This window comes from Rhodococcus sp. IEGM1428 (assembly GCF_050321865.1).
Lineage (GTDB): Bacteria > Actinomycetota > Actinomycetes > Mycobacteriales > Mycobacteriaceae > Rhodococcoides.
The window spans coordinates 1,498,392-1,613,734 of the sequence record NZ_JBNQFW010000001.1 but is presented as its reverse complement, the minus strand read 5'-3'; the positions used below and the strand labels follow the sequence as shown (position 1 = coordinate 1,613,734).

General features: G+C 64.9%; 100 protein-coding genes, 1 tRNA gene and 2 pseudogenes (2 of these 103 cut by a window edge). 46 read left to right on the top strand and 57 right to left on the bottom strand.

Features of this window, described 5'->3' with window-relative positions:
• The 6 genes from ACQR3T_RS07530 to pafA form a co-directional block, all read right to left on the bottom strand.
• Window positions 1-2,002, bottom strand: partial view of a DEAD/DEAH box helicase gene (locus ACQR3T_RS07530; protein ID WP_428692889.1) — the 5' portion only. 773 nt of this gene lie to the left of the window's left edge; only the first 2,002 of its 2,775 coding nucleotides appear in the window; the start codon lies at window positions 2,000-2,002; its stop codon lies off the left edge, out of view.
• Between the two features lie 27 nt (window positions 2,003-2,029).
• Window positions 2,030-3,001 (bottom strand): twin-arginine translocase subunit TatC, encoded by a 972-nt coding sequence (gene tatC / locus ACQR3T_RS07525; RefSeq protein ID WP_032377889.1) that lies wholly within the window; start codon window positions 2,999-3,001, stop codon window positions 2,030-2,032.
• 110 nt (window positions 3,002-3,111) lie between these two features.
• Complete coding sequence (gene tatA / locus ACQR3T_RS07520) at window positions 3,112-3,378, bottom strand: Sec-independent protein translocase subunit TatA (protein WP_032377888.1); 267 nt, start codon at window positions 3,376-3,378, stop codon at window positions 3,112-3,114.
• 85 nt (window positions 3,379-3,463) lie between these two features.
• Window positions 3,464-4,459, bottom strand: coding sequence for a helix-turn-helix transcriptional regulator (locus ACQR3T_RS07515; protein WP_428692888.1), 996 nt, complete (start codon window positions 4,457-4,459; stop codon window positions 3,464-3,466).
• On the bottom strand, window positions 4,456-5,448 hold the full coding sequence (locus ACQR3T_RS07510; protein ID WP_428692887.1) for a helix-turn-helix transcriptional regulator: 993 nt from the start codon (window positions 5,446-5,448) through the stop codon (window positions 4,456-4,458). The genes ACQR3T_RS07515 and ACQR3T_RS07510 overlap by 4 nt, the downstream gene beginning before the upstream one ends.
• A gap of 70 nt (window positions 5,449-5,518) precedes the next feature.
• Entirely contained in the window at window positions 5,519-6,877 is a 1,359-nt protein-coding gene (gene pafA / locus ACQR3T_RS07505; RefSeq protein WP_170944814.1) for a Pup--protein ligase, read from the bottom strand.
• Window positions 6,878-6,975: 98 nt separating this feature from the next.
• Between pafA and ACQR3T_RS07500 the strand changes: the two genes are divergently transcribed.
• Window positions 6,976-8,445 carry a bifunctional phosphatase PAP2/diacylglycerol kinase family protein gene (locus ACQR3T_RS07500; RefSeq protein ID WP_032378496.1) on the top strand — a complete coding sequence of 490 codons (1,470 nt, stop codon included), beginning with the start codon at window positions 6,976-6,978 and terminating at the stop codon, window positions 8,443-8,445.
• Window positions 8,446-8,480: 35 nt separating this feature from the next.
• Here the strand turns inward: ACQR3T_RS07500 and prcA are convergent, their stop codons facing one another.
• From prcA to arc, 5 genes are all read right to left on the bottom strand, one after another.
• The gene (prcA, locus tag ACQR3T_RS07495) at window positions 8,481-9,266 is read right to left on the bottom strand and encodes a proteasome subunit alpha (protein ID WP_032377884.1); all 786 of its coding nucleotides are present in this window, start codon (window positions 9,264-9,266) and stop codon (window positions 8,481-8,483) included.
• On the bottom strand, window positions 9,263-10,204 hold the full coding sequence (gene prcB, locus ACQR3T_RS07490; protein WP_428692886.1) for a proteasome subunit beta: 942 nt from the start codon (window positions 10,202-10,204) through the stop codon (window positions 9,263-9,265). The genes prcA and prcB overlap by 4 nt, the downstream gene beginning before the upstream one ends.
• On the bottom strand, window positions 10,201-10,395 hold the full coding sequence (locus ACQR3T_RS07485) for a ubiquitin-like protein Pup (RefSeq protein WP_008716348.1): 195 nt from the start codon (window positions 10,393-10,395) through the stop codon (window positions 10,201-10,203). The genes prcB and ACQR3T_RS07485 overlap by 4 nt, the downstream gene beginning before the upstream one ends.
• A gap of 194 nt (window positions 10,396-10,589) precedes the next feature.
• Window positions 10,590-12,089, bottom strand: coding sequence for a depupylase/deamidase Dop (gene dop / locus ACQR3T_RS07480; protein ID WP_032377882.1), 1,500 nt, complete (start codon window positions 12,087-12,089; stop codon window positions 10,590-10,592).
• An 80-nt stretch (window positions 12,090-12,169) separates the two neighbouring features.
• Complete coding sequence (arc, locus tag ACQR3T_RS07475) at window positions 12,170-13,933, bottom strand: proteasome ATPase (protein ID WP_032378495.1); 1,764 nt, start codon at window positions 13,931-13,933, stop codon at window positions 12,170-12,172.
• A 184-nt stretch (window positions 13,934-14,117) separates the two neighbouring features.
• Here arc and ACQR3T_RS07470 point away from each other — a divergent pair, with 184 nt between their 5' ends.
• Window positions 14,118-14,603 carry a hypothetical protein gene (locus ACQR3T_RS07470; protein ID WP_428692885.1) on the top strand — a complete coding sequence of 162 codons (486 nt, stop codon included), beginning with the start codon at window positions 14,118-14,120 and terminating at the stop codon, window positions 14,601-14,603.
• Window positions 14,604-14,642: 39 nt separating this feature from the next.
• Here the strand turns inward: ACQR3T_RS07470 and ACQR3T_RS07465 are convergent, their stop codons facing one another.
• Window positions 14,643-15,542 (bottom strand): tRNA (adenine-N1)-methyltransferase, encoded by a 900-nt coding sequence (locus ACQR3T_RS07465; RefSeq protein ID WP_428693088.1) that lies wholly within the window; start codon window positions 15,540-15,542, stop codon window positions 14,643-14,645.
• A gap of 290 nt (window positions 15,543-15,832) precedes the next feature.
• On the opposite strand from ACQR3T_RS07465, the gene ACQR3T_RS07460 reads away from it, so the two are divergent.
• Together ACQR3T_RS07460 and ACQR3T_RS07455 are read left to right on the top strand one after the other, a co-directional pair.
• Window positions 15,833-16,687: a RecB family exonuclease gene (locus ACQR3T_RS07460; protein ID WP_428693087.1), complete on the top strand. Its 855-nt coding sequence runs from the start codon at window positions 15,833-15,835 to the stop codon at window positions 16,685-16,687.
• Window positions 16,688-16,704: 17 nt separating this feature from the next.
• Window positions 16,705-17,511: a thioesterase family protein gene (locus ACQR3T_RS07455; protein WP_428693086.1), complete on the top strand. Its 807-nt coding sequence runs from the start codon at window positions 16,705-16,707 to the stop codon at window positions 17,509-17,511.
• A 20-nt stretch (window positions 17,512-17,531) separates the two neighbouring features.
• Here ACQR3T_RS07455 and hisG read toward each other — a convergent pair whose 3' ends face one another.
• The 4 genes from hisG to metH are packed head-to-tail and all read right to left on the bottom strand — an operon-like array spanning window position 17,532 to window position 22,989.
• Window positions 17,532-18,383: an ATP phosphoribosyltransferase gene (gene hisG, locus ACQR3T_RS07450; protein WP_032377881.1), complete on the bottom strand. Its 852-nt coding sequence runs from the start codon at window positions 18,381-18,383 to the stop codon at window positions 17,532-17,534.
• 49 nt (window positions 18,384-18,432) lie between these two features.
• A complete protein-coding gene (locus tag ACQR3T_RS07445) occupies window positions 18,433-18,696 on the bottom strand; it encodes a phosphoribosyl-ATP diphosphatase (RefSeq protein ID WP_428692884.1) in 264 nt (87 codons plus the stop codon).
• A 59-nt stretch (window positions 18,697-18,755) separates the two neighbouring features.
• Window positions 18,756-19,427 (bottom strand): HAD family hydrolase, encoded by a 672-nt coding sequence (locus tag ACQR3T_RS07440; protein WP_428692883.1) that lies wholly within the window; start codon window positions 19,425-19,427, stop codon window positions 18,756-18,758.
• Window positions 19,420-22,989, bottom strand: coding sequence for a methionine synthase (gene metH, locus ACQR3T_RS07435; RefSeq protein WP_428692882.1), 3,570 nt, complete (start codon window positions 22,987-22,989; stop codon window positions 19,420-19,422). Before metH ends, ACQR3T_RS07440 begins: the two co-directional genes overlap by 8 nt.
• 152 nt (window positions 22,990-23,141) lie before the next feature.
• Here metH and ACQR3T_RS07430 point away from each other — a divergent pair, with 152 nt between their 5' ends.
• The 8 genes from ACQR3T_RS07430 to ACQR3T_RS07395 all read left to right on the top strand — a co-directional run bounded on the left by ACQR3T_RS07430 (window position 23,142) and on the right by ACQR3T_RS07395 (window position 35,751).
• Window positions 23,142-24,056, top strand: a complete 915-nt coding sequence (locus ACQR3T_RS07430; protein WP_428693085.1) for a PAC2 family protein — start codon at window positions 23,142-23,144, stop codon at window positions 24,054-24,056.
• Between the two features lie 101 nt (window positions 24,057-24,157).
• Window positions 24,158-24,505, top strand: a complete 348-nt coding sequence (locus ACQR3T_RS07425; protein WP_032377878.1) for a hypothetical protein — start codon at window positions 24,158-24,160, stop codon at window positions 24,503-24,505.
• The gene (gene nirB, locus ACQR3T_RS07420; protein WP_428692881.1) at window positions 24,505-26,994 is read left to right on the top strand and encodes a nitrite reductase large subunit NirB; all 2,490 of its coding nucleotides are present in this window, start codon (window positions 24,505-24,507) and stop codon (window positions 26,992-26,994) included. The genes ACQR3T_RS07425 and nirB overlap by 1 nt, the downstream gene beginning before the upstream one ends.
• Window positions 26,991-27,290 carry a Rieske (2Fe-2S) protein gene (locus tag ACQR3T_RS07415; RefSeq protein ID WP_094618388.1) on the top strand — a complete coding sequence of 100 codons (300 nt, stop codon included), beginning with the start codon at window positions 26,991-26,993 and terminating at the stop codon, window positions 27,288-27,290. The genes nirB and ACQR3T_RS07415 overlap by 4 nt, the downstream gene beginning before the upstream one ends.
• A 156-nt stretch (window positions 27,291-27,446) precedes the next feature.
• Window positions 27,447-28,922 carry a TIGR02677 family protein gene (locus ACQR3T_RS07410; protein ID WP_428693084.1) on the top strand — a complete coding sequence of 492 codons (1,476 nt, stop codon included), beginning with the start codon at window positions 27,447-27,449 and terminating at the stop codon, window positions 28,920-28,922.
• A complete protein-coding gene (locus ACQR3T_RS07405; protein ID WP_428692880.1) occupies window positions 28,919-30,334 on the top strand; it encodes a TIGR02678 family protein in 1,416 nt (471 codons plus the stop codon). The genes ACQR3T_RS07410 and ACQR3T_RS07405 overlap by 4 nt, the downstream gene beginning before the upstream one ends.
• 4 nt (window positions 30,335-30,338) lie before the next feature.
• Entirely contained in the window at window positions 30,339-34,523 is a 4,185-nt protein-coding gene (locus ACQR3T_RS07400) for a TIGR02680 family protein (protein ID WP_428692879.1), read from the top strand.
• Complete coding sequence (locus ACQR3T_RS07395; RefSeq protein WP_080730587.1) at window positions 34,513-35,751, top strand: DUF2399 domain-containing protein; 1,239 nt, start codon at window positions 34,513-34,515, stop codon at window positions 35,749-35,751. Before ACQR3T_RS07400 ends, ACQR3T_RS07395 begins: the two co-directional genes overlap by 11 nt.
• Here ACQR3T_RS07395 and mshC read toward each other — a convergent pair.
• From mshC to ACQR3T_RS07370, 5 genes are all read right to left on the bottom strand, one after another.
• On the bottom strand, window positions 35,748-36,989 hold the full coding sequence (mshC, locus tag ACQR3T_RS07390; RefSeq protein WP_428692878.1) for a cysteine--1-D-myo-inosityl 2-amino-2-deoxy-alpha-D-glucopyranoside ligase: 1,242 nt from the start codon (window positions 36,987-36,989) through the stop codon (window positions 35,748-35,750). The genes ACQR3T_RS07395 and mshC overlap by 4 nt on opposite strands.
• A gap of 24 nt (window positions 36,990-37,013) precedes the next feature.
• Window positions 37,014-37,787, bottom strand: a complete 774-nt coding sequence (locus ACQR3T_RS07385) for an SCO1664 family protein (protein WP_170944826.1) — start codon at window positions 37,785-37,787, stop codon at window positions 37,014-37,016.
• 35 nt (window positions 37,788-37,822) lie between these two features.
• On the bottom strand, window positions 37,823-38,413 hold the full coding sequence (locus tag ACQR3T_RS07380; protein WP_032378488.1) for a DUF3090 domain-containing protein: 591 nt from the start codon (window positions 38,411-38,413) through the stop codon (window positions 37,823-37,825).
• Window positions 38,414-38,549: 136 nt separating this feature from the next.
• Entirely contained in the window at window positions 38,550-39,257 is a 708-nt protein-coding gene (locus tag ACQR3T_RS07375) for a histidine phosphatase family protein (RefSeq protein WP_032377869.1), read from the bottom strand.
• Between the two features lie 20 nt (window positions 39,258-39,277).
• Window positions 39,278-40,108, bottom strand: coding sequence for an undecaprenyl-diphosphate phosphatase (locus tag ACQR3T_RS07370; protein WP_032378487.1), 831 nt, complete (start codon window positions 40,106-40,108; stop codon window positions 39,278-39,280).
• A 259-nt stretch (window positions 40,109-40,367) separates the two neighbouring features.
• Between ACQR3T_RS07370 and ACQR3T_RS07365 the strand changes: the two genes are divergently transcribed.
• The 4 genes from ACQR3T_RS07365 to ACQR3T_RS07350 all read left to right on the top strand — a co-directional run bounded on the left by ACQR3T_RS07365 (window position 40,368) and on the right by ACQR3T_RS07350 (window position 44,301).
• Entirely contained in the window at window positions 40,368-41,300 is a 933-nt protein-coding gene (locus tag ACQR3T_RS07365; RefSeq protein WP_032377868.1) for an aldo/keto reductase, read from the top strand.
• A gap of 72 nt (window positions 41,301-41,372) precedes the next feature.
• Window positions 41,373-42,377 (top strand): heme/hemin ABC transporter substrate-binding protein, encoded by a 1,005-nt coding sequence (locus ACQR3T_RS07360; RefSeq protein ID WP_032378486.1) that lies wholly within the window; start codon window positions 41,373-41,375, stop codon window positions 42,375-42,377.
• Window positions 42,374-43,441: a FecCD family ABC transporter permease gene (locus tag ACQR3T_RS07355; RefSeq protein WP_032377867.1), complete on the top strand. Its 1,068-nt coding sequence runs from the start codon at window positions 42,374-42,376 to the stop codon at window positions 43,439-43,441. Before ACQR3T_RS07360 ends, ACQR3T_RS07355 begins: the two co-directional genes overlap by 4 nt.
• Window positions 43,441-44,301, top strand: coding sequence for a heme ABC transporter ATP-binding protein (locus ACQR3T_RS07350; protein ID WP_428693083.1), 861 nt, complete (start codon window positions 43,441-43,443; stop codon window positions 44,299-44,301). Before ACQR3T_RS07355 ends, ACQR3T_RS07350 begins: the two co-directional genes overlap by 1 nt.
• On the opposite strand, the gene ACQR3T_RS07345 is transcribed toward ACQR3T_RS07350, so the two are convergent.
• Entirely contained in the window at window positions 44,276-44,641 is a 366-nt protein-coding gene (locus ACQR3T_RS07345) for a hypothetical protein (protein WP_032377866.1), read from the bottom strand. The genes ACQR3T_RS07350 and ACQR3T_RS07345 overlap by 26 nt on opposite strands.
• A 159-nt stretch (window positions 44,642-44,800) precedes the next feature.
• Here ACQR3T_RS07345 and ACQR3T_RS07340 point away from each other — a divergent pair, with 159 nt between their 5' ends.
• The 3 genes from ACQR3T_RS07340 to ACQR3T_RS07330 all read left to right on the top strand — a co-directional run bounded on the left by ACQR3T_RS07340 (window position 44,801) and on the right by ACQR3T_RS07330 (window position 47,259).
• Window positions 44,801-45,838 (top strand): YncE family protein, encoded by a 1,038-nt coding sequence (locus ACQR3T_RS07340; RefSeq protein ID WP_428692877.1) that lies wholly within the window; start codon window positions 44,801-44,803, stop codon window positions 45,836-45,838.
• A 35-nt stretch (window positions 45,839-45,873) separates the two neighbouring features.
• The gene (locus ACQR3T_RS07335; protein WP_032377864.1) at window positions 45,874-46,095 is read left to right on the top strand and encodes a DUF5703 family protein; all 222 of its coding nucleotides are present in this window, start codon (window positions 45,874-45,876) and stop codon (window positions 46,093-46,095) included.
• A 93-nt stretch (window positions 46,096-46,188) separates the two neighbouring features.
• Window positions 46,189-47,259, top strand: a complete 1,071-nt coding sequence (locus tag ACQR3T_RS07330; protein ID WP_428693082.1) for a quinone-dependent dihydroorotate dehydrogenase — start codon at window positions 46,189-46,191, stop codon at window positions 47,257-47,259.
• Window positions 47,260-47,319: 60 nt separating this feature from the next.
• Here ACQR3T_RS07330 and ACQR3T_RS07325 read toward each other — a convergent pair whose 3' ends face one another.
• Together ACQR3T_RS07325 and ACQR3T_RS07320 are read right to left on the bottom strand one after the other, a co-directional pair.
• Window positions 47,320-47,862, bottom strand: a complete 543-nt coding sequence (locus tag ACQR3T_RS07325; RefSeq protein WP_428692876.1) for a YbhB/YbcL family Raf kinase inhibitor-like protein — start codon at window positions 47,860-47,862, stop codon at window positions 47,320-47,322.
• Between the two features lies 1 nt (window position 47,863).
• Complete coding sequence (locus ACQR3T_RS07320) at window positions 47,864-49,222, bottom strand: M20/M25/M40 family metallo-hydrolase (protein WP_428693081.1); 1,359 nt, start codon at window positions 49,220-49,222, stop codon at window positions 47,864-47,866.
• A 179-nt stretch (window positions 49,223-49,401) separates the two neighbouring features.
• Between ACQR3T_RS07320 and ACQR3T_RS07315 the strand changes: the two genes are divergently transcribed.
• The 6 genes and pseudogenes from ACQR3T_RS07315 to ACQR3T_RS07290 form a co-directional block, all read left to right on the top strand.
• Window positions 49,402-49,487 (top strand) — tRNA-Leu (locus ACQR3T_RS07315).
• A 145-nt stretch (window positions 49,488-49,632) separates the two neighbouring features.
• Window positions 49,633-51,093: an SDR family NAD(P)-dependent oxidoreductase gene (locus ACQR3T_RS07310; RefSeq protein WP_032377862.1), complete on the top strand. Its 1,461-nt coding sequence runs from the start codon at window positions 49,633-49,635 to the stop codon at window positions 51,091-51,093.
• Window positions 51,094-51,218: 125 nt separating this feature from the next.
• Window positions 51,219-52,715 carry a glutamate-cysteine ligase family protein gene (locus tag ACQR3T_RS07305; RefSeq protein ID WP_428692875.1) on the top strand — a complete coding sequence of 499 codons (1,497 nt, stop codon included), beginning with the start codon at window positions 51,219-51,221 and terminating at the stop codon, window positions 52,713-52,715.
• 43 nt (window positions 52,716-52,758) lie between these two features.
• Entirely contained in the window at window positions 52,759-54,024 is a 1,266-nt protein-coding gene (locus ACQR3T_RS07300) for a saccharopine dehydrogenase family protein (protein ID WP_428692874.1), read from the top strand.
• 199 nt (window positions 54,025-54,223) lie between these two features.
• Window positions 54,224-54,781: pseudogene (locus ACQR3T_RS07295) on the top strand (CoA transferase); the annotation flags it as partial.
• A 41-nt stretch (window positions 54,782-54,822) separates the two neighbouring features.
• Window positions 54,823-55,107: pseudogene (locus tag ACQR3T_RS07290) on the top strand (CoA transferase); the annotation flags it as partial.
• A 250-nt stretch (window positions 55,108-55,357) separates the two neighbouring features.
• Here the strand turns inward: ACQR3T_RS07290 and proP are convergent.
• Window positions 55,358-56,767: a glycine betaine/L-proline transporter ProP gene (gene proP / locus ACQR3T_RS07285; RefSeq protein ID WP_230594580.1), complete on the bottom strand. Its 1,410-nt coding sequence runs from the start codon at window positions 56,765-56,767 to the stop codon at window positions 55,358-55,360.
• 308 nt (window positions 56,768-57,075) lie between these two features.
• On the opposite strand from proP, the gene ACQR3T_RS07280 reads away from it, so the two are divergent.
• Window positions 57,076-57,546, top strand: a complete 471-nt coding sequence (locus ACQR3T_RS07280; protein ID WP_428692873.1) for an OsmC family protein — start codon at window positions 57,076-57,078, stop codon at window positions 57,544-57,546.
• Window positions 57,543-58,619, top strand: coding sequence for a nucleoside hydrolase (locus ACQR3T_RS07275; protein WP_428692872.1), 1,077 nt, complete (start codon window positions 57,543-57,545; stop codon window positions 58,617-58,619). The genes ACQR3T_RS07280 and ACQR3T_RS07275 overlap by 4 nt, the downstream gene beginning before the upstream one ends.
• Here the strand turns inward: ACQR3T_RS07275 and meaB are convergent.
• The 3 genes from meaB to mutA are packed head-to-tail and all read right to left on the bottom strand — an operon-like array spanning window position 58,596 to window position 63,789.
• Entirely contained in the window at window positions 58,596-59,630 is a 1,035-nt protein-coding gene (meaB, locus tag ACQR3T_RS07270; RefSeq protein ID WP_428692871.1) for a methylmalonyl Co-A mutase-associated GTPase MeaB, read from the bottom strand. The genes ACQR3T_RS07275 and meaB overlap by 24 nt on opposite strands.
• A 2-nt stretch (window positions 59,631-59,632) precedes the next feature.
• Complete coding sequence (gene scpA / locus ACQR3T_RS07265) at window positions 59,633-61,903, bottom strand: methylmalonyl-CoA mutase (protein WP_428692870.1); 2,271 nt, start codon at window positions 61,901-61,903, stop codon at window positions 59,633-59,635.
• Entirely contained in the window at window positions 61,900-63,789 is a 1,890-nt protein-coding gene (gene mutA, locus ACQR3T_RS07260; protein ID WP_428692869.1) for a methylmalonyl-CoA mutase small subunit, read from the bottom strand. Before mutA ends, scpA begins: the two co-directional genes overlap by 4 nt.
• 169 nt (window positions 63,790-63,958) lie before the next feature.
• Between mutA and ACQR3T_RS07255 the strand changes: the two genes are divergently transcribed.
• Genes ACQR3T_RS07255 through ACQR3T_RS07245 form a run of 3 tightly spaced genes read left to right on the top strand, consistent with a single transcriptional unit; the run spans window position 63,959 to window position 65,812 of the window.
• Window positions 63,959-64,675, top strand: a complete 717-nt coding sequence (locus ACQR3T_RS07255) for a TVP38/TMEM64 family protein (RefSeq protein ID WP_428692868.1) — start codon at window positions 63,959-63,961, stop codon at window positions 64,673-64,675.
• 31 nt (window positions 64,676-64,706) lie between these two features.
• A complete protein-coding gene (locus tag ACQR3T_RS07250) occupies window positions 64,707-65,306 on the top strand; it encodes a hypothetical protein (protein ID WP_032403394.1) in 600 nt (199 codons plus the stop codon).
• Window positions 65,303-65,812 carry a hypothetical protein gene (locus ACQR3T_RS07245; RefSeq protein WP_032377854.1) on the top strand — a complete coding sequence of 170 codons (510 nt, stop codon included), beginning with the start codon at window positions 65,303-65,305 and terminating at the stop codon, window positions 65,810-65,812. Before ACQR3T_RS07250 ends, ACQR3T_RS07245 begins: the two co-directional genes overlap by 4 nt.
• A 12-nt stretch (window positions 65,813-65,824) precedes the next feature.
• Here the strand turns inward: ACQR3T_RS07245 and ACQR3T_RS07240 are convergent, their stop codons facing one another.
• From ACQR3T_RS07240 to ACQR3T_RS07230, 3 genes are read right to left on the bottom strand one after another with little or no spacing between them, the layout of a single operon-like run.
• Window positions 65,825-67,009 (bottom strand): SPFH domain-containing protein, encoded by a 1,185-nt coding sequence (locus ACQR3T_RS07240; protein ID WP_032377853.1) that lies wholly within the window; start codon window positions 67,007-67,009, stop codon window positions 65,825-65,827.
• A gap of 3 nt (window positions 67,010-67,012) precedes the next feature.
• Window positions 67,013-67,444, bottom strand: a complete 432-nt coding sequence (locus tag ACQR3T_RS07235; protein ID WP_032378478.1) for an NfeD family protein — start codon at window positions 67,442-67,444, stop codon at window positions 67,013-67,015.
• A 54-nt stretch (window positions 67,445-67,498) separates the two neighbouring features.
• On the bottom strand, window positions 67,499-68,308 hold the full coding sequence (locus ACQR3T_RS07230; RefSeq protein ID WP_032378477.1) for a DUF3097 domain-containing protein: 810 nt from the start codon (window positions 68,306-68,308) through the stop codon (window positions 67,499-67,501).
• Between the two features lie 76 nt (window positions 68,309-68,384).
• On the opposite strand from ACQR3T_RS07230, the gene ACQR3T_RS07225 reads away from it, so the two are divergent.
• Window positions 68,385-69,215 (top strand): hypothetical protein, encoded by an 831-nt coding sequence (locus ACQR3T_RS07225; RefSeq protein ID WP_032403392.1) that lies wholly within the window; start codon window positions 68,385-68,387, stop codon window positions 69,213-69,215.
• 25 nt (window positions 69,216-69,240) lie between these two features.
• On the opposite strand, the gene ACQR3T_RS07220 is transcribed toward ACQR3T_RS07225, so the two are convergent.
• The 8 genes from ACQR3T_RS07220 to ACQR3T_RS07185 all read right to left on the bottom strand — a co-directional run bounded on the left by ACQR3T_RS07220 (window position 69,241) and on the right by ACQR3T_RS07185 (window position 78,127).
• Complete coding sequence (locus ACQR3T_RS07220) at window positions 69,241-70,323, bottom strand: ferrochelatase (RefSeq protein ID WP_037173788.1); 1,083 nt, start codon at window positions 70,321-70,323, stop codon at window positions 69,241-69,243.
• A 102-nt stretch (window positions 70,324-70,425) separates the two neighbouring features.
• Window positions 70,426-71,250, bottom strand: a complete 825-nt coding sequence (gene inhA / locus ACQR3T_RS07215; RefSeq protein ID WP_032377850.1) for an NADH-dependent enoyl-ACP reductase InhA — start codon at window positions 71,248-71,250, stop codon at window positions 70,426-70,428.
• A gap of 60 nt (window positions 71,251-71,310) precedes the next feature.
• On the bottom strand, window positions 71,311-72,033 hold the full coding sequence (gene fabG1 / locus ACQR3T_RS07210) for a 3-oxoacyl-ACP reductase FabG1 (protein ID WP_032377849.1): 723 nt from the start codon (window positions 72,031-72,033) through the stop codon (window positions 71,311-71,313).
• 66 nt (window positions 72,034-72,099) lie between these two features.
• Window positions 72,100-73,092 carry a VWA domain-containing protein gene (locus ACQR3T_RS07205; protein ID WP_428692867.1) on the bottom strand — a complete coding sequence of 331 codons (993 nt, stop codon included), beginning with the start codon at window positions 73,090-73,092 and terminating at the stop codon, window positions 72,100-72,102.
• Window positions 73,089-74,087 carry a DUF58 domain-containing protein gene (locus tag ACQR3T_RS07200; protein ID WP_428692866.1) on the bottom strand — a complete coding sequence of 333 codons (999 nt, stop codon included), beginning with the start codon at window positions 74,085-74,087 and terminating at the stop codon, window positions 73,089-73,091. The genes ACQR3T_RS07205 and ACQR3T_RS07200 overlap by 4 nt, the downstream gene beginning before the upstream one ends.
• On the bottom strand, window positions 74,084-75,346 hold the full coding sequence (locus tag ACQR3T_RS07195) for an AAA family ATPase (RefSeq protein ID WP_428693080.1): 1,263 nt from the start codon (window positions 75,344-75,346) through the stop codon (window positions 74,084-74,086). Before ACQR3T_RS07195 ends, ACQR3T_RS07200 begins: the two co-directional genes overlap by 4 nt.
• A gap of 288 nt (window positions 75,347-75,634) precedes the next feature.
• Window positions 75,635-77,146, bottom strand: a complete 1,512-nt coding sequence (locus tag ACQR3T_RS07190; protein ID WP_032378474.1) for an NlpC/P60 family protein — start codon at window positions 77,144-77,146, stop codon at window positions 75,635-75,637.
• 438 nt (window positions 77,147-77,584) lie between these two features.
• Window positions 77,585-78,127, bottom strand: a complete 543-nt coding sequence (locus ACQR3T_RS07185; protein ID WP_428692865.1) for a DUF6676 family protein — start codon at window positions 78,125-78,127, stop codon at window positions 77,585-77,587.
• Between the two features lie 347 nt (window positions 78,128-78,474).
• On the opposite strand from ACQR3T_RS07185, the gene ACQR3T_RS07180 reads away from it, so the two are divergent.
• The gene (locus tag ACQR3T_RS07180) at window positions 78,475-81,285 is read left to right on the top strand and encodes an aconitate hydratase (RefSeq protein ID WP_032377846.1); all 2,811 of its coding nucleotides are present in this window, start codon (window positions 78,475-78,477) and stop codon (window positions 81,283-81,285) included.
• A 115-nt stretch (window positions 81,286-81,400) separates the two neighbouring features.
• A complete protein-coding gene (locus tag ACQR3T_RS07175; protein WP_032377845.1) occupies window positions 81,401-81,967 on the top strand; it encodes a TetR/AcrR family transcriptional regulator in 567 nt (188 codons plus the stop codon).
• A 7-nt stretch (window positions 81,968-81,974) separates the two neighbouring features.
• Here ACQR3T_RS07175 and ACQR3T_RS07170 read toward each other — a convergent pair whose 3' ends face one another.
• On the bottom strand, window positions 81,975-83,606 hold the full coding sequence (locus tag ACQR3T_RS07170) for an ABC-F family ATP-binding cassette domain-containing protein (RefSeq protein WP_032377844.1): 1,632 nt from the start codon (window positions 83,604-83,606) through the stop codon (window positions 81,975-81,977).
• A 155-nt stretch (window positions 83,607-83,761) separates the two neighbouring features.
• Between ACQR3T_RS07170 and ACQR3T_RS07165 the strand changes: the two genes are divergently transcribed.
• The 3 genes from ACQR3T_RS07165 to ACQR3T_RS07155 are packed head-to-tail and all read left to right on the top strand — an operon-like array spanning window position 83,762 to window position 86,688.
• Window positions 83,762-84,550, top strand: coding sequence for an SDR family oxidoreductase (locus ACQR3T_RS07165; RefSeq protein ID WP_428692864.1), 789 nt, complete (start codon window positions 83,762-83,764; stop codon window positions 84,548-84,550).
• Entirely contained in the window at window positions 84,547-85,692 is a 1,146-nt protein-coding gene (locus ACQR3T_RS07160; RefSeq protein ID WP_428692863.1) for a lycopene cyclase family protein, read from the top strand. Before ACQR3T_RS07165 ends, ACQR3T_RS07160 begins: the two co-directional genes overlap by 4 nt.
• Window positions 85,693-85,743: 51 nt before the next feature.
• Window positions 85,744-86,688 carry a Ku protein gene (locus ACQR3T_RS07155; RefSeq protein WP_032377841.1) on the top strand — a complete coding sequence of 315 codons (945 nt, stop codon included), beginning with the start codon at window positions 85,744-85,746 and terminating at the stop codon, window positions 86,686-86,688.
• 21 nt (window positions 86,689-86,709) lie between these two features.
• Here the strand turns inward: ACQR3T_RS07155 and ACQR3T_RS07150 are convergent, their stop codons facing one another.
• The 7 genes from ACQR3T_RS07150 to ACQR3T_RS07120 are packed head-to-tail and all read right to left on the bottom strand — an operon-like array spanning window position 86,710 to window position 93,054.
• Window positions 86,710-87,087: a metal-sulfur cluster assembly factor gene (locus ACQR3T_RS07150; RefSeq protein WP_032377840.1), complete on the bottom strand. Its 378-nt coding sequence runs from the start codon at window positions 87,085-87,087 to the stop codon at window positions 86,710-86,712.
• Entirely contained in the window at window positions 87,084-87,581 is a 498-nt protein-coding gene (gene sufU / locus ACQR3T_RS07145; protein WP_428692862.1) for a Fe-S cluster assembly sulfur transfer protein SufU, read from the bottom strand. The genes ACQR3T_RS07150 and sufU overlap by 4 nt, the downstream gene beginning before the upstream one ends.
• Window positions 87,582-88,874: a cysteine desulfurase gene (locus ACQR3T_RS07140; RefSeq protein ID WP_428692861.1), complete on the bottom strand. Its 1,293-nt coding sequence runs from the start codon at window positions 88,872-88,874 to the stop codon at window positions 87,582-87,584.
• Between the two features lie 2 nt (window positions 88,875-88,876).
• Complete coding sequence (sufC, locus tag ACQR3T_RS07135) at window positions 88,877-89,653, bottom strand: Fe-S cluster assembly ATPase SufC (RefSeq protein ID WP_358370467.1); 777 nt, start codon at window positions 89,651-89,653, stop codon at window positions 88,877-88,879.
• A gap of 39 nt (window positions 89,654-89,692) precedes the next feature.
• Window positions 89,693-90,883 carry a Fe-S cluster assembly protein SufD gene (gene sufD / locus ACQR3T_RS07130; RefSeq protein ID WP_428693079.1) on the bottom strand — a complete coding sequence of 397 codons (1,191 nt, stop codon included), beginning with the start codon at window positions 90,881-90,883 and terminating at the stop codon, window positions 89,693-89,695.
• 24 nt (window positions 90,884-90,907) lie between these two features.
• Complete coding sequence (sufB, locus tag ACQR3T_RS07125) at window positions 90,908-92,353, bottom strand: Fe-S cluster assembly protein SufB (RefSeq protein ID WP_428692860.1); 1,446 nt, start codon at window positions 92,351-92,353, stop codon at window positions 90,908-90,910.
• Window positions 92,350-93,054, bottom strand: coding sequence for a helix-turn-helix transcriptional regulator (locus ACQR3T_RS07120; RefSeq protein ID WP_428693078.1), 705 nt, complete (start codon window positions 93,052-93,054; stop codon window positions 92,350-92,352). Before ACQR3T_RS07120 ends, sufB begins: the two co-directional genes overlap by 4 nt.
• Window positions 93,055-93,415: 361 nt before the next feature.
• Here ACQR3T_RS07120 and mptB point away from each other — a divergent pair, with 361 nt between their 5' ends.
• The 4 genes from mptB to ACQR3T_RS07100 are packed head-to-tail and all read left to right on the top strand — an operon-like array spanning window position 93,416 to window position 97,851.
• On the top strand, window positions 93,416-95,071 hold the full coding sequence (gene mptB, locus ACQR3T_RS07115; RefSeq protein WP_371829177.1) for a polyprenol phosphomannose-dependent alpha 1,6 mannosyltransferase MptB: 1,656 nt from the start codon (window positions 93,416-93,418) through the stop codon (window positions 95,069-95,071).
• The gene (locus ACQR3T_RS07110; protein WP_371829176.1) at window positions 95,071-96,012 is read left to right on the top strand and encodes an ABC transporter ATP-binding protein; all 942 of its coding nucleotides are present in this window, start codon (window positions 95,071-95,073) and stop codon (window positions 96,010-96,012) included. The genes mptB and ACQR3T_RS07110 overlap by 1 nt, the downstream gene beginning before the upstream one ends.
• Window positions 96,013-96,014: 2 nt before the next feature.
• Entirely contained in the window at window positions 96,015-96,809 is a 795-nt protein-coding gene (locus ACQR3T_RS07105; protein ID WP_371829175.1) for an ABC transporter permease, read from the top strand.
• Window positions 96,810-96,864: 55 nt separating this feature from the next.
• The gene (locus tag ACQR3T_RS07100; protein ID WP_428692859.1) at window positions 96,865-97,851 is read left to right on the top strand and encodes a COX15/CtaA family protein; all 987 of its coding nucleotides are present in this window, start codon (window positions 96,865-96,867) and stop codon (window positions 97,849-97,851) included.
• A gap of 138 nt (window positions 97,852-97,989) precedes the next feature.
• Here the strand turns inward: ACQR3T_RS07100 and ACQR3T_RS07095 are convergent, their stop codons facing one another.
• Window positions 97,990-98,361 carry a hypothetical protein gene (locus tag ACQR3T_RS07095; RefSeq protein ID WP_428692858.1) on the bottom strand — a complete coding sequence of 124 codons (372 nt, stop codon included), beginning with the start codon at window positions 98,359-98,361 and terminating at the stop codon, window positions 97,990-97,992.
• Window positions 98,362-98,497: 136 nt separating this feature from the next.
• Between ACQR3T_RS07095 and ACQR3T_RS07090 the strand changes: the two genes are divergently transcribed.
• The gene (locus ACQR3T_RS07090) at window positions 98,498-99,463 is read left to right on the top strand and encodes a quinone oxidoreductase family protein (protein WP_428692857.1); all 966 of its coding nucleotides are present in this window, start codon (window positions 98,498-98,500) and stop codon (window positions 99,461-99,463) included.
• A gap of 23 nt (window positions 99,464-99,486) precedes the next feature.
• On the opposite strand, the gene ACQR3T_RS07085 is transcribed toward ACQR3T_RS07090, so the two are convergent.
• Window positions 99,487-100,494, bottom strand: coding sequence for a heme o synthase (locus tag ACQR3T_RS07085; protein ID WP_032378471.1), 1,008 nt, complete (start codon window positions 100,492-100,494; stop codon window positions 99,487-99,489).
• Between the two features lie 418 nt (window positions 100,495-100,912).
• Here ACQR3T_RS07085 and tkt point away from each other — a divergent pair, with 418 nt between their 5' ends.
• From tkt to pgl, 5 genes are read left to right on the top strand one after another with little or no spacing between them, the layout of a single operon-like run.
• Window positions 100,913-103,012, top strand: coding sequence for a transketolase (tkt, locus tag ACQR3T_RS07080; RefSeq protein WP_428692856.1), 2,100 nt, complete (start codon window positions 100,913-100,915; stop codon window positions 103,010-103,012).
• A gap of 3 nt (window positions 103,013-103,015) precedes the next feature.
• Window positions 103,016-104,140, top strand: a complete 1,125-nt coding sequence (tal, locus tag ACQR3T_RS07075) for a transaldolase (protein WP_032403373.1) — start codon at window positions 103,016-103,018, stop codon at window positions 104,138-104,140.
• A gap of 6 nt (window positions 104,141-104,146) precedes the next feature.
• Complete coding sequence (gene zwf, locus ACQR3T_RS07070; RefSeq protein WP_032377827.1) at window positions 104,147-105,703, top strand: glucose-6-phosphate dehydrogenase; 1,557 nt, start codon at window positions 104,147-104,149, stop codon at window positions 105,701-105,703.
• Window positions 105,700-106,608, top strand: a complete 909-nt coding sequence (gene opcA, locus ACQR3T_RS07065; protein ID WP_170944819.1) for a glucose-6-phosphate dehydrogenase assembly protein OpcA — start codon at window positions 105,700-105,702, stop codon at window positions 106,606-106,608. Before zwf ends, opcA begins: the two co-directional genes overlap by 4 nt.
• Complete coding sequence (pgl, locus tag ACQR3T_RS07060) at window positions 106,601-107,347, top strand: 6-phosphogluconolactonase (protein ID WP_032377825.1); 747 nt, start codon at window positions 106,601-106,603, stop codon at window positions 107,345-107,347. The genes opcA and pgl overlap by 8 nt, the downstream gene beginning before the upstream one ends.
• A 10-nt stretch (window positions 107,348-107,357) precedes the next feature.
• Here the strand turns inward: pgl and ACQR3T_RS07055 are convergent, their stop codons facing one another.
• The 8 genes from ACQR3T_RS07055 to ACQR3T_RS07020 all read right to left on the bottom strand — a co-directional run.
• A complete protein-coding gene (locus tag ACQR3T_RS07055) occupies window positions 107,358-107,519 on the bottom strand; it encodes a hypothetical protein (RefSeq protein WP_155290944.1) in 162 nt (53 codons plus the stop codon).
• A gap of 101 nt (window positions 107,520-107,620) precedes the next feature.
• Window positions 107,621-110,452, bottom strand: coding sequence for a phosphoenolpyruvate carboxylase (gene ppc / locus ACQR3T_RS07050; protein WP_428692855.1), 2,832 nt, complete (start codon window positions 110,450-110,452; stop codon window positions 107,621-107,623).
• Window positions 110,453-110,503: 51 nt separating this feature from the next.
• Window positions 110,504-110,737, bottom strand: a complete 234-nt coding sequence (gene secG, locus ACQR3T_RS07045; protein WP_027497008.1) for a preprotein translocase subunit SecG — start codon at window positions 110,735-110,737, stop codon at window positions 110,504-110,506.
• Between the two features lie 118 nt (window positions 110,738-110,855).
• Window positions 110,856-111,641, bottom strand: coding sequence for a triose-phosphate isomerase (tpiA, locus tag ACQR3T_RS07040; protein WP_032403368.1), 786 nt, complete (start codon window positions 111,639-111,641; stop codon window positions 110,856-110,858).
• Between the two features lie 3 nt (window positions 111,642-111,644).
• Entirely contained in the window at window positions 111,645-112,856 is a 1,212-nt protein-coding gene (locus ACQR3T_RS07035; protein WP_428692854.1) for a phosphoglycerate kinase, read from the bottom strand.
• Window positions 112,857-112,861: 5 nt separating this feature from the next.
• A complete protein-coding gene (gap, locus tag ACQR3T_RS07030) occupies window positions 112,862-113,881 on the bottom strand; it encodes a type I glyceraldehyde-3-phosphate dehydrogenase (protein WP_032365753.1) in 1,020 nt (339 codons plus the stop codon).
• Between the two features lie 120 nt (window positions 113,882-114,001).
• A complete protein-coding gene (whiA, locus tag ACQR3T_RS07025) occupies window positions 114,002-114,985 on the bottom strand; it encodes a DNA-binding protein WhiA (protein ID WP_032377822.1) in 984 nt (327 codons plus the stop codon).
• Window positions 114,976-115,343 carry the end of a gluconeogenesis factor YvcK family protein gene (locus ACQR3T_RS07020; protein ID WP_032377821.1) on the bottom strand. Its footprint extends 658 nt past the window's final position, so only the last 368 of its 1,026 coding nucleotides appear in the window; the start codon falls outside the window, past its right edge; it ends in the stop codon at window positions 114,976-114,978. Before ACQR3T_RS07020 ends, whiA begins: the two co-directional genes overlap by 10 nt.

Genomic DNA, 115,343 nt, shown 5'->3' with positions numbered 1-115,343 from the left:
TGCGGTCCGACGGCTGCGATATTCCGCGCGTGACCAGTGCTGCCGCGAGATCGCGCCGGGTCCTCGCGGTGCGATGGTCGACGAATCGCGGTAGCCGCATCGTTCCCAGTGACGTTGCCGGCGAGGGGAAGTCCGCTGCGGAGAGTCGACCCGCCCACTTGTCCTCGGTCAGCACCAGCGGACGCGGATCGGCCCGGTCGTCGTCCGGTTCCAACACGACGGCAAGGCCGCTGCGGCGACCGGTCGGCACCGAGATCACATCGCCGCGGCGCAGGGCGCGCAGCGAATCGACAGCCTTGTCTCGTCGATCGGAGCGGCTCTGGCGTTCGAGGGTCTTCTCGCGATCTTTGAGTCGTTCGCGCAGCCGCGCATACTCGAAGTATTCGCCGTCGGGTCCGCCGAGGCGTGCACCGAGCGCGTCCAGCGTCTGCATGTTCTTTTCGATACCCCGGACCATGCCGACGACGGAGCGGTCGGCCTGGAACTGGGCGAAGGATCGCTCGAGCAGCAGACGCGAATCGGCTGCACCGAATTGCTCGATCAGGTTGATCGACATGTTGTACGCCGGCGCGAACGAACTGCGCAGCGGAAAAGTACGGGTCGACGCGAGCCCGGCGACTTCGGTCGGCTCGGTGCCCGGCTGCCACAGCACGACGGCATGGCCTTCCACGTCGATACCGCGGCGCCCGGCTCGACCGGTCAACTGGGTGTACTCCCCCGGGGTCAGCTCGGCATGCGTTTCACCGTTGAACTTCACGAGTTTTTCCAGCACCACCGTTCGGGCCGGCATGTTGATGCCGAGCGCCAGCGTCTCGGTGGCGAACACCGCTCTGACCAGGCCCTTGACGAACAATTCCTCCACGGTGTGCCGAAAGACCGGCAACATACCGGCGTGATGGGCGGCGAAGCCACGCTCGAGTGCATCGCGCCACTCCCAGAAGCCCAGAACCTCCAGGTCTTCCCGCGGAAGTTCCGAGGTGTGCTTCTCGACGATGTACCGAATTTCTTCGGCCTGCTCGGGCGTCGTCAACACCAGACGCGAGCGCATGCATTGGGTGAGTGCACCGTCGCAGCCGGCGCGACTGAAGATGAACGTGATCGCGGGGAGCAAACCCTCTTCGTCGAGTTTGGCGATCACATCGGGTCGGGCCAGCGGCCGGTTGTTGGCCCCGCTGCTCTGACCGCCACCGCGACCTCCTCCGCCCCCTCGACCGCCTCGGCCTCGGCTGTGCGGCGCGTGCCAGCGGTCCATCGAGTCGAGAGACTGGCGCTGCTTGACGTGCCGAACGAGTTCGCGGTCGACCACGACCTTCTGGCTGCCGTCGGGTGACTGCGCCCTGGTGTCGAACAAGTCGAACAACCGGCGCCCCACCATGATGTGCTGTGAGAGAGGTACCGGTCGGTTCTCGTCCACCACGACGGTGGTGTCACCGCGAACCGTGCTCATCCACGCGCCGAACTCCTCGGCGTTGCTGACCGTGGCCGACAGACTCACCAGGCGGACGTCGTCGGACAGGTGCAGGATGACCTCTTCCCACACTGCCCCCCGGAAGCGATCGGCCAGGTAGTGCACCTCGTCCATCACGACATGAGAGAGTCCGCGAAGCGCGTCCGACGATGCGTAGAGCATGTTTCGCAGAACCTCCGTCGTCATGATGACGATGGGGGCATCGGGGTTGATCGACGAATCTCCGGTGAGCAGGCCCACCGTGTCGCGGCCGTACCGTGCAGTCAGCTCAGCGAACTTCTGATTGCTGAGCGCTTTGATCGGTGTGGTGTAGAAGCACTTTCGCCCGGCTGCGAGGGCCAGGTGGACGGCGAACTCGCCGATCACAGTCTTGCCTGCACCGGTAGGGGCACAGACCAGAACGCCGTGTCCGTTCTCCAACGCGGTACACGCATCGACCTGGAATCGGTCGAGCGGGAAACCCAGTTCAGCCGAGAAGCGTTGCAGCTCGGTGGGCTTCGGACTCGGATGGACGTCCGTCGTCGTCTCCGTCATGCGCTGGTCCCCGCGCATCGGCCGAGGTCAGATGGTGTCGTCGTACTGTGACTGGGTTCGGGTTGCAGCACCGAATCCGCTGGGCGGCGGTGTCGGAGCGACAGCGTGTGGGGACTCGATCGTACTTGCGCCTTCGATACGTGTTGCTTCGTCATCTGACACATCACCCCATTCGTCTCTTCTCTTGCGCAACTTACGCTTGTCGTGAATTCGCGCAATCTGCACTGCCATCTCGAAGAGGACCGTCAACGCCAACGCCAGCGCCAACATCGAGAACGGGTCCTGCCCCGGTGTCGCGATGGCGGCGAAGACGAACAGACCGAAGATCAGACCGCGACGCCACGCCTTGAGGCGTTCGTAGGTCAGCACGCCGACGAAATTCAGAGCAACCACGAGCAGCGGAATCTCGAAGCTGACACCGAAGATGATGAGGAGGTTGATCAAGAATCCGAAGTACTGATCGCCACTCAGTGCAGTGATCTGTACGTTGTCGCCGATCGACAGCAAGAAGTGCAGTCCCTTGGCCACCACGAAATACGCCAGGATGGCACCGGTGACGAACAGAGCAGCCGCGCCGGTGACGAAGGAGACGGCGTATCGCCGTTCGTTGGCATACAGGCCAGGCGTGATGAAGGCCCAGATCTGATAGAGCCAGATGGGGCAGGCAAGCACGACCCCGGCGGTGAACGCGACCTTGAATCGCAGCAGGAACTGATCGAACGGTCCGGTCGCGAGCAGTCGACATTGGTCGTCGTTGCTCAAGTTCGCGCGGAGGTTCGGATCGAGTGTGCAGTACGGACCTCGTAGAAGGTCACCGAGACTTTCGACGCCGAATATCGTGTGCGAGTACCAGAAGAACCCGAATGCCGTGGTGACGGCGACGGCGACGAGCGACCACAGGAGCCGGGTCCGCAGCTCGTACAGATGATCGACCAACGACATCGTGCCGTCGGGATTGACTCGGCGCTTGCTACGCCGCGGATCGAACGGAATGCGCATGGTGTTGTACGGTCAGCCTTCTTCGGTCGGCCGACGGCGCCGGGCCGTCACCGACAGCAGTGAACCTTCGGTGCCCACGTGGCACCGAAGGTGTGCTGAGCGGTCTGCGCTCAGGCAGACTTCGCGTCGTGCTGTGCGTCGACGTTCGTCGGGGCAACGGGCGCAGGCGGCGGCAGCTGAGCAGGCGCGGCCGGCTGCTGTGCCGTCGTGGTGTCGGTGTCGGATTTGCCGTCGTTCTGCATCTCCTTCACCTCGCTCTTGAAGATGCGCAACGAGCGGCCGAGTCCACGAGCAGCGTCGGGCAGCTTCTTGGAACCGAACAGAATGATGACGACCACCGCAACGATCGCCCAGTGCCAGGGACTGGTGAATCCCATGTGAACCTCCTGAGATCAGATGAATCGAGCGTACCCGACTACGGGTGACACCTTCAGCAGCGGCGAGCAGCGGTTTGCCCTGCGTTCATGTCGTGACGATGCCGTCTGCGCTGGTCGAGTCCAGCTCGGAGTACACGTCCAGCGCAGAACGTGCGCGTTCGCGGACGGAGTTCACCAAGGATTCAGGTGAAAGTACCGTGACGCCGCCGCCGAACCCGAGTGTCAGACGGGTCATCCACTGCAGAGTTGCAAATCGCATCGTCACCTCGATCGATCCGTCGGAATCGGCCGCGACCTGTGTCATCGGGTAGTAGTCCAGAATCCAGGTGTAGGTGGGCGACACCTTCAGTCGCGCCTGCGACAGCGAGGGATCGTCGTTGAAGATCTCGAAGGCGTCCTCGTCCTGAACCGACTCCGGCGGTGCAGCGGGCTCGTTCCGTTCGACAGCCGAGTCGATGCGGTCGAATCGGAAGAGCCGAACGCCCTCGGCTCCTCGGCACCACGCCTGCAGATAGCTGTTGTCGTCGACCACGACCGTCCTGATCGGGTCGACGGTTCGTTCGGTGACGACGTCTCGCGACGCAGAATAATAGGTCAGGTCGAGTGCGTGCCGGTGTCGCAAAGCAGACCGGACAGTGCTCGAGACCGCCCCCTCCTCGGTGCCGACGCTGTCGTGGTCGGACGAGAGTGGCACGTTGGCCGCCGCCGAGCCCGCCGCAGTTTCTATCTTCGCGATCGCTCGCTGCGCGGCGGACGGATCGACCATGCCGGGCATCGACGTCAGCGATCGGAGCGCGACCAACAGGGCCGTGGCCTCGGTCGACGTCAGGCGCAGTGGACGATCGATCCCCGCGGAGAACGTCACGTCGATGCTCTCCTCGGAGAACGAGAGATCGATGAGGTCACCCGGGCCGTAGCCGGGTAGACCGCACATCCAGAGTTGGTTGAGATCGGCCATCAGCGTTGCCGTCGACACACCCAATTCGCGAGAGGCCTCCTCGGCGCTCAACCCAGGATTGGCCATGAAGAACGGCACCATGTTGAGGAGCCGGGCCAAGCGGACCGACAAGCGCGCGCTCATCGCTCGTTCTCCACGCCGGCTGCCGTCTGCAGAGTCGAGATCACATCGGCTCGCAACTCCGCGGGCTCGAGCACTACCGCATCGGCCCCGTGGCCCGCGATCAACCGCGAGATCCAATCCCAGGACCGCACGGGAACCTCTACGACCGTGCCGCTCCGGGTGCCCAGACTCTGTGCGCCCACGATCGTTCCCATCCGGCGTAGCTCCAGTGCCCTGCCATCGTGCAACCAGACTCGTGCTGTGCCCGACACGGAGGACGTCCCTGCTACGCGACGGACGATGTCCTGCAGGTCGATACCGTCGGGTTTGCGGACACTCTGCGGCGAGCCGAACGATCTGACCTCGTCACCGATGCGGGAGAGGCGGAAGGTTCGGGTGTCGTCTCGGTCCACGTCGTGTCCCACCAAATACCAGCGGCCGCGGAACGTCACGACACCCCACGGCTGGACGGTTCTGGTGGTGAACGGATCCGTCAACGACGGTCGGTGCTCGAACCGAACCGATTTGCCTTCGTCGATGGCGGCCAGCAGCGCACCCAGTGCAGGTTCGGAGCCCCTGGTCCGTGCGGGAACCGCGGTCACCGCCGCCGCGGACTCGTTCTGGTCGACCTGAATACCCGCGGCGCGAAGTTTGAGGAGCGCGCTCTGAGCCGCCGACGTGAGCTCGGGCGATTCCCAGAGTTTGACGGCGACAGCGACGGCGGCCGACTCCTCGCTGGTGAGGTCGATGTCGGGCAGCTCGTACGCGTCGCGATTGATGCGGTAGCCCTCGACGCCGCCGAACCTGGTTGCGGCTCCGGTTTCCAAGGGCACGCCGAGGTCACGGAGTTCGTTCTTGTCCCGCTCGAACATTCGACTGAAAGCTTCGTGGCTGGACGAGTCGTCGTATCCGGCCACGCTGTCACGGATCCACTCCGCGGTGAGGAACTGACGCGTCGACAGCAGGCAGATGACAAGATTCATCAGGCGTTCGACTTTGGTGGTGGCCACGACTGTCGAGCCTAGTTGCTCTGCTGGTGCAGGAGCGGTAGCGACCCGAGCTGCCGTATATCCACCGGGCCTACATCGACGCGATCAGTCTCTCCACTCGCTCGTCGACCGAACGGAACGGGTCCTTGCACAACACGGTTCGCTGCGCTTGATCGTTCAGCTTGAGGTGCACCCAATCGACGGTGAAGTCGCGACCCGCCTCCTGTGCGGCGGTGATGAACTCACCTCGCAGTTTGGCGCGGGTGGTTTGCGGAGGCAGGTCGACGGCTTCGTCGATCTGCTCGTCCTCGGTGACGCGCTTGGCCAAGCCCTTGCGCTGTAGCAGGTCGAACACTCCGCGCCCGCGTTTGATGTCGTGGTAGGCCAGGTCCAGTTGAGCGATCTTGGGATCGGAGAGCTCCATCGAGTACCGATCCTGGTAACGCTGGAAGAGCTTGCGCTTGATGACCCAGTCGATCTCGGTGTCCACCTTCGCGAAGTCCTGTGTCTCGATGGCATCGAGAGTACGACCCCAGAGGTCGACCACCTGCTCCACCTGAGTGTTCGGCTCCCGCGTCTTCAGGTGTTCGACGGCCCGGGCGTAGTACTCCCGTTGGATATCGAGGGCGCTGGCCTGCCGTCCCCCCGCAAGCCTCACCGGGCGCCGTCCGGTGAGATCGTGGCTGACCTCGCGGATGGCGCGAATCGGATTGTCCAACGCGAAGTCTCGGAAAGAGACTCCTGCCTCGATCATCTCGAGGACGAGGGCCGCCGTTCCGACCTTGAGCATCGTCGAGGTCTCGGCCATATTCGAATCGCCCACGATCACGTGCAGCCTGCGGTACTTCTCGGCGTCGGCGTGGGGCTCGTCGCGAGTGTTGATGATCGGCCGCGACCGAGTAGTGGCAGAGGAGACGCCTTCCCAGATGTGCTCGGCACGCTGTGACAGGCAGAACGTAGCCGCTTTCGGCGTCTGGAGCACCTTGCCTGCGCCGCAGATCAATTGACGTGTGACCAGAAAGGGAAGCAGAACGTCCGAAATCCGAGAGAACTCCCCCGCTCGCTGCACCAGGAAGTTTTCGTGGCAGCCGTACGAGTTGCCGGCGGAGTCGGTGTTGTTCTTGAACAGGTAGATATCGCCGCCGATGCCTTCCTCGGCCAGGCGCTGCTCGGCGTCGATCAGCAGATCCTCGAGAACACGCTCGCCCGCCCGGTCGTGGGTGACCAACTGCAGCAGGCTGTCGCACTCGGCCGTCGCGTACTCGGGGTGCGAGCCGACATCGAGGTACAGGCGGGCACCGTTGCGAAGGAACACATTCGAGCTTCGCCCCCACGAGACCACCCGGCGGAACAGGTAGCGAGCCACTTCGTCCGGACTGAGGCGTCGATGTCCGTGGAAAGTACATGTGACACCGAACTCTGTCTCGATGCCCATAATTCGTCGCTGCACACTTCGACACTACAACGCAACCTGCGATTCGATGTGTCGGAGCGCCCCGATGTCGTCCGTCCGTGAAGATGCTGCCGCGCGTGCCTAGGCTGGGTGTCATGACACCCACGCGTACCTCTGTTTCGACGGCCGTTCATGCGTGGGACCTTTCGCTGGTGGCGCGAAGTGCAGCGCTACGGTCCAGTCGAGCGGATGCGGGTCTGCGCGCGCTGAGTACTGCGGCCGATCACGGCCGTCTGTGGCTCGGCGTTGCTGCCGTGCTCGTTGCCGCGGGCGGTCCTGCACGCCGAGGGGGTGTTCGTGGACTCGTGGCGCTCGCGGGCGCGAGTGCCAGCGCCAACGGTCTGCTCAAGCCGTTGTTCCCGCGGTCTCGCCCGGAGGCCGAACTGGTCCCGGTCCTTCGTCAGGTGTTGGCACCGCCGGTGTCCTCGTCTTTCCCCTCCGGACATTCGGCCTCGGCGGCGGCTTTCGTGACGGCCGTTGCCATCGAATCTCCGCTGGCAGGAATTGTTCTGGCACCCGTTGCGGCCGCTGTCTGCTACTCGCGTGTCCACGTCGGTGTGCACTGGCCCACCGACGTCATCGCAGGTGCCGCCCTCGGCTCGGCCATCGCGCTGTCCACCCGCCGGTGGTGGGCTGTGCGTTCGGAAAAGCCCGCCGATCTGGGCTCACAGGTCGATGTCCCGCCACTCGAGGGGGGACGGGGGCTGCTCGTGCTCGTCAACCCAGGGTCGGGTGATGGCTCCGAGTCGGTGCCCGAGGCGATCCGTCGCGCACTTCCCGAGGCAGATCTGTTCGTTCCGGATCCGGAACTCGATTTCAACGAGCAACTCGAACAACGAATTCGGGACACGTCACCGCGCGCACTCGGTGTCTGCGGCGGCGACGGAACCGTGGTCAGCGTCGCCGCGTCGGCAGCGCGCAGCGGCTTACCTCTCGCCGCGTTCCCTGGTGGCACTCTCAATCACTTCGCCCGTGACACCGGTCTGACCGCCGTCGAAGACACCGCAGCAGCCATCGAGGCGGGCACGGCCGAACTGGTCGATATTGCCCAGGTGGCCATCGACGGCCGCAGCGTGTCGTTCGTCAACACGGCTACCTTCGGCGGATATCCCGACTCGGTGCGGTTACGTCAGAAGCTCCAGAGCCGAATCGGCAAATGGCCTGCGGCAGCCGTAGCAATGACGAGGGTACTGGCCGCCGCGGAGCCGCTGAACATCGAACTCGACGGCACCGGGCATTCGGTGTGGATGCTCTTCGTCGGCAACGGCAACTACGTGCCGACCGACCAGGTTCCCATGTCGCGCAGCAGCATTCACACCGGCACCCTGGACGTTCGCTTCCTTCCCTCCGAACCCAAGGCGTCGCGAACCAGATTGCTGTGGGCGACGGTGACGGGCACCCTGGGCTCCTCACCGGCCTATGTTCGTCGAGCAGTGAAGCAGCTGACGGTGGAGGTGGAAGGCGCTCCCGTTGCACTCGCCGCCGACGGCGAAGTGGTGGGCGACGGAACGTGGTTCGAGTTCACCAGCGACAAGAACGGCCTCGCGCTCTACCGGAAGCGGTAGGGCACGAGGCCGTCCGGGTGCGATCGGCGAACCAGCTACGAGGGACCCACCTCGGGCACACCGTCTACGGTGTCGGTGGTGGCCTGTACGGCTGATGCCGAGGCCGGCAACATGTCCTCCAACGCGGCTCCGGCGATGCGTCGGAACGCGCGCCGAGGCCGACCCTGGTCCAGTACAGCCACCTCGAGCGCGGATACCTCGAGAACCTTCTTCTCGGGCTCACCACCTGCAGCGGGCGGTACCGCGGGTCCCGCGGTGAGTGCGTCCACCGCCACGCGCACCGCTTCGGCCAGATCGAGGCCGGGACGGTAGGTGTCCTTCAACGCTGCCACGATGGGCTCGGTCGTTCCGCCCATGACGACGAAATCCTGTTCGTCGACGATGGACCCGTCGTAGGTGATGCGGTAGAGCTGCGTTGCGATCGGCTCGTCCTGATGCGAGACCTCCGCGACACAGATTTCCACCTCGTAGGGCTTGAGCTGCTCCGTGAAAATCGTGCCGAGCGCCTGCGCGTAAGTCTTGGCGAGCGACCTGCCGGTCACATCGCGGCGGTCGTAGGTGTACCCCTTGATGTCGGCATGCTGGATACCGGCTTTCCGGAGATTCTCGAACTCGTTGTACTTCCCCACGGCCGCGAAACCGATCCGGTCGTACAGTTCGCTCACCTTGTGCAGTGCCGTCGAGCGATTCTCGGCCACGAACAGCACGCCGTCCGCGTAAGTCAGTGCGATGACGCTTCGGCCACGGCCGATTCCCTTGCGCGCCAACTCCGAACGATCGCGCATGATCTGTTCGGCCGATGCGTAGTACGGCATTGTCATGGTGCGCTACCCCCTTCGCTCACTTGCTGACCGGACCGGGTGTGATGCTCGGCACCGCCGGTATGCGCGGCGCTCTCGGTCCTCTCGGCGAGAACCGAACGCGCTGCTGCCGACACGCGGTCGTGTGCAACGTCGTCCGCTCCGACGCTCGTGATTGCCACTGCCGTCGGATAGATCCCTCGGGTGACGTCCGGTCCGCCGGTGGCGGAGTCGTCGTCGGCGGCGTCGTACAGCGATTCGACCGCTGCGCGAAGCGCTTCGTCCTCGGTCATTCCGGGGCGATAGAGCTTCTTGAGTGCCGACTTGGCGAACAGGGATCCCGACCCCACCGCGTGATAGCCCGAGCGCTCCTCGTAGCGCCCGCCGACCACGTCGTAGGACACGATGCGCCCGGCACTGTCCGGGTCCGAGATGTCGATGTCGAACCCGACCAGCAACGGGACGGCTGCCAATCCTTGCATTGCGGCACCGAGGTTGCTGCGCACCATCGACGACAGCTTGTTGGCCTTGCCGTTGAAGGTGAGTGGAACCCCTTCGATCTTCTCGTAGTGCTCCAGTTCGACCGCGAAGAGCCGTACGAGCTCGATCGCGATCCCTGCGGTTCCGGCAATGCCCGCAGCGGAGTACTCGTCGGTGACGTAGACCTTCTGCATGTCACGGTTGGCGATCAGATTGCCCTGAGTCGCGCGCCGATCACCGGCGATCAGGACCCCACCCGCGTAGGTGAGGGCGACGATCGTCGTCCCGTGCGGAGCGATGCCGGACTTGTCGGAGGTGCCGTTGGCAGCGTGGGACGCCAGGTCTGCGGCCAGTCCGCTCTCGGGCAACAGATGGGGGGCGTGCTGACGGAGGTAGTCGGAGAACGACGAACTGCTCGATCCGAGCGGGATCGTCATGCCGTCACCGGCCGACCGTGGGTCCGAACGATCCACCGTCACTGGCCGCCCTTCTGCACATAGGCACGAACGAAGTCCTCGGCGTTCTCCTCGAGGACGTCGTCGATCTCGTCCAAGAGGTCGTCGGTCTCCTCGGCCAGCTTCTCGCGCCGTTCCTGCCCACCGGCTCCGGTGTCGCCTGGGACCTCATCGTCGTCGCCGCCGCCAGAGCGTCGTGTCTGCTCCTGTGCCATAGTCGCCGACCTCCTCCGTGTATCGAGAGAACACATCTACTGCACGTTCATCGATTCATTCGAGATGCACCGTTGTGGATGTGCAAGTGCAACCGAACGTTCCGCCGAAAGTGCACGGACCTTTACCCTACCGACAGACCGGCCGCGCGGGTCGTCGAGACACCATCGAATAGTCGGACTGTTTCGCCGGGTTCTCAGTTGGTGAGCTGATCGACGAGTTCGGCGGCACTGTCGACGGACTCGAGCAGCGCACCGACGTGCGATTTGGTACCGCGCAGCGGTTCGAGTGTCGGGATGCGTACCAGTGAGTCGCCACCGAGGTCGAAGATGACGGAATCCCAGCTCGCCGCGGCGATATCGGCGCCGAATTTGCGGAGGCACTCGCCGCGGAAGTAGGCCCTGGTGTCTTCCGGCGGTGTGCCCACCGCGTCGAGTACCTGCTGCTCGGTGACGAGTCGATCCATCGACCCACGAGCAACCAGCCGGTTGTACAGGCCTTTGTCGAGCCGCACATCGGAGTACTGCAGGTCCACCAGATGAAGGCGCGGTGCCGACCAGCCCAGGCCCTCGCGCTGGCGGAAACCCTCCAGCAGGCGCAGCTTCGCGGGCCAGTCCAGCAGGTGGGCGCATTCCATCGGATCGCGTTCGAGGAGGTCGAGCACCATTGCCCACTTGTCGAGCACGTCCAGGGCCCGTGCGTCGTCGCTCCCCTCGGCGGCCACGAATTTCGCGGCCCGCTGGTGGTAGATGCGCTGGAGCGCAAGCCCGGTCAGCTCGCGCCCGTCCGCGAGAGCCACTGCCTTGCGCAGAGTCGGATCGTGGCTGATCTGGTGGACGGCGGTCACCGGTCGAGCGAGCTGGAGATCGGAAAGGTCCACTCCGGCTTCGATGAGGTCGAGTACCAGCGCGGTGGTGCCCACCTTGAGGTAGGTCGACATCTCCGCAAGGTTTGCGTCGCCGATGATGCAGTGCAGTCGCCGGTACTTGTCGGCGTCCGCGTGCGGTTCGTCTCTGGTGTTGATGATTCCGCGCTTGAGTGTGGTCTCGAGGCCGACCTCCACCTCGATGTAGTCGGCTCGCTGAGAGAGCTGGAACCCGGCCTCGTCGCCGGACTGGCCGATTCCGACGCGCCCCGATCCCGTGATGACCTGCCGCGAAGCGAAGAACGGCGACAGACCGGCGATGACGGCCGAGAACGGCGTCTCGCGCGACATCAAGTAGTTCTCGTGAGTGCCGTACGACGCGCCCTTGCCGTCGACGTTGTTCTTGTACAGCTGCAGCCGCGGGGCTCCTGGCACGCTGGAGGCGTGGCGAGCGGCGGCCTCCATGACGCGCTCCCCGGCCTTGTCCCAGATCACCGCGTCCAACGGATCCCGTACTTCCGGGGCCGAGTACTCGGGGTGAGCGTGGTCGACGTACAGACGGGCACCGTTGGTGAGAATCATGTTGGCCGCGCCGATCTCGTCGGCATCGATGACCGGTGCCGGGCCGCTGAAGCGCCCGAGGTCGAAGCCACGGGCGTCACGGAGCGGCGACTCGACTTCGTAATCCCATCGCGTGCGCTTGGCCCGCGGTACCCCTGCAGCGGCCGCGTAGGCCAACACTGCCTGGGTGGACGTCAGGATCGGATTGGCGGTGGGTTCGGTGGGTGAAGAAATGCCGTACTCGACCTCGATACCGATGATGCGCTGCATGAGTCGAGCCTAGACGGCACGCAGACACAGAACGGGGCGCGCCCTGTGCGGACGCGCCCCGATACTGCTCTGTGCAGGATCTACAGGTACTGGCCGGTGTTGGCCTCGGTGTCGATTGCCCGGCTCGCGCTGGCATTCTTACCGGTGACCAGCGTGCGGATGTAGACGATCCGCTCGCCCTTCTTGCCGGAGATTCGAGCCCAGTCGTCGGGGTTCGTCGTGTTCGGCAGATCCTCGTTCTCGGCGAACTCGTCGACGATGGAATCGAAGAGGTGCTGAATCCTCAAACCGGCATTGCCGGTTTCGAGAACCGACTTGATGGCGTACTTCTTCGCGCGGTCCACGATGTTCTGAATCATGGCACCGGAGTTGAAGTCCTTGAAGTACAGAACTTCCTTGTCGCCGTTGGCATATGTCACCTCGAGGAAGCGGTTGTCGTCGCTCTCGGCGTACATGCGCTCGACGACCCGGTCGATCATCCCGCGGATGCAGGCCGCGCGGTCGCCACCGAACTCGGCGACATCGTCGGCATTGACCGGCAGCGAGTCGGTCAGGTACTTGGAGAAGATGTCCTGTGCCGATTCGGCGTCGGGACGCTCGATCTTGATCTTCACGTCCAGACGACCGGGCCGCAGGATCGCGGGGTCGATCATGTCCTCGCGGTTGGAGGCACCGATCACGATGACGTTCTCGAGCCCCTCCACGCCGTCGATCTCGGCGAGCAGCTGAGGAACGACTGTTGTCTCGACGTCGGACGAGACGCCCGAACCACGGGTACGGAAGATCGAGTCCATCTCGTCGAAGAACACGATGACCGGGGTGCCCTCCGACGCCTTCTCCCGCGCGCGCTGGAAGATCATGCGGATGTGACGCTCGGTCTCGCCGACGAACTTGTTGAGCAGTTCGGGACCCTTGATGTTGAGGAAGAACGACTTCGCTTCCTTGGCGTCCTGCCCGCGGGCCTCGGCGATCTTCTTGGCCAACGAGTTGGCAACCGCCTTGGCGATCAACGTCTTTCCGCAGCCGGGAGGGCCGTAGAGCAGCACACCCTTGGGTGGACGCAGGGAGTACTCCCGGAACAGATCCTTGTGCAGGAACGGGAGTTCGACGGCGTCGCGAATCTGCTCGATCTGTCGACCGAGACCACCGATGTCCTCGTATCCCACGTCCGGCACCTCTTCGAGGACCAGGTCCTCCACCTCGGCCTTGGGGACACGCTCGAAGGCGTAGCCGGCCTTGGTGTCGACGAGCAGGGAATCGCCGGGACGGAGTTTGCGGGACGGTTCGTCCGGGTCGACGGGGCCGTCGTCGTTGACCATGTCGATCAGCGGCTTCGCCAGCCACACGACGCGCTCCTCGTCGGCATGACCGACGACGAGGGCCCTCGATCCGTCGCCCAGAAGCTCACGCAGAGTGCTGATCTCACCGACCTGGTCGAAGGTGCAGGCTTCGACGATGGTCAATGCCTCGTTCAGCCGCACCGTCTGGCCCGGCGCAAGCGAGTCGGCTTCGATGTTGGGCGAGCACGTGAGGCGCATCTTTCGGCCGGACGTGAACACATCGACCGTTCCGTCGTCGAACACGCTCAGCAGAACGCCGTAACCGCTCGGCGGTTGGCCGAGTCGATCGACTTCCTCGCGGAGCGCGATGAGCTGTTGTCTGGCCTCTTTCAGGGTGTCCATCAGCTTGGTGTTGCGCAGCGAGAGCGAATCGACACGGCCTTCGAGCTCGCGTACCTGTTCGGGGGACTCCCCCAGTTGACGGCGCAGTGAAGCGGCTTCGGCTCGCACGGCGTCCAGTTCGGCTCTGGCCGCGGCCACATCCGGATTGTCTGTTGAGCTCATGAGCGACTCCTCCCAGTGACGATCTATCAACGCTACCGGCACCGGCCCGAATGTGCGGACCGACACCACGATCGGGCGTGCCTGCAGCATGCCTCGACGGAACCCCGACCCCGGCCGGGGTCATGTTAGCCTCACCTGACCGAACAGTGGACGGACTACGGGAACAGGGGCTCCACCAGTGAAGATGCGCATACTTTCGGCAAGCGTCGCACTCACGGCGGCGGTGATGTCGGTGGCCGGGTGCAGCACCGCAGATGAATCCGATCACGCCGATCACAATTCGACGTCGGCCGCAGATTCTGTCGGCACGACAACCGACGAGCCTGCTGTTGCTGCACCTACCGCCGATGAACTCGAAGCCTCGCTGCTGCAGCTGGTAGCACCGGACGTCGACGCGGCAACCAAAGCCGCCGCGGTCGAGAACGGTCAGGCGCGTCTGACGAACCTCGACACCATGACCGCCGCGCTGGCGAACTACGGCACGATCACGTTCGAGGTTGCCGAGCCGACCGTCGAGGGCGAGACGTCCACGGCCGACGTGGCGATCGCCACCCCGCGAGGGACGGCAGCGCCCTCACCGCAGACCTGGGTCCTGATCGACGGCAAGTGGAAGCTCTCCGACGCCAGCACCTGCCAGATTCTCGCGATGGGGCAAGCGCCCTGCGCGTGAAGTCCGGGCCCGACAGTCGAGCGACACCGCCGCGATCGATCAGCCCTTACCGGACCGACGCTGCGGCTTGGGGGTGACGGTGCCCTCGGCGAGGCGTCGAACACTCACGAGGAATGCCGTGTGCCCCTGCATACGATGCTCGGGCCGAACCGCCAGTCCCACGACGTGCCAACCCCGGACCATCGACTCCCACGAACGGGGTTCGGTCCAGCATTCCTGTGCGCGTAGGGCTTCGACGACCTTGGACAGCTGCGTCACCGTGGCGACGTAGACCAGCAGCACTCCACCGGGAACGAGAGCCTTCGATACGGCGGGCAGTGCGTCCCAGGGAGCCAGCATGTCGAGAACCACCCGATCCACCTGCTCCCCCGGTCGATCGACACCGAACTGATCCACGTCGGCCACCGTCAGGTGCCAGTTCGACGGCCGGTCGCCGAAGAACGTCTCGACGTTCTTGATCGCGTAGTCGGCGTGGTCCTGGCGGATCTCGTAGGAGATGACCGTTCCTGCCGTACCGACCGCACGGAGCAGCGAGCACGTCAGAGCGCCCGATCCGGCACCGGCCTCCAGCACGCGGGCTCCGGGGAACACGTCGCCCTCGTGGACGATCTGCGCTGCATCCTTGGGGTAGATGACCTGCGCGCCGCGCGGCATCGACAACACGTAGTCGGTCAACAGCGGCCGAAGCGCAAGGTACGGGGTGCCGTTGACGGAGGTGACGACGCTGCCCTCGTCGGCTCCCAGCAACTTGTCGTGGGTGATTCCACCTCGGTGGGTGTGGAATTCTTTGCCTGCCTCGAGCACCACCGTGTAGTGCCTGCCCTTGCCGTCGGTGAGCTGCACTCGATCTCCGACGCGGAACGGCCCACTGCGGGCGGGTCCGGTCGGAACCGGTGCGACGGAGTTCTCGTCCGCAGTCGGGACCTGGTCGAGTTCGATCTCGTCGACCTCGGCGGTGACCACATCGTCCGCACTCGGAACCGGGACATCGACGAGCGCGTCGACCTCGGGCCCGTCGGTCGACGCGGACGCGGAATCACCGGTGGACACAGCGGAACCTGCTTTCGTTGTTCGGTTCGACGATCTACCGGAGCGGGCAGGCGTCGGGGACGACTCGACGTGCCAGACTACGGCCTTGACCGAAGTTGTCGGACCAGCGGCATAGTCTCGCAGTCGTGAGTATTTCCGTGTCGACACCCATCGACTTGCCTCTACTCGACCTCGGCGACATCGCGCGACCGCCGCTGGCGGTGCCGAGCCCCCGCAGCACGCCGGCGTTGTCGCCCTCCCGCGCAGGCGATTTCAAGCAGTGTCCTCTCCTCTACCGCTTTCGCGCGGTCGACCGCATTCCGGAGGTGTCCACCGAAGCTCAGGTCAAGGGAACTGTGGTGCATGCCGCACTGGAGGCTCTCTACGCGTTGCCTGCGCAGGACCGAGTGCCGACGACTGCGCGCGACCTGGTGGATCCGGCGTGGGAGCGAGTGGTTGCCCAGTCGCCCGCCATCGAGTCGTTGGTTCCGGCCGACGAGCGGACGGCTTTTCTCGATCGCGCTCGGGCTCTGGTCGCCGGATACTACGAACTCGAGGACCCTACTCACTTCGAGCCCGAGTCCTGCGAGCAACGGGTGGAGATCGATCTGGACGACGGCACGCCGCTTCGGGGATTCATCGATCGAATCGACGTCGCACCCAACGGCATGATTCGCGTCGTCGACTACAAAACCGGTCGGGCACCGCGCGAGTTCACCGAGTCCAAGGCGTTGTTCCAGATGAAGTTCTACGCCGTGATGATCATGCGCATGCGCGGAGTCGTTCCGGCGCAACTGAAATTGATGTATCTGGCCGACAAGCAGGAACTGACCTACGCTCCCGACGAAGACGAGCTGCGCAGGTTCGAGCGCATGCTGTCCGCCATCTGGAAAGCGATTCTGGCCGCAGGCGAGACCGGTGACTTTCGCGCCAAGAAAGGCGCACTGTGCAAATGGTGCGACCACCAAGCCCTGTGTCCCGAGTTCGGCGGCACTCCCCCGCCGTACCCGGGTTGGCCGCAGGCCGCATCGGAACAGACGGAGCCCGAGCTGTGACCCTCACCGCGAAGGCACTGCCGGACGCCTTCTTCGTTCCCGCCGGTGTCGGCAAGGACGGCTTCGAGAGGGTCACGGCCACCGAGAACACCGTCAGTCTGTGGGCACCGACGATGCAGCACGGCGCTCCGCCGTCCGCTCTACTGGTCCGTGCACTCGAGCGCGTCGACGCTCGGGAGGACACCCGTATCAGTCGAGTCGCGGTCGACATACTCGGTCCGGTTCCGGTCGGAGACATCGAGATTCGGGCATGGACGGAACGACCCGGGGGCAATGTCGAACTCGTCGTCGCCGAATTGTGGGCGGAAAGTTCGTCGGGCACTGCTCGGGCGGTGGCTCACGGCAGCGCGTGGCGTATGCGCACCACACCGACCGAGGACGTCGAACACGTCGGCGACCCGGTGATGAAGTCGGTCGCAGACGGGGTCGACTACACCTTCGGGGGCACGTGGTCGTCGGGCTATCTCGACGCCGTCGAGTTCAAGATTCTCACCGGGCTCGGTGCCGATGGGCCGGGTGAGATCTGGGCCAGGCCCAAACCTGTTCTCGTACAAGGTGAATCGATGACCGCACTGGAGCGATTATTCTCGATTGCGGATATTGCGAACGGAATCGGCGCGAAGCTTCCGATCGACGAGTGGACCTTCTTGAACACCGACCTGACGGTGCACGTGTTCAGGGTGCCTCAGGGTGACTGGGTCGGAGTCTCGGCCGAGACCTCCACAGGTCCGGACGGAATCGCCATGTGTGCTGGCACTCTCAGCGACGAACTGGGTCCGGTCGGCAGAATCGCGCAGACGGTCCTGGTCCGGCGTCGCAGCTGAGGGCAGCGACCGATCAAGATCTAGAAGGCGCGGCACGACCTGATGTCGGACGCCAGGATAGCCTTTGCCCCCAACTCGGCGAGCTCGTCCATGACGTTGTTGTGGACTTTGCGAGAAACCATGGCGCGCACCGCAACCCAGTTGTCGTCGACCATCGGCGCCAGCGTGGGCGACTCGATGCCCGGGGTGATCTTGACGGCCTCGTCGAGAATCGACTTGGGGCAGTCGTAATCGAGCATCAGGTACTGCTGTGCGAAGACGACGCCCTGCACGCGGGCGATGAGCTGCTTACGCGCGGAATCGGTACCCGGGGTGCCTGCGCGTTCGATGAGTACGCCCTCCGAATCGCAGAGCGATTCACCGAAGGCCACCAGGTTGTTCTGGCGCAGTGATCGGCCCGATTCGACGACGTCGGCAATGGCGTCGGCGACTCCGAGCTGGATGGAGATCTCGACCGCGCCGTCGAGGCGGATGACCGTGGCCTCCAACCCCCGCTGGGCCAAGTCCGCGCGCACCAGATTGGGGTAAGACGTGGCTATGCGTAGTCCGCCCAAGTCCTCGGGTGCCCATTCCTTGCCCGCGGGCGCCGCGTAGCGGAACGTCGAGCGGCCGAATCCGAGCGCCAGGCGCTCTTCGACGGCAGCACCCGAATCGAGGGCCAGGTCGCGACCGGTGATGCCCAGATCCAACTGGCCGGATCCGACGTAGATCGCAATGTCCTTGGGGCGGAGGAAGAAGAACTCGACGCCGTTCGCTGGATCGAGAACCGTCAGGTCCTTCGAGTCGCTTCGGCGCCGATAGCCGGCCTCGCTGAGAATCTCTGCGGCGGACTCGGAGAGAGCGCCCTTGTTGGGTACGGCTACGCGCAGCATGGAGTTTTCCTTCTTCGGTGAGTTCGTGGGAGACGAGCGGGTCCTAGACTCACAGATGTCGGTAGACGTCCTCGAGCTCGATGCCCCTGCCCACCATCATCACCTGGACCCAGTACAACAGCTGCGAGATTTCCTCGGCGAGCGCTTCGTCGTTTTCGTGCTCGGCCGCGATCCACACTTCGCCCGCTTCTTCGAGAACCTTCTTGCCCTGAAAATGAACTCCCGCATCCAACGCTGCGACGGTGCCCGAGCCCTCCGGGCGGGTCTTCGCGCGGTCGGTGAGCTCGGCGAACAGGGAATCGAAAGTCTTCACGGATTCGTATTCTTTCACGTCGGTATCCAGCGGAATCAATTCGGTCGAGATTCGAGGAATCAGGCTGCCCAGGCCCGCCGGACGTCGTCGGCGGTGAGACCGACAAGACCGTCACGAATGGTGTACCCAGGAGCCGTCGGCACGGCGATCTCGGAGGGAACCACCAGCACGGGGCATCCTGCAGTGTGCGCGGACAGTGAACCCGTAGGCGAGTCCTCGACCGCGAGGCAGGCTCCAGCGTCCACGCCGAGCAGCGCCGCACCGCGCAGGTACGGCGCTGGATGCGGTTTACCGACCTCCACCTCGTCGCCGGTCACGGTGATGTCGAAGTATTCGCGGCCCAACGTGTCCAGAGCTCGCTCGACCAGCCCGCGCTCGGTGTTGGTGACGAGCCCGGTGGACAGACCCATCTCGCGCACCAGAGCGAGCGCATCCTTGGCACCGGGCCGCCAGGGAATGCCCTTGGCGAACAGGTCTCCGACACGGGTCGTGAGCCACTCCCGACCCTCGTTCAGGTGCTCGTCGGTGACCTCGACCGATGCGTGTGCCAGGACCTTGCGCAGTGCATCCCACATCGAATTTCCGAGGGTGCTCTCGCGCACTTCTGCGCTGAGTTCTGTCCCGAGATTTCGTGAGTACTCACCGATCGCGACGTCCCAGATCTTCTCCGAGTCGAGCAGTGTGCCGTCCATGTCCCACAGGACACCCTGCAGGTGAATTCCACTAGACATTGAAGTACTTGGCCTCCGGGTGATGAAGTACGAACGCATCGGTCGACTGTTCGGGGTGGAGCTGCAGCTCCTCGGAGAGCTTCACGCCGATTCTCTCGGGCTCGAGCAGAGCGGCGAGCTTGATCCGGTCTTCCAGATCGGGGCATGCCCCGTAGCCGAACGAGTAACGAGCACCGCGATATTCGAGTTTGAAGTACCCCTCGGCCTCGGTGGGATCCTCCGCGGCGACCGATTTGCCGTCGGACAGTTTCAGTTCTTCGCGCACTCGACGATGCCAGTATTCGGCCAACGCCTCGGTGAGCTGGACACCGATTCCGTGCACCTCGAGATAGTCGCGGTACGAGTCGGCAGCGAACAGCTCGTTCGCGAAGTCGGCAATGGGCTGGCCCATTGTCACCAGGTTCATCGGCAGAACATCGACCTGGCCGGATTCTCGTGCAGCCGAACGCGACCGAACGAAATCCGAGATGCAGAGGAATCGGTCACGGTGCTGACGGGGGAACGTGAATCGGAAGCGTTCGGGTGCATCGGGTTCGGGCTCGGTGAGCACGACGACGTCGTCGCCCTCGGAGACCGCCGGGAAGTACCCGTACACCAGTGCGGCGTGTGCGAGTATGCCGTCGGTGCTCAGGCGATCCAGCCAATACCGCAGGCGCGGTTTACCTTCCGATTCCACCAGGTCTTCGTAGGTGGCACCTTCACCCTTGCGAGCACCGCGCAGGCCCCATTGCCCGAGGAACAGTGCACGCTCGTCGAGCAGACCCGAGTAATCGGCCAAGGACACGCCTCGGACGATGCGAGTACCCCAGAACGGCGGAACCGGAATATCGATATCGGCTGCAACATCGGATCGTTCGGGCACGACGACCGGCGCCTCCGCAGCCTTGCGCTTCTCCGCGATGCGCTTGGACCGCTCATGGCGTTCCTTGCGCTCGGCGGCCTTGGCCTTCGCTTCGAGTGCCTCCGGACTGTCGGGAGCCGGACCCCCACCGCGTTTGGTGGTCATGATGGTGTCCATCAAACGCAGGCCCTCGAATGCGTCTCGCGCATAGTGGACGTCACCCTCGTACACATCTTGCAGATCGTTCTCGACGTACGACCGCGTCAACGCTGCTCCACCGAGCAGGACCGGGAACTGTTCCGCGACGCCCTTGGAGTTGAGTTCGATCAGGTTGTCCTTCATGACGACGGTCGACTTCACCAGCAGCCCGGACATCCCGATCACGTCGGCGCGCTTGTCGATCGCGGCTTCGAGGATGGTCGAAATCGGTTGCTTGATACCGAGATTGACGACCTCGTAGCCGTTGTTGCTCAGGATGATGTCGACGAGGTTCTTCCCGATGTCGTGGACGTCGCCCTTGACGGTACCGAGCACGATACGACCCTTGCCGTCGTCGTCGGTCGCCTCCATGTGCGGCTCCAGATACGCCACCGCAGCCTTCATCACCTCGGCGGAGGCAAGCACGAACGGCAGCTGCATCTGGCCGGAACCGAACAGCTCCCCCACGGTCTTCATGCCCGAGAGCAGTGTCTCGTTGATGATCTCCAGCGGCGGCTTCTCGGTCATCGCTGCATCCAGATCGACGTCGAGACCGTTGCGTTCGCCGTCGACGATGCGGCGTTCGAGTCGCTCGAACAGTGGCAGACGACCCAGTTCTTCGGCGCGTGATTCTCGGGCCGATGCTGCCGAGACGCCCTCGAACAGCTGCATCAGCTTCTGCAACGGGTCGTAGCCTTCGCGGCGGCGGTCGTACACCAAATCAAGAGCGGTCTCGCGCTGCTCGTCGGGAATCTTGTTCATCGGCAGGATCTTCGACGCGTGCACGATGGCGGTGTCGAGGCCGGCCTGTGTGCACTCGTGCAGGAAGACCGAGTTCAGCACTTGGCGTGCAGCGGGATTGAGACCGAACGAGATGTTCGACAACCCGAGGGTGGTGTGCACCTTCGGATACTTCTCCTTGAGCTGCCGGATCGCCTCGATGGTCTCGATGCCGTCGCGTCGAACTTCTTCCTGGCCGGTGGAAATCGGGAAGGTGAGGGTGTCGACGATGATGTCCTCGTGGCGCAGGCCCCAGTTCTCGGTGATGTCGGTGATCAACCGGTCTGCGACACGCACCTTCCATTCGGCCGTTCGAGCCTGGCCTTCCTCGTCGATGGTGAGCGCGACAACGGCGGCACCGTGCTCCTTGACCAGACGCATGATCTTCTGGAACCGCGAATCGGGCCCGTCGCCGTCCTCGTAGTTGACCGAGTTGACGGCGCTACGGCCACCGAGGTGCTCCAAACCGGCTTCGAGTACGGCCGGTTCGGTGGAGTCGAGCATGATCGGCAGCGTCGACGCGGTCGCCAATCTGCTTGCGAGCGCGGCCATGTCGGCGGAACCGTCGCGCCCGACGTAGTCGACATTGAGGTCCAACATGTGCGCGCCGTCGCGCGTCTGATCCTTGGCGATGTCCAGGCACTTCTGGTAGTCCTCGGCCAGCATCGCGTCGCGAAATGCCTTGGATCCGTTGGAGTTGGTGCGCTCACCGATCATCAGGATGCTGGCGTCCTGCTCGAACGGCACGGCGGTGTAGAGCGAGGAGACACCCGGCTCTGGGGCCGGCTGCCGTTCCAGCTTCGTGGCTCCGTGCACCATATCGGCAACCTGACGAATGTGCTCGGGGGTGGTGCCGCAGCAACCGCCGACCAGTGCCAGCCCGTACTCGCGGACGAAACCGCTCAGAGCGTCGGCCAATTCGGGGGCGGTCAGTGGGTATTCGGCACCCTTTGCACCCAACGTCGGCAGACCGGCATTGGGCATCACCGACACCGGCAACCGCGAATGCTTGGACAGATGGCGGAGGTGCTCACTCATCTCGGCCGGACCGGTGGCGCAGTTGAGGCCGATCATGTCGATTCCGAGCGGTTCGAGCGCAGTGAGTGCTGCACCGATCTCGCTGCCGACGAGCATCGCACCCGTCGTCTCGACCGTCACGTGGGTGATGATCGGAATACGGACGCCGAGCCTATCCATCGCGTGCTGGCTGCCGATGATCGCGGCCTTGACCTGAAGCAAGTCCTGGCACGTCTCCACCAGAATGGCATCGGCACCGCCGTCGATCATTCCCAGAGCGGCTTCGGTGTACGCGTCGCGCAGCCGGGCGAACGGAGCATGCCCGAGTGTGGGGAGCTTGGTGCCGGGTCCCATCGAACCCAAGACGTATCGGTCCATCCCGTCGCGACCGGGGCCCATTTCGTCGGCGGTCTCGCGGGCGAGCCGGGTGCCTTTCTCGGCCAACTCGCGGATTCGATCCTCGATGTCGTAATCGGCCAAGTTGGGCAGATTGCATCCGAACGTGTTCGTTTCCACGGCGTCTGCACCGGCTGCGAAGTACTCACGGTGGATCTCGCGCAGCACGTCGGGCCGGGTGGCGTTCAGAATTTCGTTGCATCCCTCTAGACCGAGAAAGTCGTCGAGAGTCAGGTCGGCGTCCTGGAGCATCGTGCCCATCGCTCCGTCGCCGATGACAACGCGACGTGAAATCGCATCGAGCAGACCGGGCTTGTGTTGATCGGGCATCACTACAGAGTAGTGGGCACCGCAGTTCCCTCGGGTCGTAGGCTGTCGTGGTGAGTCCCCGAAACCTCGATGGCCAGTCCCCGAACGACGACGTTACCGAAAATACGGACATTCCGGGTGCCGACTCGGCTGTGCCGCTCGACGCCGCGTTGATCGAGGCCGTCCACGACGCTGTGGCCAACGCCACAGACCTCGACGATCTCGACGAGGACATTCCCGAATTGCGCTCCCCCATCCTGGTGGCTGCTTTCGAGGGCTGGAACGACGCGGGCGATGCGGCGAGCGGTGCCGTCGAGCACCTGGAGCTGATCTGGGATGCCAGTCCGCTTGCCGAGCTGGACTCGGAGGACTACTACGACTACCAGGTCAACAGACCGACGGTTCGCCAGGTGGACGGTGTCACCCGTGAGATCGAGTGGCCGTCGACCCGGTTGTCGGTGTGTTCGCCTCCCGGTAGCGAACGTGACGTGGTGCTGCTGCGCGGCATCGAGCCGAACATGCGGTGGCGCAGCTTCTGCGACGACCTGCTCGAGTTCGTCGAACAGCTCGGAGTCGAGACCGTCGTGATCCTGGGAGCACTGCTGGCCGACACCCCGCACACCAGGCCCGTTCCGGTCACCGGCACCGCATACAGCACCGAGTCGGCCGAACGGTTCAATCTCGAACAGACCCGATACGAGGGCCCGACCGGAATCACCGGCGTGTTGCAGGACGAATGCGTGAAGGCCGGCGTCCCTGCGGTGTCGTTCTGGGCCGCCGTGCCCCACTACGTCTCGCAGCCGCCGAATCCCAAGGCGACCGTTGCATTGCTGCAGCGGGTCGAGGACGTGCTCGACATCGAGGTACCGCTCGGCGAACTTCCCACCCAGGCAGAGGAGTGGGAAGAAGCGGTCAACGAGATGACGAAAGAGGACGAGGAGATCAGCGAATACGTGCGCAGCCTCGAAGAGCGCGGTGATGCCGAAGTGGACATGTCCGACGCGATTGCGAAGATCGACGGCGACGCCATTGCAGCCGAGTTCGAGAAGTACCTGAGGCGCCGCGGCCCCGGCAACTTCGGGCTCTGATCCGAGCGCACACGACGGACCGGAGCTCGGTGAGGTATTTCTGATGCCGACGTAACGTCACCGCATCGGTGGCGTCACCCCGACACCGCAACCTCGTGGGTATGGCCAGCACACCACGATTTCTGCAAGGCGTCTTCTCCTTCTCCGGCAACGGCCTGGACAAGCCCGAGTTGATCGATCCCAGCCTGAGTTTCGTCGTGCCCGAGGGAGTGACGGCCCAACCGCTGTACTTCCGGGGTGGAAACTCCAGCGACGAACTCGTCGTCGTGACTCTGCTGCGCGACGGTAGCCCGATGCGCATCTTCCCGATGGGAGCCAAGAGTGGGGTCAACATCCCCCTCCGTGTGGTCGAGGACGTCGATCCGGACACCGTTCTCGAGTTGGTCGTCGCTGCCCCGGCCGGAACCACCGGAGAGGTCGTCGTCGATTTCGGTCTGGTGCTCGTCTGATGACTGCAGGCAAGCAGCGGCTGTTGGTGATCGGCAACGGAATGGCCGGTGCCAGAACGGTCGAGCAGATCCTCGAGCGTGACGGCAGCTCGTTGTTCGAGATCACGATGATCGGCGACGAGCCGTACGGCAACTACAACCGAATCATGCTCTCGCACGTGCTGTCCGGTGAGACCACCGTCGATGACGAGGATCTGATTCTCAATCCCATGAGTTGGTACAGCGACAACGGCGTGACTCTGCACGTGGGCGATCGTGCCGTGTCGTTGGATCGATTCTCCAAGACCGTTGCGTGCGAGAGCGGTCGGTCCGTCGACTACGACGTGCTGATCATCGCAACGGGAAGCAACACGTTCTTCCCGAACATGGACGGTCTCCGCGAATCCGACGGCAGACTGGCACGCGGAGTGTTCGGCTTCCGGACCATCGCAGACACCAATGGCATGCTGCAGATCGCAGAGTCTCGCGACGACGTCTGCGCCGTCGTCATCGGCGGTGGACTGCTCGGACTCGAAGCCGCGTACGGTCTGCGGACCCAGGGGCTCGACGTGAACGTGGTGCACTCCCCCGGACACTTGATGAACCAGCAGCTCGACGAGCGCGGTGGACGAGTGCTGCGCAACAAGATCGAGTCGCTCGGAGTCGGCGTGCACACCTCGAAGAGAACCACCTCGGTGTTGCGTTCCGAGGACGGTGTCGTCACCGGCGTCGGGTTCAACGACGGCACCTCGCTGGCTGCGGACATGGTCGTCGTCACCGCCGGTATCCGCCCCAGTGTCGACTTCGCTCGGGCCGGCGGTTTGGTGATCGAACGAGGAATCGTGGTCGACGACCAATTGCGTTGCGAGGACGAAGGTTCCATCTACGCCGTCGGTGAATGCTGCCAACATCGCGGCGAGGTTTACGGCCTCGTTGCGCCACTGTGGGAGCAGGCCGTCGTATTGGCCGACGTGCTCACGGGTGCGAATCCCGCTGCGGCGTATCATGGTTCGCGTCTGACGACCAAGCTCAAAGTGGCCGGTGTCGACGTCGCCTCGATGGGGATCACCGCCCCCGAGCGCGACGACGACGAGTTCGTCCAGTTCTACGAGCCGCGCAGTGGCACGTACAAGTCGGTGATCGTCCGCAACAACAAACTGGTCGGTGCCACTCTGCTGGGCGACATCTCCAAGGCCAACTTCCTGACTCAGGCATTCGACGAGAAAGTACCACTACCCGACGAGCGGATCAGCATGCTCTTCGACATGGGAACTCCCTCTGCGGCAACAGGAGCCGCCGAATTGGCCGACGACGTCCAGGTGTGCAACTGCAACGGCGTCACGAAGGGTGCAATCGTGGCCTGCGTGCACGCGGGTGCCAAGAATCTGAGCGACGTGACCGCGAAGACCCGCGCAGGCAAGGGGTGCGGCTCGTGCAAGGGGCTGGTGAAAGACATCATCGCGTGCGCAGCGGGCGGTGCCGTCGAAGCAGACCACACCGCGGACTGGTACGTGCCGTGTATCCCGATGACGAAGCCGGAACTGATCGACGCCGTCCGAGCGCGGGATCTGCGGGCGGTGTCGCAGGTGTTCACAGCACTCGCGACCGACGGCCTCGAGGACGCCGCCGCCAAGATGCCGTTGGCGTCGTTGCTGCGCACCGTGTGGGGTCCGGATTGGGTGGACGAGCGCGGCGCGTTGTTCATCAACGATCGTGTCCACGCCAATATCCAACGGGACGGCACGTTCTCGGTGGTGCCGCAGATGAAGGGTGGCGTCACCACACCGGATCAGCTGCGCAAGATCGCCGACGTCGCAGACAAATACAGCGTTCCGCTGGTCAAGGTGACCGGCGGACAACGCATCGACCTGCTCGGCATCAAGAAGGAAGACCTGCCGAAGGTGTGGGGCGATCTGGACATGCCCTCGGGGTTCGCGTACGGCAAGAGCATGCGCACGGTGAAGACCTGCGTGGGCAGCGACTTCTGCCGCTTCGGTCTCGGCGACTCGACTGCTCTCGGTATCGCCCTCGAAGAGCGGTTCCAAGGCCTGGAGACACCGGCGAAGTTGAAGCTCGCGGTAGCCGGCTGCCCTCGCAACTGTTCGGAGGCACTGTGCAAGGACTTCGGCGTCGTCTCGGTGGGCGAGGACAAGTGGGAGATCTACATCGGAGGCGCGGCAGGCGCCCACATCCGCAAGGGCGATCTACTGGCCACCGTGACGGGGGCCGAGGAGGTTCTGACCGTGGCCGGCAGATTCATTCAGCACTACCGCGAGAACGCCCAATGGCTCGAGCGAACGTACGCGTGGGTTCCACGTCTCGGCCTGGAAGAACTGCAGAGCGTGCTGATCGACGACCGTGACGGCATCGTGGCCGGACTCGACCAGCGAATGCAGGCATCGGTGGACGGCTACGTCGACCCGTGGCAGGACCGCGCGGCACCCAAATCACCCGCGCAGTTCACCCCGTCGCTGCCACTGCTTCCGCTGCCACAGGTACCGGTCCGATGAGCGTGCCGGTGGGGGCGGTCGAGGATCTGACGCCCGGCGAGGGACGGGCCTACGTGGTGGACGGCAAGCAGGTGGCGGTGTTCCTGCTCGGCGACGGTTCGGTGCGGGCGATGGACGCCATCTGTCCACACAAGGGCGGGCCACTGGCGGACGGTCAGATCGACGGGTCTGTGGTCGTCTGCCCACTCCACCAGTATACGTTCTCGCTCGACGACGGCTCATGCCCCAGCGGCATCGACTCCGTGCGCACCTACCCCGCCGCAGTGGTGGACGGGAAAGTGACCGTCGAGCTCTAACCGGCACGGTTGAACGACCGAGACCCGTGGCCAGGGTCATTCCGCGGGCTCCACTCCTACCCCAAGGGTCATTCCGCGGGCTCCACTCCTACCCCCTACCCTGTTCCAGTGAGCGATTCAGGTGAGGACGCACGGCTGGGCGCCGTGAATGCGTTCGTGGAGGAGGACCGTCTCGGTCTGTTCTCGTTCGCCGTTGCCGAGAAGCGATCCGAGTACCTGGCAGTCCTGCGGGCCTTCGACACCGCACGAGCCAACTACGTCGTCCTGCTGCACTCCGGAGACGTGGCCGACCTCATCGCCCGCAGCCCCGGTCGGCACGCCGCACTGACCACACTCGACATCGCGCCCCTTCTCGATCAGCTCCACGCCTGGGGCCTGCTCGAACGCAGCTACGACGGCACCCGCGCGGCGACCCTCGCCGAATACCGCAACCGTCACTTCGTCTACCAATTCGGCCAGGCCGGCTACAAGGCGTACCGCGCGGTCGAGGACGTGCTCGGTGCCCGCCTGGACGACGCCTCGTTGTCCCGCCTGGTGTTGCCCGAGCTGCTGGCCGACATGCACGAGCTGGCCGAGGCGAACCGTCAGGCCGACGGCGATCGCATCTACCGCAAGCTGAGCAGACTCGATTCGACGCTGTCGGAGATGGCGACCCGCGCCGCACATTTCTACTTGGTGCTGGGCGATCTGGTGCGCACCACCGAGATCACTCCCGAGTCGTTTCTGGTCCACAAGGATGCGTTGCTGACGCACATGCGCGAGTTCAGCTCGGATCTCACCCGCTACGCCCCGAAGCTGGCGGAGGCCATCGCGCTCGTCGAGAGCACCGGCATCGAGGAGCTCGTCGAGCGCGCTGCGATCAGCGACGAGCGAGTATTTCTCGCCGTCGACGAACGACGAGCCGACTGGACCGACCGCTGGGCCGGCCTGTCGCACTGGTTCGTCGCGGCGGAGTCCGAACTCAGCGAGTCCGAGCGACTGCGCGAAGGCACGATGAGCGCGATTGCCGCCGTGCTGTCGCTCCTACGCCGCGTCACGGAGACCCGCAGGGGTGGCGTGAGCAGGGAGAGCCAACTGCGGCATCTGGCCGGCTGGTTCGCGGCCACGCCTACCGAGGACAGCGCGCACGCCCTGTTCCACGCCGTGTTCGGTCTCGGCAGGCCGCGGCACCTGTCGATGGTGCATCCCGACGCCGACATCATCTCCACGTCCCGATCGTGGTGGGAGGCTCCGCCGGTCGAAATTTCCCGCACCCTGGCCGAGACCGGACGCACCCCGACCCCCGGCGTTCCGGGTCGGGTGCAGCGCAACGACGGCGGCATCAGACGGCTTCGGGAGCAGCAACTGGACGCGCAGCGATCACGCAGTGCCGCAGCGCAGTCGCTTGCGTCGGCCGGAATCCACGACCGAATTCTGAACGAGCAGGAAACCGAGGTGCTGTTGAGCCTGCTGAACGCTGCACTCACGGCGCGGGTACGGGTGAGTGGACGCACCTCCGACTCGTCCGGATCGGACAGCGGCGTGCGCTTGACGCTGAGCGACAGCGACCGTTCGACGATCGTGCGGACCAGCCGGGGACGCCTGCATCTGGACCGCCTGTCTCTCGATGTCAGTGAGGTCGCTCGCCGATGAGAGCTCGGGAAATCTCCACCCTCGCACTGGATTCCTACCAGCGGGCCGCCCGGGTCGCGCTGTCGAATCATCTGGTGACCACGACGTATCCCGATAGGATTGCGCTGCCTCTGCTGCGCAGATGGGCCACCGAGTTACGCGAGGACCTGCTCGAACTGTTCGGATATCGCCTCGAGGTCACCGAGACCACGGCACGTCTGTACCCGATGATCGATCGGCTCGACGACAGCCAACCCGCCCGAACAGCCACCGACCGAATATTCGACCGACGTAGATACGCGTATCTGGCACTGGCACTGGCGGCCCTCGGCCGGGCAGGCAACCAGATCACCCTCTCCGAGCTTGCCGATCATGTTGCGGCAGAAGCAAGTCAAGTAGACGGAGTAGAGCTGACGACCGACCGAGCCAGCGACCGAGACGCATTCGTCGACGCCATCGGCTGGCTGGCGACCCGCGGTGCGATCGCACTGGCCGACGGTGACGCCACCGGTTGGGCCAACAATCCGTCCGCGGGCGAGGCCCTCTACGACATCGACCGGCCTGTCGTCGTCGCTCTCTTCCGGCCGCCTCGCGCCGTCCAGCATCTGCGATCGATTCGCGGTCTGTTGGCCGGCACGGACGCCGCGATCGATCCCGAGGATTCCGATCCGGGACATGGCGATTCGGGACGTGAGGCAGACCCGAAGGAAACGCTCCGTGCAGTACGCCGAGCGTTGGTCGAGCAACCGGTCGTCTATCTCGACGATCTCGACCCGGACGGCCGCACTGCCCTGGCCGCATCGCGCACCGTTGCCGACGTCGAGTTGCTGACCGGTCTCGTTGCCGAGCGCCGTTCCGAGGGGGTGGCACTCATCGACACCTCGGGTCGGCTGTCGGACCACCGCTTCCCCAGCACCGGAACCATTGCCCAGGTTGCGTTGTTGATCGCCGGTGAGATCTCGGACCGAGTGATCGATCCGGATGCACCCGCGCTGGCGACCTACCCCATACCCAACGGTGACGACCTGATCGAGCAGTTGGACAGTGCCATTCCCGACGGCGGGATCTTCGGTGATCTCGCCGAGTTCGGGTTCGGTTCCGATGCAACGACATTCGACAGTGTGGACGAGAAGAAGCTGTATCCGTTGATCGAGGACAGTTGGTTGACCACGGTCGTCGATGATCTCGTCGAACGTTTCGGCCGCACCTTCGCGGCTCAGTGGCAGAGCGATCGGGACGCCCTGCGGCTGCGTGCACTGGCACTACTGCATCGACTTCGCTTGGTGCACTGCGTATCCGGCGGCGCACTGGTACTGCCGGTGATCGCGCGCTACCGAGACGTGATGGTCAGCGTGCGTGATCGGACCCCGCAGGACTCACTGTTCGGCAACGGACAATCCCCCAGCACCGATCCATCCGAAGTAGAGGCTTGAGTAGATGACCGCACACTCGACACGTTTTCGGCCGACACGAGCAGGGATCGTCAACCTGTGGGACTACCGCGATCAGGAGTTCTCCTTCGCCGACGGTCGCCTGGTGCTGCGTGGGCCCAACGGATCCGGTAAGACCAAAGCGCTGGAAGTACTGTTTCCCTTCGTCCTCGACGGGCGCATCGAACCGCGCCGACTAAATCCGTTCGCCGGTGAAGAGCGAACCATGAAATCCAACCTGCTCTACCGAGGGCAGGAAAGCGCTCACTCGTACGTGTGGATGGAGTTCGGCCGCGGCTCGCGTGCGGACCCCGAATCGGTCACGGTCGGCATCGGCATGCGGGCCAGCCGTCAGAACGACAAGGTGACCCGCTGGTACTTCGTGGCCGACGGCCGGGTGGGCGTCGACTTCTCGTTGTTGGGCTCCGACGACCGACCGTTGACGAAGAAGCAGCTGGCCGAGCAACTGGGCAGCGACGCCATCACCGATCGACCTGGCGACTACCGCGCCGCGATCGATGCCCGGATGTTCGGGCTCGGCGCGCAACGTTACGACCAGTTGATCAATCTCATTCTGACACTTCGCCGTCCGCAATTGGCCAAGAATCTCGATCCGAAGGGGCTGTCCCAGGCGCTGACCGACGGTCTGCGTCCCCTCGACGAGCAACTGGTGCTCGAGGCGGCACGATCCTTCAGTGACATGGAGGAAGTGGGACGCGCGCTGGAGGGGCTGGCGCAAGCCGATCAGGCAGCCAGGAATTTCGTCTCGGTCTATTCCAAATACCTTCGGGTGCAGACCCGTTCGGATGTCGAGCAAGTCTCGCGCCGGCTCGAGACCATAACCCACGCGACCACTGCACACTTCGCGGCGTCGGCGCTCAAGGACCGTCGACTGGTGGAGCGGGCGGCAGCCGAAACTCGATTCGACGAGGCCGAGCGCGCACTGGATCAGGCCGTCGCAGACCGCGAGACACTGCAGCGCTCGAGCGCGTACGAGGGCAAGCAGCAACTGGACGACCTGGCCGAATCTGCTGCAAAGCTGGAAGTGTCGACGGCGCAGCAGGCCGACCGGGCACGCAAAGCGCAAGCAGAACTGGAACAGCGCACCGCCGAGGCCGCTCGGGCGGACGCCGCACTCCGGGATTCCGTCGCCGCGGTGACCCGCGCGGAGGAAGAGCTCCAGACTGCGGCCGAGGACGCGGGCATCGTGTGGACACCGCTGCCGGGTACGGCTCGCAGTGACCAGATCAGTACCGCTCTTCGAGGGCACGCCGAGGAGCGGGACGGTGACGTACGCGCGGTTCGTGAGGCGCTGGCGACCGTCGAGAAGGCGTCCACGGAACGTGCTCGCGCGGAGAAGGCTGCAACGAAGGCGCGCGACTTGCGCGAGGCAGCGGCAGCAGCGGTCACCGAGGCCGAGGCGACCGTGGATCTGGAGAAGGCGCAGTTCGCTTCGGGACTGCGGGCCTGGTGGTCGAACAACTCGTCGCTGTACTCCTCCGCGGGCATCACCTCGGCCGTGTTCGAGGCCCTCGACGCGGCCTTGGCAGGCATCGGCGACGACGATGCCCCGAGCCTGGAATCGGTGCTCGCCGAGCAGACCGCAGACGGTATCGACGCGATTCGTGCTCGTCAGGCACAGGCACGCGTCGACGTGGCCACGCGCTCGGCCGAACTGAACGCGCTGCGCGACGAACTGTCCCTGGTGCGAGCCGAACACGACGACGCCCCACCGCCGTTCGCTGCACGGACCGGCAGCCGTGCAGATCTGTCGGGCGCACCGCTGTGGCAGCTGGTTCGATTTGCCGACGCGGTGTCCCCTGCCGACGCGGCGGGGATCGAATCCGCGTTGCAGGCCGCCAATGTCCTCGACGGTTGGATCCACCCGACGGCGGACTTTCCCGCCGATGCCGACTCGGAGCAGTATCTGTCGCCGTTACCGGAGGCCTCCAGGCCCTCCGGGGCAACGCTGGCGTCCGTTCTGGAACCGGAACCCGGAACCGCCGTACCGGCGTCCCGCGTCCTGGATCTGCTCGAATCCGTTGCACTGCAACAGGAGCCGAACGACCGATCGGGCAGCGCTGTCGCGGTAGGTGTCGACGGCCGATACTGGCAGGGTGTGCAGAGGGGTCGCCACGCGAAATCGGACGCCGAGTACATCGGCGCCACGGCGCGGGCTCGCCGTCGGGAGCAGCGCATCGCCGAACTCGGCGGCGCGATCGATGCGGCAACGGCTGCGCTCGAGACCGCGACGGCCGACGAGCTGGCGGCACGCGAGCTGGTGCAGGATCTGGGCGCCGCCGCCAAACAACTCCCCCGTGTCTCGTCCATCGTGAAGGCACAACGCGCCGTCACGGCCGCCGCTGGAGCGCTGCGCACCTCGAAAGATGGTTCCGTAGCCGCCGACCGCGAATTCGATCAGGCGATCGCGGATCTGTCCGCGAAGGAGAAGCAGCTGCGCACCGTCGCCGTCGCCCATCGCACGCCTCACATCGGACGCGATGTAGATGCCCTTGCCGCAGCGATTCGCCATTTCGAGCACCAGGGCGCGGTGGTCATCCGCAAGCGCAGCGACCACACGCGCGAGAGCGAGCGGGCCCGCGAAGCCACCAACCGCCTCGAGGAGGCGACCGGTCTGGCCGAGGAGCTCGCCGAGGAAGCCGCGATAGCCGACGAGAACTACCGGCAACAGGTGCAACGCCTCGAGCTCCTGAGCGAGAAGCTCGGTGCTACCGCCGAACAGATCGACACCGATCTCGCGAACGCACGCGAACGCATCGAGAAGTGCCGCGTCGAGCAGCGGGCAGCCCGAAAAGCGGACAAGGAAGCCGGCGAAGCGATCGGCAAGGCCGAGGGTGCCTGCAACACGGCACTCGAAAGCCTGCGCGCCGCGGTCACCGAAACCCTGACCGATGCGGTGCGGCTGGCACCGTACGCACGCAAGGATCTGCTCGCCATCCTCGGCGTCCACGAGACGTACGCGTGGCCTGCCAGTGACTCGGCGTGGCTGACGGTCGAACAGATCCTGTATCGAGTTCAGCAGGCCGACGGTCCGGACGACGAGGTTCCGGTGCTTCCACCGGTGGTGAGCGCGTTGCACTCGGCACTCGATGCAGCGACGGCATCGGTGAAAGTGAGTGACTCGAGCCGAAAGTCGACCCGGACGGCGCTGACGAGTGCGCTGCAGGAGTTCGACTCGCAACTGGCCGCATCGGGTCAGGACTACCGTCTGCAGTGGGATGCGCCGGACGGTTTGACGGTGGTACGAGTGCAGGACGAGCAGGGCTATTCGTCGGTAGGAGACTTCGCCGATCGAATCGGTTCGGCCAGGGCCGACCAGGAACTGCTGCTGACCGAGCAGGAGCGCCGCATTCTCGAGGATGCCCTGCTGACCGGCCTGGCGCAGCAGATCCACGAGCGCACCGTCGACGCACGCGAGCTGATCGCACAGATGTCCGCCGAGATGAAGCAACGACGGATGTCCTCGGGCAACACGATCGGCGTGCACTGGGTGCTCGCGGACAACCTCGACGACGGGGCGCGGGCAGTGTCCAAACTGCTGGACCGCGACGCCTCGGCGCTGAACCAGGACGACCTGGCCGCGATGCGCGCCCACTTCGCGTCGGAGATCAGGATTGCCCGTGCCGCACATCCGGAACGGTCGTACCCCGAGATCCTTTCTGCGACTCTGGACTATCGCCGTTGGCGTGTGTTCGCCTTCACACTCATCAGTGGGGACGGCAACGAGGATCGTCTCACCGTCGCCCGGCACAGTGCGCTCTCCGGCGGCGAACAGTCTGTCTCGCTGCACCTGCCGCTGTTCGCGGCAGCGCATGTGATGCTCTCGTCCGCCGATCCGCACTCCCCTCGTCTGCTCGCTCTCGACGAGGCGTTCGCCGGTGTCGACGACAACGGCCGCAGCGAATTGCTCGGCCTGAGTGTGCAATTCGATCTCGACCTGTTCATGACCGGCTACGACCTGTGGATCACCTACGCGGACGTACCCGGTTGCGCGCACTACGACCTGGCGCATTCGACGGCCGAGAACACCGTCAGTGCTGCGCTTCTGGTGTGGGAGAACGGCGAACTGTTCGCCGAACACGACGGCACCGACCTCGCGGCCGCACTCGGATCACCGTTGACGCGCCGTGTGCCGACGCGAACCGAAGGCGGGCTGGAGTTTGTCCAGTAACGGCGAATGGCGGGGCAGCGCGGAATTGTCTGCGCTGCTGGATGCTGCGCGAAAGAAGTTGGAGTCCAACTGGCTTCGGGTCGGTGGCAACATCACCGTCGATCTGAGCGATGCCCCGGAGCTGTGGCGTCTGTGCAGCGCCATCTCTCGGTCCAACTCCAGTCTGCATTCTCGGGCGCGGAGCACCAAGCTCGACCTCGAGCGGTTCGACGTGTGGCTGAGCCATCCGCTCAACGGTGGCGCCGGATTGATCGAGACTCTCAGCGAGCAGGCCCCGTTACAGGACAAGAAGCGCATCGCGGCGGACAAGGCTCAGGTGCGCTCCGACGCGCTGGATCGAGCCAGGGAGGTACTCGGCGGTGGTGCCGATCGCGAGTGGATCGAGTACTGGATCGCCTCGCTGCTCAATCAGGACGGCACGCTCGGCGGCCGCGTCGCCGTCGACGCATTGGCGGTGGCAACGCAGGTCCTGGCCCTGCTTCCGGTGGACGGGATGTCGCTCACCGAGCTGGCGGAACTGGCCACCGGTGATACCAAAGCCCTCGCGGGCGGAGGAGCTGCGAAGCTCGTCCTCGACGCTCTGTCGTTGCGCGAGAACGTGCCTCGACCCGTCGACCCGGTGGGCATCAGGGCCCTGTGGGAGACGGCCGGGGTGTCGGTCGACGCACTGTCGAGTCGGGTCCTGGTTCTCGGCTACCGCGTCGCCGAGAACCACACCGTGGCTCGCTGGCTCAACGACGCAGCGGACGAGGGCGTGCCTTTTCCCGTCACCGTGGACATGCTCGCGCGTGGCCCGCTCACGAACAGCTCGTCGACGGTGTTCGTCTGCGAGAACATCGCTGTGCTCGCCGCCGCAGCCCGAACTCTCGGCTCGAACAGCGCAAGCGTGATCTGCACCGACGGCCAGCCCTCGGCCGCGGTGCATCGGCTGCTGGCTTCGCGCGCTCCCGACACCGCAATCCAGTGGCGAGCCGACTTCGACTGGGCCGGACTGCACATGGTGAAACGAGCCGTGGATCGATACGGCGCGTCACCGTGGCGGATGGATGTCGATTCCTACCGGCACGGACTGGATGCGCGGAATTCGGAACCACTGAAGGGACATCCCACGGACAGTCCGTGGGACCCGGAACTGGCTGCCGCACTCCGTGATTCGGGTCGAGCGGTCATGGAAGAGCGCCTGATCCCGGATCTGCTGGCGGATCTACGCCTGGGGCCCGCGAACTAACGCAGCGGCACTCCGAGCAGCGCGTCGACGGCATCGGCGAAGGCACCGGGTGCGCCTGCATCCGATCCACCCCGCTCGACTGCAAAACTCGCCCACGCGTCGAGAGCGTCGAGCGCCTTGGGTGTGTCGAGGTCGTCGGCCAGGTGCTGCCGGAGCCGGTTGACCACGTCGTCGGCCGACGCCGCAGCCTCGAGCGCCGCTGCCCGACGCCACAGCGCGAGCCGCGTGTGAGCCCGTTCGAGGACCTCGTCGGACCACGGTCGATCCTGCCGGTAGTGACCCGCCAACAGGCCGAGACGCACAGCGGCCGGATCGACGTTCTCGGCGCGGAGCTTGGAGACGAACACGAGGTTGCCGCGGCTCTTGGACATCTTCTCGCCGTCCAGCCCGATCATTCCCGTGTGCACGTAGTGGCGGGCGAAGCGGGGATAGCCGGTCGCAGCCTCGGCGTGGGCCGCAGAGAATTCGTGGTGCGGGAAGATGAGATCGCTTCCGCCGCCCTGGATATCGAAGCCGGTTCCGATGCGATTGAGTGCGATTGCAGCACACTCGATGTGCCAACCCGGTCGGCCGGGGCCCCACGGCGACGACCACGACGGTTCGCCGGGACGCACCGCGCGCCACAACAATGCGTCGAGTGAATTTCGCTTGCCTGCGCGATCTGGATCGCCACCGCGCTCGGCGAAGAACGTGTCCATCGTGGGGCGGTCGTATCCGGACTCGTAGCCGAATTGCTCGGTGGCGTCGGCGCGGAAGTACACGTCGGGGTACTCGGCGTCGTCGACGACGTAGGCGGCACCGGACGCCACCAACTTCTCCACCAGTTCGACGACCTCGTCGACGGACTCGACGGCCCCGATGTAGTCGCGAGGAGGGATCACTCGCAGAGCTTCCATGTCGGCGCGGAAGAGCTCGATCTCGCGCGCCCCCAGGTCGCGCCAGTCCTCACCGTCGCGATCGGCACGCTCGAACAGCGGATCGTCGACATCGGTGACGTTCTGCACGTAGTGCACGTCGACACCGGCGTCCCGCCACAACCGGTTGATCAGGTCGAACGTCAGGTAGGTCGCTGCGTGTCCCAGATGGGTGGCGTCGTACGGGGTGATGCCGCAGACGTACATGCGGGCGGTCGAACCCGGGGTGACGGGACGGACCTGGCGGTCGGCGGTGTCGAACAATCGAAGCGCTGGACCCTGTCCTGGGATTGTCGGGATCTCCGGGCTGGACCAAGAATGCATGCAGCCGAGCCTATCCGAGCCCGATCAGAAGGCGGGCCACGGTATGGGTCTGCTCGAACGAGGCTCCGGCATGACCGGGCGTGCGATGAGCTCCTGTGCCCGATCGAGAACCGCGATGGTTTCGGTCAGCGTGATCTTGTCCACCAGACGCGGGGCGGTGACGGCGTCGAAGGTCTCGACGAACCGAACGACGTCGTTCATCAACGCGTCGTCCACCGCCTGGCCTGCCCATCCCCACAGCACCGTGCGCAATTTGTTCTCGGCGTGCAGGCAGATACCGTGATCGACCCCGTACACGTAGCCGTCGAGACCTTCGAGCGCGTGTCCGCCTTTGCGGTCGGCGTTGTTGAGGATCACGTCGAGGACTGCCATCCGCTGCAGACGCGGATCGTCGGCGTGGATCAGCGCGATCTCTTCTCCCTCGCCGTCGTACGCCTGCAACACCGGAATCCATCCTGCGGGTACCAGATCGGGTCGACAGATGTCGACGAGGTCGACTCGTCCTTCGGCGTGAACCTCGGGTGTGTCGATCCACTTCTGCACCATTCCGGGCCCGAACGGCCCGTCGCGCAGAACGGTCGGAGGTATCACACCCCAGCCGAGCGACTCGGATATCTCGTAGGACGCAACTTCGCGGCCGGCGAGAGTGCCGTCGGGGAAGTCCCAGAGCGGCACCTCCCCACGAACGGGCTTGTAGACGCACCGGACAGACGAATCGCCCTCGCCTGCTTCGCACACCAACGTGGCGTTGCTGGCCGAGACCACCCGCCCGACGATCGTGAGCTCGCCGGTCTCCATCGTTTCGCGGCCCTCGAACGGAGGCAGGTCGACGGTCAAGACTCGTCGACCTCGGTCACCGGTCCGAACGTCGCACCACGGCGATATCCGTTGGTTCTGATGCAGACGTGTCCCTCGGGCGCCAACGGCTGTCCGCACAACGGGCACGGCGCGCGACCCGCTGCGATCACGCGCTCGGATCGGACCGCGAATTCGCGGGCCTGAACCGGAGTCAGGAACACTCGGACTGCATCGGGGCCTTCGTCGGTGTCGTCGAGTACGACGGATTCGTCCACCTCGACCTCACTGACAGCAAGCAGTTCCACCACGACTGCGTTGGCGTCGGCGTCCCAGCCGAGTCCCATCGTGCCGACACGAAACTCGGTGTCGATCGGTGTCAGAAGCGGGCTGGTGTCCACCGTGTCCGTCTCTTCGGCCGGCACATCGGCTCCGAATCTGCGGTGCACTTCCTCGAGCAGAAGTCCCACCCGGTCGGCCAGGACCTGAACCTGCTGCTTTTCCAGCGCGACCGACACCACTCGTGCGTCGTGCACCGCTTGCAGAAAGAACGTTCGGTCGCCCGGTTCACCAACGGTCCCGGCAACGAAACGATCAGGGGTGCGAAAAACGTGTATTGCGCGCGGCATTGCACCTCCTAACGACTCGAACAGCTCCGCGTGGCACATCGCGGAACCTTCATTATCGGCCACAGATCGACCACGGACGGTATTGCTTGCTCTCCAGCCTGCCACCGATGGGGGCTTCGGTGCCGAATCGCCCGCCTCAGCTGCCTGCTCCACCGCCGACGACCGCGTCGGAAGAGCTCGAATTGTCCGATTCCGACGTGTCGGGCTCCTCGGCTTTCGGTACGAATGCACTGAGATCGGACCCGGTGTCGTTGGTCCGCAGAACGAACGGCCGCGTCGACGTGTATCGAACGACACTGATCGACGCCGGGTCGGCGACGATGCGCTGAAAGGAGTCCAGGTGGGCACCCATCGCGTCCGACAGCACCGACTTGATGACATCGCCGTGTGAGCACGCCACCCACAGCACGTCCCGGCCGTGCTGCGCAGCCAACCGGGCGTCGTGCTCGCGCACGGCCTGCACCGCGCGCTGCTGCACCGTCGCCAGGCCTTCGCCGCCCGGAAACACAGCTGCCGATGGATGCTGCTGAACCACCTTCCACAGGGGCTCGGCCAGTAATTCCTTGATCGTCCGGCCAGTCCATTGGCCGTAGTCCACTTCCACCAGACGGTCCTCGACCACAGGCGACATGCCGAGCCTGGCCGCCAAGGGCTCCACTGTCTGCTCACACCGGAGCAACGGCGAACGGACGATCTCGGCGACCGGAAGCTCACCGAGGCGGTCCGCGACCGCCTGCGCCTGCTCGCGCCCACGGTCGTCGAGTTCGATGCCGGCACTGCGACCTGCGAGAGTGCCCGCGGTATTCGACGTCGAGCGGCCGTGCCGAAGCAAGATGACTGTCATTGCTCTGAGCCTAGTGGGGCTCAGGTAGCCGATACGACTCCGCCGGCCAGCAGACCGAGCACCACGACGCCGAGCACGATGCGGTACCCGACGAACCAGTACAGCGAGTGGTTCGCGACGAATTTGAGCAGCCAGGCAATCGAGGCGTAGCCGAGGCCGAAGGCGATGACGGTTGCCACCAGCAACTGCGGGCCGGACGCGGCCAGTCCCGTGCCGACCGGTTCGAAGGCGTCGGGCAGCGAGAACAATCCGGAGGCGGTCACCGCCGGAATGGCGAGCAGAAACGAGAATCGCACTGCTGCCTCGCGTTCGAGGCCGAGAAACAGGCCGGCGCTGGTTGTCGCGCCGGAGCGAGACACTCCGGGAATCAACGCCAGACACTGCGCCAGACCCATCACGATGCCGTCGCGGGTGGTCAGCTTCTCGATCGGACGTTCCTTGCGGCCGACCTTCTCCGCGACCGCGATGACGATGGCGAACGCTATGAGCATGAACGCGATGAGATACAGGTTGCGGGCACCGGTTCGGATCTGATCCTTGAACAGCAATCCGAGAACGCCGATGGGAATGGTGGCGATGATCACGTACCAGCCCATCCGGTAATCGAGACCGCGTTCGTCCTTCTTCGTCAGTCCGACGAACCAGGCTTTGACGATCCTGACGATGTCGCGCCAGAAGAACAGCAGCACAGCTGCTTCGGTGCCGAGTTGAGTCACGGCGGTGAACGAGGCACCCGCGTCCTCGTTCCAGAACACTCCGGACACGATGCGGAGGTGCCCCGACGACGAAATAGGTAGGAACTCCGTCAGGCCCTGCACTGCACCGAGAATGATCGCCTGCAGCCACGTCATGTCGATCATGCGGCACCCCGCTCCGACATCGACATCTCCGATATGGAAGTGGACGGACTGTTCGTTACCGATGCGCGGCCGACGGCACGCCCCCTGAATTCGCGATTCACGGGCACGACCGTACCCGGCGAGGCAGGTTCGTACCGAGCCGAGCGACGCGGCGCGGCACATTCACAGACAGCGGCAGGGCGCACTACTGTGCACTGGCGGCAGTGCAGTTGGACACCGACGATCACACGTAAAAGGACATTCGGCACATATGAAGCAGAGATCGGTCGGCACCAGCGGACTTCGGGTCTCCAGACTCGGCCTCGGCACCCTCGGCTGGGGCAGCGGAACCGACGGTGACGATGCCGCAGCACAGCTGTCGGCGTTCGCCGAGGCCGGCGGCACCCTGGTCGATACGTCACCGGCGTACGGGGACGGTCGTGCGCAGCGAGTACTCGCCGAATTGCTCGACGACGTGGTCCCCCGGCACGAACTGGTGATCAGCAGTGCAGCGGGACTGAACCCGCGCCACGGCCGGTACGACGTCGACTGCTCACGACGCGGTCTCCTCGGACAGCTGGACGCCACGCTGCGAGAGCTCGGAACGGACTATCTCGACTTGTGGCAGGTCGCGGCCTGGGACCCGATGACGCCTGTCGACGAGGTCGCGGCGACGCTCGACTATGCCGTCACCAGCGGACGGGTGCGCTACACCGGTGCCCGCGGCTACCTCGGCTGGCAGTTGGCAACGGCAGCGGGAGCTGCCGATACCGGTCGGATCGTGGCCACGCAGGCGGAATACTCCCTGCTTGCCCGCGGGATCGAGGACGAGTTGGTTCCTGCAGCACATCACCACGGCATCGGCGTCCTGGCCGCCATTCCCCTCGCGGGCGGCGTGCTGACGGGCAAGTATCGCAACGGAATTCCTGCAGACTCACGCGGTGCCGACGAGGTGCACGCCGAATCAGTGCTGTCCTACCTGACCGACTCAGCTGTCAGCATCGTCGACGCTGCCGTCACCGCTGCCGACGGGCTCGCGACCTCTCCCCTCGTCGTAGCGCTCGCATGGGCTCGGGATCGTCCGGGTGTGAGCAGCGCTATCGTGGGTGCCCGCGATCTTGCTCAGCTGATGGGCGCATTGATGGCCGAAGAACTCGAACTGCCGCCGGCGATTGCGTCCGCCCTGGACGACGTCAGCGCCTGATCGGTCGAATCGTTCTCACCGAGGAACGTCGGGGGCGACCAGAAACATCGGACAGGCTAACCTTCGGTGGTGATCGTCGAACGCCTCGCGGCCGTGCTTGTCGTCGCCGCACTGTCGGCCGCCTGCTCGGCGACCACGCCCGACGCCGGGCCCACCGGCACATTCGGCCCCCGCACCGCCGCCGTCGAAGACCCGAATCCGGAACCGGTCGCCGAGAACCCGGCAGCGGTGCTACCCGCCACCGTGACCGGATTCGACGGCGTCGCCGTCACGGTGACCGACAACAGCCGCATCGTCGCTGCCGACCAGTACGGCACGTTGGCCGAGACGGTCTTCGCACTGGGACTCGGTGACAAACTGGTCGGACGCGACACATCGGCGGCGTTTCCGGCGGCACAGGACGTGCCCGATGTCACCCCCACCGGCCACTCGTTGAGCGCCGAGGGAATCCTGGCGCTCTCGCCCACCGTCGTACTCACCGACACCAGCATCGGTCCGCGCGCTGTGCAGGACCAGATCCGCGCCGCGGGCATTCCCGTCGTGTACTTCGACCCGACCCGAACGTTGACCGGGGTCGCCGACCAGATCGAAGCCGTTGCCGCCGCACTCGGTGTACCCGACGCCGGCCGCGCTCTCGCCGAACGCGCGAACGCCGAGATCGCTGCAGCTGCCGACGACACCCCGACATCTGACGTACCGCTGAAGATCGCGTTTCTCTACATGCGTGGTCCGGCGATCAAGATGCTCGCCGGTCCCGGCTCGGGTGCAGACGCGCTGATCGAGGCGCTCGGGGCGACGGACGCGGGTGTCCAATCCGGTCTGACCGAACAATTCGTGCCGGTGACGAGCGAGGCACTCATCGCCGCGGCACCCGACGTCATCCTGATGATGACAAAAGGACTGCAGTCGATCGGCGGTATCGAGGGACTCGAGCAGATTCCAGGAATCGCACAGACTCCGGCCGGTCGAGAACGCCGCGTGGTGGACATGGACGACGGCACCATTCTCAGTTTCGGCCCCAACACCGGCAAGGTGCTGCGAGCACTGTCCACAGCCGTGTACGACCCGCCGTCATGACCGAGGCATCACCGATCGGGGCGCGAACGGACACACGCCGGGTCGTCGCGACGTTCGGCGTATCGGTCGTGGCGTTGGTTGCCCTGGCGCTGGTCTCTGCCGTCGTCGGGCAAGTGCCGACGTCGCCGTTGGAAGTGCTGGGAAGCCTCGCCCATCGGGTCGGTCTCGACATCGGTCCGATGCCCGCTCACCCCAGCGGCGAGGTGACGTTGTGGCAGGTCCGATTTCCTCGATTGACCCTCGCAGTGTTCGTCGGCGCATGTCTCGGGTGCGCGGGCGCACTGCTGCAGGGTGTGTTCGCGAATCCTCTGGCCGAGCCAGGCGTCGTGGGAGTGTCCTCGGGAGCAGCCGTCGGTGCCAGTTCGGTCATCGTCCTCGGTGGTAGCTTCGCCGGGGTCTGGAGTGTGGCTCTGGCCGCGTTCGTCGGCGGGCTGATCACCACGATCGCGGTGTATTTCCTGGCGCGCAACGCCGGCCGCACCGAGGTGGTGACCCTCATCCTCACCGGCGTCGCAGTCAATGCCTTTGCAGGCGGTGTGATCGCCTTCTTCACCTTCGTCGCCAGTCCCGCTGCCAGGGATCAGATCGTGTTCTGGCAACTGGGGTCCTTGGCGGGCGCAACGTGGCAGTCGGTGGCCGTGGTCGCTCCACTGGCGGTGCTTGGGATCGCAGCCTCGCTGGTGATCGCTCGCCGACTCGATCTGTTGGCGCTCGGGGAGAACGTGGCGCGTCATCTCGGAGTGAACGTCGAGCGTCTCAGACAATTCGCCATCGTGATCGTCGCCCTGCTCGTCGCATCCGGTGTCGCGTTCACCGGAATAATCCTGTTCGTGGGCCTGGTCGTTCCCCATGCGATGCGGATGGTGCTCGGCCCATCACATCGCGTGCTCATTCCGGCCAGCGCGCTCGCGGGAGCCATCGTGTTGCTCGCTGCCGACCTCGTCACGCGCACCCTCGTCGCGAACGTCGACCTACCGCTTGGCATGGTGACCTCCCTGGCCGGCGCGCCGTTCTTCTTCTGGCTGCTTCGTCGCACTCGCGCTCGGCAAGGCGGTTGGGCGTGATGCGGCGATTCGGCCGGGTTAGCAACGACATTCCTGCTGCCCCGATCCCGGGCTCGAACACGATCGTCGCTCGCGGAGTCAGTGCGCGGCTGGGCGAGAGAAGGGTGCTCGACGACGTCCACCTCGACGTCGTCGCCGGCGAGATTCTGGCGCTCGTAGGGCCCAACGGCGCAGGAAAGTCGACGCTGCTCTCGGTCCTGTCGGGTGACACCGAGCCCGGTACCGGATCGGTGGTGGTGGCTTCGGAATCACCGAGCCCACTCGGAACCCAGTCGTACCGGTCCCTCGATCTGGCCAGAAGACGCGCGGTGCTCCCGCAGCACCACACTGTCGGATTCGCCTTCACGGCCGAACAGATCGTCCGGATGGGCCGTGCCCCCTGGGTGGGAACGGCCGAGGCACGCAACGACGATGTTCGGGTCGAGTCCGCGATGGCTGCGTGCGACGTCTCGGGCTTCGCGCGTCGACCGTTCGCGTCGTTGTCCGGGGGTGAACAGGCTCGGGTTGCGCTGGCACGGGTGATCGCACAGGACACCGCGACGGTCATGCTCGACGAGCCCACCGCCGCACTCGACCTCGGACATCAGGAGTCCGTCATGGCTGTGGTGCGCTCCCTCGCAGCCGCGGGCCGCGCCGTCGTCGTCGTGTTGCACGATCTCGGTCTCGCAGCGGCGTACGCCGATCGCGTTGCGATACTCGACTCGGGTTCACTCGTTGCCGTCGGTCCGCCGCGCGAGGTGCTGACCTCGGAGTTGCTCGCTCGCGTGTACGGACACCCCGTCGACGTCTTCGATCACCCCGACACCGGCGAACAACTGGTCCTTCCCCGTCGAGTCAGAAACCCTCGAGCACGGAGTTGACCCGATTGAAGAAGGCTCGGACTGCCGTCGTGTCTCGCTGTGACGCATCGGACAGCTGCTGTGCATGTGCGACCGCGTCACGCACGACACCGATGATGCTGCGTTCGTCGGTCAGATCGATCTCTGTGACCGAGTGTTCGGAAACCGCTTCGACCTCGGACCGATCCGGCACCGGGGATCGGACGTCGGCTCGGTAGATCTCCACGTACAGCGTGCTGCGGTGCACTCTGAACGCAAACGCCCGACCGTCGTCGGTGTGCCCGAAACCGTTCGCATGCGTTCCGGCATTCACTTCTTCGACGACGAAGTGTGCTTCCTCGGATTCCACGTCCACTCCCATGTCGTGCACTCACCTCGGACGATCACGCTACCGCCTCGCCCGGCACGGCCGGTCGACACCCGATCCGGCACGGTCGATTTCACCGGGATCGTCGCACGCTGGTACAGATGTGGCATCGCCACAACAGGGCAGTGCCACCAAGGAAGTAGGTTCGGTTCCATGCGAACACCGTCGGCTCGTACGGTTCGAGCGGCAGTTGCATCCGCACTCGCCGTGGTCACAGTGTTGTCGGTGAGCGGGTGTTCGAGCGACGACGAGAATGCCGACGAGATTTCGGTCGAACCGCAGCCACCGGCCCAGTCCCCCGCGACGACTGTGACTCCTGCCGGAATCGTCACCGACTTTGCGCCCGTCAGCGCGCTCACCTTCGATCCTGTCACCCGGACGCTCGCTGCGCTCACCGACTCGTCGACCTCGGTGAGTCTGGTCGGCAACGACGCGGCGGCGCAGACGCGGGTGATCGACCTGGGCTCTGCCGGAGCCGAACTGGTTGCCGGTCGGGATTCGACCGTCCTGGTTCCCCTGAACGGTTCGGTGGCAAGGATCGACGTCGCGGACGGGCAGCGCACCGATCTGGCCGTCGAATCGAATGCCCTGTCGGCTGCCGACCTGCCCGACGGCACCACAGCTGTCGGCGACGACACCGGCACGATCCGCGTCCTCGACGCGAGCGGACAGGTGACCCGTACGGTCTCCGGGGGCAGTGTCACCTCTGCCGATGCGCTCGCCAGTACGCCCAAGGGCGTCTCCGTTCTCGATCGCCGACAAACGTCGGTGACCGATCTGAATCTGGACGACGGCACCCTCGGAGTGGCTCTGCGGGCCGGCGAAGGTGCTGCGGAGATGACCAGCGACGAATTCGGGCGGCTTCTGGTCACCGATTCGACCGGCACGGAGTTGCTCGTCTTCACCTCGCACGACCTGCTCATGCGGCAACGGTTTCCGGTCGGGTCGAAGCCCTGGGCGATCGCCTACGATGAACAGTCCGGCGTCGCGTGGGTGACGTTGCCCGCCCTCAACGAGGTGGTCGGATACACACTCGATACCGGAATTCCCGTCGAGACCGAGCGGTTGGCCACTGTGCGGCAGCCTGACTCGATTGCCGTCGACAACAACACCGGCGATCTGTACATCGGATCGGCAACCGGCGACGGGCTGCAGCGCATCCCGTCCTCGGGTCGTCAAGGAGGCACGTGAACGCACACGAGAGTTCGACACCGGGCCGAGCCAAGATGCCCGTCGGCTGGGAAGTGTCCCCATCCGACGACTGGGAGTACGTTCCGCTGCGGCTGCCCCCGGACGTCACTCGGGTCACGGCGTCGATGAGGCTGGCGATCCAAGCGGAGTTCGGCGGCTGGGAACTGTCGCGGGTTCGCCTGTACACCGACGGTAGCCGGCGTGTTCTGCTCAAGCGGAAGAAGACTGCGCATCACATCCCGGAACCCGGAATCTGATCGTCACAGCAGTACCGTTCGACCGCAGTGGAAGTTCTACCTCAGCATGTCTACCGAGCCTTATCGATCGGAAAGAAGACCGTGGGAGACCGTCTGTACCGCGCCCTGTTGCGCCTGATGTTCCTCGTGCCACCGGAGCGGATACACCACCTGGCGTTCGGTGTACTCCGCGCGGTGGCTGTCGTACCGCCGCTGCGCCATCTGGCCGAGAAGTCGTTCGCGGCCGGCGACCCGCGCCTGCGCTCGACGGTGTTCGGCGTCGACTTCCCAGCTCCGCTGGGCCTCGCGGCCGGCTTCGACAAGAACGCCGACGGCATCGACTCCTGGGAACCCATCGGGTTCGGGTTCGCCGAGATCGGCACCGTGACGGCGCAGGGACAACCGGGTAATCCGACGCCTCGATTGTTTCGTTTGCCCCTCGACCGCGCCATCGTCAACCGCATGGGGTTCAACAACCACGGCGCAGAACATGCCGCCCAGCGATTGCGCTCGAGGCGCACCCGGATCCCGATCGGTGCCAACATCGGCAAGACGAAGATCGTAGAGCCCGCCGATGCTGCTGCGGACTACACCGCCAGTGCTCGACTGCTGGGGCCGCTGGCGGATTTTGTCGTCGTCAACGTGAGTTCACCCAACACCCCGGGGCTCCGCGACCTGCAGGCCGTCGAATCACTGCGCCCGATCCTGGCGGCGGTGCAGTCGGTGGTGTCCGTGCCGGTGCTGGTCAAGATTGCCCCTGACCTCTCCGACGAGGATATCGATGCCGTGGCCGACCTGGCCGTCGAACTCGGTCTCGACGGCATCGTGGCCACCAATACGACGATCTCGCGCGCGAACCTGCGCAGCGATGTGGAACTGGTTGCCGAAATGGGAGCTGGAGGCCTGTCCGGCGCACCGCTGGCAGAGCGGTCACTCGAGGTGCTGCGTCGTCTCTACCGCCGAGTGGGTACGCAGCTGACGTTGATCTCGGTCGGGGGAATCGAGACCGAGGCGCAGGCCTGGGAGCGCATCACCGCAGGAGCTTCCTTGGTGCAGGGCTACACGGGCTTCATCTACGGCGGCCCGCTGTGGATCAAGGGCATTCACCGGGGACTGTCGGCGCGCCTGGAACAGAACGGGTTCGCCACGATCGCCGACGCCGTGGGTTCGGCGAACAGGCCCTGATCCCCTTGTGCGCGTTTTGCGTAGCTGGAGCTACGCAAAACGCGCACGACAGGGCCGAGGTCAGGCCTCGTAGGTGCCGGTGATGACCGCACGCCCGATGGCGTGCGAGAACAGATTGAAACCGAGGTAGGCCGGGGTGGCCGTCTCGTCCACTTCGAGCCGCTCGACGTCCACCGCATGGACGGCGATGAAGTACCGGTGCGGTCCATGACCCGCCGGCGGAGCCGCACCGATGTAGCGGAACAGGCCCGCGTCGTTCTTCAGCGTCACCGCGGTGCTGGGCACTCCGGTGCCGCCGTCGTCGCCTGCGCCCGACACCAGTGACGTCGTCTCGACGGGGATGTTCGCCACTGCCCAATGCCAGAATCCGGACGCAGTGGGAGCGTCGGGATCGTAGACGGTGACAGCGAAGCTTTTGGTTCCCTCGGGGAAGCCGGACCAGGACAGCTGCGGAGAGTTGTCGTGCCCACCGGCTCCCATGATTCCGCTGACCTGCTGAGCGGCCAACGCCTGGCCGTCCTCGACGTCCTCGGACGTCAACTCGAAGGACGGGAGGTCCGGAAGCGAGTCGTATGGGTTGTACGCCACGATGGTTCCTTTCATGTCAGCTGTGCATCAAGAAGTGTTCCAGTACCTGTGTACCGAACTCCAACGACTCCACGGGTACTCGTTCGTCGATGCCGTGAAACAACGCCGCGAAATCCAGCTCCGGTGGCAGCTTCAACGGAGCGAAGCCGAAGCAACGAATCCCGATGCGCGCGAACGCCTTTGCATCGGTACCCCCGGACAGCATGTACGGAACAGTTCGGCCGTTCGGATCGTGCGCGAGGACGGCCTCGTTCATCGCATCGACGAGGTCACCGTCGAACGTGGTCTCGTAGGGTTCGAGCTTGGTGATCCATTCCCGTTCGACGTTGGGGCCGATCAACTCGTCGACCTCCTTCTCGAAGGCCGCCTGCCGCCCGGGCAGCACCCGGCAATCCACTACCGCCGTCGCGGTCTGCGGAATCACGTTGGCCTTGTATCCGGCCGAGAGCATCGTGGGGTTCGCGGTGTCACGCAGGGTTGCTCCGACGATGCGCGCGATGCTGCCGAGTTTGAGCAGGGTGCCGTCGATATCCGGCGAGGTGGGGTCGAAGTCGAGGCCGGACTCCTCGGAGACCGCGTGCAGGAACTGCGACACCGATTCGGTGAGGACCAACGGAAACGTGTGATTGCCGAGTTTGGCGACGGCCTCGGCCAGGTACGTCACGGCGTTGTCGTCGTGCAGGAACGATCCGTGGCCGGCGCGGGCCTTGGCGGTGAGCCTCATCCACGCCAGGCTCTTCTCCGCCGTCTCGACCATGTAGAGCCGCTTCTCGGTGCCGTCCGGCCGAGCGACGGTCAGCGAGAACCCGCCGACTTCGCCGACTGCCTCGGTGACGCCCTCGAACAGGTCGGGTCGATTGTCGACCAGCCAATGCGATCCGTACTTGCCACCCGCCTCCTCGTCGGCGAGGAACGCGAAGAGGATGTCGCGCGGCGGCACGGTTCCGGTCGATTTGAATTGCCGGGCCAGCGCAAGGGCCATACCGACCATGTCCTTCATGTCGACCGCACCACGACCCCACACGTACCCGTCCTCGACGGCGCCGGAGAACGGATGCACGCTCCAATCGGCCGGCTCGGCCGGCACGACGTCCAGGTGGCCGTGGACCAGTAGGGCACCGCGCGAGGAGTCCGCTCCGCGCAACCAGGCGAACACGTTGCCACGGCCGGGAGCACCGGATTCGACGTACTCGGTCTCGTACCCCACCTCCTCGAGCTTGCTCGCCACCCACTCGGCGCATTCCTTCTCGCCGACCGTGGTCTCGAGTTCTCCGGTGTTCGACGTATCGAATCGAATGAGGGAACTGACCAGATCCACGACTTCGTCGAGGGCGACGGTGGGGTTGTCGGTGGTGCGATGTCCGGGGTTGCTCACTTCGTTGGGCACACCGTTGTTCCTACCACCAGAATCCGCTGTGGGCACCACCGGCGAACGCCGTCGGACAGGAACTGACGTGCGGATTTGGGTTATCGGGAACCCGTCGGATAATCTAACGCAGCGCACAGCGGCCGGTTGTGAATGCAAGGTTGAAACGTGCGACACCAGTCGCGCTGGTCCGAGTGGCGGAATGGCAGACGCGCTAGCTTGAGGTGCTAGTGTCCTATTAACGGACGTGGGGGTTCAAGTCCCCCCTCGGACACCGTCTGAAAGATGTAGGCAGACAAAGATTTTCAAAGATCTGAGTTGAGACAGACGAAACGGACCCTGATTCTTCGGAATCGGGGTCTTTTTCGTTCTCCACTCGCCTCGTTCGGCTCGACCGGGCAGATGCTAGGAGATTGACGATGGACTCGATCGACCCCACCGATCTGGAGACGTGCCTAAGGGTGCTGCAGCAGGCCGCCGAATTGGACAAGAATCATCCTGATTCCATTGCCGTTCAACGTGCCTCCGGTGCCATGTTCAAAGATCTCAAGCGTGCCCGACGCGTCGCCGCGCGTAATGCCGTCAATGCCGCCGACCGTGCCGTCGTCGCTGCAACCGCAACCGGATCGCCGGACCGCATCGACGACGAGACTGCGGGTCTTTCGCTCACCTCGCGCGCCGAGGGCGACATCGCGGGCACGCTGATCAAGGCTCGTCCCTGCTACATCTGCAAGCAGCGCTACACCGATGTCGACTCGTTCTACCACCAGCTCTGCCCGGAGTGCGCGGCGCTCAATCGCGGTAAGCGCAACGCGCGGACGGACCTATCCGGACGACGCGCGTTGTTGACCGGAGGTCGGGCGAAGATCGGGATGTACATCGCGCTTCGACTGCTTCGGGACGGTGCACACACGACCATCACCACCCGCTTCCCCAACGATGCGGTTCGGCGATTCGCTGCGATGGACGACAGCGACCAGTGGCTGCATCGTCTTCGTGTCGTCGGGATCGATTTGCGCGATCCGGCTCAGGTTGTGGCTCTTGCCGATTCGGTTGCGGCGGAGGGACCGCTGGACATTCTGATCAACAATGCCGCACAGACCGTCAAGCGCTCCCCCGGTTCGTACAGCGCACTGGCCGACGCCGAAGCCGAGCCTCTGCCGGCCGCCTTGGCCGACGGGGCGGGCCCCGAGCGCATCACGTTCGGCAAGACCAGTGATGCCCACCCTGCGTCGCTCGCGAGTTCGCTGCCGGCAACGGCGCTCGGCGGGCAGCCGGCCGCAGTACTGAGTGCGGACGACGTGGCCTCGCTCGCCATGGTCGCGGGCTCGGTGACGGCCGAGCGAATCGAGAGTGGGCTCGCTATCGATGCAGGCGGTCTGGTGCCCGACCTGGCCGAGACGAACAGCTGGATCCACACCGTCGAGCAGGTCGACCCGGTCGAGTTGCTCGAAGTGCAGCTGTGCAATTCTGTTGCCCCGTTCATTCTCGTGTCGCGTCTGCGTCCGGCAATGGAGGCCTCGGACGCGCGACGCAAGTACGTCGTCAACGTCTCGGCCATGGAGGGCCAGTTCGGACGCGCATACAAGGGACCGGGCCATCCCCACACCAACATGGCCAAGGCCGCGCTGAACATGCTGACGCGAACCAGCGCGAAGGAGATGCTCGAGAGCGGAATTCTGATGACCGCCGTCGACACCGGCTGGATCACCGACGAGCGCCCGCACCCCACCAAGATGAGGCTGGCCGACGAGGGATTCCACGCTCCGCTCGACCTGGTGGACGGTGCGGCTCGGGTGTACGACCCGATCGTGCAGGGAGAGCTGGGAACCGATCTGTACGGCTCGTTCCTCAAGGACTACCAACCGTCACCGTGGTGATGTCGGCCTTCGACTGTGGAGTAATTTCGGTGTGCGTGCCCCAGCGCGAAGACGGGCTGCGATACTCGAAAAGCCGTTACGTGTGAGCGATCGGCCCTTCTTCACGTACCGATAGGCGGGTCACCATGGGCGAGGACGTCGAGCGTCGTAAGTTCACCAGGCAGGATCGACACGAGTTTCGTCAGAAAGTTCAGGACTGTCTCGACGCCTTGGCGATCATGCTGGCCGACGAGACCTTCCACGTCGGTGAGCCGCAGATCGGCATGGAGATCGAGCTCAATCTCGTCGACGACGACATGGCACCTTCGATGGCCAACGCCGCCGTGCTCGACGCCATCGCCGATCCCGACTACCAGACCGAACTCGGCCAGTTCAACATCGAGATCAACGTCGATCCCCGGCCGTTGCGTGGTGCATCCATCGCAGAACTGGAAGAGGACCTGCGGCGCTCGCTGAACGCAGCGGACGAACGCGCCCGCACCTCGGGTAGCCGTCTCGCCATGATCGGCATGCTCCCGACCTTGGACGAAGAACACTTTCAGCACCGCTGGCTGTCGGCCAATCCTCGCTACGACCTGCTCAACCAACAGATATTCGCCGCAAGAGGCGAGGACATCGAACTGAAGATCGGTGGTGTTCGACTGCCCGGTGCCGCCGCTACCGAGGACTTGGACATCGTCACCGACACCATCCTTCCCGAGGCGGCGTGCACCTCTGTTCAGTTGCATCTGCAGGTCGCGCCCGACGAGTTCGCGTCGTATTGGAATGCGGCGCAGGCACTCTCGGGAGTTCAGGTGGCCCTTGCCGCCAACTCGCCGTTCTTCGCCGGTCGCGCGCTGTGGCACGAGACCCGTATTCCGTTGTTCGAGCAGGCCACCGACACGAGGCCGCAGGAACTCAAGAATCAGGGTGTTCGGCCACGGGTGTGGTTCGGAGAACGGTGGATCACGTCGATCTTCGATCTGTTCGAGGAGAATTCGCGCTACTTCCCGGCGTTACTGCCCGTCTGCAGCGAGGAGGACCCCAAGGCTGCGCTGGCCGAGGGAAAGACGCCGTCGCTGTCCGAGCTGCGCATGCACAACGGAACCGTCTACCGGTGGAACCGTCCGATCTACGACCGGTCCGGCGACGGTCACCACATCCGGCTCGAGAACCGCGTCCTCCCGGCCGGACCGTCGGTGGTGGATACCCTCGCCGATGCCGCGTTCTACTACGGCACGGTGCGAGCACTGGCGGATGCCGATCGACCGTTGTGGTCGCAGATGTCGTTCGACGCTGCGGAGGAGAACGTGCACTCCGCCGCACGCGGCGGCTTCGATTCGATGCTGTACTGGCCCGAGGTCGGCTGGGTCAGTCCACAGGAACTGGTGTTGCGGCGGCTGCTGCCGATGGCCGATGCAGGATTGGCCGCCTACGGCGTGGACACGGCCGTGCGCGACCGGTACCTCGGCGTGATCGAAGCGCGGTGCCTGGCGAAGCAGTCCGGGTCGGTCTGGCAGCGAAACTCGGTCGTCGCCCGCGAACGGGCAGGCGACAAGCGGGATCGTGCCCTCGCCGGAATGCTGGGCGACTACGTCACGCAGATGAACTCCGGAGAGCCCGTACACACCTGGACCAACTGACGGCGCTTCGACTCGGTGCGGCAACCGCGTTAGTGTCGCTGCTATGAACTCGCCTGCTTCGGACTCGACCATCGGCCCCGATCGCACCTACGACATCGTCGTCTACGGAGCCACCGGCTTCGTCGGGAAACTGACGGCGAAGTACCTTGCCGAGCACGCTCCGGCCGGCACACGCATCGCTCTGGCCGGTCGTTCGACCGCACGGGTACACGCTGCGCAGAAGGAACTCGGACCGAAGGCCGCACACTGGTCCGCACTCGAGGCCGACGCCACCGACGTCGCGTCGCTGAACACCATGGCCCGGTCCACCAAGGTCGTCATCACCACGGTCGGCCCCTACGCGAAGTACGGCTTGGCGCTGGCAACGGCCTGCGCCGAAGCCGGCACGGACTACGTCGACCTCACCGGCGAGGTTCTGTTCGCCCGCGAGAGCATCGACGCCAATCACGAGATCGCTCAGCGCACCGGAGCACGCATCGTCCACTCGTGTGGATTCGATTCCGTCCCGTCCGACATCGGTGTGCACGCCCTGTACGAGGCCGTCACGGCCGACAACGCAGGCGAACTCACCGACACGACGCTGGTGGTCACCTCGATGTCCGGTGGAGTCAGCGGCGGCACCATCGACTCGCTGCGAGGACAGATCGAGGCGATGAAGAAGGACAAGCGGGCACGAAGGATCGCCGCTCGACCGTACTCACTCAGCCCGGACCGTGGCCTGGAGCCGCAGCTCGGCCGTCAACTCGACACCGTCCTGATCGACGGTAAGAAGATCGACCCGAGCCTGCGCGGATGGAAAGCACCGTTCGTGATGGCCTCGTACAACACACGCGTCGTCCGGCGCAGCAATGCACTTCGTGATTGGGCCTACGGCAAGCAGTTCCGCTACAGCGAAGTGATGAGCGTCGGGTCGTCGTTCGCCAGTCCGGTCCTCGCCGGGGCGCTCTCGGCAGGGCTGTTCGTCGGAGTGTCCGCCATGACGGTATTGCCGGGTAAGGTCCTCGACCGCATCTTGCCCAAGCCAGGAACCGGTCCAAGCGAGAAAGCCCGCGAGAAGGGGCATTTCACCGTCGACCTGTACACCCTCACCACCTCGGGTGCTCGCTACCGGGCCCGGATCAAGGCGTCGGGCGACCCCGGCTACAAGGCAACCGCGGTGATGCTCGGGGAATCGGCGCTGGCGCTGGTGCTCGGTGGCGATGCATTGCCGAAGGCCAGTGGAGTTCTGACTCCGGCCACCGCGATCGGCGACGTGCTCATCGACCGTCTCAACGCGGCCGGAATGGAGATCTGGGCCAAGCGGAACTGATGTCGGGAACAGCAGTCCCATCGGCACGGGGCCTGCGCCCGTGAGTGCATGGCTCGCGGCGACACTGCCGGTGGCGACCATCGCTGCCGAGTCGGTCGGTGCCCTCGGTACCGCAGTCGGCAGGCTGCGGGGTGTTCTCGGACCGTCCCCCACCGGCGCGGGCCCGACCGCGTCGGCGGAGCGGATAGCGGCATCGTTCATGGGTGACTCGATGCTGCGCCTCGACGGAGCACAGGTGCAGCCGTTCGCAGATCTGTCCGGCTTCTTCCGCGTGTCCGACGGCTGGGTGAGAACTCACGCGAACTATCCGCACCACCGGACCGCGCTACTCGAGACAGTCGGTCTCGACGAAGTGTGCGGCACAGATGAATTCGCGGCTCGGGTGGCGGGTATCGCCGCTGCAGATCTCGAATGGTCGTGCGCACAGAACGGCGCTCTGGCAGTGCAGGTCCGCACCGAAGACCAGTGGTCCGCTGAGCCTGCAGGAACTGCGGCCGGGTCCGGCCCGGTGATCGCGCGTTCGGACGACACGGGCTCTGCCACGTATCGAGTTCCCGAATTCCGAGGGACTACGGCTGCTCCGCTCGCCGGAGTGCGGGTACTGGATCTGACCCGCGTCATCGCCGGACCGGTGGCCACCCGCGCGCTCGCCCTGTTCGGTGCCGAGGTGCTTCGCGTCGATCCGCCCCACCGCCCCGAAATCACCTGGCAGCACCTGGAAAATGGGCAGGGGAAGCGTTCGGCGACGGTGGATATGAACACGCGTGACGGACGTGCAGTGGTGAACCGACTGCTCGAATTCGCCGATGTCCTGGTACCGGGTACCGCCCGGGCGCTCTCGAGCGCTTCGGACTCGAACACCGAGCGGACGTCCTGCACGGACGGGTCAGTGCCTGGGGAACTCGCGGGCCATGGTCGGGACGGCGTGGCTTCGACAGTCTCGTCCAGGCTGCCACCGGCATCTCGGTACTCGAAGGTAGTGGTGGAGAACTCGGGCGCCTGCCGGCCCAGGCGCTGGACCACGCGAGCGGGTACCTGCTCGCTGCTGGAATCGTCTCGGAGCTGGCCGATCGTGCATCCGGATTCGGGTCGGCCACCACCGTCGAGGTGTCCCTGGCCCGGACGGCCGCCTGGTTGCTCGAATCACCCGGACGGGATCCCGATCACGGTCCGGTCGAGACCCCGACACCGGACTGTGTGATCACGAACGGTCGCGTCACGGCAGCGCGCCCGGTGTTCGACGACTACGCCGACTACCCGTTTCCAGCACGCCCATGGGGAGCCGACGAGGCGCTCTGGTTGTAACGTGCCCTCTGTCTCGTCAGGGTCAGAGTCAAGGTCGTCCGGCCAAAGCCGATGCCTCGGTGTAGAGCTCCTTGGCTTCCTCCGTCGAATCCACCTGCGGCGGAGACCCGTCGAGCGGTTGCGTGGCGGATTCGCGCAGGAAACCGACTGCAATGAGTCCGATGACGCCGCTCACGATGAGGTAGTAGGCAGGAATCATCGGACTGCCGGTTGCACTGACCAGGGCCGACGTCACCAGGGGCGTCGTTCCGCCGAAGATGGAGACCGACAGATTGAACCCGATCGAGAGCGCGGCGTAGCGAATCCGGGTGGGAAACAGGGCCGGTAGCGTCGATGCGCTCGGTGCCGCGAAACACGCCAGTACGAGGCCGAGCAGGAGGCACGCGACGAGCGGCCCGACCCATCCGCTGCCACGCAGCAGAAGAAAACACGGTACGGCCAGAACGATCTGTCCGACGGCGCCGAACACGAATACCGGTTTGCGGCCGATCCTGTCGGTGAGTCTGCCCACGAGCACGATGATGCTCACCACGACGATCATCGCCGAAAGCACGAGCAAGTCGGCACTGAGCTGACTACGTCCGACAACTTCGGTGAAGTACGTCGGAAGGTACGACGTCACCATGTAATTGGTCACGTTGTACAAGAGCACGATTCCCATGCAGATCAGCAGAGCCCGCCAGTGATCGGTGAAGATCTTCCCCACCGACCTCCGTGCACTCTCCTGCGCTTTCACCTTGCTGTCGTGTTCGTCGAGTTGCTTACGGAATGCGGGAGTGTCCTCGAGCTTGAGACGTAGATACAGCCCGATGAGCCCCATCGGGCCGGCAACGAAGAACGGTATGCGCCAGCCCCATTCGACCATCGAGGCCTCGCCCAGCACCGCGTTGAGGATCGTCACCAGGCCGGAGCCCATCGCGTACCCGACGAAGGTGCCGAAGTCGAGCCAACTACCGAGGAAGCCACGTCGTTTGTCCGGGGAGTACTCGGCGATGAAGGTCGTGGCACCGCCGTACTCACCGCCGGTGGAGAAGCCTTGAACCAAGCGTGCGACGAGAAGGAGAATCGGTGCCCAGATTCCGATGGTCGCGTAGCTGGGGATGAGTCCGACGGCCAGGGTGCCGATGGCCATCATGATCATCGTGGCGGCGAGCACCTTCTGCCGACCGATTCGGTCCCCCAACGGGCCGAAGAACAGGCCGCCCAGTGGCCGAACCACGAATGCTGCGGCGAACGTGGCGAACGTCGAGATGAGCTGAACCGCGGGCGTGGCGTCGGGATAGAACACCTTGCCCAGCGTCGCCGCCAGGTAGCCGTAGACACCGAAGTCGAACCATTCCATCGTGTTGCCGAGGGCCGCAGCCGACACCGCGCGTTTGAGCATCGGTTGATCGACGACGGTGATGCTCTCCTCCGACAGCGCCGGCTTTCTCCGCATCCGATGGGAGAACGCGTCACGTCGGAGGAGTTGGACATGCCGATGTCCCCATCGCGATTGTCGGGGTGACGACTCGGGAGATTCTGGACCTTGCGCAACCGTCATTGCTGCAACGTTAGCCAGGGGAATGACCGCAGATCAAACAACGAACACGACAAAAAGCGACATCGGTCCAGGTTTCACCAGGTCGGTGGTCGAGTGATCCGTTTTGCCTGGCCCCCTTGACAATTGGGGCAATACGGTCGATCCGGACATCGGGGGGCGAGGTGGATCGTCGCCCCCCCGCCCGGTACTGGCACGATGGACTCGTGCCGAACCACAACTACGGACTCACAGTGAACTGGACGGGCAACCGCGGCGAGGGCACCTCGGGCGCCTCCTGCTACGACCGCGACCACATTGTCTCGGCTCCAGGCAAACCTGACCTCGCAGCAAGTTCCGATCCCAGCTTCCGCGGAGATGCAGAGCGCTGGAATCCCGAGGAGCTCCTCGTGGCCTCGCTGTCGAGTTTCCACATGCTCTGGTATCTCGGACTGGCCGCCGCATCGGGCGTGACCGTCACCGGCTACATCGACTCCCCCACCGGGGTAATGACGGAGCAATCCGACGGGTCCGGGCAGTTCGTCGAAGTCACCCTGGCCCCGGTCGTGAGCGTGGCCGACCCGTCGATGGTGGCCCGCGCCGAAAACCTGCACGCATCCGCGTCGTCGAAGTGCTTCATTGCACGTTCGGTCAATTTTCCGGTTCGCCACACCCCGACCACGCAGGTGGCCGCATGACGGTGCCACTGATCGTCGACGTCGACACCGGGATCGACGACTCGCTCGCCCTGCTCTATCTGCTCGCCAGCGAGGATGCCGAGATCCTCGGTATCGCATCCACCGCGGGCAATGTGCCGGTGAACCAAGTGGCGGCGAACAATCTGGCCTGGCTCGACCTGTGCCGCGCGAGTGATGTCGAGGTTTCCCTCGGTGCGCAGGTGCCGCTCGTGGCACCGCTGATGACCACCGAGGACACTCATGGGCCGCAGGGCATCGGCTACGCGGAACTACCGGCCTCGTCGCGGTCGCTGTCGGAGCGAGACGCCACCACGATGTGGATCGAGCTGGTCCGGTCGCGTCCGGGCGAGATCACCGGTCTCGTCACCGGTCCACTGACCAATCTCGCGCTGGCGATCCGGCGTGACCCCGAGCTTCCTCGACTGTTGAAGCGTCTGGTGCTGATGGGCGGAGCCTTCCAACACCAGGGCAACACCACACCTACCAGCGAATGGAACATCGCGGTGGACCCGGAGGCAGCCGCGGAGGTGTTCGCGGCCTTCTCCGGACTACCTGCCGAGCGTCGCCCCATCGTCTGCGCGCTCGACGTCACCGAGACCATCGAGATGACGCCGGAACACGTCCGGCGGCTTGCCGAACGGGCCGGAAGCTCTCCGGGCGAGGTGATCTCGCCCGACGATGCACCAGGTATCCGGTCGACCGCGTCGAATCCGATCGTGCGGCACTTCTCCGACGCGGTGCGGTTCTACATGGAATTTCATCGCGATCACGATCAAGGATTCCTGGCGCACATGCACGATCCGTTCGCGGCCGCTGTCGCGCTGGACGCGGATATCGCCACCTACCGACACGCGACCGTCGACGTCGAACTCGTCGGAACCCTCACGCGCGGAACCACAGTCGCGGACTGGCGCGGAATGTGGGGCAGGGACGCGAACGTCGCGGTCGCGACGCACACCGATCCGGAGGCGTTCTTCGACCGCTTGATCGATCGTGTCGGAGCTCTCGCCGCCCGGCTCTATCCCGCGACGCCGGCGGCCGACGCAGATTCAGGAATCGAACGCGTCGAGTAGCTCCTGCGCCGCGAGCGCGGCGGTCAGGGAACCGTCGCGCACCCGGGCCTCGACGTCGCTGCGGATGGCCTTGACGGAGGGATTCTGCGCCAGCCGGCGCAGCAGCTGATCGTTGACCATCGTCCACGTCCAATCGACCTGCTGCTTGCGACGCTTCTCTGCGAATTCGCCTGCGTCACTAAGTACTTGCCGATGGCGCAGCACTGTATCCCAGTACTCGTCGAGCCCGGTGCCCTCGATGGCACTCATCGTCAACACCGGGGGCTTCCAGATCGCATCGTGCGGATAGATCAGCCGCAACGCGCCCGCCAACTCCCGCGCCGCGTTCTTCGCATCGGTCGCGTGCTTGCCGTCGGCCTTGTTGACGGCCACCAGATCAGCGAGTTCGAGAACACCCTTCTTGATGCCCTGCAACTGATCTCCGGTGCGCGCAAGCGTCAGGAACGTGAAGCAGTCGACCATATTGGCGACCGTCACCTCCGACTGTCCGACGCCCACCGTCTCGACCAGGATCACGTCGAAACCGGCTGCTTCGAGCAGGACGATGGTCTCTCGGGTCGCACGTGCGACCCCGCCCAGAGTTCCCGACGTCGGAGACGGCCGAATGTACGCGTTCTCCTGCACCGCCAATCGCGACATCCGGGTCTTGTCACCCAGGATCGAACCACCGGTCCGCGTCGACGACGGATCGACGGCCAGCACCGCGACCCGGTGCCCCTTCTCGATCAACCGCATTCCGAGCGCGTCGATGAAGGTCGATTTGCCGACCCCCGGCACGCCGGTGATTCCGACGCGATGGGAACCACCTGCATCGGGCAGAACCCGAAGAAGCAACTGCTGAGCAAGGTCTCGATGATCCGATCGAGTCGACTCGACCAGGGTGATGGCACGCGCCAGACCGGATCGCTCGTTCGCTCGGACCGAGTCGGCCACCGCATCGATGTCGATGGTTCGGCCTCTCGGCGACGCTGCACCGGTCGAGGTACTCGTGTTGTCGTTCGGAGAACCCATACTCAGGCGTTAGCCTCGCGTGGTGCGTGCCCGAGCGCAACGGACAGCTTCTCCACCAGGCCGATCGCGGCGTCGGCGATAACAGTGCCCGGAGGGAAGATCGCCGCGGCACCCGCCGCGTAGAGCTCGTCGAAATCGCCGGGCGGAATGACGCCACCGACGACGATCATGATGTCGCCGCGGCCGACGTCGGCCAAGGCCTGACGCAAGGCGGGCACCAGCGTCAGATGGCCTGCCGCCAGGGACGACACGCCGACCACGTGAACGTCGTTGTCGGCGGCCTGGCGGGCCACCTCCTCCGGCGTCTGGAACAGGGGGCCGACGTCCACGTCGAAGCCGATGTCCGCGAACGCCGTGGCGATGACCTTCTGGCCTCGATCGTGACCGTCCTGACCCATCTTGCACACCAGCACACGGGGCCGACGACCCTCGTCCTCGGCGAACTGCTCGACCAGCGCAGTGGCGCGGGTGATGTTCTCGGATTTGCCTGCCTCGTCGCGGTACACACCACTGATTGTCCGGATTTCGGCCTGATGGCGCCCGTAGACCTTCTCGAGCGCGTCGGAGATCTCGCCGACGGTGGCCATCTTGCGTGCCGCGTCGATGGCGAGTGCGAGCAGATTGTTCTCCATCCCCGGCTGATCCGACGCCGCGGCCCGGGTCAGATTCGCCAGTGCTGCATCGACTTCGGCCGTGTCGCGCTCGGCGCGAAGGCGTTCGAGCTTCTCGATCTGCTCACGGCGGACCTTCGAGTTCTCGACCTTGAGCACCTCGATGGTGTCGGGCTCGTCGGGCACGTACTTGTTGACGCCCACCAGCGGCTGTCGGCCGGAGTCGATGCGAGCCTGGGTACGGGCCGCCGCCTCCTCGATGCGCAGCTTGGGAATTCCTTCGCCGATGGCCTGGGCCATACCGCCCGCTTCCTCGACCTCGGCGATATGCGCCCGAGCCCGATTCGCGAGCTGGTGGGTGAGCCATTCGACGTAATGCGAGCCGCCCCACGGATCGATCGGGCGCACGGTGTTGGACTCCTGAGCGATGAGCAGCTGGGTGTTGCGTGCGATGCGGGCCGAGAAGTCCGTCGGCAGCGCCAGCGCTTCGTCGAGCGCATTGGTGTGCAGGGACTGGGTGTGGCCTTGGGTAGCGGCCATGGCTTCGACGCAGGTACGCGCGACGTTGTTGAAGACGTCCTGTGCGGTCAACGACCAACCCGATGTCTGCGAATGAGTGCGCAGCGAACGGGATTTGGCGCTCTTGGGCTCGAATTGTTGGACGAGTTCGGCCCACAGCAGGCGCCCGGCGCGGAGCTTGGCGACCTCCATGAAGAAGTTCATTCCGATGGCCCAGAAGAACGACAGTCGCGGTGCGAACGTATCGATGTCCATACCTGCATCGAGGCCGGCGCGGATGTACTCGACACCGTCCGCAAGGGTGTAGGCCAGTTCGAGATCGGCTGTGGCACCGGCTTCTTGGATGTGGTAGCCGGAGATGGAGATCGAGTTGTACTTCGGCATCTTCTCGCTGGTGTACGCGAAGATGTCCGAGATGATGCGCATCGACGGCTTCGGCGGATAGATGTAGGTGTTGCGCACCATGAACTCTTTGAGGATGTCGTTCTGGATGGTGCCGGCGAGTTTCTCCGGCCCGACGCCCTGCTCCTCCGCGGCGGCGACGTACAGCGCCAGGATCGGCAGCACCGCTCCGTTCATCGTCATCGACACCGAGACACTACCGAGGTCGATGCCGTCGAACAGCTGACGCATGTCGTAGATGGAATCGATTGCGACACCGGCCATTCCGACGTCACCCTGCACGCGCGGATGATCGGAGTCGTACCCGCGGTGGGTGGCCAGGTCGAACGCCACCGACAGGCCCTTCTGGCCGGCCGCGAGGTTGCGGCGGTAGAAGGCGTTGGACTCGGCCGCGGTGGAGAATCCGGCGTACTGACGAATGGTCCACGGCTGGTTGACGTACATCGTGGGATACGGCCCGCGGAGGAACGGCGGGGCACCCGGATAGCTGTGCAGCGGATAGCCCTCGGCCTCCGCGGCGTCACGATCCGCCTCGGTGAACACCGGCTTGACGTCGATACCCTCGGGGGTGGACCACACCACCTGCTCGGGAGTGTAGAAGTTGGCCTTCGCACCCTGCTCCACATGAGCGGCGACGTCCTCGGCCGACGGCGGCGACGGCGTCGGCTCGTCGGGGTCGACCAGGGGCACGTCGGCGAAACTGCCGATGGTGTGCGAGATTCGGTTCTCGTCGGTCGTCACTTCGAGGCTCCCAGGGTGTCGAGAAGTTCGGTCAGCACGGCGACGGCATCGACCTTCGCGGTCAGGAATCCATCGGGACGCGACGTGCCCTCGATGCCGGCGAAAATCTTCTCGGGTCCGGCGAGAAGAACCCGCGAAACACCAGCGGCGCGTGCTGCATCAACGGCAGTGGACGCCTCGTCGGCGTATCGCTTGTCGGTACCGCACACCACTGCGACGGAGGCTCGAGAGGTCCCGACCGATCCGGCAATTCCGTCCACGGTCAGTGGACCTGGATTGACGGCCTCGATTCCGCCCGACGCCAGCAGATTCGATGCGAACGTCGTTCGGACGTTGTGTTCGGCGACGCTTCCCAGCGGTATCAGGAGTACGGTGGGCCGCGAATCATGCTCGGCCAGAAAGGCATCCGACCGATCCCGAAGCGCCTCGAAGGCTCTGCCGTACCGGTGCACCGCCGAGCCCTGCTGCGCGGTCTGCTCGGGGCTCAGTGGAGCCTCGGCCAGATTGGGGAATTCGTTGACGCCGGTCAGTGGGGTGAGCCGGTGGGCGATGTCGGAATCGCGCTCTGCACGGGTCTTCTCGATCGCCGCCACGAGTGAACCGTCGTCGACGGCGGCGCGGAATCCACCCGACGCTTCGACGGTCTGGAAGAACTCCCAGGCCTTCGCGGCAACCGCGGCCGTCAGCTCCTCGATGTACCAGGAACCCGCGCCCGGATCCAGCACCCGTCCCAGATGGGCTTCCTCGAGCAGCAGCAATTGGGTGTTCCTGGCGATGCGGGCCGCGAAGGTCTTCGACACCCCCGCTGCGCCGCCGTGCAGCGCGGCATCGAACGGCAGTACCGTCACCGAATCCGCGCCGCCCACCCCGGCACCGAAGGACGCGAGTGTGGTGCGCAGCATGTTCACCCACGGATCTCGTTGAGACATCATTGCTTCCGAGGTCACCGCATGCTGTGGAGCATCACCGGCGTCCGGGGATCCGCACACCTGCGCAACGCGCGCCCACAGTGTGCGCGCGGCCCTGAACTTGGCGACGGTCTGAAACTGATCGTCGGTGGCGGCGAACCGGAATTCGATCTGGCGCAGAGCATCCGAGATGCCGACGCCTGCGTTCGTCATGGAGCGGACGTACTCGAGGCCTGCGGCAATCGACGCACCGAGTTCCTGCGCGTCGCCGGCTCCGAGATTGTGGAAGACGGTGCCGTCGACGGTGATCGTGCGAACGGTCTCGGCGCGACCGATCGACTCGCGAACCAGCTCGAGTGCCTCGGTCATCTCGATCGTCGCGGTGCCCCCCAACTGCGCAGTGAGGGTGGACACTCCGAGTCGGATATCGACCGCGGCGCGATCGTCGATGTCGGCCGAGTCGAGAATCGAGAACAACGAGGCTGCCGCGGCAGATACGTCCTCGCGCGCATCGATCGTCAGCGGTGCGAGCTCGAGGAACACCCCGCGCAAAGCCTCCGGCAGCACTGTCGGGTCGACGCCGTGGCCACCGACCGTCAACCACAGGGCGCTGGTGCCGTTGGACAGCGAGTCGAGAATCTGGGTGTTGAGAACGGACGCGTCACCGTCGGCTGCGTCACGGGCAGTCGAGCCGTGCCGAGTGCACACCTTCCAGCCTGCATTGACGTCGCGATGGGGATCGCGACCCCGTACGTACGGAAACTGGCCCGGTAGCGGACCTTCCGGTCGCTCGTCGAACGCTGTGTACAACGGGGAGACCGTGATCCCGTCGTAGGTCGTGGAATCGAGAAGATGTTCGGGATCGGCGGGCAGATCGGCCACCTCGACCCTGCGAGATTTGGCCAACACACCGGCCACTGACTTCTGCCAGGCCGCATGAGCACTGCGTGCGGCATCTTCGTGCGACGCGATGGACACGTGTGCTGCTCCCTCGGTTCGGCGGGCAGTTCTACACCCGACTTGAAGTGATGCTAACCCCACTTCATTGCAGGTTATCGTGAGGATCACCTCACGTTCGGTCGTACCGCTCGGTCGTCGAACTTCGAGATGGCCAAGGTGTCACCTTGCGCCGGTACGCTGGCCTCTCGTGACCCGGCACCTGCGCGACCTCCGACTGATCGCGCTGGTGGCGGTGATCGTCGTCTTCGCCCTCGTGGCCGTGTTAGCTCCCCATCCGAGTGTCGAAGAGATTCGCCAGTGGGGAACAGCCGTCGGGCCTGCGTTCCCGCTCGCTTTCTTCGCCGTGCACGCGATCGTCACCATCGCGCCGGTCCCGAGAACCCTGTTCACACTCAGTGCCGGAGTTCTGTTCGGGCCGCTGACCGGCCTGGCCGTCACTATCGGAGCGTCGACGGTCAGCGCAATCCTGGCTCTGTTGCTGGTCCGCGCGATCGGACGCGAGGCCGTGGCAGCTCGAATGTCCCATTCGGCCCTGGACTCGATCGACGACAGCCTTCGCCGGAGAGGCTGGCTCGCCGTCGGCTCCCTGCGCTTGATCGCCCCGGTGCCGTTCTCGTTGGTGAACTACGCCTGCGGTGTATCGGCGGTGCGTCTCGTGCCGTTCGCCGTGGCGACCGCGATCGGCATGCTGCCGGGCACTCTCGGGATCGTCGTGATCGGCGGTGCCATCGGAGGTGAGACGCATCCGGTGCTGCTGGTGCTGTCCGCGGTCTGCATCGCGATCGGACTGAGCGGCCTGGTGGTGGATTGGCGGCTCTCGCGCGGCTCGAAGTCGGAGCGTGTTCCCGCCGGCAGTCAGCAGGGCGGGTGCCTTGACTCCGATGAATCAAGCCTTGAAGCTTGACTATTCCAAATCAACGACCTAGCCTTGTCCAATGTTCGTTCTGACCGTGGACCAACGTCGAAGTAGACGTGATATCGATCGGGTGCCCGAACTGCTCGACCGGTATCGCGACCACGGGCTGATCCGTCCTTTCGATCGCACGGCAGGAGACGAAGTCCAAGCCGTGTGCGAGGACGCCGCCACCGTCGTCTCCATCGCGCTCGAACTGGTATCCACGCCACAGTGGAGCGTAGGAATCGGCATCGGTTCCGTAGAGCTTCCGCTACCGGAAACCACGCGAGCCGGACGTGGTCCGGCTTTCGAGGCAGCTCGAGACGCTGTGACCAGAGCCAAGGGAACCCCCGCCGCGCTTGCCGTCTCCGGCCCCGAGCCCACTGCCGCCGAAGATGCGGAGACGGCATTCACCCTTGTTGCCCTCCTGATCGGCCGCCGCTCGGACCACGGCCGCGAAGCGGTTGCACTCATGGAGGGCGGGTTGTCGCAGACCGACGCGGCAGAGCGGTTGAAGATCAGCAAACAAGCTATGTCGCAACGACTCTCCGTCGCCGGCTGGCAGGTGGAGAATGCGGGCCGCACCCTGGCGACTCGATTGCTCGACACCGCGAACACGACGGGAAGCCATCGGCCATGATCGTTGCCACCCTGGTGCTACTGGCATTGACCGCAGTCGCCGCTACCATCCCCGCCGGCACCGGAATTCGCCGATGGTTGCCCACCGCCGCCGCGTCGAGTCTGCTCGCGGCAGCGGCGATCCTGGCCACGGTGGCCGGACCGGCCTACGGTCTCGGCCACGCCATCGGAGTGGTCCTCACCGTCCTCGCTGCGGCCCTGGGCGGAACAGCGATGGTACCCACAGTGTTTCGCGTCGCACGACGACAAAGCGACTCGACCGGAGACGATCCGGTCGAGCCGCTGCGTGGTGGACTGACCATCGGCATCCTCGAACGCGTGGCCGTTGCCGTGTCGATCCTCGCCGGTTGGCCGGAAGGGATCGCCATCGTGCTGGCAGTCAAGGGACTCGCGCGCTATCCCGAGCTGCGCGAATCCCACGCCTCCGAACAGTTCATCATCGGCACCTTCGCCAGCGTGCTGTGGGCCCTGGCCGCTGCCGGTGTAGGAACCGCCCTGTTCAACTGATCACCGAAGATCTCAGCGCTGTTCCGGCTCCGCCTCGGGCGACGCCGAGAGGGCACCGACGTCGAAGCCCTTCGAGAGTTCCGGAGACGCCGCCAACGACGTGTCGACCGGCTTGCGCGCCACTGCTTCTGCAGCCTTGACCGCCTCGGCGACCGCCGGATCGGTCTTGGTCTCGAACCATTCGGCTACCTCGTCCGAGTCGTCCTCGGGCTTGGGCTCGTTGCCCGCCGACTCGTTGGGCTCGTAGCGGAACACCCCGTCCTCGCCGGGAGCACCGAGTGTCTTGGCGAAGCCCTTGAGTGCATCGCCGAAATCGCTCGGGATCATCCACACCTTGTTGGCGTCGCCCTGAGCCATCTGTGGCAGCGTCTGCATGTACTGGTACGCGAGCAACTCGGGCGTGGGCTTGCCGGCCTTGATGGCACCGAACACCTTCTCGATCGCCTTGGCCTGACCCTGAGCTTCGAGGTACTTCGCGGCGCGGTCACCCTGCGCTCGCAGGATGCGCGACTGCCGCTCGCCCTCGGCGGTGAGGATCGCTGCCTGCTTGCCACCCTCGGCTGCAAGAATTCGACTCTGCTTGTCACCCTCGGCTGTCTTGATCGCCGATTCACGATGTCCTTCGGCAGTGAGGATGGTCGCTCGCTTCTCACGATCGGCCTTCATCTGCTTCTCCATCGACTCCTGAATCGAGGGCGGCGGATCGATGCTCTTGAGCTCCACTCGGGCCACTCGCAGGCCCCATCGGCCGGTTGCCTCGTCCAGCACGACGCGGAGTTGACCGTTGATCGAATCACGCGAGGTGAGCGTCTCTTCCAGCGTCATTCCACCGACGACGTTGCGCAGCGTGGTGGTCGTCAACTGCTCGACGCCGACGATGTAATTGTTGATCTCGTACACGGCCGATTGCGGATTGGTCACCTGGAAGTAGACGACGGTGTCGATCGACACGGTCAGGTTGTCCTTGGTGATCACCGGCTGAGGGGGAAACGACACGACCCGCTCGCGCAGGTCGACCTTGGCACGAATGCGGTCGACGAACGGTACGAGGACCGTGAGCTGACCGGACACGGTGCGCGTGTAGCGGCCGAGCCGCTCGATCACGGCTGCCTCGGCTTGCGGGACGATCGAGATGGACTTGGCCATCAGCACCGCGACGAACACGACGATGACAGCCAGTGCGATGAGTGCTTCCACTGGCTACGGTCCCTTCCATACGACGGCGGTAGCGCCGTCTATTTCCATCACGGTCACGGTGGTACCCGGGGCATAGACCTCGGTCTCGTCGAGTGGACGAGCGGTCCACACCTCACCACCGAGCTTGATCTGGCCTTCGTGTGCAGTGACCTGCTCGAGCACCACGGCACTCTTGCCGGTGAGTGCTGCCATGCCCATCGGGGTATCGGGCGGATTAGCGAAGCGCCGCAACAGAATCGGTCGCAACCCGAGAACCAGCGCCAGAGACAGGACACCGAAGACGATCGCATCGGCCCACACCGGGAAATCCGTGAGAGCAGAGACACCGGCAGTACCAAGGGCACCGCCGGCAATCATCAGAAGGAAGAAGTCACCCGTCAGTGCCTCGGCACCGGCGAGCACCACTGCCGCTATGAGCCAAATGATCGCTGCCACAGCCTCCATCCAATCACGAATCGGACAATTGCCGGTGCGTTGCTGGACACAGCCCTACTCGGTGACGAAGTCGACCAATTGTTCGACGGCTCCGATCAACGGTGCCTCGAGGTCCCGAAAGCTCGACACCGACGAATACACCCGACGCCATCCCTCCCGCGGACTCCCCCACCCCAGCTCTCGGCAGATTCCGGTCTTCCAATCCTCGCCCCGCGGGATCTTCGGCCAGGCATCGATACCGACCGCAGCAGGCTTGACCGCCTCCCAGACGTCGATGAACGGATGACCGGTGACCAGCACATGCTCGCCAAGCGACCTCGTCAACTTCGACTCCTTGGAACCGGTCACCAAATGGTCCACCAGCACTCCGACCCGCCGGCCGGGGCCTGGACCGAAATCGGCCAATCGCTCCCCCAGGTTGTCCAGGCCCTCGAGGTGCTCGACGACCACTCCCTCCACTCGAAGATCATGGCCCCACACACTTTCGACGAGGGCCGCGTCGTGCACCCCTTCGACCCAGATCCGGCTCGCGCGGGCCGTTCGTGCCCGCAGTCCCTCGACTTTGGTGGACCCGGAGGCAGAGCGCGTCTGCTGTGGTGTCGCAGCGGCGGGCTTCGGGCGGACCAGAGTCACCCGACGGCCGTCGATCAGGAACGCGGCTTCGCGCAGGGCGAACAGACGCGTGGTGCGGGCACCGTCCTCGAGTCGGACGAAGTCTCCGTCATAGGTGCGCTCGAATCCGACCACCGCACCGCAGTAACCGGTTCCGGCGTCTTCGACGACCAGTCCGCGCTCGGCCGGAACTTCCGGTGCCGGCACCTTCCGCATCCGACTGTGCCCTTTGAGAATGTCTCCGCCGTACATGTCGTTCACGGCGGTCAACGCTAGCGACACCGGCGTCCCGAGCACGGTTCGCCACGCCGACCTATGCTCGTGAGTCGTGTGTTCTTCGAGTGCGAGTCTTGCCCTGTGGGCCAGTTCCTGGCTGGCTGGTGCCAGCTCACCGGACGACGTCATCGACGCCATGTCCGAGTGGGCTCCGATGCATCTGGTGGGTGCGGGCGATGCGGGTGCGGCCGCGAGCTTCGGACTGCAGCATCCCGGTTACGTCGAGGGCATCGCAGGCCTGCTGCAGGCGATCAGGGCCACCGCAGGGGCAGAGATGCGGTCTGCAGTCGGAGACGACCGGGTCAGACTCGTTCTGCCTGCCCCCGGCGCCGTCAGCGGACTGCCGGCGAACACGGATTTCTCGCGCGCCGCCCTGAACGCCGGGCAGGCCGTGATAGTCGGTGCCTCGGGCAACCACGGGATCGGAGTGGTGCCGATCGTCGAGGGACCGGATGTGTTGCGCTGGACCGTGTATTCGATCGTCGTTCCCGAGCACGGCCATCGCGAACAAGGCTTGGGCGAGGCCGAATACGAGATGCGCGAGGCCGTTCGCGGCGCGGCGGACGCTCTCGCCCAGATGCAGTCGCTCCCCACCCGAACCCTGCAATCCGATCCACGCGCCCGCATCGCCGCACTGATCGCCGACGCGGCCCGGCATCGCTACCCCGCCGAGATGTCGGACAGGGCATTCCGGGTGCTCGAATCGGCAGACCGGGTTGCGGCCATTCTGACCGTCGCGGCGGGGTCTGCTCCGTCGGAAGCCCCCACCGCGACAGCTGCTGCGGCGCGCGAGGAGTTGGTTCGGCCGCTGTGGGCTGCTGTCCGTACTGCCCGCACCATCGCTGTCGCGACGAGCATCGAAGCGGCGATGCACTCCGCTTGATGCCCGTCGGTCGTTCGATCGGTGACTATCGGGAAGCGGCCCCGGCAGGACGAGCCGGCCGGGTCGGTTGCTCGCAGCAGCCGACGGCGCAGCGATTTCCGTCCAGCGTCGAACCGTAGCCCGGCACGCGTCCGAGCCCGCGGCAGTCGGCACCGAGGCGGTACTCGTCGACGAGCTCGCGAATCATCTTGGGAAAACGCACATCCGACCCGGGGGTTCCGGCGCGGGCGAAGGCCATCCCGAGTTCGCGAGCCTTCTCCTCGGCCTCGGTGTCGAGATCCCACACGACCTCGAGATGGTCGGACACGAATCCGATCGGACACACGATCACCGCGTCGACCGACCGAGCCGAGAGCGCTTCGAGATGGTCACAGATGTCGGGGTCGAGCCACGGAACCTGTGGCGGTCCCGATCGGGACTGCCACACCAGGTCGTAGTCCTCGACACCGGACGCGGCCGCAACGAGCCTCGAGGCCTCGGCAACCTGACGGCTGTAGAGGTGACCGCCGTCTTCGGGCGGACCGGCATTGGCGTCGGCGGCCGAGGGGATGGAGTGTGCGGTGAACACCAGGCGTGCACCGGCGCGGTGCTGCTCGGGCAGTGAGGCTCGCGCCGATGCGACGGCATCGGTGAAAGCGTCGACCATCAGCGGGTGGTCGTAGTACTGCCGGATCTTGAGCAGGTGCGGTGCGCCGTCGCCCACTGCGTCGCGGGCTCGGGCGATGTCCTCGTGATACTGCCTGCACCCGGAGTAGCCGCCCCACGCCGACGTCGGGAACACCAAGGCGTTGCCGATTCCGTCCGACTTCATGGTTGCCACGGTGTCCTCGATCATCGGATGCCAGTTGCGGTTTCCGAAGTAGATCGGCAGATCGATTCCAGCCGAATCGAATTCGGCCTGCAGTGCGGAGATGATGTTGCGATTGAGCTCGTTGATCGGGGAAACACCCCCGAAATGCATGTAGTGCTCGACGACGGCGTCGAGACGCTCGGGCGGAACACCGCGTCCGCGAGTGACGTTCTCGAGAAACGGGCGAACGTCGGCAGGCTTTTCCGGTCCGCCGAACGAGAGCACCAACAGTGCGTCGAAATCTCCAGGGGTGGTCATGAATCCATTGTGCCCCTGCCGCAGCAGGGCTGCGGCAGGGGCACAATCGGTCGACGAAACCTACGGTGAGCGAGCCCACGTCGGACTCGGCTCACCGCGACGTCACATGTTTTCGGGCAGGTACGTGTTGTGGCTCGCTCCACCGTCGACGTACACGATGGATCCGGTGGTGCCGGGCAGCCAATCCGACAGCAGCGCAACGATGGACTTGGCGACGACAGTGGGGTCGTTGACATCCCAGCCGATCGGGGCAGCACCGTCCCAGTACACGTTCAGCTGGTCCATCTTGGCCGCATCACCGGTCGCGGTACCCGCAATCGCCTTGGCGGCAAGAGTCCTGATCGGTCCTGCGGCAACAAGATTGGAGCGGATGCGCTTGGCTGCGCCCACTTCCCGTGCCACGTAACGGTTCACCGACTCCAAGGCGGCCTTGGCCACACCCATCCAGTTGTAGTACGGCATCGAGGTGCGCGGATCGAAGTCCATTCCGACGATCGAGCCACCCTCGTTCATGACCGGGAGCACGGCGCGCGCGAGCGACGCGTAACTCCACGCAGAGATCTCGAATGCCCTCGCGGCATCGGGGCCGGGGCCGTCGAGGAACGGCTTGGCGTCCGGTCCCATCAGGGTGCGGGGTGCGAACGCGATGGAGTGCAGGACCCCGTCGATGCCCTCGGGGGCCACTTCGCGTACTCGATCCGCCAGCGCGGCGAGGTGCTCCTCGTTGGTGGCGTCGAGCTCGATCGCCGGGGGCACCTCCTTGGGGAGGCGCTGCGCGATCCGGTCGATGAGCCGGAGCCGATCGAAGCCGGTGATGATCACCTTGGCACCCTGCTCCTGCGCCATGGCTGCGGCGTGAAACGCGATCGACGCGTCGGTGATGATGCCGGTGATCAGAATGGTCTTGCCTTCGAGCAATCCGCCCATAGTGCTGTTTTCCTTAGTTCGGAGGTGTACGTCTATCGAAATCGTTGTGCGAGTAGGACTTCAGTGCCCCATACCCATACCGCCGTCGACGGGAATGACCGCGCCGGATACGTACGACGAGTCCGGTCCCGCGAGGAAGCTCACGACTGCCGCGACGTCCTCGGGCTGACCGAGACGTTGAAGGGGGATGAATTCTTTTGCCTTGCCGCGCAGGTCGTCCGAGAGCTCTGCGGTCATGTCGGTTTCGATGAACCCCGGGGACACGACATTCGCCGTGATGGACCGCGAGCCCAGTTCCCTCGTGATCGACCGAGCCATGCCGATGACTCCCGCCTTGGACGCTGCGTAATTGATCTGCCCCGGTCCACCGGCCATCGCCACGACCGAACTCAGGAAGATCATCCGGCCCCAGCGTGCGCGCAACATGGCGCGGTTGGCGCGCTTGGCGACGCGGAAGGCTCCGGTGAGGTTTGCATCGATGACCCGCTGGAACTGATCCTCGGTCATCCGCATCAGCAACGTGTCGTCGGTGATGCCCGCGTTGGCCACCAGTACCTCGACGGGACCCTGCTTCTCCTCGACCTCCTTGAAGGCTGCGTCCACCGAGGCGGAGTCGGTGACGTCGCAGACGACTCCGAACAGACCGTCGGGCGCTCCCGATCCGCGGTGGGTGACGGCCACCTTGTGTCCGTCGGCTTGGAGCCGCTGGGCAATGGCAAGACCGATACCCCGGTTACCTCCGGTGACGAGTACCGATCGCGCGATGAAGTCAGGTGTGGACATGCCTAGCAACCTATCTGTTCGTCCTGGAATGACAAAGCGAAACTTACTGGTGAGTAATAACAGCGATCACGGCAATCGTTGTCGCATCACCAAAGCCGAACCCAACCCCGACGAGATGAACAGGACACCGAGAATCAACCACGGACGCGAGGCGTCTCCGCGAGTGATCTCGAAACCGATCTGCTCCTCGAGGGTGTCGTACACGTCGCGCAGGTCCTCTAGCGACGACGCGGTGAAGAAGCTTCCGCCGGAGAGAGTCGCGATCTCTCGCAGGGACGGATCATCGACGGGTACCGGCACTCTTTCCACCCCACCCTCGTCCTCGATTTCGACCGAGCCGTAGCTCGTGCCGAACGAGATCGTGGAGATCGGCACGCCTTTGTCCTTGGCTGCCCGCGCCGCGGTGTACCCGCCGCGTGGGTCGTCGAGATTCTGAGGAACGGTCTGCTTACCGTCCGAGAGCAGCACGATGCGCGCCGGAGGTGCCGCGTCGCCGCCGCCGAGGATCGCTCCGAGAGTGTCGATCGACTGCAGCGAGGTGAAGATCGCCTCACCGGTGGCCGTTCGCTCGCTGAGCTGCAGCTTGTCGATGGCGGACTTGGTGGCTTCGCGGTTGGCCGTGGGCGACACCAACACGGACGCGGTGCCCGCGAATGCGACCAACCCGAGGTTGATTCCTGGTGTCAGACCGTCGGCGAAGGACTTCGCGGCTTCCTGAGCAGCGGCCAACCGGGTCGGCTCGACGTCGGTGGCCTCCATCGACAGCGAGACGTCGATGACGAGCATGACGGTGGCTCGGTTGCGTGGGACGCGCTCGTCCGCCGTAGGACCCGCCATCGCGATGGTCAGAAACAGCAGACCGACCAGCACCAGGGCGGTGGGTAGGTGTCGCAGTCGGTTCGGCCGGGCGGGCGCGACCGACTCGAGCAGCTCCATGTTGGAGAAGCGAAGAACGTGCTTCTGCTTGCGCCGTTGGACCCAGATGTAGCCGACCGTGAGCGCGATGACGACGACGAGAAACCCGAGCCACCACGGCGAAGCGAAATCGGTCAGGCTCATCGCGTACCGGTCCGAGCGGTATTGGTGAAACCGGATCCGATGGTGTGTCTGCGCGCAGTGACGAAGCGGACGACGTCGGCGATCCAATCACCGTCGGTACGCAGTGTCAGCCGGGGCGCTCCGCAGCGACGCAGCGCCTTCTCCACGTCGTCGCGGTGCGCTGCCGCGGCACGGGCGAAGTCTGCTCGTAGCCGAGGCGTCGTGCTGAATTCGCGAGTGCGGCCGGACTCCGGATCGTGCAGCACGACGTCGCCGACGTCGGGTAGATCGAGGTCACGCGGGTCGAGTACCTCGACGGCCAGCACGTCGTGTCTGGCCGAGATGGCGCGAAGTGATCGTTCCCAGTCGATGGGCCCGAGAAAGTCACTGATCACCACAGCCATGCCGCGGCGTCGCTCCGGCCGCCGCAGAGCTTCGATGGCCGCCCGAAGATCGCCCCGTACACCGTCCTCGGCCGAGGGCGTGGTCGCAATGGCACGCAGCATCGACTGCGTGTGTACGCGACCACCTCGTGCCGGAATGCGAGTGGTGCTGGCCCCGGTGGCCACCACCGCGCCGATTCGATTGCCACCGCCGCCCGACAGATGCGTGATGGCGGCCGAAGCCGCAACAGCCAGATCCCGCTTCTCGCACCCGGTGGTGCCGAAGTCGAGGCTGGCCGACAGATCGACCACGAGCCAGGTCTCGAGTTCTCGATCGGCCACGGACTGGCGCACGTGCGGATGCGTCGTGCGCGCAGTGACCGACCAGTCCATCTGGCGAACGTCGTCACCGGGCTGGTACTCCCTGGCGTCGCCTGGCTCGGAACCGGGACCAGGAATCAGCCCGAGATGGTCCCCGTGCAGTACCCCGTCCAGCCGTCGGCGCACCGTCAATTCCAAGGTCCGCAACGCTGCAGCCAACTTCGGATCACGAAGCTCACCCGAGCGGAAGGACGGCGGCCGAGAAACGCCGGTACTGCCGACCGTCACGGGAGCGGTGTCGGATCCGCTCACTGACCCGGCGTACCGATCGACGATCCGTCACCCGACGGCTTCTGCAGCGAGGGTGCCGGCTGACCGTACTGACCGCCGCCCTGCGGAGGCTGTTGAGGTCCTGGCTGCTGCGACTGCGGCTGCACCGGGCCCTGTGGCGGAAATTGGCCCGGAGCGGGAAACTGGCCGGGAGCGGGATACTGGCCATGGGCCGGGTACTGCCCCTGCGGCCCGGCCTGACGGCCGTCGAAGTGCGGGCCGTCCGGACCGGCTCCGTTGCTCTGCGGCACCGGAACCGCCTGCGGCGACACCTGCGGCAAACCGACGGTCTGCAGCACTCGAGAGATGACCGTCTCGGGAGTCACCTCGTCCGCGAGGGCGTCGTAGGACAACACGAGACGATGCCGAAGCACGTCGGGAATGACTTCGAGAACATCCTGCGGCACCACGTAGTCGCGTCCACGGAGCAGAGCGAGAGCCCTCGACGCCGCGATGATTCCGAGCGTTGCGCGCGGTGATGCACCGTAGGCGATCCAGCTCGCCACGTCGTCCAGGCCGAACTGCTCGGGCGTACGCGTGGCAGCGATGACCCGAACGACGTAGTCGACGAGCGCATGATGCACGAACACCGAGCTGGCCAAATTCTGCAGCCGAACCAACTCGACCGGGTCGAGGATCTGCTTGGGCTCGGGTGCCTTGATGCCCATGCGATAGACGATCTCGCGTTCTTCCTCGACCGTCGGGTAGTCGACGACGATCTTGAACAGGAATCTGTCGCGCTGAGCCTCGGGAAGGGGGTACACGCCCTCGTTCTCGATGGGGTTCTGCGTTGCCATCACCAGGAACGGATCGGGCATCGGGAAGGTCCGGCCACCGATGGTGACGTGACGCTCGGCCATGACCTCGAGCAACGCGGACTGCACCTTGGCCGGCGCGCGGTTGATCTCGTCGGCCAAGACGAAGTTGGCGACGACGGGGCCGAGTTCGGTGTCGAACTCCTCCCGGCCCTGACGATAGATCCTGGTTCCGACGAGGTCGGTCGGAACCAGGTCGGGAGTGAACTGGACTCGCGAGAACGAGCCGCCCACGACGCGCGCGAACGTCTCGACGGCAAGTGTCTTGGCTACGCCCGGGACGCCCTCGAGCAGTACGTGTCCGCGGGCGAGCAAACCGACCAGAATGCGTTCGACCAGGCGATCCTGACCGACGATGACGCGTTTGACTTCGTATACGGCCTTCTCGAGAAGCTGGACGTCCTCGGCCAGGCCTGGGCTGTCCACCCGCTTCGGCTCCCCACCCTGTGGATCACGAGTCGAGGTCTCGACGTGAGCCGACTCCTCGTCGTTCGAAATCCGGCCGTCACGTGATGTCACCAAGAATTCACCGCTTTCAGTCGATCATCGTCGGGCGCGTGTCGATACCGCCGCGATCAACTATTCCAGGTGATCGCCGAGCGCGCCGAAAGGCACCCCCGCAGCGTGGCAGGAGAGGAGCCTGCGGAACGACTCGAGGGGCAGGAGTGGAGCCTGCGGGACGACTCGATAGGGCCGAGAGGCACCGGATCGTGCTCAGGACACCATGCGTACTGCGTAGGGAGTCATGCCGCTGTATCGCACGTCGGACACCTTGACCACCGAGCCGGACTGTGGCGCTTCGAGCATCTTGCCGTCACCGAGGTAGAGCGCAACGTGCTGGCTGGCGTTCGGGCCGTAGAAGATCATGTCGCCGCGCTTCATGTCCGAGGAAGGCACTTGCTTACCTGCGGTGTACTGATAGCCGGTGTAGTGGGGCAACGAGATGCCGAGGCCGGCGAAGGCGTAGATCATCAGGCCGGAGCAGTCGAACCCGACCTTGTTGTAATCGCCGTAGCTGTCCGCGACGCCGCCGTCCCTGATGCCCTTGGTCGGGCCGTTCTCGTCGCCGCCGCCCCAGGAATACGGCACTCCCAGTTGACTCATTCCGCGGTCGATCGCCAACTCGACGGCTGCGCTTCCGGTGACCGACGGCGTGGTGGACGTCTTCGGTTTGGTCGGTGTCTTCGGTTTGGTGGGCGTGGTTGTGGTCGAGCTGTCCGAATCGGTCGTTGCGCTCGAATCTTCGTCCACGTCCACGTGCGAACGTTGGCCTTCGGCAATGGCTGCCGCGCGTTGCTGGGCGGCAAGATTGGCCGACACCCGGGCAGCTGCCTGCACAGCAGCTTCCTTCGCTGCGGCGGTGGCGGCCGCGATGGCCGCATCCTCGGCTGCCTTCTGGGCTTCCCAGTCGCCGTACGCCGCTCGCTGATCCTGCAGACCGGCGACATTGCTGCGTGCCGAATCGAGCTCGGTCTGGGCAGCGTCACGCTGAGACTCGATCGCTGCTTTCTGATCGGCCTCGGCCTGCAGTGCAGCTTGGGCCTCGGCGATGGCCTGCTCGGCCTCGGCCTTCTTGGCCTCGGCTTCCGACGCCGCCGCATCTGCCTGCTGCTTCGAGTCCCGCGCCGCAGAATCGCGATTCGCCTGTTCGGTCCGGGCCCGCTGGAGCCCGTCGAGCACCGCGTTCTGGCTGTTGGAGAGAACCTTGAGTACCTGGGCTCGATCCAAGACGTCGTCCGGTCCGCTCGAACCGAGGAACGAGGCCATCGACGCAACACCGGAGCCCTGCGTGTAGCTGGACTTCGCGAATTCGTCGAATTTGCGCTGGGCTGCCTGAATTTGGGTGCCGGCATCGGCAAGTGCCTGTTGTGCTGCGCCGACGACCGCGGCCGCGACGTCCGCTGCGTCGCGCGCATTCTGCAGATCCACGAGGGCCTTGTTGACGCCCTCCCGCTTCGAGGCAACCTCGTCGTCGAGTCGAGCGAGTTGCTGGTTGGCCGACGCGATCGCGTCGATCAGCTGACCGACCTGGCCCAGGCGGGAATCGACTGCACTTCCGGCGGCAGCGAGGTCGCTGTCGGATGGGTTCGGCGGTGGCGGCGGCACGGCGGCGGCAACTCCGGGAAGGGTTGCCATCAACGCGATGACGAGGCCGGCACCTACCAGCACGAATCGGGTACGGACGAGCGCTTTACGGCGGGTGGCGCGGACTGGACGTCGGCTCACGAATATCTCCCTCGGGTCCGGCATTCAGTCAGGTCCGAGTCGAACCGTCGTGCCGCCGACGCGCCTGCCGTTCCCACCCCGATCGCAGGTGACGGTGAGCGCTATCGCCGGGCGGGAAAGAAGCACGCAGCGACACGACAGGTGCGAACCACGTCAGTCACACCCGAAGCAGTGGCCTCCCGAGTTCCCCACGGACGACACTCTGCCTTCTGCGACACTCCTTCCCCAGCAGTGCCAATGGCACCGTACGACACTTTGCACCCTAAAGAAACTCCAGTCCCAAATGACACATTTGTAATTCCACCAGGCACAACGCCGTGAACTCGGGGTTTGCCGGAAACAATTTTTCCGACTTTTTCCTGCGGCACGGCCGTTGCAATCACGGCCGGATCCACGGTGCGGGCGTCGGTCACCCGAACGACGCGTCGACGCGTCGTGTCAATTCTCTCCGGAGTCGCGATTCGCGCTCTCGGGTGCCGTCGCCCGAGCCCGGAATCTGCGGGCCTTCACGACTGCAGTCAGAGTGGCAACGGCAGCTACGACGACGATGAGTCCACCGGTGAGCAGACCCCACGGCGTCTGATCCTCGACGAGTGTGTCGACGAAATTGTCGGCCGCGACGATGTGGTTTCCGGTGTAGGTGCGATCTTGACCGGCTTCGAGGGTCACCCGGCTGATCGAGTCGCTGAACGTGCCCACTTGCCCGGGGCTCAGGACCAGTACGGTGCCACCCTCGCGTGCACCGACTGCGGTGGCGAGGTCGCGCAGCTGCGAGTCGTGGCGCGGTTCGTTCGGCACGATCACGATGCTCAGATCGATCCCATGGTCTTCTGCGCGAGCCACAGCTGCGGACAACGCTGCTTCCTCGTCGGCGGGCGCACTCACGCCGGTCTCGCGGACCGTGGCGACGATGCTGTCGACGTCCAGACCTGCCGGAATATCGGTGGCAAGTGGGGAAACGGCGTGAATCGGTTCAGGCATCTCTCGTCCAGTCGGTAGGAACCAGTCGCGTGAAACCCTACGTCACAGTGCTCCCGATACCCGGGAGGCGTGCACCTCCAGGGCAGCAACTGAGGTCGCCCTTCATTGCGTCGCTCGAAACAGTACGTGAGGATTGCGACGCGGGTCGTTCTGTCGGCATCCTCCGCGAAACGGACCCGCACGTTTTCACAGGACAAGCGTACTGTTAGACTTCCATCGAGACACTGCCCGAGCGTCCGCAGGCAATACGCACGCCGGATGCCATGCCGAGACACACGGACAGCGTCTCGCTTCAACCGTCGACACAGCCCCGTCGGCGGTGTGCCTCATAGACGAGTGGAGCTGAAGTGACCGCAAGTAATGATTCATTCGGTGCAAAGGGCACCCTCGAAGTCGGAGAGAACTCGTACGAGATCTTCCGGCTGTCGGCCTTGCCCGGTGCCGAAAAACTGCCCTATGCACTGAAGGTCCTCGCGGAGAATCTCCTTCGCACCGAGGACGGTGCCAACATCACCGCCGACCACATTCGTTCGATTGCCTCGTGGGATCCGTCCGCGGAGCCGAGCTTCGAGATCCAGTTCACCCCTGCACGCGTCATCATGCAGGACTTCACCGGCGTTCCGTGCATCGTCGACCTCGCCACGATGCGTGAAGCCGTCACCACCCTGGGCGGCGACCCCAACAAGGTCAACCCCCTCTCCCCCGCCGACATGGTCATCGACCACTCGGTCATCCTCGACGTCTTCGGCCGCGCCGATGCCCTCGAGCGCAACGTCGACCTCGAGTACGAGCGCAACGGTGAGCGCTACCAGTTCCTGCGTTGGGGACAGGGCGCGTTCGACGACTTCAAGGTCGTCCCCCCGGGCATGGGCATCGTGCACCAGGTCAACATCGAGTACCTCGCACCGACGATCATGACCCGCAAGGGCCAGGCCTACCCCGACACCTGCGTCGGCACCGACTCGCACACCACGATGGTCAACGGCCTCGGTGTGTTGGGCTGGGGCGTCGGCGGCATCGAAGCCGAGGCGGCCATGCTAGGCCAGCCCGTCTCGATGCTCATCCCCCGCGTCGTCGGCTTCAAGCTCTCCGGCGAGATCCAGCCCGGCGTCACCGCGACCGACGTGGTGCTGACCGCAACCGAGATGCTGCGCAAGCACGGCGTCGTCGGTAAGTTCGTCGAGTTCTACGGCGAGGGCGTGGCCGAGGTTCCGCTCGCGAACCGCGCCACCCTGGGCAACATGAGCCCGGAGTTCGGTTCCACCGCAGCGATCTTCCCGATCGACGAAGAGACGATCAACTACCTGCGCCTCACCGGCCGCAGCGACGAGCAGCTCGCGCTCGTCGAGGCGTACGCCAAGGAACAGGGCATGTGGCACGACCCGAAGAACGAGGCCGTGTACTCCGAGTACATCGAGCTCGACCTCAACACGGTCGTTCCGTCCATCGCAGGCCCGAAGCGCCCGCAGGACCGAATCCTGTTGTCCGAGTCCAAGGTTGCGTTCCGCAAGGACATCCACAACTACGTCGAGGAGAACCACCCGAAGCACGAGGGTGACAGCAAGCTCGACGAGGCCCTCGACGAATCGTTCCCGGCAAGCGACTCCGCTTCGCTGAGCTTCGCCGAAGAGGATTCCGTCGACGTTCGTTCTGCCGCATACGGTTCCGAGGGTCGTCCGAGCAAGCCGATCCGGGTCACCACCGACGAGGCAGGAGAGTTCGTCCTCGATCACGGTGCTGTCGTGGTGGCAGGCATCACCTCCTGCACCAACACCTCGAACCCCTCGGTCATGCTCGGCGCAGCACTGCTCGCCCGTAACGCTGTGGAGAAGGGCTTGTCCACCAAGCCCTGGGTCAAGACCAACATGGCACCCGGCTCGCAGGTCGTCACGGACTACTACGAGAAGGCCGGCCTGTGGCCCTACCTCGAGAAGCTCGGCTACTACCTCGGTGGTTACGGCTGCACCACGTGCATCGGCAACACCGGCCCGTTGCTCGAGCCGATCTCGAAGGCGATCAACGACAACGACCTCTCGGTCACCGCCGTGCTCTCGGGCAACCGCAACTTCGAAGGTCGCATCTCTCCCGACGTCAAGATGAACTACCTGGCCTCACCGCCGCTGGTCATCGCCTACGGTCTCGCGGGCACGATGGACTTCGACTTCGAGACCGACGCACTCGGCGAGGACCACGAGGGCAACCCCGTGTACCTCAAGGACATCTGGCCGTCCTCGCAGGAGATCGAAGACACCATCAAGTCGTCGATCAGCCGGGACATGTTCAGCAAGTCCTACGAGACCATCTTCGCCGGCGACAGCCGCTGGCAGAACCTGTCGACCCCCGAGGGCGACACGTTCGAGTGGGATCCCAAGTCGACGTACGTGCGCAAGCCTCCGTACTTCGACGGCATGACGATGGATCCGGCTCCGGTCGAGGACATCAAGGGTGCACGCGTGCTGGCCCTGCTCGGCGATTCGGTCACCACCGACCACATCAGCCCGGCCGGTCCCATCAAGGCGGGCACGCCGGCCGCGCAGTACCTCGATTCCCACGGGGTCGAGCGCAAGGACTACAACTCGCTCGGATCGCGCCGCGGTAACCACGAGGTCATGATTCGCGGAACCTTCGCGAACATCCGTCTGAAGAACCAGCTGCTCGACGACGTCTCGGGTGGCTACACCCGTGACTTCACCCTCGACGGTGGACCGCAGTCGTTCATCTACGACGCGTCGCAGAACTACCAGAAGGCCGGCATTCCGCTGGTCGTACTGGGCGGCAAAGAGTACGGATCGGGAAGCTCGCGTGACTGGGCGGCCAAGGGCACCTCGCTCCTCGGCGTCAAGGCTGTCATCACCGAGTCGTTCGAGCGCATCCACCGCTCCAACCTCATCGGCATGGGCGTCGTTCCCCTGCAGTTCCCGGCCGGCGAGAGCGCAGCGTCGCTCAAGCTCGACGGAACCGAGACGTTCGACATCGTCGGCGTCGAAAAGCTGAACGAGGGCACCACCCCGAAGACGATGGCAGTGACCGCGACAAAGGAAGACGGAACCAAGGTCGAGTTCGACGCCGTGGTCCGTATCGATACCCCCGGTGAAGCGGACTACTACCGCAACGGCGGAATCCTGCAGTACGTCCTGCGCAACATGATCAGAGGCTAGTCACACGGCACTGAAGACAGACGCCACACAGCGATGGGCCCGGAACTCGATACGTGTTTCGGGCCCATCGCCGTATCGGTGCGGGGCCCTTCATCGAAAAGTAGGAGTTTCACACGTGCCCAAGGTCAGCGAAGACCACCTGGCCGCTCGCCGCAGCGAAATTCTCGACGGTGCGCGCAAGTGCTTCGGAGAGTTCGGCTACGAGGGCGCGACGGTGCGACGCCTCGAGGAGGCGACGGGACTCTCGCGTGGCGCCATCTTCCACCACTTCAAGGACAAGGACGGTCTCTTTCTCGCGTTGGCGCAGGAGGATGCCCGTCGCATGGCAGAGGTCGCGGCGACGCAGGGTCTGGTTCAGGTGATGCGAGACATGCTGGCCCAGCCGGAGCAGTTCGAGTGGCTCGGAACGCGGCTCGAGATCACCCGACGGCTGCGAACCGACGCCGACTTCCGAACCAGCTGGGCCGAACGGTCGGCAGAGCTCACCGACGCGACCCTGGGCCGACTGGAACGGCAGAAGACGGCAGGAAAACTGCGCGACGACGTACCCAACGACGTCCTGGCCGACTACCTCGACCTCGTGCTGGACGGTCTGGTCGCCCGAATCGCGTCAGGGCAGGGCGGGTCCAATCTTTCGGCCATTCTGGATCTGGTCGAAGAATCGGTCCGCAGGCAGGACTGACCCCAGGTCAGGCGAGTTGGATCAGTTCCAGGTATTCCTGCGACCAGTGATCCTCGGTGCCGTCGGGAAGGAGGATCACTCGTTCGGGTGAGAGTGCCTCGGCGGCACCCGGATCGTGAGTCACCAGCACCACTGCACCCTTGTAGCTGCGCAGCGCGTCGAGGACCTGCTCGCGCGAGATCGGATCGAGGTTGTTGGTCGGCTCGTCGAGCAGCAGCACGTTCGCAGCCGAGGACACCAGTCCGGCGAGCGCCAGACGTGTCTTCTCACCGCCCGAGAGTGTTCCTGCCGGCTGCTCGAGCTGGGGGCCGGTGAACATGAAAGCACCGAGAAGCGATCTGAGCTCCTGCTCGCCGGTGTCGGGTGCCGCATGCCGGATGTTCTCCCACACCGACGCGTGATCGTCGAGGGTGTCGTGTTCCTGCGCGAAGTACCCGACGCGCATGCCGTGGCCCGGCTCGATCTCTCCGGTGTCGGCCTTTTCGGTTCCCGCCAGGATTCGGAGCAGCGTCGTCTTGCCCGCACCGTTCAGACCGAGCACCACCACGCGGCTCCCCCGGTCGATCGCCAGATCGACGCCGGCGAAGATCTCCAGCGACCCGTACATCTTGGTGAGGTTCTTGGCCATCAACGGTGTCTTGCCGCACGGAGCCGGCTCGGGGAAACGAATGTGCGCAACCTTGTCGGATACGCGCTCCGCATCGAGGTTGGCCATCAGCTTGTCTGCGCGCTTCGCCATGTTCTGTGCCGCAACGGCTTTCGTCGCCTTGGCCCCCATCTTGGCGGCCTGGACGCGTAGTGCGCCCGCCTTCTTCTCGGCGTTCGCGCGCTCGCGACGGCGCCGTTGCTCGTCCGTGGCCCGTGCGTCGAGGTACTTCTTCCAGTTCATGTTGTAGATGTCGGCCTCACCGCGCACGGCATCGAGGAACCACACCCGGTTCACCACATCACCGAGTAGTTCGACGTCGTGGCTGATGACGATGAGTCCGCCCTCGTGGTTCTGCAGGAATCCCCGCAGCCACGTGATGGAGTCCGCGTCGAGGTGGTTGGTCGGCTCGTCGAGCAGCAGCGTGGTGTTCGAGCGCCCACCACTGCCATCGGACGCGGCGAACAGAATGCGAGCCAGTTCGACGCGTCGGCGCTGACCACCGGACAGGGTCCGCAGCGGTTGACCGAGGATGCGGTCGGCCAGGCCGAGACTGTTGCAGATGCGAGCCGCTTCGCTCTCGGCTTCGTAACCACCGAGCGAAGCGAACCGCTCTTCGAGCTCGCCGTACTTGCGGACGGCCTTGTCGAGCAACGCCTCGTCGGCCACCTCGGCCATCAGCGCCTGCTGCTTCTCCATACTGTGCAGCAGAGTGTCCAGGCCCCGGGCCGAGAGCACTCGGTCCTTGGCCAGGACGTCGAGGTCGCCTTCTTTGGGATCCTGCGGAAGGTAACCGAGCTCTCCGGTGCGCACGACCTCACCCGCATACGGCTCACCCTCGCCTGCCAGGATGCGCAGAGTGGTGGTCTTGCCTGCACCGTTACGGCCCACCAGCCCGATGCGGTCGCCTGCCTGTACACGGAGCGCGGGCCCCTCGGTGGACAGAAGGGTCCGCACACCGGCACGAACTTCCAGGTCGGTGGCGGTGATCACGCGTGAGCTCCTAGCGATTGCCGAACAAGATCGTTGCCCGTCGACCGACGAGCGAACACAGGTGCGCCGAACGACGGCACAGCAAACTCTCATTTTAGCTCAGCATTCACGTGCCCTCACCCAGGAACGACGGTGACACCGGTAACGTCTGGTCGATGACCGACGCCTCCGAAACAGTCACCCAACGCAGCGCACCGATTCCCGACCTCACCGGGCGTACTGCACTCGTCACCGGCGGCAGCCGGGGCATCGGCAAGGCAATCGCCGCAGAGCTGCTCGCTCGCGGCGCGAATGTCGCCATCACCGCACGTAAGCGCGAGCCTCTCGTGGCGGCAGCAGCAGAACTGGGTGACTCCGTGCTTGCACTGGACGGCAATGCAGGCGATCCGGACCATCGACGCGACGCCGTGGCGCAGACCGTGGAGACCTTCGGTTCCCTGGACATCCTGGTGAACAACACCGGCATCAATCCCGTTTACGGCTCACTGATGGATGCCGATCTGACCGGCGTGAGCAAGATCTTCGACACGAACGTCGTCGGTACCCTCGGCTTCGTCCAGCAGGCATTCCACGCCTGGATGGGAGAGCACGGCGGCGCGATCGTCAACATCGCCAGCGTGGCGGGCATTCGCTCCACCGGAGTGATCGCGGCGTACGGTGCGTCCAAAGCCGCCCTGATACGGCTCACCGAGGAACTCGCCTGGCAACTGGGTCCAAAGATCCGAGTGAATGCCGTGGCACCGGGCGTCGTGAAGACCAAATTCGCCGAGGCCCTCGTCGCCAACGGCGAAGACGCCGCGGCTGCCGGCTACCCGATGAAGCGTCTCGGAAACCCGGAGGACGTGGCCGCGCTTGTCGCCTTCCTGGTGTCGGACGCGTCGTCCTGGATCACCGGCGAAACCGTGCGGGTGGACGGTGGTCTGCTCGCCACCGGCGGAATGTGAACGATTTCTCGGCCGACGTCGCGGTGGTGGGTCTGGGTCCCGCAGGAAGGGCAGTCGCTCATCGCTGTTCCGCGGCGGGCCTGGACGTGCTGGCCCTCGATCCACACCCGTCGCGTACGTGGACGCCGACGTACTCGGCCTGGGCGGACGAACTGCCATCGTGGTTACCCGAGACCGCAGTCGCCACGACCGCGCTCGAGCCCGCGGTGTGGACCGACCGCCATCGGATCATCGATCGCACGTACTGCGTGCTGAATACATCTGCGCTGCAGAGCACTCTGGCTCTCGATCGAGTGCAGGTGCTCGCTGGAACGGCCGTCGACGTCACCGGTTCCCGCGTGACCACGTCCGACGGGACGATCATCGACGCTGGTCACGTCGTCGATGCCCGAGGGACGTTCGATTCGCGTGACCTCGCGCAGCAGACCGCCTACGGGATCGTCGTCGAACGTCGACGCGCCGAACCGATCTTCGAGGGCGCCGACGCGTGGTTCATGGATTGGCGCACCGACAACGGCGCGTCGCCCGGCGAAGTTCCCAGCTTTCTGTACGCCGTGGCGCTCGATGACGATCGCGTCCTGCTCGAGGAGACCTGTCTCGTCGGTCGACCTGCGCTCGGCTTGGATGTTCTCCGTACGCGATTGCACCACCGGCTGTCCCAGCGCGATCTCGAACCCACGGGGCACGAGGCTGTCGAGCGAGTCCGCTTCTCGGTCGAACCGCCGCCGCGTTCGCGAGTACGCACCGGACGAGGAGGTCCTGTGCTCTTCGGATCCCGGTCCAACCTGATGCACCCTGCCACTGGGTACAGCGTTGCGGCATCGCTGGCGTCCGCGGACCACCTGGTAGAGAAGTTCCGCGACGGCGGTCATCCGCGACGAAGCCGTGCGGTGCACATCTGGACGGTCCAGAAGCTTCGCAATCTCGGCCTCCGCACCGCGCTCGGTCTGGAACCGGAGATGGTGCCCCAGTTCTTCTCCAGTTTCTTCTCGCTCCCGGTCGAACTGCAGCGCTCGTATCTTTCCGGACACGACGACGCAATCGGCACGATGACCGCAATGGTGAAGATGTTTCCCACGCTCCCGGCCTCGGCCAGGGTCGCAATCGCGCGCACGATAGCTCGACCGCTGCACAGAGCCTGACTTTCCTGCCAACGGTCGACACGCGGGTGCTCGGTCGGCGATCATGGACAGATGCGCAGCATATGGAAGGGCTCGATCGCCTTCGGACTGGTCAATGTTCCGGTGAAGGTCTATTCGGCCACCGAGCAGCACGATATTCGGTTCCATCAGGTGCACGCGAAGGACGGCGGTCGCATCAAGTACGACCGCATCTGTCAGGAATGCGGCAAGTCGGTGCAGTTCGCCGACATCGACAAGGCCTACGACTCCCCCGACGGCGAACGCGTGATTCTCACCGACGACGATTTCGACAAACTTCCGGCGGCCGAGAAGCACGAGATTCCGGTTCTCGAATTCGTACCGACCGAGCAGATCGATCCGATTCTCTACGACAAGAGCTACTTCCTCGAGCCGGACTCCGCGTCACCGAAGGCGTACGTTCTGCTGCGAGAGACGCTGGAAGAAACCGAACGCACCGCGCTCGTTCACTTCACGCTGCGGCAGAAGACCCGATTGGCTGCGCTGCGGGTGCGTGACGACGTGTTGGTGATTCAGACGCTGCTGTGGCCGGACGAAGTCAGAGCAGCCGAGTTCCCGTCACTCGAGGATGCACCGTCGGCGCGTCCGCAAGAGGTGAAGATGGCCACGTCACTGGTGGAGAGCATGTCCTCGGAGTTCGACCCCACCGAGTACACCGACGACTACCAGATCGAGCTGCGCAAGCTGATCGACGAGACCCTCGCCAACGGGGGCGAGAAGGTCGTCCACACCGAGGCCGAGAAAGACGACGACGGTGAGGACGCCGAGGTCGTCGATCTGGTCGCAGCGCTGCAGCGGAGTGTCGAGGCGGCCGGCAAGAACGCGAAGTCGGGATCGTCGTCGACCTCGACTCCCGCCAAGAAGGCACCCGCAAAGAAAGCGGCCGCGAAGAAGGCTCCGGCCAAGAAAACTGCAGCGAAGAAGTCTGCACCCGCCAAGGCCGCGGAGTCGAAAACCGACGAAGCGAAAGGTGCCTGACCGAGCAGAACCGTCGTCGGGTCAGACAGTGAAGCCGAGTGCCCTGAGCTGCTCGCGGCCGTCGTCGGTGATCTTGTCCGGACCCCACGGCGGCATCCATACCCAGTTGATCTTCAGGTCTGCCGCCAGTCCGCTGCGCACCAGAGCGCCGCGGGCCTGATCCTCGATGACATCGGTCAGCGGGCACGCCGCCGAAGTCAGCGTCATGTCGACCGTGACGATGTCGTCGGCGTCGATCTTGATGTCGTACACCAGACCCAGATCGACGACATTGATTCCGAGCTCGGGGTCGACGACGTCACGCATGGCCTCTTCGAGGTCTTCGAGCACCTTGATCTCGTCGGCGGTCAATGCCACCGGCGTGGCTTCGGCCGGCGTCGTATCTGTTGCATCGGTCATGATTGTTGTCCTCCGGAAAGTGCCGACTGGGCGGTCCCGCCCGTCGTAGCTGTCGAATCTGCGTCCACTACTTGAACAACCGCATCCTTGAAAGCCATCCAACCCAGCAACGCGCATTTCACGCGAGCCGGATACTTGGCCACACCGGCGAACGCAATGCCGTCGCCGATGACGTCCTCGTCACCCTCGACGGTACCTCTGCTGCCGACCATGTCGCTGAACGCGTCGACCGTCTTCAACGCATCGACGACGCTCAGACCGACGACCTGATCGGTGAGAACCGACGTCGCTGCCTGACTGATCGAGCACCCCTGGCCGTCGTACGAGACGTCCGCAACGGAGCCGTTGTCCACGTGAACCCGCAGAGTGACCTCGTCGCCACACGTGGGGTTGACGTGGTGTACCTCTGCACCGAACGGCTCGCGCAGTCCGCGACCGTGCGGGTGCTTGTAGTGATCGAGGATCACTTCCTGATACATCTGTTCCATCCGCATCTAGAGTTCCCCTCCCCCGCCCTGGTCGTTGGTTCCGAAGAACGATTGCGCGCGGCGGATCGCCTGTGCAAGAACCTGTACTTCCTCGACCGTGTTGTACAACGCGAACGAGGCGCGCGCTGTCGCAGCCACACCGAACCGTCGATGCAGCGGCCACGCGCAGTGATGCCCGACGCGAATGGCGACGCCCTCGTCGTCCAGGATCTGTCCGAGGTCGTGTGCGTGGATACCGTCGACGACGAACGACACCGCAGAACCACGGTTGACATTCTCGGTCGGGCCGATCACGCGTACCCCGTCGATCTTCGCGAATTCGGCGAGAGTTGCTGCGACCAAGGCCTTCTCGTGCGCGGCGATGACGTCCATACCGATGTTCTCCAGATACCGCACAGCTGCGCCCAGTCCGACGACCTGCGAGGTCATCGGCACCCCGGCCTCGAATCGTTGCGGGGGCGCGGCGAACGTCGTCTTCTCCATGGTGACGGTCTCGATCATCGAACCGCCGGTGATGAACGGTGGCATCGCCGCGAGGAGTGCAGCCTTGCCGTACAACACGCCGACCCCCGAGGGACCGAGCATCTTGTGACCCGAGAACGCGGCGTAGTCGACATCCAGCGTGTGGAAATCGACCTTCATGTGCGGCACCGACTGGCATGCGTCGAGAACGACGAGCGCGCCCACAGCCCTGGCCCGACGCACCAATTCCTCGACCGGAGCAACGGCACCGGTCACATTGGACTGGTGCGTGAACGCGAGAACCTTGACGGCCGATGACAATTCGAGTGAATCGAGGTCGATGCGGCCGTCGTCGGTCACGCCGTACCACCGCAGCGTTGCGCCGGTGCGGGCCGCAAGCTCCTGCCACGGAACGAGATTGGCGTGATGTTCGAGTTCGGTGACGACGATCTCGTCCCCGGGTCCGAGATGGCGATCGAAGCGTTGATCGGCCAGGACGTACGTCACGAGGTTGAGCGACTCGGTCGCGTTCTTGGTGAAGACGATCTCGTCGACGTCGGCACCGACGAACGTGGCGATGGCCGCCCTGGCTCCCTCGTACGCGTCGGTGGCTTCCTCGGCCAGCTGATGCGCCCCGCGGTGCACTGCGGCATTGCACGTGGTGAGGAATTCGCGTTCGGCGTCGAGTACCTGCACCGGCCGCTGCGAGGTGGCACCGGAATCCAGGTACACCAACGGCTTTCCGTCACGGACGGTGCGCGAAAGGATAGGGAAATCGCGGCGAACGGCAGCGACATCGAACGATGCCGCCACCGCTACAGCTGCCGGCGCAGCCATGCTCATGCTCCGGTGGTCGCGGCCTGGGTGTAGCCGGCGTATCCGTTGGCTTCGAGCTCGTCTGCCAGCTCGGCTCCGCCGGACTTCACGATCTCACCGTTGACGAAGACGTGCACGAAATCGGGCTTGATGTAGCGGAGGATGCGGGTGTAGTGCGTGATCAGCAGCACTCCGCCGTTCTCGCGTTCCTTGTACTTGTTGACGCCCTCGGACACCACGCGCAGCGCGTCGACGTCGAGACCGGAATCGGTCTCGTCCAGGATCGCAATTTTGGGCTTGAGGAGTCCCAGCTGCAGAATCTCGTGACGCTTCTTCTCGCCACCGGAGAAACCTTCGTTGACGTTGCGTTCGAGGAAGTTGGCCTCGATCTCCAGTTCGCTCATGGCGGTCTTGGCTTCCTTGACCCAGTGCCGCAGCTTGGGAGCTTCGCCGCGTACTGCGGTGGCGGCGGTGCGCAGGAAGTTCGACATCGAGACTCCCGGCACCTCCACCGGGTACTGCATCGCCAGGAACAGGCCGGCGCGGGCGCGCTCGTCGACGCTCATCTCGAGCACGTCTTCACCGTCGAGGGTGATGGTGCCGGAGGTGACGGTGTATTTCGGATGGCCTGCAATGGCGTACGACAAGGTGGACTTGCCGGAACCGTTGGGCCCCATGATCGCGTGCGTCTCGCCGGACTTCACGGTCAGATCGACACCCTTGAGGATGTTGATCGGCTCGGCGGACGAGTCGGTGTTGGCGACGCTGACGTGCAGGTCGCGGATTTCGAGTGTGGACATCAAAGTTCCTTTGTGCAGTCGAGAAAGGTTCGGGTGGACCTATGCGCCGGCGACGGCGAGTTCGGTCTCGATGGCGGCGTCGAGACGCTCGCGTACGGCGGGGACCGGAATCTTGTCGATGATCTCGTGGAAGAAACCGCGAACGACGAGTCGACGAGCGACCTCCTCCGAGATGCCGCGAGCACGCAGGTAGAACAGCTGCTCGTCGTCGAAGCGACCGGTCGCACTCGCGTGCCCGGCTCCGACGATCTCGCCGGTTTCGATTTCCAGGTTCGGCACCGAGTCGGCGCGAGCGCCGTCGGTGAGCACCAGATTTCGGTTCAGCTCGTACGTCTCGGTGCCCTCGGCCTCGGCACGAATCAGAACATCGCCGATCCATACGGTGTGCGCGTCGACGGTGCCGGGTCCGGTTTCGCCCTGCAGCGCGCCCTTGTACATCACATTGGACTTGCAGTGCGGTGCCGAGTGGTCGACGAGCAGTCGCTGCTCGAGGTGCTGACCGGCGTCGGCGAAGTACACACCGAGCAGGTTCGCGTCGCCGCCGGGCGCGCTGTAGCGCACTGTCGGACTGATGCGGACCAGATCGCCGCCGAGACTGACGTTGTAGTGCCGCAACACGGAATCGCGACCGAGCAGCGCGTGATGCGCAGCCACGTGCACGGCGTCGGACTGCCAATCCTGGATCAGGACGACGTGCAGTTGCGAGCTGTCGCCCAGAACGAACTCGATGTTCTCGGCGTACGTTCCGCTCCCGCGCTGATCGATCACGACGGTCGCACGAGCGAACGTGCCGAGCGCAATCTGCACATGTCCGTAGGCGATGTGGTCGACACCGGGGCCGTCGATCGTGATCTCGATCGGATCGGCCACCTCGACCTCGTTCGGCACGGTGACGACCGTGGCCTCGGAGAAGGCAGAGAATGCCTGAGCTGCAATGCGATCGGCCGGTACTCCGGCCTTGCCGAGGCGCTCGTCGTCGCGTCCGACGGTTTCCACGACCACCGAGTCCGGCGCCCCGACGGTGACCTGAGCGGCCCCGTCGGCGACGGCGGAACCGTCGTGCAGTCCGCGAAGACGACGCAGCGGCGTGAAGCGCCACAGCTCGTCACGGCCCGACGGCACCTCGAACGCGTTCACGTCGTACGACGTGAACTGAGCGCCCTTGTTCGCGACGAGCTTCGACTTGTCTTCCTTGGCGGAATCGGGGTTCTCGGATGCCACGGCACCCATGACTCCGGTGAGGGGGTTGTTCACTTATCCGACCGACCCTTCCATCTGCAACTCGATGAGCCGGTTGAGCTCGAGCGCGTATTCCATCGGCAGTTCGCGCGCGATCGGCTCGACGAATCCGCGGACGACCATTGCCATCGCCTCGTCCTCGGTCATGCCGCGGCTCATCAGGTAGAACAGCTGATCGTCGCTGACCTTCGAGACCGTGGCCTCGTGACCCATCGACACGTCGTCCTCACGGATGTCGACGTACGGGTAGGTGTCGGACCGACTGATCGTGTCGACGAGCAACGCGTCGCACTTGACCGTCGATCGCGAACCGTGCGCGCCCTTGTTGATCTGGATCAGACCGCGGTACGACGTCCGTCCACCGCCACGGGCGACAGATTTGCTGACGATGTTCGACGACGTGTTCGGCGCGAGGTGCAGCATCTTCGAGCCGGTGTCCTGGTGCTGGTCCGGGCCCGCGAACGCGACCGAGAGAACCTCGCCCTTGGCGTACTCGCCGGTCATCCAGACGGCGGGGTATTTCATGGTGACCTTGGAGCCGATGTTGCCGTCGACCCACTCCATCGTTGCGCCTGCTTCTGCCTTGGCGCGCTTGGTGACGAGGTTGTAGACGTTGTTCGACCAGTTCTGGATGGTCGTGTAACGGCACCGGCCACCCTTCTTGACGATGATCTCGACCACGGCGGAGTGCAGCGAATCCGACTTGTAGATCGGAGCGGTGCAGCCCTCGACGTAGTGCACGTATGCACCCTCGTCGACGATGATCAGCGTCCGCTCGAACTGACCCATGTTCTCGGTGTTGATCCGGAAGTAGGCCTGCAGCGGAATGTCCACGTGGACGCCCGGCGGGATGTAGATGAACGATCCACCGGACCACACCGCGGTGTTCAGAGCGGAGAACTTGTTGTCGCCGGCGGGAATGACGGTGCCGAAGTACTCGCGGAACAGCTCCGGCTGCTCCTTGAGCGCGGTATCGGTGTCGAGGAACAACACGCCCTGCGCCTCGAGGTCCTCACGGATCGAGTGGTAGACGACCTCGGACTCGTACTGAGCGGCGACACCGGAGACCAGGCGCTGCTTCTCGGCTTCGGGGATGCCGAGCTTGTCGTACGTGTTCTTGATGTCCTCGGGCAGGTCTTCCCACGTCGCAGCCTGCTTCTCGCTGGAGCGCACGAAGTACTTGATGTTGTCGAAGTCGATGCCGTCGAGGTTGGAGCCCCAGTTCGGCATCGGCTTGCGCTCGAACGTCTTGAGAGCTTTCAGGCGTGCCTCGAGCATCCATTCGGGCTCGCTCTTCTTCTGCGAGATGTCCCGAACGACGGCCTCGGAGAGGCCTCTCTTGGCGCTTTCACCGGCTACGTCCGAGTCGGCCCAGCCGTATCCGTACGTGCCGAGCGAGGCGATGGTCTCGTCCTGAGTCAGCGGCGCGGTGGGTGTCACCTGGTCTGGTGTGACGGTCATGCGGGCTCCTTCCGGAGGCTTGGGCGTTCTCCGACACGGGGCTGCGCGTCGGGAGTCTTCTTGTCGGAACTATCGGTGCTCGAGTACCGCGTCGGTGACAGCGGTACGTGAGTCGTGCAGGCGCAGTTGCCGTTGGCGATGGTCGCCAAACGCTGCACGTGTGTGCCGAGAATCTCTGCGAACGCGGACTGTTCCGCTTCGCACAGCTCCGGGAACTCCGAGGCGACGTGCGACACCGGGCAGTGGTGCTGGCAGATCTGCACACCGTTGCCCACCTGACGGGTGGTGGCAGAAAAGCCGGCCGCGCTGAACGCGTCGGCGATTCGCTCCGCCGCATCCTCCACGGAGTGCGCATCTGACCCCGTTGCCGGTTCGACGTCGGCCACGATGGTGTTGACGCGTTGCCGGGCGAACGTCTCGATGGCCGCGTCCCCGCCGATCTTGCGGAGCTGCCGCATGGCGGCACCGGCGAGATCGTCGTAGGTGTGGCCGAGGCGGTTACGTCCGGCGGCAGTGAGCTGAAAGTACTTGGCCGGTCGACCACGACCACGCTGCCGCGCCCCTGCCGGGGTGGTGATACGAGCCTCGCCGGCATCGATGAGCGCATCGAGATGACGCCGGACACCTGCCGCACTCAATCCCAGCCGCGTGCCGATGTCGGAGGCCGTGATGGGGCCCTCTTCCAGCAGTAGAGTGACCACTGCACCCCTGGTCTGTCCTTCGGGGAGCGAGGCCTGACGAACCGACGGCGCGCCTGCGCCGGCGGTCGAGGAATCGACACTTCCCGGACGCGCGAACGTGCTTTCGGTTGTTTTCACAACACCAGTGTGACGGAATTGTTTTGCCTGGTCCACCAAGGGTGCCCTATGCCGGTCGCGATCCTCGTTCCATCTCGGCCGGGAGGACGGTGCGGGCGTCGGGCATGAGCACAGCTACGCTCCCACTGTGTCATCGACCGACAGTGAGCAGAGTGCCGAACGCTCACGATTCACGGGCAGAGCACGTCGGCAAATCGGTACCGACGACTCGAGATCGGCGCTCGGACAGATTCTCCACCGGTACGTGGTGGCCCCCACACGCCGAGTCGTCGGACTCGAACCCACTCCGCCGGGTGGCGTCGTCGCCACCCTGCACGGAGACGAGCAAGAAGCGCCCGGGCTGAACCCGGCGGAGACGGTTCAGCTCAGGAACATCCGCCGTTTCGGTGCCGCGGGCGCACTGCTGATGGCGATCGGTGCCCTCGGCGCAGGCGCGCAGCCGGTGCTGCAGAACCCCGTCTTCGGCGTTCGATTCCTCAGCCTGCCGTCCCGCATGGCCACCTCTGCCCTCACGGTCACGATGACCGGCACCGTCATCGTGGTGATCGCCTGGTTGCTGCTGGGCAGGTTCGCCCTCGGTCGAACGCGATCCGGAAACATTCCGCGGCGACTCACCAGATCCCAGATGGACCGCACTCTGCTGTTGTGGATTCTGCCGCTGTGTGTTGCGCCCCCGATGTTCTCGCGTGACGTCTATTCGTATCTGGCGCAGAGCGAGATCACCGCGCGCGGGCTCGACCCCTACGAAGTCGGCCCCCAGACTGCACTCGGTGCGGACAACGTGCTGACCCGTACCGTTCCCAACATCTGGCGCGAAACTCCGGCACCCTACGGTCCACTGTTTCTGTGGATGGGTCGCGGAATCACCTACCTGACCGGCGAGAACATCGTCGCCGGCATCTTTCTGCACCGCCTCCTCGCGCTGGCAGGCGTCGCGCTGATCGTCTGGGCTCTGCCGCGTCTGGCCCGGCGCTGTGGGGTGGCCTCGGTGAGTGCACTCTGGCTCGGTGCCGCAAACCCGCTGCTGCTGTTTCATCTGGTTGCCGGAATTCACAACGAGGCCCTGATGATCGGACTCATGCTCGCGGGCACCGAGCTCGCGCTGCGGGCCGTCGAACACTCAGGAGCGATGCGGAGGACCGACGTCGCCTTCCTCGTCGGCGGAGCGGCGCTGATTGCGCTGTCGTCGACGATCAAGATCCCTTCTCTGATCGCGCTCGGCTTCGTGGGAATGGCGCTGTCGAGGCGGTGGGGCGGGACCCTCCGGTCCGTGGTGTACGTGGCAGTCCTCCTCGGCACGATCGCCGTCGCGGTCCAAGTCGCCGTCAGCCTGGGTAGCGGACTCGGATTCGGGTGGATCAACACTCTCGGCACAGCAGGCGTCGTACGCAGCTGGATGTCCATACCCACGATTCTCGGCCTAGGCACCGGATTCGTGGGAGTGCTGCTCGGCCTCGGCGACCACACCACCGCCGTGTTGGGTCTGACTCGTCCGATCGCGGCCGTCGTCGCCGCCGTCATCGTCGTCCGCATGCTGGTCGCGGTTCTGCGCGGTCGACTGCATCCGGTCGGCGCACTGGGCGTGGCTCTGGGCGCGGTCGTACTGCTGTTTCCGGTGGTACAACCCTGGTATCTGTTGTGGGCGGTGATTCCGCTGGCAGCCTGGGCCACCACGCCGTCGTTCCGACGACCTGCGATCGCCTTCTCGTCTCTGGTCAGCGTCATCCTGATGCCGAACGGCAGTGAATACTTGCCGTTTCAGATCGTGCAGGCCGCAGTGATGACGATCCTGACCATTGCGGTGCTGTATTTGTTGACACGAAACCGTATGCCGTGGCCCACACGCACCGGACCACCGGCACGCGACCGCGGGGCCGACGAATACGCTGAGTCCTCGTGATCTCCGGGACGTCGAAAGCGGCGCAACCTGTCGTACAGCTGAGCGACGTGCGCAAGTCGTACGACGGCGTCACCGCTGTCGACGGCCTCAGCCTCGATATCGGCCCCGGCGAAGTCTTGGCGCTCCTCGGCCCGAACGGTGCAGGCAAGACCACCACCGTCGAGATGTGTGAAGGCTTCGTCGTCCCCGACAGTGGCTCGGTCCGCGTCCTGGGGCTCGACCCCATCGAAGAGTCGGCGCAGCTGAGGCCGCGTATCGGCGTCATGCTCCAGGGCGGCGGCGCGTATCCCGGTTCCAAAGCCGGTGAGATGCTCGAGCTCGTTGCGTCGTACTCGGCCGATCCGCACGATCCGGCGTGGCTGCTCGACTGCCTCGGTCTGACCTCGGCTGTTCGCACCCCGTATCGGCGCCTCTCCGGCGGACAGCAGCAGCGACTCGCGCTGGCCTGCGCCATCGTCGGGCGTCCCGAACTGGTGTTTCTCGACGAACCGACTGCCGGTCTCGACGCGCAGGCGCGACTGCTGGTGTGGGAGCTGATCGACGCATTGCGGCGCGACGGTGTGGGCGTGCTGCTCACGACGCATCTCATGGACGAGGCCGAGCAGCTGGCGGATCGGCTGACGATCATCGACAACGGTCGCGTCGTGGCGTCGGGTTCACCGTCGGAACTGACCAAACAGGGCGCCGAGGGCCAACTGCGCTTCACCGCTCCCCCTGGTCTCGAACTCTCGATGCTCGACGCGGCACTCCCCCCGGGGTACGTACCGTCGGAACCGACGCCCGGGTCCTACGTGGTGTCGGGTGTGATCGAGCCGCAGATACTGGTGACCGTCACGTCCTGGTGCGCCCAGCAGGACGTCCTGGCTACCGAGTTGCAGGTCGATCAGCGCCGCCTCGAGGACGTGTTCCTCGAACTGACCGGTAGAGAATTGAGGAAGTGACGGTGCGCAGAGAAGCCCGGCTCGCCGACAACCGATTCGAGACAGGTCTGTTCGCGCCTCGTCCGCAACCGGCCTCGGCGTCGCGAATGTTGTTCGCGCAGACCCGCCTCGAACTGAAGTTGCTGCTACGCAACGGCGAACAGTTGCTGCTGACGATGTTCATCCCGATCACGTTGCTGATCGGTCTCACGCTGCTGCCGTTCGGCGCACTGGGCGACGACCGAGTTGCCCAGGTGGTGCCTGCGGTGATGATGGTGGCCATCATGTCGACGGCGTTCACCGGCCAAGCCATCGCGGTCGGTTTCGACCGCCGCTACGGCGCGCTGAAACGGCTCGGTGCAACACCGCTTCCGCGCTGGGGAATCATCGGCGGCAAATCCGCTGCCGTGGTGATCGTCGTGATCCTGCAGTCGATTCTGCTCGGCTCCATCGGCGTCGCTCTCGGTTGGCGTCCGACCGCCACGGGCCTGGTGCTCGGTGCCGTGATCATCGCTCTGGGCACCGTCACGTTCGCGTCCATGGGATTGCTGCTCGGCGGCACGCTGCGGGCGGAGATCGTGTTGGCGCTGGCGAACATCGCCTGGTTCGTCATGCTCGGCATCGGCAGCGTGGTGTTCGTCGACGATCAAATTCCCCAGGGCGTGCAGAACGTTGCTCGCATCGTTCCGTCGGGAGCGCTCGGTGAGGCGCTGAGCCGAGGCGTCGCGTCGTCCTTCGACGTGTTCGGCGTGGTCGTGCTGCTGGTGTGGGCAGCGGTGTGCAGCACTCTGGCGGTCCGCACGTTCAAGTTCACCTGACGCAGCCTCACCACCCAACGACGCTGTGTAGTTGATCGGCGTTTACCATCGTGAGGTGCTGTACAGAGCGTTCTTGCGCGTCGTCGATCTTCTTCCTCTGCCGTCGCTTCGTGTGCAGCGAATTCTGGCGTTCATCGCGATAGTGACCCAGGGCGGCATCGCCGTCACCGGTGCAGTCGTGCGAGTGACCGGTTCCGGCCTCGGCTGCCCCACCTGGCCGCAGTGCTTTCCCGGCAGCTTCACTCCGGTCGGTGTGTCCGAGGTCCCCGTGCTGCATCAGGCCGTGGAGTTCGGGAATCGCTTACTCGCGTTCGTCGTCGTTATCTCCGCTGCTGCGGTAGTACTGGCAGTCGTTCGCGCCCGTCGGCGCCGCGAGGTGCTGTTATTCGCGTGGTTGATGCCGCTCGGCACCGTTGTGCAGGCCGTGATCGGCGGGTTCACCGTGTTGACCGGACTGCTGTGGTGGACGGTCGCAGTTCACCTCGTCGTCTCGATGGCCATGGTCTGGTTGGCCACTCTGCTGTACGCCAAGGTGGGCGAGAGCGACGCAGCATCCGAATCGACCCCCACTGTCCCGGCTGCGCTGCGCGCCCTCGTCGGACTGTCCGGAGTGGCCCTGACCGGTGTGCTGGTCGCGGGCACGATGGTGACCGGGGCCGGTCCCCACGCAGGCGACAAGAGCATCGACGAGCCAGTGCCCCGTCTCGGCATCGAGATCGTGACGCTCGTTCACGCTCATTCCCAGTTCTTGGTCGGCTACCTGGCCCTGTTGGTCGGGCTGGGATTCGCGCTGTACGCGGTACGAGCGCCGAGTCCGGTCAAGCGTCGCCTGCACGTTCTGATCGCGCTGGTGCTGGCGCAGTCACTGATCGGACTGGTGCAGTACTTCACCGGCGTTCCGGCTGTGCTCGTCGCCTTTCACGTCGCAGGAGCGGGCGCGTGCACCGCTGCGACCGCGGCCGTCTGGGCTGCCTGCCGCACCCGTGGCCCGGTCGTGACGGACGAGATCGAGACCGTCGAGGACGTCGCAGTTCGCTCGTGAACTCGGGTCCGGCTTCGAACAGGGTGGAGGGGCAGCCGACCTCCCCCTCAGATGGCCGACTGCCCCTCCACTGACTTCGACGCACCGGGTTCCGAGATGGTTCCCGCCGGATCGAACAAATTTCGGAGCGACTTTCGCTCAGACGATCGCCTGGTTGCGCGCCTTGGGGAACTTCTTCTGACGTGCCACCCAGCCGGCCATCTTCTCGTAATGGCCCGGAGCCGGGTTGACGGAGCTGACCAGCTCACGGTCCCATTCGGCCTCGGTCATTTCGTCGAACTCGTCGACGACCGCTCGGGCAATGGCGTGGGTGGCAACAACCTGGTCACCGAGCACGCCATCGGCACCGACCATGGTGAGCCGTGTTCCGGCCCGGCCGATCGGCTGGATCACGACCTGAGCAGAGTTTCCGTGATCGGCGAGAAAACTCTTCACTGCCGCCAGCGTTCCCTTGGGCACATCGTTCGACGTGTTCTTCTCGATGCCCGCACTGTCGATTTCGGTAGCCATGCGGACACGATACCCAGGTTGTCCACCGTCCCTACATCGACCCACCCACTCGTTACTGATCGGTAACTTCGGCCGATCGCGCTCACCACCAACATCCGCGTGCCGAGGTGCTGATCGCCCGTGTAGAACGGTGTTCATGCGAGCCATTCGAATAGACAACACCGGCGGGCCCGAGGTCTTGACCGTCGTCGATCTCCCGGTGCCGACACCGGGACCTGGTCAAATCCTGGTCCGGACCGATGCCATCGGAATCAACTACATCGACACCTACTTCCGCAGCGGCCTGTACCCGCGCGCGTTGCCGTACGTTCCCGGCGACGAAGGGTCGGGCGTGATCGAACAGATCGGCTCGGACGTCACCGACTTCGCACCAGGAGATCGCGTCGCCTGGGCCGCGGCACCCGGTAGCTATGCCGAATACGTGCTGGTCGACGCCTCGTCGGCCATCTCGGTTCCCGACGGCGTTCCGGCGGATCAGGCCGCGTCGGCGCTGCTGCAGGGCATGACGGCGCACTATCTGATCGAGTCCACTTACCCCGCTCAGCGGGGTGACACCGTGCTCGTCCACGCCGGGGCGGGTGGCGTCGGATTGCTCCTGACGCAGCTGGCGGTGGCCAAAGGCGTGAACGTGATCACGACTGTATCGACGGACGCGAAGGCCGAACTCTCGAAACGGACCGGCGCAGCGCACGTGCTCCGGTACGACGACGACATCGCCGCACGCGTTCGCGACATCACCGACGGCGAAGGAGTGCACGCGGTGTACGACGGCGTCGGTGCGGACACGTTCGAGGCCAGTTTGGCGTCGCTTCGGATCAGGGGCACGCTGGTCCTGTTCGGTGCCGCCAGCGGGCCGGTGCCGCCCCTGGATCCGCAGCGGCTCAACGGCGCGGGTTCGCTGTTCCTCACCAGGCCCACGCTCGCGCATCACATACGGGACCGAGCCGAACTGGAGTGGCGGGCCGGTGACGTGTTCGCAGCGATGGCGAGTGGAACGCTCACGGTCCAGGTGGGTGCGCGCTATGCCCTCGAGGACGCGGCGCAGGCCCATATCGATCTCGAGTCACGCAAGACGACCGGGTCCATCGTTCTGGTTCCCTGATCCGACTCTCGGCGGACGCTCGCTCAGGAGAAGATCTGGGCGAGCGTGTGCCAGCCGAGCACCGAGTCCACGGCAAGGCCGCAGAACACCAGGGCCAGGTACTCGTTGGACAGGATGAACAACTTCAGCGGTTTGACCGGAGTTCCGGCGCGAACTCCCGCGTACAGGCGATGAGCGACGACGAGGAACCATGCTCCGGAGGCCACGGCGACGACGGCATAGATGACGCCCGAGCCCGGTGCCAGAGCCAGCGTGGCAGCCACGGTCGCCCATGCGTACAGCACGATGTGCTTGGTGACCTTGGTTTCCGAGGCGACTGCCGGCAGCATCGGCACGTTCGCGGCCTGATAGTCCTCCTTGTAGCGCAACATCAGCGCCCAGGTGTGCGGCGGTGTCCACAGGAAGATGACCAGGAACATCACCAGCGCCTGCCAGCCGATCGTTCCGGTCACAGCGGACCAGCCGATCATCACCGGCATGCATCCGGCCGCGCCGCCCCACACGACGTTCTGTGAGGTGCGCCGCTTGAGGATCAGGGTGTAGACGAAAATGTAGAAGCAGATCGTCACGACGGCGAGCACGCCGCTGAGCAGGTTCGTGGTGGCCCACAACCAGAAGAACGAGAACACACCGAGCACGAGCCCGAAGACCAGAGCGTGCGACACCGGCATGGCACCGCGGGCCAGCGGGCGCTTCTCGGTGCGCTTCATCACCTTGTCGATGTCGGCGTCGACCACCATGTTCAGGGTGTTCGCACTGGCCGCGGCCAGCATGCCACCGAAGAGCGTGGTGAGGATCAGCCATGGATCGACATGACCGCGGTCGGCCAACAGCATCGCGGGGATGGTTGTCACCAGAAGGAGTTCGATGACGCGAGGCTTCGTCAGCGCGACATACGCAAGGAGAAGTGCGAACGCTCGACGCGGGGCGGACGTCACCGGTGCGGCCTGCGCGGACTCACCCTGATCGTCGGCTCCGAATCCGGGGCCGCCGGCGAATCCGTGTCCGCCCGGCTGCTGCCCAATTCGCACTGCGTCTCCTTGCACGACTGTCATTCTCTGGCGCTGGGCCACTTGCTCGCGCGCCACCGGCACACGGGTTCACTCTGCACGACGACCATGGACGCCAGCGCGCACGTCAGGTCGCCACGATCCGGAAAACCTGGCTCCGAATCCGACGCACGTGCACCTACTACAGACGATGGTAGACGGCAGGGTTTGCACCTCCAATTCGCAGGGCACCCAAAGTGGGGAAATACGTCGTCTGCGAGTAACCCGCGCGCAATCGGCCGGGGGAAGGCACGACAGTAGGGTCGGACAGAACTAGGCTGGTGGAGGACGTCCTTCGGCACCGACCATGTGCGCGCTCAACGCAGGCGCACGGCAGTCGCGGCCGAGCGACGAATTCCACAGAGCCACAACTCGAACGAATGTCAGGAGATTTCTGCTCGTGTCGATCACAGACGATATTGACGTCCTCACCACGGCGCACCACCCGAGCGACTGGACGGACCTGGACACCCGAGCGGTCGACACCGTTCGCGTTCTGGCAGCGGACGCAGTGCAGAAGGTCGGCAACGGCCACCCCGGAACCGCGATGAGCCTGGCTCCCCTCGCTTACACCCTCTTTCAGCGCACCATGCGCCACGATCCCACCGATACGCACTGGATCGGGCGCGACCGGTTCGTGCTCTCGTGCGGACACTCGAGCCTGACGCTCTACCTGCAGCTGTACTTGGGCGGCTTCGGTCTCGAGCTCTCCGATATCGAGGCGCTGCGTACCTACAAGTCGAAGACTCCCGGGCACCCGGAGTTCCGTCACACCGACGGCGTCGAGATCACCACCGGCCCGCTCGGTCAGGGACTCGCCTCCGCCGTCGGCATGGCGATGGCAGCACGCCGCGAGCGCGGACTGTTCGATCCCGAGCCCGCTCTCGGGGAGAGCCCGTTCGATCACTTCATCTACGTGATCGCCTCCGACGGTGACATCGAAGAAGGCGTCACCTCCGAGGCTTCGTCCCTCGCGGGCACTCAGCAGCTCGGCAACCTGATCCTGTTCTACGACGACAACAAGATCTCGATCGAGCACTCGACCGATATCGCTCTCTCCGAGAACACCGCTGCCCGTTACGAGGCCTACGGCTGGCACGTGCAGGTGGTCGAGGGCGGCGAGAACGTCACCGCGATCGAAGAGGCAATCGAAGCAGCCAAGGCCGTCACCGACAAGCCGTCGATCATCGTGCTGCGCACCATCATCGGCTTCCCGGCCCCCACCATGATGAACACCGGCGCCGTCCACGGAGCTGCACTCGGCGACGAAGAGATCGCCAAGGTCAAACAGGCACTCGATTTCGACCCCGCCAAGACCTTCGAGGTCACCGACGAGGTGATCGGGCACACCCGCAAGCTGCAGGAACGTGGCCGCGCGGCCCACACCGAGTGGACCACTCAGTTCGACGCGTGGGCTGCACGCGAGCCCGAGCGCAAGAAGCTGCTGGATCGCCTGACCCAGGGCACGTTGCCCGAGAACTGGACCGATGTTCTCCCCACCTGGGAGCCCGGCAGCAAGGCCGTCGCGACACGTGCGGCGTCGGGCGAGGTCCTCAATGCCGTCGGACCTGTTCTTCCCGAGCTGTGGGGCGGCTCCGCCGACCTCGCAGGCAGCAACAACACCACCATCAAGGGTGCCAAGTCCTTCGGCCCCACGTCGATCTCCACCGACGACTGGGACGCCGAGCCCTACGGCCGCACGCTGCACTTCGGCATTCGTGAGCACGCGATGGGTGCCATCCTGTCGGGCATCGTCATGCACGGTCCGACCCGTGCCTACGGCGGCACGTTCATGCAGTTCAGTGATTACATGCGGCCTGCCGTTCGGCTCGCATCCCTGATGGACATCGATCCCATCTACGTGTGGACCCACGATTCCATCGGCCTCGGCGAGGACGGCCCGACGCACCAGCCGGTCGAGCACCTCGCCGCACTGCGGGCGATCCCCAACCTGTCGGTCGTGCGTCCGGGTGACGCCAACGAAACCGCCTTCGCCTGGCAGGCAGTGCTGGCCAAATCCAGCAGCAGCGGACCCGTCGGTCTCGCCCTGACGCGTCAGGGCATCCCGATCCTCGACGGCACCAGCTTCGAGGGCGTCTCGAAGGGTGGATACATCCTCGTCGAGTCGTCCAAGGCGACACCGGACGTCGTGTTGATCGGTACCGGCTCGGAGCTGCAGTACGCAGTCGAAGCGCAGAAGCAGCTCGAGGCCCAGGGCATTGCTGCCCGTGTCGTCTCGATGCCGTGTGTCGAGTGGTTCGAGAGCCAGGATCAGAACTACCGCGACCAGGTCATCCCGCCGACCGTCAAGGCGCGAGTGTCGATCGAAGCGGGCATCGCCATGCCGTGGTGGAAGATCGTCGGCGGTTTCGGCGAAATCATCTCGCTCGAGCACTACGGCGAATCTGCCGATGCTGCAACACTTTTCCGTGAGTTCGGCTTCACCGCCGAGGCCGTCACCGCAGCCGCTCAGCGCTCCATCACCAACGTGAAGGGATAATCCATGACCCAGAACAAGAATCTCGCAGAGCTCTCCGCAGCAGGTATCTCGGTATGGCTGGACGACCTCTCTCGTGACCGCATCCGCTCGGGCAACCTGAAGGACCTCATCGACACCAAGAGCGTCGTGGGCGTCACGACCAACCCGTCGATCTTCCAGGCCGCCCTGAGCAAGGGCGACGCCTACGACGAGCAGGTCACCAAGCTGGCCGGCGAAGGTGCCGACGTCGAGACCACGATCCGCACCGTCACCACGGACGATGTCCGTGAGGCGTGCGACATCCTGATGCCCCAGTACGAGGCCAGTGCAGGCGTCGACGGACGCGTATCCATCGAGGTCGATCCCCGCATGGCCCACGATGCGGACAAGACGTACGAGCAGGCCGTCGAACTCTGGAAGATCGTCGACCGACCCAATCTGCTGATCAAGATTCCGGCGACCGAAGAAGGCATCCCTGCCATCGCCAAGGTGGTCGGTGAAGGTATCAGCGTCAACGTGACGCTCATTTTCTCCGTCGAGCGGTACGAGCTGGTCATGAACGCCTACCTCGAAGGTCTGGAGGCCGCGCGCGCTGCCGGTCACGACCTCGACAAGATCCACTCGGTGGCGTCGTTCTTCGTCTCCCGCGTCGACAGCGAGATCGATTCCAGGCTCGACGCGATCGGCACGCCGGACGCCGAAGAGCTCAAGGGCAAGGCCGCTCTGGCCAACGCACGTCTCGCATACGTGGCGTACCAGCAGGTCTTCGAGGTCGCTCCTCGGTTCCGCGAGCTCGTCGGTAGCGGCGCGCGTCCGCAACGGCCGCTGTGGGCCTCGACGGGTGTCAAGTCCGACGCCTACCCCGACACGATGTACGTCACCGAGTTGGTCTCTCCCAACACCGTGAACACCATGCCGGAGAAGACGATGGACGCGGTTGCCGATCACGGCGAGATCGTCGGCGATACCGTCTCGGGCAAGGGACCGGAATCGCAGGAGATCTTCGATCGCATCTCGGCTCTCGGGATCGACATCACCGATGTCTTCCTGACGTTGGAGAACGAAGGCGTGCAGAAGTTCGAGTCGGCCTGGAACGAATTGCTCGAGGCCACCGGAGAGCAGCTGCGCCAAGCGGGTCAGAAGAGCTGACCGACTGTGCCCACCGCAGAAACCGAACCTCTCCATTCAGCGGACTGGCTCAACCCACTCCGCGACGCGCGAGACAAGCGGCTCCCCCGCATTGCGGGCCCGTGCAGCATGGTCATCTTCGGAGTGACCGGCGATCTCGCTCGTAAGAAGCTCATGCCTGCGGTGTACGACCTGGCGAACCGGGGGCTGCTACCCCCCGGTTTCGCCTTGGTCGGGTTCGCCCGGCGGGAATGGCAGAACCAGGATTTCGCACAGATCGTGCACGATTCCGTTCGTGATCACGCGCGAACTCCGTTCAGCGAAGAGGTATGGAACACCCTCGCCGAGGGGTTCCGATTCGTTCAAGGCTCGTTCGACGACGACGACGCCTTCGACGAGCTCTCACGAACTCTGACCGAGCTGGACGAAACCCGCGGCACCGGGGGCAACCACGCCTTCTACCTGTCCATCCCGCCCAGCGCGTTTCCCGTTGTGCTCGAACAACTGTCGCGTTCCGGCCTGGCTCAGAGCCAGGACGGGAATTGGCGACGGGTGGTCATCGAGAAGCCGTTCGGCCACGACCTGCAGAGTGCGAAAGAACTCAATGCGATCGTGAATCGAGTGTTCCCCGAGGACACCGTGTTCCGCATCGATCACTACCTGGGCAAGGAGACAGTGCAGAACATTCTGGCATTGCGCTTCGCGAACCAGTTGTTCGATCCGATCTGGAATGCGCACTACGTCGACCACGTTCAGATCACGATGGCCGAGGACATCGGATTGGGCGGTCGCGCAGGGTATTACGACGGCATCGGTGCGGCCCGCGACGTCATCCAGAATCACCTTCTCCAGCTACTCGCCATCACGGCGATGGAGGAGCCGGTGAGCTTCAACCCCAAGGAGCTGCAGTCCGAGAAGATCAAGGTGCTCTCGGCTACGAAACTCGCCGAGCCGCTCGATCGGACGTCCGCCCGCGGTCAGTACTCCGCGGGGTGGCAGGGCAGCCAGAAGGTGAAGGGGCTCAAGGAGGAAGAGGGGTTCGACTCCGAGTCCAACACCGAAACCTATGCGGCCATCACCCTCGAGGTCGACACTCGACGATGGGGTGGAGTGCCGTTCTATCTCCGCACCGGAAAGGCACTCGGGCGTCGAGTCACCGAGATCGCAATGGTGTTCAAGCGCGCACCACACCTCCCCTTCGACGCCACGATGACCGAGGAGCTCGGCCAGAATGCGCTGGTCATTCGAGTTCAGCCGGACGAGGGTGTGACAATGCGGTTCGGCTCCAAGGTTCCCGGATCGGGCATGCAGGTCCGCGACGTCAGCATGGACTTCAGCTACGGCCAGGCATTCACGGAATCCTCGCCGGAAGCGTACGAGCGTCTCATTCTCGACGTGTTGCTCGGGGAGCCGTCGCTCTTCCCCGTCAACGCCGAGGTCGAACTGTCGTGGAAGATTCTCGATCCGATTCTCGACTTCTGGGCCTCGGGCGGTACGGCGGAACCGTACGAGGCCGGCACCTGGGGTCCCTCCTCGGGTGACGAGATGATGCAGCGCACCGGACGCGAATGGAGAATGCCGTGATTGTCGACATCCCCGCCACGACAACGGCCGAGGTCGGCAAGAAGTTGGTGGAGGTTCGCGAGGCAGGCGGCGCAGTGACCATCGGCCGCGTGTTGACCTTGATCGTCGCCAGTCGCGATCCGGCCAAGGCCGAACGGGCGATCGACGCAGCGAACGAAGCGAGCCGTGAGCATCCGTGCCGCGTCATCGTGCTCATCCACGGCGACCGATCGGCCGAGTCGAGCCTCGACGCACAGATCCGCGTCGGGGGTGACGCTGGTGCCTCGGAGGTCGTAGTGCTGCGTCTCAACGGCGAACTCGCCGATCACGAGCACAGTGTGGTCATCCCGTTCCTGCTGCCCGACACTCCGATCGTGGCGTGGTGGCCGGACGAAGCACCCGCCGTTCCAGCAAAGGACCCGTTGGGACGCTTGGCAATTCGACGGATCACCGATGCCACGAACTCGCCCGACACCACAGCTGCGATCAAGGGACGGCTGAGCAGCTACACCGAGGGCGACACCGATCTCTCATGGAGTCGCATCACGTACTGGCGCGGTCTGTTGGCCACGGCCCTGGACCAGGCTCCGTTCGAGGCCGTCGTCTCGGCAACGGTGTCGGGACTGGCAGAGGAGCCGGCACTCGACATCTTGGCCGGTTGGCTTGCCGCGAAACTCGACGTGCCGGTGTATCGCCGCGCGGGTGAGCTGAAAGTGGAGCTGATCAGAGAGAGCAGCAGTATCTCGCTGACGCGTCCGCAGACCGGGAAGACCGCAACGTTGCGGCGCACCGGCCAGCCCGACGCCGAAGTCGCACTGGCACGGCGTAACACGCGAGAGTGCCTGGCCGAGGAACTGCGCCGACTCGACACCGACGAGATCTACGAGCTTGCCCTGCACGGACTGTCGAAAGTGAGCTATGAGTAAGACATCGATCCTTCAGTACCTGGACGCGCAGGCTTTGGTCGATGCCGCGCGATCTCGTTTCGTGGAGGTCGTCACCGCCGCGCAGGCCGAGCGCGGCTCGGCTTCGGTGGTGCTCACCGGCGGTGGCACGGGTATCGCATTGCTGGAGGCGCTGCGCCACGATTCCGGATCGATCGACTGGGGCAAGGTAGACATCTACTTCGGCGACGAGCGCTTCCTGCCCTCGGGGGACCCAGAGCGCAACGAGGTGCAGGCCGCCGAGGCGCTGCTCGACCACGTCGACGTTCATCCTGATCGTGTCTTTCGAATGGCTGCGTCCGACGGGCCACACGGAAGCGATCCCGAGGTGGCCGCAGCGACGTATGCGCAGATCCTGCATTCTCGCTCCGAGGGAGAGCCGACACCTGCATTCGACATCCACCTGTTGGGTATGGGAGGCGAGGGTCATATCAACTCGCTGTTCCCCCATACGGATGCCGTGCGTGAAGAGCATCGCTATGTCGTTGCCGTCGAGGACTCCCCCAAGCCTCCACCGGTTCGCATCACGCTCACGCTGCCCGCGGTTCGCCGCGCACAGCACGTGTGGCTGCTCGTATCCGGGGCGAACAAGGCCGACGCTGTCGCAGCCGCGGTGGGTGGGGCCGATTCGGACGAGGTCCCGTCGGCCGGCGCACTGGGTACCGAATCGACCGTGTGGTTCCTCGACTCCGGCGCAGCCTCCAAGCTGGACACCGTCTGATCCCCCACGACTAGTCGGTCTCGGCAACGTCGGGGTCACGTCCCTGCCGCTCGCCGTCGTTGTAGCCGGCGTCCCAGGCACGTCCTGGTTCCGGGTGACCGATCCGCCTACCGCTGGTGCGGTAGGCGGATCCGTCGCGCCAGGCATCGGTGTCGTTGCTGCACTGCCTCATACATCGTTGGACGCGAGCGGATACCCACCGGTTCCTCGCCCCTCGTGCGCGTTTTGCGCGTTCAGGACTACGCAAAACGCGCACGAGGGCGGAGCCCGAGGCTAGCCGCTGTTACGCAGTGCCGTCGCGAGGCCGTTCATCGTCAGCAGGATGCCGCGCTTGACGCGTTCGTCGTCGTCACCGTTGCGATAGCGTCGCAACATCTCGACCTGCATCTGATTCAGCGGTTCCAGGTAGGGGAATCGGTTGTGCACCGAGCGCTCGAGCGACGGGTTGTCTTCCAACAGACGACTGTGGCCGGTGATCTTCAGATACATCCGGACGGTGGTGGCGTGTTCGGCCTCGATCATGCCGAAGATCCGCGCCCGTAGGTCTGCGTCGGGCACCAGTTCGGCGTACCGGGCCGCGATCCCCAGATCGGACTTGGCCATCACCTGCGCGAGGTTGGACAGGACGGTCTGGAAGAACGGCCACTTGCGGTACAGATCCGACAGCACCTCGAGTTTGCCATCGTCGTCGCCTACCCACTCCTCGAACGCAGAACCGGTGCCGTACCAACCGGGCAGCATGACGCGGCACTGACTCCACGACATCACCCATGGGATCGCTCGGAGGTCGTACACCGAGTTCGTGGGCTTCCGTGACGCAGGCCGCGAGCCGATGTTGAGCTCACCGACCTCGGCGACCGGCGTCGAGGTGCGGAAGTACTCGACGAATCCGGGCTCCTCGTGCACCAGACGGCCGTATGCCGCGCGGGCTTTCGCGGCGAGATCGTCCAGAATGTCGTAGGCAGCCTCCGCGCCGTCACCCAGGCCCTCGACATCGAGGAGAGTCGATTCCAGGGTTCCCGCGACGAGGGATTCGAGGTTGCGACGCGCCATGGACGGTTCGGCGTACTTCGCCGCGATGATCTCACCCTGCTCGGTGAGCCGCAGCGATCCCTGCACCACGCCGGGCGGCTGCGCCAGAATGGCGTCGTAACTGGGACCGCCGCCGCGGCCGACCGTGCCGCCGCGACCGTGGAAGAGCCGCAGCCGAATACCCGTTTTGCGTGATGCCTCGAGCAGATCCAGCTCGGCGCGATACAAGGCCCAGTTGGCTGCGAGATACCCGCCGTCCTTGTTCGAGTCCGAGTACCCGAGCATGACTTCCTGATTCATGCCGCGCCCGGCCACCAGAGCGCGGTAGATGGGAACGTCGAGGGTGGCGAGCAACGTCGCTGCGCCCTGCTGAAGATCCTCGATGGTCTCGAACAGCGGCACCACACCCACCGTGGACGTAGGCGACGCCCCGTCGGTGCCGGGGTCGAAGATGCCGGCTTCCTTGAGCAGCAAGGCAGCCTCGAGCATGTCACTGACCGACTGACACATGCTGATGATGTAGTTCTGGATCGTGTCGGGTCCCAGGTGGTCGATGGCTTCCTTGGCTGCCCTGACGATGCCCAGTTCCTTGGTTGCGAGTTCACTGAGCTGCGCATTGGGGCCGATGAGCGGGCGCCGAGTGGCGAGTTCCTGCGACAGTACGGAGACCCGTTCATCCTCCCCGAGGGACATGTAGTCCGGGTGTACACCGGCCCACGCCAGCAGCTCGGCGACCACTTCCTCGTGTGTCTCGGAGTTCTGCCGCATGTCCAGAGCCTGCAGATGGAATCCGAACGTCTCGACCGATTGCCTGAGCCGGAGCAGGCGATCGTCGGCGATCAATCCGTCTCCGTCGGCCCGCAGGGCGCGATCGATGACGTCGAGGTCGTCGAGAATGTCGTGTGGACCGTTGTATTTCTCCGCTCCGAGGTCGATGCCGGACACCGGAACCGCGTCGAGCACAGCACGAGCGGTGGCAGTCAGTCTGGCCCGGATACCGACGACGGCTACCCGGTACGGCTCGTCCGCCCGCCGATCGTCCGGTTCCGCCGATGCACCGGCCAGAGCCGTCAGCTCCTCGGTCACGTCCACCAGACGCGCAGACATGGACAGTTCCTTCTCCAGCGCCACCAATTCGTCCAGATAGTGCTCGAAGGCGACGTAGCCCGCCTGGTGCGTCGCAGTGTGCACCACTTCTCCGGTGACGTTCGGGTTGCCGTCTCGATCGCCGCCGATCCACGATCCCGGGCGAAGGATGGGGCGGGGCAGCAGATCGTCCTCGGGCCACCGTGCTCGCAGCGCTGCGCGCACATCGGCATTGAGGGCCGGCATGACGTCGAACAGCGAGGACTCGAAATAGCGAAGGCCGACTTCGATTTCGTCCTGAATTCGCAAGCGCGACAACCGAATCAGAGCGGTCTCCCACAGGGTCAGCACTTGCCGGCGAATCTGCACGTCGATGACGGCCAATTCCTTCGTCGCGCTCGCAGCCTTGCCCTCGAGAGCTGCCGTGGCCACATCGCGCCGGCGCATCAGTTCGGTGATCTTCGACTGCACGTCGAAGACGGTCCGTCGGCGTGTTTCGGTGGGATGGGCGGTGATGACAGGAGCCACCAACGCATCGGTCAACGCCGCGGCCACCTGCTCGCGCGTCGGGGCCGCAGCATCGATCTTCAGCCATGTTGCGTCGAGACTGCTGTTCTGTGGCGGATCCTCGCGATCGAGGTGGATCGCACGACGACGTTCGCGGTGCAGATCCTCGGCGAGGTTGGCCAGGAGCGAGAAATGACTGAAGGCTCTGATGAGCGGAACCGCTTGCGCCACTTCCACATCGGTGTACCGACCGACCGAGTCGTCACGCTCTATCTCGGACCTGCGAACCGCGAAGGATTCGACTCGCGCCGCTTCGATCAGCTCGAAAACGTCGTCGCCCTCGTGCTCACGAATGATCTCACCCAGGATGCCGCCGAGGTAGCGGATGTCCTCACGGAGAGGCTCGGTCAACTCTCGACCCTGAGCTGTCGGTGGGACGAAGGCTGGGGAACCGACTGACTCGTAGGAGGATTCGCTCATCCACCCAGTATCGTCGCTTCGTCACCAACTCGCACTCGGAGCCGAAGTGGATCAGGTGTACTTGATCTCCAGGCCGATTCCGAGGATCGCGATGAGCCAGATCAGGCCGGTGAACACTGTCAGACGATCCAGGTTCTTCTCGACGACCGTGGAACCGGACAGGCTGGACTGCACTCCGCCACCGAACAGACTGGACAATCCGCCACCCTTGCCGCGATGCAGCAGGATCAGCAAGATCAACGCCAGACTGGTGATGACCAGCAGAATATCCAGAAACAGATCCATGTCCACCTCAAACTCGATTCGATGCCTCCAGCAGCCTACCTGGCCCCACGAACGGCTTCGGACACCCCGCCGAAGCGAGGTGTCCGAAAATCGTTCGGTCGGCGTTGCCGATGACCGATCAGGGCAGGGGTCCACCTGCGGCGATAGCCGACAGCGTGGCGAATTCGTCCGCCTTGAGCGACGCTCCCCCGACCAGGGCACCGTCGACATCGGGCTGGCCGACGATCTCGCCGACGTTCTTGGCGTTGACCGAGCCGCCGTACAGCACCCGCACGCCCGCCGCGACCTCGTCCGAGGACAGCGCCTTCAGTTCCTCGCGAATCGCCCCGCACACTTCCTGGGCGTCCGATGCCGACGCGACCCGACCGGTGCCGATCGCCCACACCGGCTCGTAGGCGATGACGACCTTGGAGATGTCGTCGGCCGACAGGCCGCTGAGCGAACCACGCAACTGAGCCACGTTGTAGGCCACGTGCTCGCCGGCCTCGCGGATGTTCAGCCCCTCACCGATGCAGACGATCGGGGTGAGGCCGTTCTTCAGCGCCGCCTTCGTCTTGGCCAGCACGACGGCGTCGTCCTCGCTGTGCAGAGTGCGCCGCTCGGAGTGACCCACCACGACGAAGGTGCATCCCAACTTGGCCAGCATCGAACCGCTGATCTCGCCGGTGAACGCACCCTTGTCCTCGGACGACACGTCTTGCGCACCGTAGGTGAGCAGCAGTTTGTCGCCCTCGACCAGCGTCTGCACACTGCGAATGTCGGTGAACGGAGGGATCACCGTCACGTCGACCTTGTCGAAGTACTTCTCGGGCAACGAGAAAGCGATCTTCTGCACCAGCGAAATGGCTTCGAGGTGGTTGAGGTTCATCTTCCAGTTGCCCGCGATGAGCGGCTTACGTGCCATGCGTCATGCCTCCAGGACCGATAGACCGGGGAGCTGCTTGCCTTCGAGGTACTCGAGGGATGCACCGCCTCCGGTGGAGATGTGCGAGAAGCCGTCGTCGGGCAACCCGAGGGTGCGCACGGCCGCCGCGGAGTCGCCGCCGCCGACCACGCTGAACGCGCCCTTCTCGGTGGCTCCGATGATCGCTTCCGCAATGCCCTTGGTGCCGGCCGAGAACTTGTCGAACTCGAACACGCCGGCCGGTCCGTTCCAGAAGACGGTCTTGGCGTTCGAGAGCACGACCGCAAAACGACTGACCGAGTCCGGACCGATGTCCAGACCCATCCAGCCGTCCGGAATCTCGGAGGCCTTCACGGTCTTCGCCTCGGCATCCGCCGCGAACTTGTCTCCCACGACGATGTCGACAGGAAGGTGGATCACGTCACCGAATCGCTCGAGCAAATCCTTGCAGACACCGATCTGATCCTCCTGAAGAAGCGAGTTTCCAACCGAATAACCCTGTGCCGCAAGGAAAGTGAAGGCCATGCCGCCGCCGATCACCAGGGTGTCGACCTTGGGAGCCAACGCCTCGATGACGCCGAGCTTGTCCGAGACCTTGGAGCCGCCGAGCACCACCGCGTACGGACGTGCCGCATCCTCGGTGAGCTTGGCCAGCACCTCGACCTCGGCAGCGACGAGGGTGCCCGCGTAATGCGGCAGCAACTGCGCCACGTCGTAGACCGACGCCTGCTTGCGGTGCACGACGCCGAATCCGTCGGAGACGAATGCCGCGTCGTCGCCGGCCAGCGCGACGAGCTCACGAGCCAGAGCAGCTCGCTCGGACTCGTCCTTGCTGGTCTCGCGCGGATCGAAGCGAATGTTCTCGAGCAGCAGCACGTCGCCGTCGGTCAGGCCCTCGGCGCGAGCCTCGGCGTCCTGACCCACCACGTCGCCCGCGAGCTGAACGTGGCGACCGAGCAGCTCGCCGAGCTTCGCTGCGACCGGAGCCAGGCTGTACTTCGCGTCGGGCTTGCCTTCGGGACGACCGAGGTGGGCGGTGACGATGACCTTGGCACCCGCCTCGACCAGTGCTCGGAGAGTCGGGATCGACGCCTGGATACGGCCGGGATCGGTGATCGTGCCGTCCTCGAGCGGGACGTTGAAGTCCGATCGCACGAGGACGCCACGGCCTTCGACACCGGCATCGAGCAGATCCTGCAGTGTCTTGACAGCCATCGGTGTCAGAGGGACTTGCCGACGAGACCGATGAGGTCGGCGAGGCGGTTGGAGTAGCCCCACTCGTTGTCGTACCAGGAGACGATCTTGACCTGGTCGTCGATGACCTTCGTCAGCGGCGCGTCGAAGATCGACGAGTGCGGGTCGGTGACGATGTCCGAGGACACGATCGGATCGGTGTTGTACTTCAGGATGCCCTTCAGCGGACCTTCCGCAGCTGCCTTCATCGCGGCGTTGATGTCGTCCGCGCTGGCCTTCTTCTTCAGCAGAGCGGTCAGGTCGGTGACCGAGCCGGTGGGGATCGGCACCCGGAGTGCGTAGCCGTCGAGCTTGCCGAGCAGCTGCGGGAGAACCAGGCCGATGGCCTTGGCTGCACCGGTACCGGTGGGGACGACGTTGAGCGCTGCAGCGCGGGCGCGACGCAGATCGCTGTGCGGGCCGTCCTGCAGGTTCTGATCCTGCGTGTACGCGTGGATCGTGGTCATCAGGCCCGAGACGATGCCGAACTCGTCATCGAGAACCTTGGCGATGGGGCCGAGGCAGTTGGTGGTGCACGACGCGTTGGAGATGATGTTCTGGCTGCCGTCGTACTTGTCGTCGTTGACGCCCATCACGATGGTGATGTCCTCACCCTTGGCGGGCGCGGAGATGATGACCTTCTTGGCACCGGCGTCGATGTGGCCCTGTGCCTTCGCAGCGTCGGTGAAGATGCCGGTCGATTCGACGACGACGTCGACGCCCAGGTCACCCCACGGAAGTGCGGACGGGCCCTCGCGCAGCGACAGCGCCTTAATCTTCTGTCCGCCGACGACGATGGTGTCCTCGCCCTCGAGCGAGACATCGTGCGGCAAGCGGCCCAGAATCGAGTCGTACTTGAGCAGGTGTGCGAGCGATGCGTTGTCGGTCAGGTCGTTGACAGCAACGATTTCGATGTCGGTGGTACCGAGCGCCTTCTGCGCGTCGACAGCCCTGAAGAAGTTACGCCCGATGCGGCCGAAGCCGTTGACGCCTACCCGGATCGTCACTGTTCGCTCCTAAAAGTTGTGAAAACAGATGTCTGGTCATGCCTGCATGCGGGGTGCCACACGCGGTTCCCACCCTAGTGTGCGCGCAGGCAGAGCGCGCGCATCACTCGTCGGAGGCGGTCAGGCCTCGTCGAGCAGTTCCGCGGTGACCGCGGACTCGGTGTCCGGAATGCCGGTTTCCTTCGCCTTGCGGTCGGCCATGGACAGCAGACGTCGGATTCGGCCCGCCACCGCGTCCTTCGTCATCGGCGGGTCGGCCAACTGCCCGAGTTCTTCCAAGGAAGCCTGGCGATGCTGTACTCGGAGCGAACCCGCAGCAGCAAGATGATCCGGCACGTCCTCACCGAGGATGTTCAGGGCTCGCTCGACCCGCGCTGCGGCGGCAACGGCCGCCCGCGCCGAGCGCCGGAGGTTGGCGTCGTCGAAATTGGCGAGTCGGTTCGCCGTGGCTCGCACCTCGCGCCGCATTCGACGTTCTTCCCAGACGAGCCTGGTGTCCTGTGCTCCCATGCGGGTGAGAAGCGCTCCGATCGCCTCACCGTCGCGCACCACCACTCGATCGGTTCCGCGCACCTCGCGGGCCTTCGCTGCGACTCCGAGTCGGCGGGCTGCTCCGACGAGCGCCAGAGCTGCTTCCGGTCCTGGGCAGCTGATCTCGAGTGCCGAGGATCGGCCCGGCTCGGTGAGCGAGCCGTGTGCGAGGAACGCACCGCGCCACGCAGCTTCGGAATCCCCCACCGTGCCACCGACCACCTGGGCGGGCAGTCCACGAACCGGGCGCCCGCGCAGATCCAGCAGTCCGGTCTGGCGAGCCAGGGCCTCCCCGTCCTTGGCCACCCGGACCACGTAACGCGAGGTCTTGCGCAGTCCGCCGGCACCGAGCATGTGCACGTCGGAGGAGTAGCCGTACAGCTCGAAGATCTCGCGACGCAGCCGCCTCGCGATGGACCCGAGATCAACTTCCGCCTCGACCACCACCCGACCGGCCACGATGTGCAATCCACCGGCGAATCGCAGGAGAGCGGACACCTCTGCCTTGCGGCAACTGACCTGACTGACGGTGAGCCTGCTCAGCTCGTCCTTGACCTCCGCTGTCATGGCCACGAAGTGATCCCCTCTCTGCCTGCAGCAGTCGGTGCAGTGCCGCCGGTGGGCGTCACGATGGAGCCGAGAGCTGCAGCAAGCTTTCCGTAATGATGTGCGTGAGTGCCGTTTTCGGCAACATCGACGTAAACGACCTCGGCACCGAGCCGGGCCGCTGCCCGCGCTACGTGTTCGCGGTTGCTGCCCTCCGGGACCGAGGCGGAATCGACCAACACGTAGTCGATTCCCAAATCAGGTGCGTGTTGGGAGAGTACGTGGACATGGCGCTCGGCGGAGAATCCGGTGGTCTCCCCCAGCTCCGGCGCCAGGTTCAGCACGAGCACTTTCGGCGCGGAAGTACGTGCCAGGGCGGCCAGCT

Bases quoted from the DNA above. Each gene is read 5' to 3' on its own strand.
- ACQR3T_RS07220 (WP_037173788.1), bottom strand. From the start codon at position 70,323: ATGACCACCCCTGGAGATTTCGACGCACTGTTGGTGCTCTCGTTCGGC.
- ACQR3T_RS07250 (WP_032403394.1), top strand. From the start codon at position 64,707: ATGTTCGTTCTGACCGTGGACCAACGTCGAAGTAGACGTGATATCGAT.
- ACQR3T_RS07350 (WP_428693083.1), top strand. From the start codon at position 43,441: ATGCGGCGATTCGGCCGGGTTAGCAACGACATTCCTGCTGCCCCGATC.
- ACQR3T_RS07440 (WP_428692883.1), bottom strand. From the start codon at position 19,427: ATGTCTAGTGGAATTCACCTGCAGGGTGTCCTGTGGGACATGGACGGC.
- secG (WP_027497008.1), bottom strand. From the start codon at position 110,737: ATGGATCTGTTTCTGGATATTCTGCTGGTCATCACCAGTCTGGCGTTG.
- mshC (WP_428692878.1), bottom strand. From the start codon at position 36,989: ATGCATTCTTGGTCCAGCCCGGAGATCCCGACAATCCCAGGACAGGGT.
- ACQR3T_RS07230 (WP_032378477.1), bottom strand. From the start codon at position 68,308: ATGTACGGCGGAGACATTCTCAAAGGGCACAGTCGGATGCGGAAGGTG.
- inhA (WP_032377850.1), bottom strand. From the start codon at position 71,250: ATGGGCGGATTGCTCGAAGGCAAGACCATTCTGATCACCGGCATCATC.
- ACQR3T_RS07275 (WP_428692872.1), top strand. From the start codon at position 57,543: ATGACGGTGCCACTGATCGTCGACGTCGACACCGGGATCGACGACTCG.
- ACQR3T_RS07155 (WP_032377841.1), top strand. From the start codon at position 85,744: ATGCGCAGCATATGGAAGGGCTCGATCGCCTTCGGACTGGTCAATGTT.
- tatC (WP_032377889.1), bottom strand. From the start codon at position 3,001: ATGCGCATTCCGTTCGATCCGCGGCGTAGCAAGCGCCGAGTCAATCCC.
- ACQR3T_RS07335 (WP_032377864.1), top strand. From the start codon at position 45,874: ATGCCCGTCGGCTGGGAAGTGTCCCCATCCGACGACTGGGAGTACGTT.
- tpiA (WP_032403368.1), bottom strand. From the start codon at position 111,641: ATGGCACGTAAGCCGCTCATCGCGGGCAACTGGAAGATGAACCTCAAC.
- fabG1 (WP_032377849.1), bottom strand. From the start codon at position 72,033: ATGTCCACACCTGACTTCATCGCGCGATCGGTACTCGTCACCGGAGGT.
- meaB (WP_428692871.1), bottom strand. From the start codon at position 59,630: ATGGGTTCTCCGAACGACAACACGAGTACCTCGACCGGTGCAGCGTCG.
- tatA (WP_032377888.1), bottom strand. From the start codon at position 3,378: ATGGGATTCACCAGTCCCTGGCACTGGGCGATCGTTGCGGTGGTCGTC.
- ACQR3T_RS07205 (WP_428692867.1), bottom strand. From the start codon at position 73,092: ATGAGCCTGACCGATTTCGCTTCGCCGTGGTGGCTCGGGTTTCTCGTC.
- proP (WP_230594580.1), bottom strand. From the start codon at position 56,767: ATGCGGAGAAAGCCGGCGCTGTCGGAGGAGAGCATCACCGTCGTCGAT.
- ACQR3T_RS07355 (WP_032377867.1), top strand. From the start codon at position 42,374: ATGACCGAGGCATCACCGATCGGGGCGCGAACGGACACACGCCGGGTC.
- ACQR3T_RS07310 (WP_032377862.1), top strand. From the start codon at position 49,633: ATGGACTCGATCGACCCCACCGATCTGGAGACGTGCCTAAGGGTGCTG.
- ACQR3T_RS07425 (WP_032377878.1), top strand. From the start codon at position 24,158: ATGGCCAGCACACCACGATTTCTGCAAGGCGTCTTCTCCTTCTCCGGC.
- ACQR3T_RS07140 (WP_428692861.1), bottom strand. From the start codon at position 88,874: ATGGCTGCGCCGGCAGCTGTAGCGGTGGCGGCATCGTTCGATGTCGCT.
- sufU (WP_428692862.1), bottom strand. From the start codon at position 87,581: ATGCGGATGGAACAGATGTATCAGGAAGTGATCCTCGATCACTACAAG.
- pgl (WP_032377825.1), top strand. From the start codon at position 106,601: ATGAGTAAGACATCGATCCTTCAGTACCTGGACGCGCAGGCTTTGGTC.
- ACQR3T_RS07380 (WP_032378488.1), bottom strand. From the start codon at position 38,413: ATGCCGCGCGCAATACACGTTTTTCGCACCCCTGATCGTTTCGTTGCC.
- ACQR3T_RS07340 (WP_428692877.1), top strand. From the start codon at position 44,801: ATGCGAACACCGTCGGCTCGTACGGTTCGAGCGGCAGTTGCATCCGCA.
- sufD (WP_428693079.1), bottom strand. From the start codon at position 90,883: ATGGGTGCCGTGGCATCCGAGAACCCCGATTCCGCCAAGGAAGACAAG.
- ACQR3T_RS07515 (WP_428692888.1), bottom strand. From the start codon at position 4,459: ATGAGCGCGCGCTTGTCGGTCCGCTTGGCCCGGCTCCTCAACATGGTG.
- ACQR3T_RS07345 (WP_032377866.1), bottom strand. From the start codon at position 44,641: ATGGGAGTGGACGTGGAATCCGAGGAAGCACACTTCGTCGTCGAAGAA.
- prcA (WP_032377884.1), bottom strand. From the start codon at position 9,266: ATGACAATGCCGTACTACGCATCGGCCGAACAGATCATGCGCGATCGT.
- ACQR3T_RS07055 (WP_155290944.1), bottom strand. From the start codon at position 107,519: ATGAGGCAGTGCAGCAACGACACCGATGCCTGGCGCGACGGATCCGCC.
- ACQR3T_RS07500 (WP_032378496.1), top strand. From the start codon at position 6,976: ATGACACCCACGCGTACCTCTGTTTCGACGGCCGTTCATGCGTGGGAC.
- ACQR3T_RS07365 (WP_032377868.1), top strand. From the start codon at position 40,368: ATGAAGCAGAGATCGGTCGGCACCAGCGGACTTCGGGTCTCCAGACTC.
- ACQR3T_RS07300 (WP_428692874.1), top strand. From the start codon at position 52,759: ATGAACTCGCCTGCTTCGGACTCGACCATCGGCCCCGATCGCACCTAC.
- ACQR3T_RS07405 (WP_428692880.1), top strand. From the start codon at position 28,919: ATGAGAGCTCGGGAAATCTCCACCCTCGCACTGGATTCCTACCAGCGG.
- sufC (WP_358370467.1), bottom strand. From the start codon at position 89,653: ATGTCCACACTCGAAATCCGCGACCTGCACGTCAGCGTCGCCAACACC.
- ACQR3T_RS07400 (WP_428692879.1), top strand. From the start codon at position 30,339: ATGACCGCACACTCGACACGTTTTCGGCCGACACGAGCAGGGATCGTC.
- ACQR3T_RS07035 (WP_428692854.1), bottom strand. From the start codon at position 112,856: ATGGCTGTCAAGACACTGCAGGATCTGCTCGATGCCGGTGTCGAAGGC.
- sufB (WP_428692860.1), bottom strand. From the start codon at position 92,353: ATGACCGTCACACCAGACCAGGTGACACCCACCGCGCCGCTGACTCAG.
- dop (WP_032377882.1), bottom strand. From the start codon at position 12,089: ATGCAGCGCATCATCGGTATCGAGGTCGAGTACGGCATTTCTTCACCC.
- ACQR3T_RS07325 (WP_428692876.1), bottom strand. From the start codon at position 47,862: ATGAAAGGAACCATCGTGGCGTACAACCCATACGACTCGCTTCCGGAC.
- ACQR3T_RS07305 (WP_428692875.1), top strand. From the start codon at position 51,219: ATGGGCGAGGACGTCGAGCGTCGTAAGTTCACCAGGCAGGATCGACAC.
- ACQR3T_RS07245 (WP_032377854.1), top strand. From the start codon at position 65,303: ATGATCGTTGCCACCCTGGTGCTACTGGCATTGACCGCAGTCGCCGCT.
- ACQR3T_RS07095 (WP_428692858.1), bottom strand. From the start codon at position 98,361: ATGGCTACCGAAATCGACAGTGCGGGCATCGAGAAGAACACGTCGAAC.
- nirB (WP_428692881.1), top strand. From the start codon at position 24,505: ATGACTGCAGGCAAGCAGCGGCTGTTGGTGATCGGCAACGGAATGGCC.
- ppc (WP_428692855.1), bottom strand. From the start codon at position 110,452: ATGAGCGAATCCTCCTACGAGTCAGTCGGTTCCCCAGCCTTCGTCCCA.
- ACQR3T_RS07150 (WP_032377840.1), bottom strand. From the start codon at position 87,087: ATGACCGATGCAACAGATACGACGCCGGCCGAAGCCACGCCGGTGGCA.
- ACQR3T_RS07185 (WP_428692865.1), bottom strand. From the start codon at position 78,127: ATGCCTGAACCGATTCACGCCGTTTCCCCACTTGCCACCGATATTCCG.
- ACQR3T_RS07485 (WP_008716348.1), bottom strand. From the start codon at position 10,395: ATGGCACAGGAGCAGACACGACGCTCTGGCGGCGGCGACGACGATGAG.
- hisG (WP_032377881.1), bottom strand. From the start codon at position 18,383: ATGCTGCGCGTAGCCGTACCCAACAAGGGCGCTCTCTCCGAGTCCGCC.
- ACQR3T_RS07385 (WP_170944826.1), bottom strand. From the start codon at position 37,787: ATGGAGACCGGCGAGCTCACGATCGTCGGGCGGGTGGTCTCGGCCAGC.
- ACQR3T_RS07470 (WP_428692885.1), top strand. From the start codon at position 14,118: ATGCGCATACTTTCGGCAAGCGTCGCACTCACGGCGGCGGTGATGTCG.
- ACQR3T_RS07415 (WP_094618388.1), top strand. From the start codon at position 26,991: ATGAGCGTGCCGGTGGGGGCGGTCGAGGATCTGACGCCCGGCGAGGGA.
- tal (WP_032403373.1), top strand. From the start codon at position 103,016: ATGACCCAGAACAAGAATCTCGCAGAGCTCTCCGCAGCAGGTATCTCG.
- ACQR3T_RS07090 (WP_428692857.1), top strand. From the start codon at position 98,498: ATGCGAGCCATTCGAATAGACAACACCGGCGGGCCCGAGGTCTTGACC.
- arc (WP_032378495.1), bottom strand. From the start codon at position 13,933: ATGAGCTCAACAGACAATCCGGATGTGGCCGCGGCCAGAGCCGAACTG.
- ACQR3T_RS07370 (WP_032378487.1), bottom strand. From the start codon at position 40,108: ATGACGTGGCTGCAGGCGATCATTCTCGGTGCAGTGCAGGGCCTGACG.
- ACQR3T_RS07165 (WP_428692864.1), top strand. From the start codon at position 83,762: ATGACCGACGCCTCCGAAACAGTCACCCAACGCAGCGCACCGATTCCC.
- ACQR3T_RS07375 (WP_032377869.1), bottom strand. From the start codon at position 39,257: ATGACAGTCATCTTGCTTCGGCACGGCCGCTCGACGTCGAATACCGCG.
- metH (WP_428692882.1), bottom strand. From the start codon at position 22,989: ATGCCCGATCAACACAAGCCCGGTCTGCTCGATGCGATTTCACGTCGC.